Origin of the sequence: Alteromonas marina, assembly GCF_000808575.1 — a bacterium.
In the GTDB taxonomy this organism is placed as follows: Bacteria; Pseudomonadota; Gammaproteobacteria; order Enterobacterales; family Alteromonadaceae; genus Alteromonas; species Alteromonas marina_A.
Window position 1 is genome coordinate 57,672 of record NZ_JWLW01000023.1, and the last position, 115,343, is coordinate 173,014.

General features: G+C 46.0%; 98 protein-coding genes (2 of these 98 cut by a window edge). 49 read left to right on the forward strand and 49 right to left on the reverse strand.

Translation table 11 applies throughout. The features are described 5' to 3' along the window. Positions 1-704, reverse strand: partial view of a M1 family aminopeptidase gene (locus tag RJ41_RS12555; RefSeq protein WP_039221316.1) — the start only. The gene continues 1,759 nt to the left of window position 1, outside the view; 704 of the gene's 2,463 nt are visible here — the first part of the coding sequence; it begins with the start codon at positions 702-704; its stop codon lies beyond the left edge, outside the window. A 193-nt stretch (positions 705-897) separates the two neighbouring features. Between RJ41_RS12555 and proB the strand changes: the two genes are divergently transcribed. From proB to RJ41_RS12575, 4 genes are all read left to right on the forward strand, one after another. Next, entirely contained in the window at positions 898-1,998 is a 1,101-nt protein-coding gene (proB, locus tag RJ41_RS12560; RefSeq protein WP_039221319.1) for a glutamate 5-kinase, read from the forward strand. Positions 1,999-2,123: 125 nt separating this feature from the next. Beyond that, positions 2,124-2,561, forward strand: coding sequence for an acyl-CoA thioesterase (locus tag RJ41_RS12565; RefSeq protein WP_039221322.1), 438 nt, complete (start codon positions 2,124-2,126; stop codon positions 2,559-2,561). Positions 2,562-2,564: 3 nt separating this feature from the next. Next, positions 2,565-3,581, forward strand: coding sequence for a D-2-hydroxyacid dehydrogenase (locus tag RJ41_RS12570; protein WP_039221325.1), 1,017 nt, complete (start codon positions 2,565-2,567; stop codon positions 3,579-3,581). Positions 3,582-3,589: 8 nt separating this feature from the next. Next, positions 3,590-4,492, forward strand: coding sequence for a DMT family transporter (locus RJ41_RS12575; protein WP_039221328.1), 903 nt, complete (start codon positions 3,590-3,592; stop codon positions 4,490-4,492). 16 nt (positions 4,493-4,508) lie between these two features. On the opposite strand, the gene RJ41_RS12580 is transcribed toward RJ41_RS12575, so the two are convergent. Further along, positions 4,509-4,784 (reverse strand): hypothetical protein, encoded by a 276-nt coding sequence (locus tag RJ41_RS12580; RefSeq protein WP_014951413.1) that lies wholly within the window; start codon positions 4,782-4,784, stop codon positions 4,509-4,511. A 210-nt stretch (positions 4,785-4,994) separates the two neighbouring features. On the opposite strand from RJ41_RS12580, the gene RJ41_RS12585 reads away from it, so the two are divergent. Further along, complete coding sequence (locus RJ41_RS12585) at positions 4,995-5,501, forward strand: RNA polymerase sigma factor (protein WP_014980752.1); 507 nt, start codon at positions 4,995-4,997, stop codon at positions 5,499-5,501. Then, positions 5,494-6,114 (forward strand): hypothetical protein, encoded by a 621-nt coding sequence (locus tag RJ41_RS12590; RefSeq protein WP_039221331.1) that lies wholly within the window; start codon positions 5,494-5,496, stop codon positions 6,112-6,114. Before RJ41_RS12585 ends, RJ41_RS12590 begins: the two co-directional genes overlap by 8 nt. A 42-nt stretch (positions 6,115-6,156) precedes the next feature. On the opposite strand, the gene RJ41_RS12595 is transcribed toward RJ41_RS12590, so the two are convergent. Together RJ41_RS12595 and RJ41_RS12600 are read right to left on the reverse strand one after the other, a co-directional pair. Then, on the reverse strand, positions 6,157-10,041 hold the full coding sequence (locus tag RJ41_RS12595; protein WP_039221334.1) for a translocation/assembly module TamB domain-containing protein: 3,885 nt from the start codon (positions 10,039-10,041) through the stop codon (positions 6,157-6,159). Next, positions 10,038-11,876, reverse strand: a complete 1,839-nt coding sequence (locus RJ41_RS12600; protein ID WP_039221337.1) for an autotransporter assembly complex protein TamA — start codon at positions 11,874-11,876, stop codon at positions 10,038-10,040. Before RJ41_RS12600 ends, RJ41_RS12595 begins: the two co-directional genes overlap by 4 nt. Before the next feature lie 276 nt (positions 11,877-12,152). Between RJ41_RS12600 and RJ41_RS12605 the strand changes: the two genes are divergently transcribed. Both RJ41_RS12605 and RJ41_RS12610 read left to right on the forward strand, forming a co-directional pair. Beyond that, complete coding sequence (locus tag RJ41_RS12605) at positions 12,153-14,138, forward strand: alpha/beta hydrolase family protein (protein ID WP_039221341.1); 1,986 nt, start codon at positions 12,153-12,155, stop codon at positions 14,136-14,138. A 137-nt stretch (positions 14,139-14,275) separates the two neighbouring features. After that, entirely contained in the window at positions 14,276-15,526 is a 1,251-nt protein-coding gene (locus RJ41_RS12610; RefSeq protein ID WP_205622716.1) for a multidrug effflux MFS transporter, read from the forward strand. Between the two features lie 148 nt (positions 15,527-15,674). On the opposite strand, the gene ilvC is transcribed toward RJ41_RS12610, so the two are convergent. Continuing rightward, complete coding sequence (gene ilvC, locus RJ41_RS12615; protein WP_039221344.1) at positions 15,675-17,153, reverse strand: ketol-acid reductoisomerase; 1,479 nt, start codon at positions 17,151-17,153, stop codon at positions 15,675-15,677. A gap of 157 nt (positions 17,154-17,310) precedes the next feature. Between ilvC and ilvY the strand changes: the two genes are divergently transcribed. After that, positions 17,311-18,183, forward strand: coding sequence for an HTH-type transcriptional activator IlvY (gene ilvY, locus RJ41_RS12620; protein WP_039221882.1), 873 nt, complete (start codon positions 17,311-17,313; stop codon positions 18,181-18,183). A 20-nt stretch (positions 18,184-18,203) separates the two neighbouring features. On the opposite strand, the gene RJ41_RS12625 is transcribed toward ilvY, so the two are convergent. Together RJ41_RS12625 and RJ41_RS12630 are read right to left on the reverse strand one after the other, a co-directional pair. Next, positions 18,204-19,718, reverse strand: a complete 1,515-nt coding sequence (locus tag RJ41_RS12625) for a YifB family Mg chelatase-like AAA ATPase (protein ID WP_039221346.1) — start codon at positions 19,716-19,718, stop codon at positions 18,204-18,206. A gap of 204 nt (positions 19,719-19,922) precedes the next feature. Beyond that, positions 19,923-20,540: a trimeric intracellular cation channel family protein gene (locus RJ41_RS12630; RefSeq protein ID WP_039221349.1), complete on the reverse strand. Its 618-nt coding sequence runs from the start codon at positions 20,538-20,540 to the stop codon at positions 19,923-19,925. A 428-nt stretch (positions 20,541-20,968) separates the two neighbouring features. On the opposite strand from RJ41_RS12630, the gene ilvD reads away from it, so the two are divergent. Next, a complete protein-coding gene (gene ilvD / locus RJ41_RS12635) occupies positions 20,969-22,819 on the forward strand; it encodes a dihydroxy-acid dehydratase (RefSeq protein WP_039221352.1) in 1,851 nt (616 codons plus the stop codon). Next, entirely contained in the window at positions 22,819-24,366 is a 1,548-nt protein-coding gene (gene ilvA, locus RJ41_RS12640) for a threonine ammonia-lyase, biosynthetic (RefSeq protein ID WP_039221353.1), read from the forward strand. The genes ilvD and ilvA overlap by 1 nt, the downstream gene beginning before the upstream one ends. Before the next feature lie 280 nt (positions 24,367-24,646). Here ilvA and plsB read toward each other — a convergent pair whose 3' ends face one another. Further along, a complete protein-coding gene (gene plsB / locus RJ41_RS12645; RefSeq protein WP_039221355.1) occupies positions 24,647-27,100 on the reverse strand; it encodes a glycerol-3-phosphate 1-O-acyltransferase PlsB in 2,454 nt (817 codons plus the stop codon). Positions 27,101-27,441: 341 nt separating this feature from the next. On the opposite strand from plsB, the gene RJ41_RS12650 reads away from it, so the two are divergent. The 7 genes from RJ41_RS12650 (at position 27,442) to RJ41_RS12680 (ending at position 39,255) form a co-directional block, all read left to right on the forward strand. Then, positions 27,442-29,730, forward strand: a complete 2,289-nt coding sequence (locus RJ41_RS12650; RefSeq protein WP_052235467.1) for a sensor domain-containing diguanylate cyclase — start codon at positions 27,442-27,444, stop codon at positions 29,728-29,730. Positions 29,731-29,905: 175 nt separating this feature from the next. Further along, positions 29,906-33,466: a hypothetical protein gene (locus tag RJ41_RS12655; protein WP_039221356.1), complete on the forward strand. Its 3,561-nt coding sequence runs from the start codon at positions 29,906-29,908 to the stop codon at positions 33,464-33,466. 112 nt (positions 33,467-33,578) lie between these two features. Further along, a complete protein-coding gene (gene lexA / locus RJ41_RS12660) occupies positions 33,579-34,205 on the forward strand; it encodes a transcriptional repressor LexA (RefSeq protein WP_039221362.1) in 627 nt (208 codons plus the stop codon). Positions 34,206-34,785: 580 nt separating this feature from the next. Beyond that, positions 34,786-35,949: a cytochrome c oxidase subunit II gene (gene coxB / locus RJ41_RS12665; RefSeq protein WP_039221366.1), complete on the forward strand. Its 1,164-nt coding sequence runs from the start codon at positions 34,786-34,788 to the stop codon at positions 35,947-35,949. Positions 35,950-35,959: 10 nt separating this feature from the next. Continuing rightward, positions 35,960-37,603, forward strand: coding sequence for a cytochrome c oxidase subunit I (gene ctaD / locus RJ41_RS12670; RefSeq protein ID WP_039221368.1), 1,644 nt, complete (start codon positions 35,960-35,962; stop codon positions 37,601-37,603). A gap of 147 nt (positions 37,604-37,750) precedes the next feature. After that, on the forward strand, positions 37,751-38,338 hold the full coding sequence (locus tag RJ41_RS12675) for a cytochrome c oxidase assembly protein (RefSeq protein WP_039221371.1): 588 nt from the start codon (positions 37,751-37,753) through the stop codon (positions 38,336-38,338). A gap of 23 nt (positions 38,339-38,361) precedes the next feature. Further along, complete coding sequence (locus RJ41_RS12680; RefSeq protein ID WP_014951383.1) at positions 38,362-39,255, forward strand: cytochrome c oxidase subunit 3; 894 nt, start codon at positions 38,362-38,364, stop codon at positions 39,253-39,255. A 15-nt stretch (positions 39,256-39,270) separates the two neighbouring features. On the opposite strand, the gene RJ41_RS12685 is transcribed toward RJ41_RS12680, so the two are convergent. Next, positions 39,271-39,480 (reverse strand): DUF2909 domain-containing protein, encoded by a 210-nt coding sequence (locus tag RJ41_RS12685; RefSeq protein ID WP_039221374.1) that lies wholly within the window; start codon positions 39,478-39,480, stop codon positions 39,271-39,273. 45 nt (positions 39,481-39,525) lie between these two features. Here RJ41_RS12685 and RJ41_RS12690 point away from each other — a divergent pair, with 45 nt between their 5' ends. The 6 genes from RJ41_RS12690 to RJ41_RS12715 are packed head-to-tail and all read left to right on the forward strand — an operon-like array spanning position 39,526 to position 44,125. Next, complete coding sequence (locus tag RJ41_RS12690) at positions 39,526-40,230, forward strand: SURF1 family protein (RefSeq protein WP_039221377.1); 705 nt, start codon at positions 39,526-39,528, stop codon at positions 40,228-40,230. Beyond that, complete coding sequence (locus RJ41_RS12695; RefSeq protein ID WP_039221380.1) at positions 40,223-40,762, forward strand: hypothetical protein; 540 nt, start codon at positions 40,223-40,225, stop codon at positions 40,760-40,762. Before RJ41_RS12690 ends, RJ41_RS12695 begins: the two co-directional genes overlap by 8 nt. 5 nt (positions 40,763-40,767) lie before the next feature. Further along, a complete protein-coding gene (locus RJ41_RS12700) occupies positions 40,768-41,985 on the forward strand; it encodes a COX15/CtaA family protein (protein ID WP_039221382.1) in 1,218 nt (405 codons plus the stop codon). Continuing rightward, positions 41,978-42,895: a heme o synthase gene (cyoE, locus tag RJ41_RS12705; protein WP_039221385.1), complete on the forward strand. Its 918-nt coding sequence runs from the start codon at positions 41,978-41,980 to the stop codon at positions 42,893-42,895. Before RJ41_RS12700 ends, cyoE begins: the two co-directional genes overlap by 8 nt. Next, a complete protein-coding gene (locus RJ41_RS12710) occupies positions 42,892-43,536 on the forward strand; it encodes an SCO family protein (RefSeq protein WP_014977801.1) in 645 nt (214 codons plus the stop codon). The genes cyoE and RJ41_RS12710 overlap by 4 nt, the downstream gene beginning before the upstream one ends. Before the next feature lies 1 nt (position 43,537). Then, positions 43,538-44,125: a GNAT family N-acetyltransferase gene (locus tag RJ41_RS12715; protein WP_039221389.1), complete on the forward strand. Its 588-nt coding sequence runs from the start codon at positions 43,538-43,540 to the stop codon at positions 44,123-44,125. An 80-nt stretch (positions 44,126-44,205) separates the two neighbouring features. On the opposite strand, the gene RJ41_RS12720 is transcribed toward RJ41_RS12715, so the two are convergent. Continuing rightward, positions 44,206-45,432 carry a polysaccharide deacetylase family protein gene (locus RJ41_RS12720; protein ID WP_039221391.1) on the reverse strand — a complete coding sequence of 409 codons (1,227 nt, stop codon included), beginning with the start codon at positions 45,430-45,432 and terminating at the stop codon, positions 44,206-44,208. 121 nt (positions 45,433-45,553) lie between these two features. Between RJ41_RS12720 and RJ41_RS12725 the strand changes: the two genes are divergently transcribed. Then, the gene (locus RJ41_RS12725) at positions 45,554-46,900 is read left to right on the forward strand and encodes an MATE family efflux transporter (protein WP_039221394.1); all 1,347 of its coding nucleotides are present in this window, start codon (positions 45,554-45,556) and stop codon (positions 46,898-46,900) included. An 84-nt stretch (positions 46,901-46,984) separates the two neighbouring features. Here RJ41_RS12725 and RJ41_RS12730 read toward each other — a convergent pair whose 3' ends face one another. The 4 genes from RJ41_RS12730 to nfuA form a co-directional block, all read right to left on the reverse strand. Continuing rightward, positions 46,985-47,737, reverse strand: a complete 753-nt coding sequence (locus tag RJ41_RS12730) for a class I SAM-dependent methyltransferase (protein ID WP_039221397.1) — start codon at positions 47,735-47,737, stop codon at positions 46,985-46,987. Positions 47,738-48,021: 284 nt separating this feature from the next. Further along, positions 48,022-48,405 (reverse strand): VOC family protein, encoded by a 384-nt coding sequence (locus RJ41_RS12735; RefSeq protein ID WP_014951372.1) that lies wholly within the window; start codon positions 48,403-48,405, stop codon positions 48,022-48,024. Between the two features lie 87 nt (positions 48,406-48,492). Next, a complete protein-coding gene (locus tag RJ41_RS12740; protein ID WP_084081872.1) occupies positions 48,493-49,197 on the reverse strand; it encodes an aspartate/glutamate racemase family protein in 705 nt (234 codons plus the stop codon). Between the two features lie 473 nt (positions 49,198-49,670). Next, positions 49,671-50,249, reverse strand: coding sequence for a Fe-S biogenesis protein NfuA (gene nfuA / locus RJ41_RS12750; RefSeq protein WP_039221404.1), 579 nt, complete (start codon positions 50,247-50,249; stop codon positions 49,671-49,673). 160 nt (positions 50,250-50,409) lie between these two features. Between nfuA and RJ41_RS12755 the strand changes: the two genes are divergently transcribed. Continuing rightward, positions 50,410-53,067 carry a M14 family zinc carboxypeptidase gene (locus RJ41_RS12755; RefSeq protein ID WP_039221407.1) on the forward strand — a complete coding sequence of 886 codons (2,658 nt, stop codon included), beginning with the start codon at positions 50,410-50,412 and terminating at the stop codon, positions 53,065-53,067. 57 nt (positions 53,068-53,124) lie between these two features. Here the strand turns inward: RJ41_RS12755 and RJ41_RS12760 are convergent, their stop codons facing one another. Then, complete coding sequence (locus tag RJ41_RS12760; protein ID WP_039221410.1) at positions 53,125-53,838, reverse strand: ComF family protein; 714 nt, start codon at positions 53,836-53,838, stop codon at positions 53,125-53,127. A 98-nt stretch (positions 53,839-53,936) separates the two neighbouring features. Here RJ41_RS12760 and bioH point away from each other — a divergent pair, with 98 nt between their 5' ends. The 3 genes from bioH (at position 53,937) to RJ41_RS12775 (ending at position 56,194) form a co-directional block, all read left to right on the forward strand. Beyond that, complete coding sequence (gene bioH, locus RJ41_RS12765; RefSeq protein ID WP_039221412.1) at positions 53,937-54,746, forward strand: pimeloyl-ACP methyl ester esterase BioH; 810 nt, start codon at positions 53,937-53,939, stop codon at positions 54,744-54,746. A 177-nt stretch (positions 54,747-54,923) separates the two neighbouring features. After that, complete coding sequence (locus RJ41_RS12770) at positions 54,924-55,241, forward strand: hypothetical protein (RefSeq protein WP_039221417.1); 318 nt, start codon at positions 54,924-54,926, stop codon at positions 55,239-55,241. 14 nt (positions 55,242-55,255) lie between these two features. Continuing rightward, complete coding sequence (locus tag RJ41_RS12775; protein WP_039221420.1) at positions 55,256-56,194, forward strand: putative metalloprotease CJM1_0395 family protein; 939 nt, start codon at positions 55,256-55,258, stop codon at positions 56,192-56,194. A 119-nt stretch (positions 56,195-56,313) separates the two neighbouring features. Here the strand turns inward: RJ41_RS12775 and RJ41_RS12780 are convergent, their stop codons facing one another. The 3 genes from RJ41_RS12780 to greB all read right to left on the reverse strand — a co-directional run bounded on the left by RJ41_RS12780 (position 56,314) and on the right by greB (position 61,546). Beyond that, the gene (locus tag RJ41_RS12780) at positions 56,314-58,092 is read right to left on the reverse strand and encodes a C1 family peptidase (RefSeq protein WP_039221422.1); all 1,779 of its coding nucleotides are present in this window, start codon (positions 58,090-58,092) and stop codon (positions 56,314-56,316) included. A gap of 441 nt (positions 58,093-58,533) precedes the next feature. After that, entirely contained in the window at positions 58,534-60,882 is a 2,349-nt protein-coding gene (locus tag RJ41_RS12785; protein WP_039221425.1) for a Tex family protein, read from the reverse strand. Positions 60,883-61,060: 178 nt separating this feature from the next. After that, entirely contained in the window at positions 61,061-61,546 is a 486-nt protein-coding gene (gene greB, locus RJ41_RS12790; protein WP_039221428.1) for a transcription elongation factor GreB, read from the reverse strand. A 173-nt stretch (positions 61,547-61,719) separates the two neighbouring features. Here greB and RJ41_RS12795 point away from each other — a divergent pair, with 173 nt between their 5' ends. Beyond that, a complete protein-coding gene (locus RJ41_RS12795) occupies positions 61,720-61,989 on the forward strand; it encodes a hypothetical protein (protein WP_179985024.1) in 270 nt (89 codons plus the stop codon). 263 nt (positions 61,990-62,252) lie between these two features. On the opposite strand, the gene fkpA is transcribed toward RJ41_RS12795, so the two are convergent. Further along, positions 62,253-63,038: an FKBP-type peptidyl-prolyl cis-trans isomerase gene (fkpA, locus tag RJ41_RS12800; RefSeq protein ID WP_039221430.1), complete on the reverse strand. Its 786-nt coding sequence runs from the start codon at positions 63,036-63,038 to the stop codon at positions 62,253-62,255. Positions 63,039-63,235: 197 nt separating this feature from the next. Between fkpA and RJ41_RS12805 the strand changes: the two genes are divergently transcribed. From RJ41_RS12805 to RJ41_RS19185, 3 genes are all read left to right on the forward strand, one after another. Further along, complete coding sequence (locus RJ41_RS12805; RefSeq protein ID WP_084081884.1) at positions 63,236-64,168, forward strand: WD40 repeat domain-containing protein; 933 nt, start codon at positions 63,236-63,238, stop codon at positions 64,166-64,168. A 9-nt stretch (positions 64,169-64,177) separates the two neighbouring features. Then, positions 64,178-64,426: a SlyX family protein gene (locus RJ41_RS12810; protein WP_014980717.1), complete on the forward strand. Its 249-nt coding sequence runs from the start codon at positions 64,178-64,180 to the stop codon at positions 64,424-64,426. 283 nt (positions 64,427-64,709) lie between these two features. Next, positions 64,710-64,868, forward strand: coding sequence for a hypothetical protein (locus RJ41_RS19185; RefSeq protein ID WP_012520154.1), 159 nt, complete (start codon positions 64,710-64,712; stop codon positions 64,866-64,868). Between the two features lie 22 nt (positions 64,869-64,890). Here the strand turns inward: RJ41_RS19185 and RJ41_RS12815 are convergent, their stop codons facing one another. Next, positions 64,891-66,003: a DUF748 domain-containing protein gene (locus RJ41_RS12815; protein ID WP_039221432.1), complete on the reverse strand. Its 1,113-nt coding sequence runs from the start codon at positions 66,001-66,003 to the stop codon at positions 64,891-64,893. Between the two features lie 178 nt (positions 66,004-66,181). Next, entirely contained in the window at positions 66,182-66,388 is a 207-nt protein-coding gene (locus RJ41_RS12820) for a YheV family putative zinc ribbon protein (RefSeq protein ID WP_012520152.1), read from the reverse strand. Positions 66,389-66,506: 118 nt separating this feature from the next. Here RJ41_RS12820 and RJ41_RS12825 point away from each other — a divergent pair, with 118 nt between their 5' ends. From RJ41_RS12825 to RJ41_RS12840, 4 genes are read left to right on the forward strand one after another with little or no spacing between them, the layout of a single operon-like run. Beyond that, positions 66,507-68,459, forward strand: coding sequence for an ATP-binding cassette domain-containing protein (locus RJ41_RS12825; protein WP_039221436.1), 1,953 nt, complete (start codon positions 66,507-66,509; stop codon positions 68,457-68,459). After that, a complete protein-coding gene (locus RJ41_RS12830; RefSeq protein ID WP_014977787.1) occupies positions 68,440-68,949 on the forward strand; it encodes a TIGR02444 family protein in 510 nt (169 codons plus the stop codon). Before RJ41_RS12825 ends, RJ41_RS12830 begins: the two co-directional genes overlap by 20 nt. Before the next feature lie 20 nt (positions 68,950-68,969). Beyond that, complete coding sequence (locus tag RJ41_RS12835) at positions 68,970-70,004, forward strand: hydrolase (protein ID WP_039221438.1); 1,035 nt, start codon at positions 68,970-68,972, stop codon at positions 70,002-70,004. A 48-nt stretch (positions 70,005-70,052) separates the two neighbouring features. Next, positions 70,053-70,286 (forward strand): YheU family protein, encoded by a 234-nt coding sequence (locus RJ41_RS12840; RefSeq protein WP_039221440.1) that lies wholly within the window; start codon positions 70,053-70,055, stop codon positions 70,284-70,286. Positions 70,287-70,362: 76 nt separating this feature from the next. On the opposite strand, the gene RJ41_RS12845 is transcribed toward RJ41_RS12840, so the two are convergent. After that, a complete protein-coding gene (locus tag RJ41_RS12845; protein WP_014977785.1) occupies positions 70,363-70,917 on the reverse strand; it encodes an outer membrane beta-barrel protein in 555 nt (184 codons plus the stop codon). A 783-nt stretch (positions 70,918-71,700) separates the two neighbouring features. Between RJ41_RS12845 and RJ41_RS12850 the strand changes: the two genes are divergently transcribed. Both RJ41_RS12850 and mdoH read left to right on the forward strand, forming a co-directional pair. Further along, positions 71,701-73,326: a glucan biosynthesis protein G gene (locus tag RJ41_RS12850; RefSeq protein WP_039221443.1), complete on the forward strand. Its 1,626-nt coding sequence runs from the start codon at positions 71,701-71,703 to the stop codon at positions 73,324-73,326. Then, positions 73,307-75,298, forward strand: a complete 1,992-nt coding sequence (gene mdoH, locus RJ41_RS12855) for a glucans biosynthesis glucosyltransferase MdoH (RefSeq protein WP_039221445.1) — start codon at positions 73,307-73,309, stop codon at positions 75,296-75,298. Before RJ41_RS12850 ends, mdoH begins: the two co-directional genes overlap by 20 nt. Before the next feature lie 113 nt (positions 75,299-75,411). Here the strand turns inward: mdoH and RJ41_RS12860 are convergent, their stop codons facing one another. The 3 genes from RJ41_RS12860 to nudE all read right to left on the reverse strand — a co-directional run bounded on the left by RJ41_RS12860 (position 75,412) and on the right by nudE (position 77,536). Further along, positions 75,412-75,996 carry a YceI family protein gene (locus RJ41_RS12860; RefSeq protein ID WP_039221447.1) on the reverse strand — a complete coding sequence of 195 codons (585 nt, stop codon included), beginning with the start codon at positions 75,994-75,996 and terminating at the stop codon, positions 75,412-75,414. Between the two features lie 127 nt (positions 75,997-76,123). Continuing rightward, the gene (gene cysQ / locus RJ41_RS12865) at positions 76,124-76,969 is read right to left on the reverse strand and encodes a 3'(2'),5'-bisphosphate nucleotidase CysQ (protein WP_039221449.1); all 846 of its coding nucleotides are present in this window, start codon (positions 76,967-76,969) and stop codon (positions 76,124-76,126) included. Positions 76,970-76,972: 3 nt separating this feature from the next. Next, the gene (nudE, locus tag RJ41_RS12870; RefSeq protein ID WP_014951322.1) at positions 76,973-77,536 is read right to left on the reverse strand and encodes an ADP compounds hydrolase NudE; all 564 of its coding nucleotides are present in this window, start codon (positions 77,534-77,536) and stop codon (positions 76,973-76,975) included. 71 nt (positions 77,537-77,607) lie between these two features. On the opposite strand from nudE, the gene yrfG reads away from it, so the two are divergent. From yrfG to RJ41_RS12890, 4 genes are all read left to right on the forward strand, one after another. Beyond that, positions 77,608-78,321 (forward strand): GMP/IMP nucleotidase, encoded by a 714-nt coding sequence (gene yrfG / locus RJ41_RS12875; protein WP_039221452.1) that lies wholly within the window; start codon positions 77,608-77,610, stop codon positions 78,319-78,321. 13 nt (positions 78,322-78,334) lie between these two features. Then, positions 78,335-78,880, forward strand: coding sequence for an inosine/xanthosine triphosphatase (gene yjjX, locus RJ41_RS12880; protein ID WP_014951320.1), 546 nt, complete (start codon positions 78,335-78,337; stop codon positions 78,878-78,880). A 281-nt stretch (positions 78,881-79,161) separates the two neighbouring features. Then, positions 79,162-80,550, forward strand: coding sequence for an NAD-dependent succinate-semialdehyde dehydrogenase (locus RJ41_RS12885; protein WP_039221454.1), 1,389 nt, complete (start codon positions 79,162-79,164; stop codon positions 80,548-80,550). Between the two features lie 188 nt (positions 80,551-80,738). After that, positions 80,739-81,830: an MBL fold metallo-hydrolase gene (locus RJ41_RS12890; protein WP_039221902.1), complete on the forward strand. Its 1,092-nt coding sequence runs from the start codon at positions 80,739-80,741 to the stop codon at positions 81,828-81,830. Between the two features lie 175 nt (positions 81,831-82,005). On the opposite strand, the gene RJ41_RS12895 is transcribed toward RJ41_RS12890, so the two are convergent. The 13 genes from RJ41_RS12895 to gspC form a co-directional block, all read right to left on the reverse strand. Then, a complete protein-coding gene (locus RJ41_RS12895; protein ID WP_039221456.1) occupies positions 82,006-83,439 on the reverse strand; it encodes a YdgA family protein in 1,434 nt (477 codons plus the stop codon). 73 nt (positions 83,440-83,512) lie between these two features. Beyond that, on the reverse strand, positions 83,513-84,277 hold the full coding sequence (locus tag RJ41_RS12900) for a type II secretion system protein N (RefSeq protein WP_039221459.1): 765 nt from the start codon (positions 84,275-84,277) through the stop codon (positions 83,513-83,515). Beyond that, the gene (gspM, locus tag RJ41_RS12905; protein ID WP_039221461.1) at positions 84,274-84,753 is read right to left on the reverse strand and encodes a type II secretion system protein GspM; all 480 of its coding nucleotides are present in this window, start codon (positions 84,751-84,753) and stop codon (positions 84,274-84,276) included. Before gspM ends, RJ41_RS12900 begins: the two co-directional genes overlap by 4 nt. Beyond that, positions 84,750-85,949 carry a type II secretion system protein GspL gene (gene gspL / locus RJ41_RS12910; protein WP_039221462.1) on the reverse strand — a complete coding sequence of 400 codons (1,200 nt, stop codon included), beginning with the start codon at positions 85,947-85,949 and terminating at the stop codon, positions 84,750-84,752. The genes gspM and gspL overlap by 4 nt, the downstream gene beginning before the upstream one ends. Next, positions 85,949-87,037: a type II secretion system minor pseudopilin GspK gene (gspK, locus tag RJ41_RS12915; protein ID WP_052235469.1), complete on the reverse strand. Its 1,089-nt coding sequence runs from the start codon at positions 87,035-87,037 to the stop codon at positions 85,949-85,951. The genes gspL and gspK overlap by 1 nt, the downstream gene beginning before the upstream one ends. Further along, the gene (gene gspJ / locus RJ41_RS12920; RefSeq protein ID WP_039221465.1) at positions 87,037-87,663 is read right to left on the reverse strand and encodes a type II secretion system minor pseudopilin GspJ; all 627 of its coding nucleotides are present in this window, start codon (positions 87,661-87,663) and stop codon (positions 87,037-87,039) included. The genes gspK and gspJ overlap by 1 nt, the downstream gene beginning before the upstream one ends. A gap of 1 nt (position 87,664) precedes the next feature. After that, positions 87,665-88,093 carry a type II secretion system minor pseudopilin GspI gene (gene gspI, locus RJ41_RS12925; protein ID WP_039221908.1) on the reverse strand — a complete coding sequence of 143 codons (429 nt, stop codon included), beginning with the start codon at positions 88,091-88,093 and terminating at the stop codon, positions 87,665-87,667. A gap of 11 nt (positions 88,094-88,104) precedes the next feature. After that, positions 88,105-88,731, reverse strand: coding sequence for a type II secretion system minor pseudopilin GspH (gene gspH, locus RJ41_RS12930; protein ID WP_039221468.1), 627 nt, complete (start codon positions 88,729-88,731; stop codon positions 88,105-88,107). A 5-nt stretch (positions 88,732-88,736) separates the two neighbouring features. Beyond that, the gene (gene gspG / locus RJ41_RS12935) at positions 88,737-89,174 is read right to left on the reverse strand and encodes a type II secretion system major pseudopilin GspG (RefSeq protein ID WP_014951309.1); all 438 of its coding nucleotides are present in this window, start codon (positions 89,172-89,174) and stop codon (positions 88,737-88,739) included. Then, complete coding sequence (gene gspF, locus RJ41_RS12940) at positions 89,174-90,400, reverse strand: type II secretion system inner membrane protein GspF (protein ID WP_039221471.1); 1,227 nt, start codon at positions 90,398-90,400, stop codon at positions 89,174-89,176. Before gspF ends, gspG begins: the two co-directional genes overlap by 1 nt. Continuing rightward, entirely contained in the window at positions 90,401-91,966 is a 1,566-nt protein-coding gene (gene gspE, locus RJ41_RS12945; RefSeq protein ID WP_039221473.1) for a type II secretion system ATPase GspE, read from the reverse strand. 1 nt (position 91,967) lies between these two features. Beyond that, positions 91,968-94,013, reverse strand: coding sequence for a type II secretion system secretin GspD (gene gspD, locus RJ41_RS12950; protein WP_039221475.1), 2,046 nt, complete (start codon positions 94,011-94,013; stop codon positions 91,968-91,970). Positions 94,014-94,111: 98 nt separating this feature from the next. Then, on the reverse strand, positions 94,112-95,029 hold the full coding sequence (gene gspC / locus RJ41_RS12955; RefSeq protein WP_039221477.1) for a type II secretion system protein GspC: 918 nt from the start codon (positions 95,027-95,029) through the stop codon (positions 94,112-94,114). A gap of 129 nt (positions 95,030-95,158) precedes the next feature. Between gspC and hslR the strand changes: the two genes are divergently transcribed. The 3 genes from hslR to RJ41_RS12970 all read left to right on the forward strand — a co-directional run bounded on the left by hslR (position 95,159) and on the right by RJ41_RS12970 (position 98,495). Continuing rightward, entirely contained in the window at positions 95,159-95,563 is a 405-nt protein-coding gene (hslR, locus tag RJ41_RS12960; protein ID WP_014977772.1) for a ribosome-associated heat shock protein Hsp15, read from the forward strand. A gap of 23 nt (positions 95,564-95,586) precedes the next feature. Continuing rightward, complete coding sequence (gene hslO / locus RJ41_RS12965; RefSeq protein ID WP_039221479.1) at positions 95,587-96,486, forward strand: Hsp33 family molecular chaperone HslO; 900 nt, start codon at positions 95,587-95,589, stop codon at positions 96,484-96,486. A 446-nt stretch (positions 96,487-96,932) separates the two neighbouring features. After that, positions 96,933-98,495: a phosphoenolpyruvate carboxykinase gene (locus tag RJ41_RS12970; RefSeq protein ID WP_039221482.1), complete on the forward strand. Its 1,563-nt coding sequence runs from the start codon at positions 96,933-96,935 to the stop codon at positions 98,493-98,495. Positions 98,496-98,632: 137 nt separating this feature from the next. Here the strand turns inward: RJ41_RS12970 and RJ41_RS12975 are convergent, their stop codons facing one another. Further along, the gene (locus RJ41_RS12975) at positions 98,633-99,121 is read right to left on the reverse strand and encodes a hypothetical protein (RefSeq protein ID WP_039221483.1); all 489 of its coding nucleotides are present in this window, start codon (positions 99,119-99,121) and stop codon (positions 98,633-98,635) included. Positions 99,122-99,406: 285 nt separating this feature from the next. On the opposite strand from RJ41_RS12975, the gene RJ41_RS12980 reads away from it, so the two are divergent. Both RJ41_RS12980 and RJ41_RS12985 read left to right on the forward strand, forming a co-directional pair. Further along, complete coding sequence (locus RJ41_RS12980; RefSeq protein ID WP_039221485.1) at positions 99,407-101,830, forward strand: glycoside hydrolase family 31 protein; 2,424 nt, start codon at positions 99,407-99,409, stop codon at positions 101,828-101,830. A 140-nt stretch (positions 101,831-101,970) separates the two neighbouring features. After that, positions 101,971-103,143 (forward strand): MFS transporter, encoded by a 1,173-nt coding sequence (locus RJ41_RS12985; protein ID WP_039221488.1) that lies wholly within the window; start codon positions 101,971-101,973, stop codon positions 103,141-103,143. Positions 103,144-103,236: 93 nt separating this feature from the next. On the opposite strand, the gene envZ is transcribed toward RJ41_RS12985, so the two are convergent. The 5 genes from envZ to RJ41_RS13010 all read right to left on the reverse strand — a co-directional run bounded on the left by envZ (position 103,237) and on the right by RJ41_RS13010 (position 108,880). Next, positions 103,237-104,571 carry a two-component system sensor histidine kinase EnvZ gene (gene envZ / locus RJ41_RS12990; protein ID WP_039221491.1) on the reverse strand — a complete coding sequence of 445 codons (1,335 nt, stop codon included), beginning with the start codon at positions 104,569-104,571 and terminating at the stop codon, positions 103,237-103,239. 135 nt (positions 104,572-104,706) lie between these two features. Continuing rightward, positions 104,707-105,429 carry an osmolarity response regulator transcription factor OmpR gene (gene ompR / locus RJ41_RS12995; protein WP_039221496.1) on the reverse strand — a complete coding sequence of 241 codons (723 nt, stop codon included), beginning with the start codon at positions 105,427-105,429 and terminating at the stop codon, positions 104,707-104,709. 181 nt (positions 105,430-105,610) lie between these two features. Further along, positions 105,611-106,741: a DUF2855 family protein gene (locus RJ41_RS13000; RefSeq protein WP_039221500.1), complete on the reverse strand. Its 1,131-nt coding sequence runs from the start codon at positions 106,739-106,741 to the stop codon at positions 105,611-105,613. Between the two features lie 145 nt (positions 106,742-106,886). After that, the gene (locus tag RJ41_RS13005) at positions 106,887-107,792 is read right to left on the reverse strand and encodes a phosphoribulokinase (RefSeq protein ID WP_039221504.1); all 906 of its coding nucleotides are present in this window, start codon (positions 107,790-107,792) and stop codon (positions 106,887-106,889) included. A 122-nt stretch (positions 107,793-107,914) separates the two neighbouring features. After that, positions 107,915-108,880, reverse strand: coding sequence for an ion transporter (locus RJ41_RS13010; RefSeq protein ID WP_039221505.1), 966 nt, complete (start codon positions 108,878-108,880; stop codon positions 107,915-107,917). Positions 108,881-109,044: 164 nt separating this feature from the next. Here RJ41_RS13010 and RJ41_RS13015 point away from each other — a divergent pair, with 164 nt between their 5' ends. Beyond that, on the forward strand, positions 109,045-109,806 hold the full coding sequence (locus RJ41_RS13015) for a sugar-binding protein (RefSeq protein WP_039221506.1): 762 nt from the start codon (positions 109,045-109,047) through the stop codon (positions 109,804-109,806). 94 nt (positions 109,807-109,900) lie between these two features. Here the strand turns inward: RJ41_RS13015 and purD are convergent, their stop codons facing one another. The 5 genes from purD to dusB form a co-directional block, all read right to left on the reverse strand. Further along, positions 109,901-111,193: a phosphoribosylamine--glycine ligase gene (gene purD / locus RJ41_RS13020; RefSeq protein WP_039221507.1), complete on the reverse strand. Its 1,293-nt coding sequence runs from the start codon at positions 111,191-111,193 to the stop codon at positions 109,901-109,903. A gap of 27 nt (positions 111,194-111,220) precedes the next feature. Continuing rightward, positions 111,221-112,036 carry a class I SAM-dependent methyltransferase gene (locus RJ41_RS13025; RefSeq protein ID WP_039221509.1) on the reverse strand — a complete coding sequence of 272 codons (816 nt, stop codon included), beginning with the start codon at positions 112,034-112,036 and terminating at the stop codon, positions 111,221-111,223. 310 nt (positions 112,037-112,346) lie between these two features. Further along, positions 112,347-113,945 carry a bifunctional phosphoribosylaminoimidazolecarboxamide formyltransferase/IMP cyclohydrolase gene (gene purH / locus RJ41_RS13030; RefSeq protein ID WP_039221911.1) on the reverse strand — a complete coding sequence of 533 codons (1,599 nt, stop codon included), beginning with the start codon at positions 113,943-113,945 and terminating at the stop codon, positions 112,347-112,349. Between the two features lie 83 nt (positions 113,946-114,028). Continuing rightward, entirely contained in the window at positions 114,029-114,322 is a 294-nt protein-coding gene (gene fis, locus RJ41_RS13035) for a DNA-binding transcriptional regulator Fis (protein WP_012520109.1), read from the reverse strand. Between the two features lie 30 nt (positions 114,323-114,352). Next, a protein-coding gene (gene dusB / locus RJ41_RS13040) for a tRNA dihydrouridine synthase DusB (protein ID WP_015000007.1) crosses the window boundary here: on the reverse strand, positions 114,353-115,343 show its 3' portion. The gene runs 8 nt beyond the window's last position; 991 of the gene's 999 nt are visible here — the last part of the coding sequence; the start codon falls outside the window, past its right edge; it ends in the stop codon at positions 114,353-114,355.

The following is a 115,343-nucleotide window of genomic DNA, read 5'->3' on the forward strand; positions in this document are numbered from 1 at the left end:
AAGAAGATGTCGTTACCACCTTCACGTTCGTCATCAGGGAAGTGCTCGTAACCTGCACGCGCGGAAACAGCGTCTTCTTCTACAATGTTAAACGCAAAATCGATATCGAACGTTACTTTGCTGCCTGGCTTTAGAGGCTTAGCCAAATCAACACGCATAAGCGTACCAACAATTGTGTGGCGTAAGTCATTGCCCGCTTTGTCTTCAACGCGAGAGATTGTGTAGCCTAGCTCGTTGTCGTCTACAAACTGTTGGCGGCGCAGTGCGCCCATGCTTAGCTTAGCTGGCTTGTCGCCATCGGCTGCCTGCGTGCCCGGCCCACGATTGCCGATGCCGCCAAACGTGGTAGTAAGCGCAGACATTGAATCGTCGCGGAATTTGTTTTGGTCAAGCTGGATCCACAAGTACTTAAGCGTATCTGGCGCGTTGTTGTGGTAAGTAATGGTTTCGCTTGCTTCAATGCGGCGTTTGTCTTCAAGTAGCTTTACGTCAATATCGTAATCTACTTGTTGTTGCCAATATTGGTGGCCTGGCTCACCAGCGGCGTTACGGTATACGTTTGGAGTAGGGAGAACTTCGTCCAGCTGACGGAATTTATCTTCGAAATCGCCTTTAGTTTGTTTAATAGCGGCGGTACTAGGAAGAGAAATCAGCATAGACAACACTGGCGCTAGCCAGAAAAAGTGTCGTTTTGCGGTGCTCATGCAGTTTCCTTGCAACTTGTAAGTTAGAATTGTTATAAGATAATCGTCTTTAGTATATAAGCATGCCTGCCACAATCCAATTTTTTGACCGTAAACTAACCATGTTTTAACGCAAAAAAACTGTAACAGATCGTTTTGTTTCGCGCTTTAACTGTCGTATTCTTAAGCTCTTGTTATCTTTTTCCTTTCCCATATGAACCGTTTTAATTGGCAACGTGCCGTTATAAAAGTTGGCAGTGCGCTCATTGCTCCTGAAGGCAACGAATGCAGCGGGCGTTATTTGCTGTCTCTTGCTCGATTTATTACTGCTAGTCGCGAAGCTGGCAAAGAAATTATTCTTGTCTCTTCTGGCAGTGTTGCCGCGGGCCGCAGCAAAGTGAAGATTCGCCACAACGCATCTATTGCAGAAAAACAAGCCATGGCAGCGATTGGCCAGAATTTAATGATGGCCAACTGGCAGCGCTTTTTCGACTTTCCCTGTGCACAAGTATTGTTAACGGCGGATGATCTGCGCGATAGAACCCGCTACGTGAATATTAAAAATACCTTGCGCGAAATTCTGAATCACAATGCGTTACCTATTGTGAATGAAAACGACACGGTAGCTGTCAACGAACTCAAAGTAGGTGATAACGATAACTTGGGTGCTTACACCGCCCTAGTCGCCCAAGCAGACACCCTCATTATCTGCTCAGATATCGACGGTTTATTTACCGCAGACCCAAGAAAAGACGCCAGCGCAACACTCATTCCACAGGTAGATAAAATAGACAGCACTATTTACGGCCTTGCCGGCGGCGCTGGAACAGCGATAGGAACTGGCGGCATGCGCACAAAAATTGAAGCGGCAGACAAGTGCACCAGTAGCGGTATTCAAACTCTTATTGTAAACGGGAGAAAAGGTGAAACCTTCGATGCATTGCTTGAAGGTAAAGTGCCGGGAACCTTATTCAATGCTAGTAGCACTCCCGCCAGCGCGCGCAGACTGTGGCTTACCCATACGCTTAAAACCGCTGGCAGAATAGAAGTTGATAGCGGAGCGAAAGAGGCGTTAGTGCGAAAAGGCGCGTCATTACTGCCAACGGGTATTGTTGATGTTACCGGTTTGTTTGAACAAGGCGATGCAGTTGAAGTGGTGTGCCAAGGCGAAGTTATTGCCAAGGGGCTTTGCCTGTATAACGCAAAAGACTTGACGCTTATAAAAGGGAAAAAGTCGAAAGAAATTGCCAGTGTGTTAGGTTATGAAACAACGGATGTCGCCATTCACCGTGACGATATGGTGCTTTACTCATAGCGTTACCCAAAAGAATCGCTGCAACAGACTTCCGCGCATTAAATATTATTTGGCGTTAGTCGTTCATCGATTTTCGTTATTTGCGCCAACAACAAATCGATACATTTATTCGCTAAGGGACCATCATGACTGATATCACTCCTACACTTGCCGACTACCCTTATAAAGTCACTATCGCCACACGCTGGCAAGACAATGATGCGTACGGACATATCAACAATGTTGTTTACTATGGTTTCTTTGATACCGCGGTAAACCGCTTTTTAATTGAAGAAGGTGGACTGGATATACACAACGGGCAATCCGTGGCGTATGTGGTAAGCAGTCAGTGTCAGTACATTGCTCCGGCAGCCTACCCTGAAGACATTTTTGTAGGCTTGCGCGTTGTCAAAATTGGTAGAAGTTCAGTGACTTATGGCCTGTCGGTTTATGCCGGAGAGAATAAGCGACGCGTGGCTCATGGCCAATTTGTGCATGTGTTTGTAGATAGAAAAACCGACAAGGCCATTCCTATTCCTGTTAATGTGAAAACAGCGTTAGAGTCGATTGTGGAAGTAATGTAGAGCATGGCAAAAATGACGAAACACAATGCATCACAAGCGATGAGCAACGGCAAACAAAAGCAGGTTGTCTTTCTAGATGCCGAAACCATGGATTTGCCCAGCCTTAATACCTCTTCACTTGATGACGTACAAAATAATTTCGACGCCAAGATAACGCTTCATCAACAAACTCAAGCCGAAGACGTTGCCGAGCGCATTAAAAATGCCGATGCTGTGCTGGTTAACAAAGTCGTGCTACAAGCCAAAGATTTACAGCAGGCCAGTCAGCTGCGCTATATTGGCGTAACGGCGACCGGCATGAACAATATCGACCGTGATTACTGCGAACAGGCTGGTATTACCGTTCAAAATGTAGAGGGCTACGGCACAGACAGCGTCGCTCAACATACGTTGACCTTGGCACTAAATTTGGCCACCAATTTTGTGGCGTATCAGCGCGATATGCGCAACCAAGCATGGTCTAGCTCTTCTCATTTCTGCTTACTCAATCATCCAGTGGTGGAATTGGCGGGTAAGCATGCGGTAATTGTTGGACATGGTGAGCTTGGCAAGCGTGTAGAGGCATTGTTTAAGGCTATGGGTATGCAGGTGAGTATCGCTGCTCGCCCAGGTAAACAAGACGACCCTCGTCCAAGTCTTGCATCGCTTTTACCAAATGCCGATGTGGTAAGTCTTCATTGCCCTCTTACTGAAGCCACCGACAAGCTTATTAATGCCGATACATTGTCGCTGATGCAGCCAACCGCTTTCCTCATTAATACGGCTCGCGGCGGTTTGGTTGATGAGAAGGCACTCTATCATGCGCTTAAAAACAATCAAATTGGTGGCGCGGGATTAGATGTATTAAGTGTCGAGCCTCCGCCTGTTGATCATATATTGCTTAAAGAGGCACTACCTAACTTGCTGGTAACGCCGCATAATGCGTGGATTGGTAATGGCGCTAGGCAAAAACTGCTAGATAGTGCTATTGACTATTTATCTGCCCATTTATCTTCTTTTTTATCAGCTCCCCAGGGCTAGGCACCGCTATGAATAACGCATCCTTATTTGCTCTGTGCTGCCTGATTTGGGGCTCAACCTGGATAGCCATCACTTATCAAATAGGGCATACCTCTGAAACGTTTGCCATTGCGCTGCGTTATTTGTTGGCGTCGGCCTGTTTAGGGATTTACTGTGTTATTAGGCGTTTGCCGCTTAAGCTACCGGTACATGTTCATGTGAAAATGGCCGCAGTCGGTCTCTTTTTATACAGCTTAAATTACACGCTGCTGTATATGGCACAAGCGCACATAATTAGCGCGCTGTTAGCCCTTATGAGTTCTTGCATTATATACATTAATGTTGTGCTTCGGCGATGGTGGCTTAAAGAGCCTATAAGAAAAGAAGTGGTTATAGGTGCGACATTTGGTTTACTGGGTATAGTGTGTTTGTTTGTGCCTGAGTTTTCCAAAGTTTCCATGGATGCGGCGCTTGCTACCGGCCTCGCCATAGCGTTTGTCAGCTTTTTCTGCGCCTCAACAGGTAACGTTATCTCCGAGCGTATTTTGACCTCGGGTACGCCTGTTATCCAAATGAACTTCTATGCCATGAGCTATGCCATGGTGCTGCTTTTCATCACCTCATTGGCAATGCCGGGTAAGTTGGTCATTCCTACCCATATCGAGTTCTATCTGTCGCTGCTTTATCTGGCTATCTTTGGCTCTGTGTTTGCGTTTGGCGCGTATATGAAACTGTTAAAGCAAATGGGCGCTGACAAGGCTGCGTACGTGGTCTTGGTATACCCCATGGTGGCACTGGTTATTTCTACCTTTTTCGAAGGCTATACCTGGAGCGTTTTATCTGTGGTTGGGGTGGTCATTGTGCTGGTAGGCAACGCCATTGCAATGGGAAAAGTTCCCCGCTTTATGCATCGCCCACCGGTGTCGAGCTAGGAGCTGGTAAAACCGTTTATTTGAGCGCGTTGATTTTCTTATTCAGTTCGTAAGCAGGCTCGGTAACAATGGTTTCAAGGGTTTCGATCCGCGCCATCAAAGCTTCAATCTGCGCATCTTTTTCCTCTAAACGCTGCTGCTGTTTGTCGGTCACGCTTTTAACGAACGGGTTACTGCACTCGCCGTTCATCCAGTCGTTTAGTCGCCACTGAAATTTTGCGTCTAAGTAGCTTGCCAAAAGCACAAGCGACGTCAGGCTGCCAATTAACAAAACTATACTTAACGTAGACATAATTTTTTCCTAATCCAAATTTCAAGGTTGAAGGCTTTTAGGGAAAATGCCCTAAACGCACGTTACTGCACTCACTGTTTTAACTAGTCGTTTACTGCTTGAAAAAATTACAGCATTGACGAAAAAAGTTTGTAATAAAAATTCGTGGGGGCAGACTGATAGAAGTAACACAATAAAATAACAACAGTTTTTGTGATTAGGGATGTGACGTTGGGGCAGGGTTTTGAAGATGTTTTTGCGCAATACGGGGCAATACTGAGCCGTGTAGCCAACAGCTATGAAGCAAACGAAGCGATGCAGCAAGAATTATTGCAAGAAATTGCTATTGCCGTCTGGCAGGGGCTGTCTCGCTTTAAAGGCGATAGCAGCGTGAAAACCTATATTTTGAAGATAGCTCACAACCGCGCAGTTACTCACGTAGCAAATCAAGTTAAGCGTCTCGATACCCATCAATATGACCACGATGATTTGGGCTCTGACGGGTTCGCGAGTACTACCCACTCACCAGAGGAAATGTCTAGTCAACACCAGTCTCTAGAGCGCTTGTTGCGCGCGGTACGGGCACTTCCATTGCAGTCAAGACAAGTGCTAACGCTTTCACTTGAAGGCTTAAGTTACGATGAAATTGCAGATGTCTGTGGTCTGACTAAAAATCATGTTGGTGTGATATTAAAGCGCGCCAAGCAAAGTATCATGCAGGAGCAACCACATGCATAATTCAGATAAAGAGAATCAAATGAACCCGCCGGTATCAGTAGGCGATGAGCCAAATGATGGCCTTTCTGCGCTATGGCAAGCTCAGCCAGTTACGGCTATCAACCTCTCGGAAGTAAAAGCCAGCCTAAGCAGTGAACGAACAAAGCAGCGTTGGTATATGGTGTTTGACTCCTTAGCATTTATCCCAGCGATCTACTTGCTCGTTGTTACTTGGGAAAAGTTCACTTTTATCGCCCACGCGATGTATGTTTTTATGCTGGTCACGGCTCTTCCCCTCCTTGTTTATCAGCTGTGGTTAAGAAGAGTGGCTGCATTTTCAAAAGACACTCAAACCGCTGACCACCTAACGCAGCTAATAAAGCAAATTAAGAATAACGTGAAGATTGCTGTAATCACTAAACACTCGACATGGACTGCAGTGTTATTTGGATATGGCTTTCTGGTGGAGCGCTATTTTTATGGGGAGCTTACCCCAGAGAAAATTATGAAGATGGCTATAGTTATGACTTCCATGAGCACTGTGATGCTAGTGTGGTATGTGTGGGCTAGCAAAAGACAAAAGCGTTTTGAGCGTCAACTCGAAACGCTTGAGAAGATGGCGCAGCAGCGATAAGGGCGCATGAGTGCAAAAGTACGATGTTTTAACTTTGAGCGCTTAATTCTTATTACTTGTGCTCGGAGTGCTCACGATATCTTTCATCGCTTGCTCTGCACTTTCATCGGACTCTTCAGCTTCACTGTCGTCTTCATCACTATCTTTACGGGTTCTGTTATCGCCTAAGAAAAACTCATAATAAAGGTCTAACGCAAACTCTGACTGGTCTTCTAGCGTGGTTTGAATGGCTTCTAAATACAAACTAGGTAGAAGCTGATATTTTACCGCCAAGTCAGGCGGTAGTTGTCTGCGTCTTAGCGTGCTATTGGCGTCGTTGTTACTTAGACCAACGTCCACGTTGTATTCCACAGATAATCGCTCGTTAATCTGCCCTCTTACCGACAGTAAGTCTTCGTTAGTGCTTAAACTAAAATCATCAATACCTAGCGCGCTTCCCACTTGTCCTGTCAGGGTTTTGGTGTTGGATAAACCAAAACCTACCAGCAGCGCAGCATAGTTTGGATCTTGTGTGCCCGAGTTCGGTCCAGAACCTGTGAGTAGATATGACAATACGCCCTGTTGATCCATTGCAGGCTCAGAGAACAGGTTGATACTTGGCGAATCGGCAGCCCCGTCAATGCGAATTCCCGCAATTACGTCGTCATCGGTTTTAGCCGGGTCGCGGATGGCTTCAACCAGTAACAATGGCTGGTCGATGGGGCCGTTGAACTGAACCTCACCGGTTTGAATAATTAACTGTTGCCCGTAAGCACTGTAGCGTCCGTTCAATATTTGAAGATCACCGTAACCCACAAGCGCTGGCTGGGTGTTCACGCGAATTCCGCCATATAAGCTTGCGGTCAGTCCAAACGCCTCAAGCTTCACTTCTTCGGTTTTGTTTTTATCTATATTAACTAGCACCGATGCGTGAACGATATCTAGCGGATCTTCTCTATCGGGTTCGCCTCGCAGGTGCACGTCTTTTGAAGGAGAAACAGCGCTTTCGGGGAGCGACTCTATTTCAATTCGTGCCCACGGTATATTCACTTCGCCGGTAACATCAACCTTTTCTTTTGTGGCAGCAATATCAATATTCGGAGATACCTTTAGCCTGATATTTGGTTGACGAATTTCGAAACCATTCCCTTTTAAATTGAATGTCGCGCTTGGATCAGATGACCAGTCTATATTGCCCTTAAGCGCTCCTTTACCCCCACCTAGCACAAACGCACCGTCTAGTGCTGCGGTCTGGCCATCAAGTACCACTTTTTGATTCCAATCTGCCAATGTCACGGGGGTATCTTGTATATCAATAGCGCCATTTGAAATAGCTAATTCACCATTAAGCGCCGGGTCGTCAACATAACCACTTAGCCTAATATCTCCATTAAGCTTTCCGGTCAGGGTTCTGATAGCTGGGGAAAGCGGTTTAAAAGGCGCAACGTTAAGCCCTTCCATCACTAACTTGCCCTCTAGCGGTATGCGCTCATCAAACGGTCGGGTATTTAAAGAAAGCGTAGCATCGCCAATGTCTTGACTAGAGATTAAGGATGTCGACGTTAGTTGGCCTTGCTTGATTTTTCCGTTGGTTTCTATGGAATTAATAGTAAGTGTAAGGGGGCGTGTTTCACCTAATTGCCACGGGGCAGCGCTCATCGACGCCGTAAACGTCGCATCTATAGGATCCTTGGGTGAATAATTGCCCTTTGTTTTTACCGTAAGCGTTGCTTGCGAAGGGCTTGAAACAAGGGTGGGCGCTAATTCATTTGCCCATAACCCAATCGGTAGTGAGGTAGCGCTTATGTCCCAACTGGCTTTATCTTCCTGATAATTCACATTTGCAATACACAGCTCCCCTTCTTTTCTAGAGGACCAGCAGTGTTGGCCTATTTTGGCTGTTACCGGTGTGGTGCCAATATCTACGCTAAAAGGGCTTGATAGTGTCCATTGCATATTAGCGAGTTTTAATGCGGTATCGCTGATTTCACCAATCCAATGGTTATTGGTCCACGCGCCTTTGAGCGAAAGCGCAATCTTGTTGTCGGGCAATGCCAAGTCAAGTTTTGCTGTGTGATCGCGATAGGTTCCATTGATTGCAATTTCGCCATTTAACGGCCCTTGCTGGGCTGCGGCAGCGTTTAGATTAGGCGAAATGGCAATATCAGTGAGAGCTAGGGTTCCGTTTGCGCTCGGGTTCTGCCAGGGGCCGGTGGCATTTATCTTGCCATTTATCCCGCCGGTTATTTCTGGGTATAGGCTTGAAATAGCATTAACGCTGATTGCAATATCAGCATTTAAGTGACGTTTATTGAGCACTTGAGCGACGGCGCGGATAGTATTTCTTTCCTGCTCATTTTCTTGCGTAACATTAATATTAGTTACAAATAAATCACTGGGGCCGGCATAAACTGCATTCCCTTTTACTTGCAGTGGTTTGCTTTGAAGCACGCCTGATACCGTCATATCTCTAAGGCTCATGTGTAATCCGCCGCGCTCAGAGTATTGCAATATACTGTCTATTTCTCCGCTAATTTTTTCAGGCGCATAAATGCTGAACTGTCGCCCTGATACATTCTTGAGCGTTGTCTTACCTTCCCACGCAATACTCTCATTTAGATAAAGGGTACCTGTGTTGGTTAAGCTCCCTTCCAATGCGTTTATGTTAGCTTTATTAACGAAAATATTGTTCTTTTTCAGTACCACATCAAGTGATACCGGTACATTGCCAATGTCTGGTAATGTAACGGCTCCCGCTCCTTTTAGTACGTAATCACCCATGGTGCCGGAAAGCGTTAACTGTCCTTCTTTGAGCGTAGTGTTTTCAAGTGTCGGTATGGCTTGTTCTTGCCAGTTCGCAGTGAATTCTATGGGAAGGTTACTGTCTAGAATGTTGGCCATTAGGTTAGCGTTTGCGGTAACCGCGCCTCTGGCTACAACTGACAGCGTTAAATCGTCCAACGCACCTGCGGCCGCTACACTCAGTTCTTGTGGTGTGTCGCCAAGCTTCGTTTTCGCGTTAATAGCCACATTTAATGGGAAGTTTCCGTCAAGTGTTGCGCTCGCTTTTCCTTTCACCTCACCTTGTTCATGTACAACGGTCATTTCTTCAATAGCGACATCGCTGCCCTTAAAGTGAGCCTCTAACAGCGAGATGAGTGAAATGTGTTGTTTGCTCTCCCCTTGAATTATGTGTAGATCTTCTACTAAAAAAGTACCAAGAGACAAAGGAATAGGCGTAGCTATATTTGGTAGTACGGGGACGTCGTAGCTTAGTGAGTATGACGTAGGCAAAGCGCTATCAGTACTTGGAGCCTGTTCTTTTTTTAAAGCAGGTTTTTGAGCAGGCTGCTCACTATTAGTGTCCGGTGCATTGGTCATGGCTGCCGGTGAAGAGCTGGCAGCTTCATCTTGGTTTAGCAGAGCAATGCGAACACCTTTCGCGGCTATGCTGTCGAGTACAAGGGCGCTATTTCCTTCAAAATCGGTCAGCTCTAGTTCATCAATTTCTACTGTTGTCGTAATTAGAGCAAGTTTGATATTCGTTAGCGCTAAATACCCAACATCAATAGGCAGCGGTAATTCAATCTGGCCACCTGAAGGTGCATCATCGGAAGAGTCAGGCGCGTTTGAGCGCTGTGTAAGCGTAGCGTTTTCCAGCGTGACTTCATTGACACATACTCTGGGCTCAAACAAACAACGCCACGTTACATCAATATAGGCATATTGTGCAGTTACCTTCCATTGCGGGTTTTCCCATGCAACATTATGCACTTCTAAGGTGTCAGCGAACCCGCCTTCAATGGCATCAATAGAAAGATTATCAACAAATGTGTTGGCGATTAACTTGACGGTAGGGCCCCCTAGCGGGCTGATTAATACTGCATATATGCCCACCAGTATAAAAATAGGTGACAGCAAAATAGCCGAAAGCGTACGTTTTCTCATAGCTCAGGCCCCAAGATGATGTGAACACGCCAATCATTCTCTTCTTTAGATAGTCCTCTGGCTAGATAAACTCTAACTGCACCTATGGGCGACAGCCAGTGAACCCCTGGTCCTATACCATAAGCGAGGGAGTCACTGATATCATCGGCAGCTTTGCCAGCGTCTAAGAACGCAGCTATTCGCCAGTTATCAGCAATCGAGTATGCGTATTCAACGCTTGATGTGGCCAAGTATTTACCACCAATAGACTCAACGTATAACTTACCAGTCTCTGGGTTGATGAGCTCTGCTTTGGGTGATAAGTCACGAAAGCTAAACCCTCTAACGCTTTGATCTCCACCGGCGTAAAACCGCAGTGATGCGGGTACATCATCAAAGGAATTTGTTTTAATGGCGCCTAGTTCCCCGCGTAGAGTTATTCTGTGTTTATTGTTATATGTACGAATGAACATAGCCTCAACTACCGTTTTGATATAGTCGATGTCTGAGCCTAAACCTTCTTTCCCGTATTGCGCTAGCACTTGAAAATAGTTGCCGTTACTTATATTCAACTCACTGTCTTTTTTGCTATAGGTTAGTGAGTAGCCTGGTAATACGAGCGATGTGGTATTAGCTTCAAGCTCACCCTGGTCGTAAGTCTCTCTAAGGTAAGTGAGTGAATAATCCTGTTGCCAAGGCGATCCATCCTGTTGCCAATAACGATGTGCAGACAAAGATAAGGTTTCACTCTCAAAGGAAGTGTTGTTGTACTCTATAAATTGGTAACCCGCCTCGATGCTGGCGTAATCTCGGGTTATGTTTTTCATAGGAATGCGGTAGTCGGCGGTAACCGATTGTTCGGGTTCAGAAATGAAGATATCAGATGAGACCGAATGCCCTTTATCGTTTACCCAAGGACGCTCCCATCCCAAGCGAACCCTTGGTCCTGTATCAGTGGCGGCACCCATTGATACGTTAAACGCATCTGTGGGTCTATGAAGTAATGATACTTCTACTGGCACAAGTAAGCCTTCAGCTTCACTGACAACGGGGCGGGCAATAACCCTAGTAAAATACCCAGATTGATTCAATCTGCGGTTGAAATCACCAAGTAATGCAGACGAGTAGGCATCGCCCGCTTTGAAAGGCTTTAATCGTTCAATAATGTCCTTAGCCTTGTCATCCCCTACAAACTTTAACTCGCCAAATTGATATTGAGGCCCGCTTTGTGCAATTAAAAGCACGTTCGCTTGTTTTTCGTCGCGAACCAAATCCAAGCGAGTTGCCTGCCAGAAATAGTCAAAATAGCCGTTGGATAGCGCATAGTTGAACATAGAAGATTTAAACGATTCATAAATGGTTTGGTTGAGTACATCGCCTTCTTTAAGTTGTAACGAATTAAATCGCTCTCTAAAGGCTTTGTCTTCACGCCCTGCACCAATAATTTCACGGGTCACTTTATTTATCGTGAGCGGCGCATTTAACGCAACATCTACGGCGACCTTGTCACCTTCTAGTATGCGTACGTTTGTCTCACTGTTGTAAAAGCCATAAGGCTGTACTGCTGTTGCCACCGCTTCTGCAACTTCGTCTTGCCAATAGGGGTCCGTCAATAGCGCCTTTTCTACATCAAGCCCATTTAAATGCAGACGAATATTATTACGAAGCTTTGAGTCGTCTACGCCTTTGATGTCGTAAGTGATTGACTCTTGAGCAAACGATGCCATGCACAGTAACCACAACAGCGTGCAGCATGCAGCTTTAGTCAGTAAAGACGTTGCTTGGGATTTTCTGAGCATAAATTGTCGGAAAAATAGGTCTTGCAAACTGGCAAGCCTGCTCCAAGTTGAAGGCATGAAAAGGCTAAATCCTTAAGGTAACGCTGGGCTTAGAAGCTTACCACTAGAGGGTAAAATCCATGTTCTATCTATGGTTAATAGTACCACATATACAGTTTGTATTCGCAAACTACGACGAGAGATCAAATAATTGCGCTAATGTTGATACTTTAAGCCTCGGTAGGTTTGTTTTTGTACATTATGGCCTGAGTTTGTATACTCTAGCTTGCATCGCTTTGAGGTTTACCCGTTAGCTAAAGTTCCGCCAACAATAAAAATTTACAAGGGAATGTTATGTCTTATTTCAAGGCTTTCTCACCAGCTTCACTTATTGCCATATTGCTGCTTACTATTTCAACGTATTTGAGTGCAGCGCCTGCGACAGAAAAAAGTACCTACGAAGCGTTTAGTTCGCTGCCAACCTATTGGACACCGTCATTGTCACCCGATGGAACGAAAATCGCTTTTGTTCAAAACGTTGAGCAAGAAGAAGCATTTGCCATGCTCGCAACTTACGACTTAAAAAAGGGGGAAAAGCATTACCTGCTGCGCTCTGATAATGAACGCGTAAAGATTAATTGGTACCACTGGGTAAACAACGAGCGCTTGGTAGTCAGTGCTCGTTACGAGACGCGGCGTGGTACGACCAAAGTGCACGACACGCGCTTGCTAAGTGTGAAATTTGATGGAGAGGGCGGCGCATTTAACATGGTTGAATGGGAGAGAATTAAACGCAGAGCCGGTAACCCTAGCCACATTCCTCAATTCCACGATGATGTCATTGATTGGCTACCCGATGATCCCGAGCATATTTTAATAGCATTAGATGCCGAGGTGTTAGGCTTACCTTCGGTATATAAAGTTAATGTAAACACTGGTGGAGTAAGCCGAGTCGTGCGTGGTAAAAAACGTATTAGAGACTGGCTTACGGATCAACAGAGTAACGTACGTATCGGTATTTCTCTTAACTATGATACTGGCGAACGCGAGGTGTTCTTAAAAGAAGGTGACGACTGGCGAACCTTGTTTGCCTATAACGCCATGACGGAGAAGGGAGAGTACCCTGTCGGCTTTGCAAAAGACCCTAATATTTTATACTTCAAGGCCTACAAAGGCGACTACCGCGCGCTGTATACCTTGAACCTAAAAACCAACGAGCGCATTGAAGTTTATGCTGATGAAGGCTACGACGTAAACGGTAGCCTTATCTACTCACCGGTCACGCGAGATGCGATAGGGGTGCGACATGACGGCCGTTTTTATTGGGATGAACGCTATGTTGCCTTACAAAATGGTATCGATATAGGACTTCCTGATTATGATAATACGCTAGTCAGTTTCAGTGACGATGAACAGACCTATATTGTTTACTCTGAATCTGACATCCTACCTGGCGTTTATTTATTAGGAAATCGCAAAGAAGGTACGCTCGATGTGCTATTTCAGCAATACAGCCAAATAGACTCGACGCAATTATCCGAGCATCAATTGATTGAGTACGAAGCTCGAGATGGGATCAAGATTGAAGCGTATTTAACTCTACCAAAGGGTGACGGACCTTTCCCAACTATCATTCACCCCCACGGAGGCCCGGGGGCTCGCGATTTCAGTGGTTTCGATTACTGGACAGCATACTTCACCTCGAAGGGCTATGCAGTTTTACGTCCAAACTTTAGAGGCTCTAGAGGTTATGGGTACAGCTTCGCCCAAAGCCAAATGAAAGGCTGGGGCTTAGCTATGCAAGACGACATCACGGACGCGGCAGGCTGGATGGTTAAACAAGGTTATGCGGAACAAGATAATATGTGCATTGTTGGCGCAAGCTACGGTGGATATGCAGCTTTAATGGCAACGGTTAAAACCCCTGATTTATTTAAATGCGCTGTGAGTTTTGCCGGCGTAAGTTCACTTAAACACGTCGTCATTCATTCTCGCCGTTTCCTGAACAATGAATTCGTTAAAAATCAGATTGGGGATGACTACGATGATTTAGAAGCGCGTTCACCTTATTACAATGCGGAAAGTATCAAGACACCTATTTTACTTGTACATGGCGAAGAAGACCGTATTGTTCCGCCTCTTCACAGTCGTTACATGGCTGATGAATTAGAAGACCTCGATAAAGTCTTTAAGTATGTAGAGCTTGAAAGTGGCGATCACCACCTTTCTATTCAGCGTAATCGACATTTGTTTTTTAAAGAAATGGATGCATTTTTGGATGCGCATTTGAAACCAGCCAAAAGCGGCGAGACGATGGCAGCAGACCTTACAACCGAATAGCTCCCGTTAAACATGTCAGTATTTACGACAAACGCGTGTGAGCTGACGGCTTTTTAACCAAATTTCAGGTATACTATACAAGGTGCGAATATTCGCGCCTTTTTAATTTCCCCACTTTATTTCATATTCGAGACTTTATGCCCCAAACATCTAATGGCGTATCTGATGATACTGCAGTTATGCAAAAGCCTGCCCTTGGCCTTGTTGAATTTGTTGCGTTGATGGCGACCATGACATCGCTGGTGGCACTCAGTATAGATGCTATGTTGCCCGCGCTTATTCAAATTGGTGAAGCTCTAAATGTAGAGGAGGCCCACCAAACCCATTTGATTGTAACCGTGTTCTTTTTAGGAATGGCGTTTGGGCAAATGTTCTTTGGTCCGTTTTCAGACAGCCGTGGTCGTCGTTTAACTATTCTTGTGGGGCTGTGTATTTTTGCTCTTGGTACCTTTGTGTGCATGCTGGCTACCAACCTAGAGACCATGCTGGTGGGGCGGGTTATTCAAGCGTTTGGAGTTTCTGGTCCTCGCATAGCCTCCATGGCCATTATTCGTGATTTATACGTGGGTGATGCCATGGCAAAAGTCATGTCGTTCATCATGATGGTGTTTATATTGGTGCCCATGTTGGCCCCCATTATCGGACAAACGGTGATGGAATTGACGTCATGGTTTCATATTTTCACTATGTTCCTCATAGTGGCTACTATGGCTGGAATCTGGTTTTTCTCTCGCCAGGGAGAAACCTTGCCTCGGGCGAAGCGCAGAAAATTCTCGCGCGCACATTTTTTTAAATCCTCAAAATTTATCCTGACCCACCCCGAAGTGATGGGTTACACCTTTGCGATGGGCTGTATTTTTGGGGCGTTTTTGGCATATTTAAGCGCGTCACAAACCATCTTTACTGTGTTTTACAATGTAGGTGAATGGTTTCCCTATATCTTCGCTACCCTTGCCTTTTCTATCGGTCTTGCCTCTTACTTTAACGGGAAAATGGTAATGCGCTTCGGCATGCGCAAGCTCTGCCGATTTGCGCTTAAAGGAGTAAATTGTTTTGCGGTGGTGTATTTGGCACTGTTATTTGCTTACGATGGTCTGCCGCCATTAATTCCGACTGTGGCCGTTATGTTTGTTGGCTTTTTCTTCGTGGGCATACTGTTTGGTAACTTAAACGCTATGGCAATGCAGCCTCTTGGCGATATGGCAGGCTTAGGTGCTGCAATTATTGGCTGCTTTTCAAGCTTATTTTCAGTGCCCGTTGCGCTTATTGTCGATAGTTTTTTAAATGGGAACTTGATGCCAATAGGTTGGGGTTTTCTTATCTTTTTTGCACTGGCTTATGTGTCAGTTCGCTTCGCTGAACGCGTTCGGGAAGTGGTTGTTTCTTAACTAGGTAAGCATTTGTCAGTAACCGCTTCGGGTTAGAAGCAGCTCGGTGTAAAGAGAGATGTGACTTACTGAATTGCAGGCATAAAAAAGCCCGACCAAAATGGTCGGGCAAGAGGGCTTAGTTAAGCACCTAACGACAGAAACTGTCTTAACCTATGATAGCTTTCATGTCAGTCATGTAGCCACGTAAGGTCTTACCTACTGATTCCACACCGTGTGAGCGGATGGCTTCGTTAATTTCAACAAGGCGTTTGTTCTCTACTTGATTAGAAGTAGCTGCTAAACCCTTACCGATAACGCTGGTATCAATGGTAGGCATAAATTTCTCACGCAAAATCGGAATTGCTGCGTTGGCAAACAAATAGTTTCCGTATTCTGCTGTGTCGGAAATAACCACGTTCATTTCATACAAACGCTTACGTGCGATTGTGTTAGAAATTAGCGGTGTTTCATGCAGTGATTCGTAGTACGCAGACTCAGGCAGAATTCCAGCTTCAACCATTACGTCGAACGCCACTTCAACACCACACTTGATCATGGCAACTAATAAGATGCCGTGGTCAAAGAATTCTTGTTCGCTGATTTCGCCTTCGTAAGCTGGTGCGTTTTCAAACGCGGTCTCACCGGTTTCTTCACGCCACTTAAGTAGGTTCGCATCGCCGTTGGCCCAGTCTTCCATCATGGTGCGAGAGAACTCACCGCTGATGATGTCGTCTTGGTGCTTTTCAAATAGCGGACGAAGTAAATCAGTTAACTGCTCAGAAAGCTCAAACGCTTTCACTTTCGCAGGGTTTGAAAGACGGTCCATCATGTTAGTCACACCGCCAATCTTAAGTGCTTCAGTAATAGCTTCTAGGCCGTACTGAATAAGTGCACCTGCGTAACCTGGGTCAATACCGTCATCAACCATTTTTTCAAACGCAAGTACTGCTGCAACTTGTTGCATACCACATAAAATGGTTTGCTCGCCCATAAGGTCAGATTTAACTTCAGCCACAAATGATGACTCAAGTACACCTGCGCGGTCACCGCCCGTTGCACTTGCAAGTGCTTTGGCTTGATCCCAACCTTTACCTTCAGGGTCGTTTTCTGGGTGTACAGCAATAAGTGTTGGTACACCAAAGCCACGCTTATATTCTTCACGTACTTCAGAACCCGGGCTTTTCGGCGCACACATAATGACTGTGATATCGCTACGAATCTGCTGGCCTTCTTCAACAATGTTGAAACCGTGAGAGTAACCTAATGTCGCACCTTCTTTCATAAGCGGCATAACGGCTTCTACAACGCTAGCGTGCTGCTTATCAGGTGTTAGGTTGTAAACCACATCTGCTTCTGGAATAAGTTGTTGGTATGTACCAACAGTAAATCCGTTACTTGAAGCGCGTTTGTAAGAGTCGCGTTGCTCATCAATGGCCGCTTGACGCAGCGCATAAGAGACATCTAACCCTGAGTCACGCATATTCAGGCCTTGGTTAAGACCTTGCGCGCCGCAGCCTACAATGACAATTTTCTTGCCTTTTAAGAACTGACAACCGTCAGCGAATTCATCGCGTGCCATGAAACGGCAGCGGCCAAGCTGATCTAACTGCTGGCGAAGTGACAGGGTGTTGAAATAATTAGCCATAAAAATTTCCGAACAACATTCATTTTTGTCAATATCAAACACCGACCTTGGCGTTGACAGACCTCGTCTATGACGACTTGGTGTTGAGACTAAAAGATTTCTTTTGTTTTGGAAAATGATATATTTGCAAGATAATATTGCAAAAAGTGAAATGTATATGGATTTTCGTAGTCTACAGCTCTTTAATCACCTAGCTACCAGCCTACATTTTGGCATTACCGCCGAGGCCATGTATGTGTCGCCTTCTACGTTAAGCCGGGTTATTCAACGCCTTGAGGACGAGCTAGGCTGCACGTTGTTTAAACGTGATAACCGCAAAGTGGCGCTAACTCACAGTGGGCACAAGCTGCTGTCTTTTTCAAAGCAAGCGCTGGCAGATTGGCAGCAATTAAAAATAGATTTAAAAGAGGACAACGACGCACTACAGGGGGAGCTCAGCGTATTTTGCTCTGTTACCGCCAGTCAAAGTCATTTGCCTGCAATGCTAAGACAATTTAGACAGCAGCACCCTGGAGTTGATATACGACTAATAACCGGTGACCCTGCCCTTGCCATCGAAAAAGTGAAAGGGAAACAGTGTGATTTATCTATTGCAATCTACACCCCTGATATGCCGACAGATTTACATTTCACCGCGCTTGATAATGTGCCTTTGGTACTTATTGCCCCAAAGGAGTGGCGGCTTACTCAACTAAGCCAGTTGGACTGGACCAAACATCAGGTGATCATGCCTGAAACCGGCCCAACCCGCCGTACCGCCTATCATTGGTTTGCCGAACACGGTATTCGCCCTAACGTATATGCCTATGTAGGGGGAAACGAAGCCATTGTAAGTATGGTGGCACTTGAATGTGGTGTGGGTTTTGTGCCTAAAGTGGTACTAGATCACTCCAGTATGGCCAATGCGGTAACCCAAATACCTGTTGAAGATATCGAGCCTTACGCACTTGGTTTGTGCTGTCTTCAAGACAAGCAAAACGAACCGCTTGTTAACGCCTTTATGCAGCTTAATTTGCAAACGCGTGGGTAAGTTTAAGGCATAGCTGGTGCTCAGCTAGCGCTTAACTGTTTAATAAGGTTATCGAGAGCGCGATAGCCTAATGCTTCAGCAATGTGTGCCCGCGATACGGCGTTTTCCTCTTCAATATCAGCAATAGTTCTTGCTACTTTTAATGTGCGATGAAACACACGCATAGACAAATTAAGCTGTTTAGCAGCGGCTTGTAAAAACTGTAAATCAGCGTCATCAAGTAAGCATATATCGGCAAGCTCACCCGCGTGCAGTGCACCATTTGGTTTGCCTTGCCGAAGCTCTTGTTTGTGACGAGCTGCAATGACTCGCTCTCGCGTTGCGTGTAACGAGTCGTTAGGGCTATTGGCACGCTCTGGCAGGTCGTAGTCAGGTAGCCGAGGCACTTCGACTTGGATATCAATTCTATCAAGCAGTGGGCCCGATAATCGGTTCAAGTAGTTGAGCTGTTGCTGCGGGGTTAGTCGGTTATCATCAATATCACCCGTCGGGCTTGGGTTCATCGCCGCAACTAGTTGAAAGTTGGCGGGGTATGTTGCGCTTCCTGAAGCACGAGATAAATGCACATCGCCGGTTTCTAGCGGTTCGCGTAAAACATCCAGTGCTTTTCGCCCAAATTCAGGGAGTTCGTCTAGAAACAAAATGCCATTATGAGCCAGCGATATTTCACCCGGTACAGGGTTTGAGCCGCCGCCAGTAAGTGCCACCGCAGAGCTAGTATGGTGGGGCGAACGCAAGTGGCGGGTTAAAAACCGCTCTGCATGCAGCTTTTCGCCTTTCACCGAATAGATGGCAGCAACTTCCAGCGCTTCTTCTTCGCTCATATCGGGTAATAGCGACAGCATTCGGCTAGCGAGTAAACTTTTGCCTGTGCCCGGAGGGCCAACCATCAAAAGATTATGTGCACCACTTGCAGCGATGATCAGGGCTCGTTTGGCTTGCTCTTGGCCGATAATATCGTCCCAACCAGTTGAAGAGCTGCGTGATGAATGAGAAGTGAAAGGTTGGCCTTTAGCAAGTTTTTTGTTGCCGGTAAGGTGTTCATAAACAGACAGTAAATCGAAAGCGGGATAGCGCGTTGCGTGAGAAACCAATGCAGCCTCTACGTCATTATCACCCGGGTATACGAGCGCAATATCTTCGTTTGCTGCTGCCATGACTACAGGAATCAGCCCGTTCACCGGCTTTATTTCACCGTTTAATGCAAGCTCCCCTACAAAGGCAATATTCAGCAAGCTAATGTCTGATATGTAGCCCGACGCAGCTAAAATGCCTACAGCGATGGGAAGGTCGAACCGCCCGCCAAACTTGGGAATATCTGCCGGCGCTAAATTGACGGTTATTCGTTTTGCGGGAAACTCAAAACCACTGTTTATCAGGGCGCTACGTACTCTTTCTCGCGCTTCTTTAACGCTGGTTTCTGCCATGCCGACCAGTTGAAAAGCAGGTAAACCATTAGCTAGGTGAATCTCTACACTTACCTCTGGCGCAGACACGCCCTGCCCTGCAAAGGTTTTAACAACAGCCATTCCCATATTGTGAACACCCCCTCTTGCTAGTCGCTTATTGTTCGCCTTAATGAAACCTTAAAGCATTGGCGCGGCCAAATAGCCGACGCACTAGGCTTAAACTCTAGTAAGAGTGAAGTGGAGATGTAACTGTACTAACGGTGGGAATTACGGATAGCGCACGAAAAGCTTGGCCTGTGGCAGCCCTCCCCATAAAACAGGTGCTTGGCGTTAATGATGGTCGTTATAGAATACAGGCAGCTGCCAATGCCAGCGCATGGCACCAAGCCTAAACAATACGGTTGTGACAAGGGCCGCAATACCACACCACTGTGTAGCGAGTTCCATTTGCATGCCTATTCCATAAACCACGCCCCCTGCAATACAGGTCATGGCATACAGTTCTCCGTTGAGTACCAGAGGTACCTCTCGGCAAATAACGTCCCGTAACAAGCCGCCAAATACACCAGTAATGGTGCCCATGGCAACCGCCACTGCCATGCCTGTGTCGTTGGTTAGGGCTTTCTCTATGCCAACCACGTTAAATAGCGCCAGTCCAAAAGCATCGGCGATTAATAAATAGTGAAACGGGAAGCGTGGACTTACTCGTAGCCAAATAATGGGAATAAAAGCGGCAATGAGCGTGGTATATAAGTAATCGGTATCAGCGATCCAAAACACGGGGACATCTAACATCACATCGCGAAGTGTTCCTCCGCCAATAGCGGTAGCACTGGCGAGGACCACCACGCCAAATCCATCCATGCGTTTTTGATAAGCCATAAGGGTGCCGGAAATTGCACATACAGCAACGCCTGCTAGGTTTAACCAGTGAAACCAATCGAACATGCTTTTTACCCTTTTACTACTAGTAAGAACTCGCTATTTCTGCCGCAAAAAACTTGATCACGCTGTGTGTTTCATGCTATTTCTTTGCGCAATACCAATTCGCGGTCTGCCGCGCATTGCGTGGAGGGGTAAAGCCATAACCCCGAACGAACAACATTTCATTTTTGTAATGCCAGAGGAATACGGCATTATAAGTCAAAGATATCATATAAAACAAAGCGCTACTGGTCTGTAAGCAGTTAGGCTTTGTCGCCCTTCGCTTGAACGACCTAAGATGATTTAATACATCATCAGTATGACATGCAATTTTGAGTAAAACAGCGCGTATTGGAAAACTAGCCAAAACATTACTGGTTTACCACTGTTTTTTAGTTTCACAAAAAGGTCTAGCGCCTAAACCTAGAACCTTAAATTAACGGGAAGGATTTATGCCCAAGTTACGTTCTGCAACTACCACGCAAGGTAGAAATATGGCCGGCGCTCGTGCGCTATGGCGTGCAACAGGAATGAAAGATTCTGATTTCGGCAAGCCTATTATAGCTATTGCTAACTCATTTACGCAGTTTGTACCTGGGCACGTTCACCTTAAAGACCTTGGACAGCTAGTAGCGCGCAGCGTTGAAGAAGCGGGTGGTGTGGCGAAAGAATTCAACACTATCGCAGTGGATGACGGTATCGCCATGGGTCATAGCGGCATGCTGTACAGCCTTCCATCTCGAGAAATTATTGCTGATGCAGTGGAATACATGGTGAACGCACATTGCGCCGATGCCATCGTTTGTATTTCTAACTGCGACAAAATTACCCCGGGAATGCTAATGGCGTCTATGCGCTTGAACGTGCCCGTTATTTTCGTATCTGGCGGTCCAATGGAGGCGGGTAAAACCAAGCTTTCAGACCAGCTTATTAAACTAGACTTGGTTGACGCCATGGTCGCGGCAGCAGACGACAAGGTTAGCGATGCTGATACTGATGAAATTGAGCGCTCTGCCTGCCCTACCTGCGGCTCATGTTCAGGGATGTTCACTGCGAACTCCATGAACTGTCTAACCGAAGCGTTAGGTTTATCCTTGCCGGGCAACGGCTCTATGCTGGCTACCCACGCCGACCGTGAAGGCTTGTTTAAGCAGGCCGGAAAGCAGATTGTTGAGCTTTGTAAGCGTTACTACGGCGATGATGATGAAAGCGTATTGCCACGCAATATCGCCAACTTTAAAGCTTTCGAAAACGCCATGAGCCTAGACATTGCTATGGGCGGCTCAACCAATACCATTCTGCATTTGCTAGCAGCAGCAATGGAAGGTGAAGTGCCTTTCACTATGGATGATATCGACCGCTTGTCTCGCAAAGTGCCTCACCTTTGTAAAGTGGCGCCTTCTACGCCGAAATACCACATGGAAGACGTACACCGAGCGGGTGGCGTTTTGGGTATTTTGAACGAGCTAAATAAGGCTGGCTTGCTGAACACCGATGTTAATCATGTTTTAGGAAAACCGCTTACCGACGTTATCAGCGAGTGGGACATCACTAACCCTGAAAACGAAGACGCTATTACCTTTTATCGCGCGGGTCCTGCGGGTATTCGCACGACAAAAGCATTTAGCCAAGATTGTCGCTGGGACGAAGCTGATGACGACCGCGAAAACGGCTGCATTCGCTCTATCGAGCATGCGTTCAGTCAAGAAGGTGGCCTAGCCGTGCTTTATGGCAACTTAGCAGAAGATGGCTGTATTGTAAAAACCGCTGGCGTAGATGAGTCTATTCTTAAATTCAACGGAACTGCGAGAATCTACGAAAGCCAAGACGACGCGGTAGCAGGTATCTTGGGCGATGAAGTAAAAGCCGGCGACGTGGTATTTATTCGCTACGAAGGTCCTCGCGGCGGGCCGGGTATGCAAGAAATGTTGTATCCAACGTCGTACTTGAAATCTAAAGGATTGGGTAAACACTGCGCCTTAGTAACAGACGGGCGTTTTAGCGGCGGCACTAGTGGCTTGTCTATTGGACACTGCTCCCCCGAAGCTGCCAGTGGCGGAGGCATTGGCCTAGTGGAAGATGGGGATAAAATTGAAATAGATATCCCTAACCGAAGCATCAACATTGCTATTAGCGATGAAGAACTAGCAGAGCGTCGCGCGAAAATGGAAGCCAGTGATAAGCCTTGGAAGCCGAAAGATCGCGTTCGTGAAGTCTCCACATCACTTAAAACCTTTGCGGCGTTAGCAACCAGTGCCGACAAAGGTGCAGTGCGTGATGTGACTAAGCTGGAAAATCTATAATGGCAGCCGAACACGTTAGCGATCATGAATACTTAAAGAAAATCCTACTTGCCCCTGTTTACGATGTAGCAGTGGCAAGTGAACTTTCCTATATGTCTTTGCTTTCAGCCGAGCTTGGCAATGAAATTTTTCTGAAACGGGAAGATCAGCAGCCGGTAAAAAGCTTTAAGCTGCGCGGTGCCTATAACCGTATTTGTTCACTAAGCGACGAGCAATTGCAAGCTGGCGTAATTGGCGCCTCGGCGGGTAATCATGCACAAGGCTTAGCGTACAGCGCAAAAATGAAGGGCATTCAGGCGACCATTGTCATGCCTGAAACCACGCCTGATATCAAGGTAGATGCAGTACGCCGCTTCGGTGGTGATAACGTGAATGTGGTATTGCATGGCACCAGCTTTGACCAAGCGAGTAACCACGCTAAAGCATTGTGCGAAACCCATGGCTATACCTTTGTTCCGCCTTTTGACGATCCCGATGTCATCGCGGGGCAAGGCACAGTTGCGCGAGAACTGCTAGAGCAAAACCCCAATCTTGATATTTTGTTTATAGCTGTTGGCGGCGGTGGTTTAGCCGCGGGTATTGCGGTGTACCTAAAGCAATTAAAGCCAAGTATAAAAATTGTAGCAGTAGAGTCAGAAGAGTCGGCCTGTTTTATTAAAGCAAAAGCGCAAGGCGCGCCAACAGAGCTTGAAAGCGTCGGCATTTTTGCCGATGGGGTAGCTGTTAAAGTAATGGGGCAAGAGACCTTCCGCCTGTGTAATCGTTTAGTCGACGAAACCATTACCGTTACCAATGATGAAATCTGCGGGGCTATAAAAGATATCTTCGATGACACCCGTGTTATTGCTGAGCCTGCGGGCGCATTGTCGGTGGCGGCAATTCGTAAATACGCAAAGCAACATGACCTAAAAGGTAAAAAGCTGGGCGGTATTCTGTGTGGTGCAAACATTAACTTTCACACCCTGCGCTACGTGTCTGAACGCTGTGAGTTAGGCGAGCAGAAAGAAGCCGTCTTTGCGGTTAAAATTCCCGAAACCAAAGGTGCGTTTAAACAGTTTTGCGAGTGCGTTGGGGCAAAAGCAATAACCGAATTTAATTATCGCTATGCTAGTGAGAGCGAAGCACATATTTTTGTTGGTGTTAAGCTCAAAGGCGGGCAGCAAGAGTTTGCTGCACTGCAAAGCGACCTTGAAAGCAAGGGGTATGACTGCGTTAACTTAACGGATAATGAGTTAGCCAAACTCCATGTTCGTCACATGGTTGGTGGTAGGCCGCCGACAATACTTAACGAGCAAGTATTTAGCTTTGAGTTTCCGGAGCGCCCGGGTGCGTTATTGAATTTCTTAAATACGTTGGGTGAACAGTGGAACATTACGCTATTTCACTATCGTAACCACGGCGCAGCAGAAGGTTTGGTACTGGCTGGCTTTGATATCGCCCCAGAAAGTCGAGATGACTTTAACCAGCATGTTGCCGAGTTAGGTTATAAGGTTGAAGAAGTAACGGATAATCCTGCATATCGCTTTTTCCTGTCGCAACCAGCGTAAAGTCTTATTGGTATGCCGAAAAGGCTTTGATAACAATACATATACGAACAATGGCTCGTTTTTAACCGTTTTCGCTTTGTACTGCTTCACGTTAAGCGCAAGTTTACCGAGGAGCGATACAAAGCGGCACTATTTTGACCTTATTGGCTTCGCATTTGTAGAGCGTTGCGTATCTGCATCAAAAGAGGCCATTGACTAGGTAGGCGCACAATAAAAAACCCATGCTAATGCATGGGTTTTTGCTAAGACTAATGCAAAGCTGCTGCCTGCGACAATATCGCTAATTTGCAGAGTTGAGGGCAACATTTTCCAAATGCTGAATCATTTCAGGCCATATTAAGTCCATAACATCAGCGCGCAACGCCTCACACTCTTCCGAGTATTTTAGGCTACCATCTTTTTCAGAATCTAACCAATGGTTATCTTTTAGAGCACTGATAAAGCTAGACAGTACGTTCTTATCGTAGAATTCAGGTGAGCTAAGCCCGTAAAGCGCTGATAAACGCTCGGCGACTTGTTTACTTTCTCGTTCTAATGCACTGCGGCTAATTATTTTTTCTTTATCTAAAATAGTTAATACCACGGCATAACGCTGTAATGTTTCCTGCATACAACGGCTTAATAGCCATGATGAATGGAATTGTTTGCAGTGTGCATCTGGCGGTAAAAGCTCGCCATCTTTTTGGCGTAATAGCCCGTTGTCGAGCATCGCTGTGATCAGTGCGTCAGTGTGCGCAAGCGCTTCATCTTGGGTAAGGTGCAAGAACAGCTCTTTTTGCAGCAACGGATAAAGTGCAGCAATAAGCTGAAAAATGCTGCTCTTCGTGGTGCCTTTCTTCGCAAATATAGAGGCCATAATAAGACCAGGGATTGCGAATAAGTGCAAAATGTTGTTGCGGTAATAGGTCAGGTACACCGCGGACTTTGGCTGTGGACTGATCAAGCGCCCGTAATCATCTTCGTTGATATCAAAGCGACCTAACTTGAGCGTATCGCGCAGTAATTCTTCCGCCGACGAATCTGGAATGGTGGCATCATCGCTGAACGGCACGGCTTTAAATAAATCCATGAAATCGCCCATGGCTTGTTTAAGCTCGGCTTCGCTCATGGTTTGTCTTTTAGAAGATAATAGACATAACGAGGCTAACGCCATACCGTTTAATGCAGCTGCACGGTTAATGCGGGTCATTACGTTGTTAGCCAACTCATTAACGGCAGGGGTTAACCAAGCCGGCTTTTTCTCAGGTTCGGCGTCGCGGCAATCTCGCCAGTTTGGTACATGGCTTTCAAGAAACTGGTTAAGCGCAATAGGCTCACCAAAGTTTACATAACCGTGCCCGTAATTTTTAAGTTTACGAATGGCAGAGAACACCTGAAGGTTAGATTCTTTCTTCTTCTTAGAGCCTTTAAGCTCGTTCAAATAGCTCTTCACTTCCATCACATTTTCATAGCCAATGTAGACAGGCACTATGCTTACAGGGCGGTTAACACCTTTAAGCATGGCTTGAATAGTCATGGCTAGCATACCGGTTTTAGGCGGTATTAAGCGACCTGTTCGGCTACGACCACCTTCAGGATAGTATTTTACTGAATAGCCTTTGTTAAACAGCAGCTCTAAATACTCTCTAAATACCGCGGTGTAGAGCTTGTTGCCTGCAAAACTGCGACGTAGGAAGAATGCTCCGCCACGGCGGAATACCTTGCCCACAGGCCAGAAATTTAGATTAATACCTGCTGCAATATGCGGTGTTACCATACCTTCGTGATAAATCACGTAGGTTAATAGCAGGTAGTCCATGTGACTGCGGTGACACGGTACATAAATGATCTCATGACCATTGGCGGCGAGTTCACGAATGCGATCAGCGTGACCTACACTAATCCCGTTATAAATCTTGTTCCAAATGCGTGTGAGCAGTCTGTCACCAAAACGGATAAGTCCTTCACGGTAATCTGCAGCAATCTCAGTGATATAGCTCTGTGCAGTTTCCTTTGCTTTTTCATGCGTCACTTTTTTGCTTCGCGATTCTTCAGCAATGGCTCGACGCACTGCATCTGAACCTAACACACTGTTATTTAGTTCCTGACGCTCTAGCAAGGTGGGGCCGGTCATGCTTTGACGCTTACGCTGAAAGTGAGTACTCGCCACACGTACGAGTTTGTGAGCAATGCTTTGATCGCTGCCGTGTTGGTTAGACATGGCACGTGCAGAAACGGCTTTAGAATAGTTAATGAAGTTATCACGGCCTAAAAATAGCACGATGAACAATTTGCGAAGCCAGCTTGGAGCTGCAGCTTCCGTAATTAAATCGCTTAAACCAGGGTTCCCGCGCCCCGGGGCACGACCCCACGTGACGTAGACAGGTACGACCTGTAAATCTAGATTTTCATGGTCTCGATGTAAATGAAAAAGGTCAGTGAAAACCTCTTCAATCCCAGTATCTTCGACTGACGAGCGAAAAATAGGCTGGGTCTTACGTAAGAACAGCGTCGACGAATATTCTCGCCCTGCCAATGTGAGCGTATCTGTAGGACTAGGTAAACCTAGCGCTTTTGTCGACATTCTCAGTGCAAGTTGGTCTGTCACTGAGTTGTTGGGAAGTAGATAAACAATAGGTTTGCTTTTATCTATTCCTAGTTCGGTTTCAACGTTAACTGGAATACTGTGAGCTTTGACCAGCAACTTAACAGGATAATGAAACACCGACAGAAGGGCTTTTCGCATCCACGACATGAATTATGTAATCCTATGAAATAAAAACGGGTGAAGTGTAACACAATCGCATCACAATCTCGCGACTCGCCAATCTTATCGCTTTTCTGGCGTTACAGACTCTTTGTTGCACAGAAAGTTCACAAGAGCTTGCGTCTTTCGTATTCGGGAAGATCTGGCAAGCTTCCTAACTTCATTCTGGGAATTTGTAAGGGAGCAGCCATTCTTGCATTCCCGCGCTTCGCTAGGAAACTAGCCAGCGCCTTCTGAATGGAAAATTATCTATACAGATTGGTATTTCATTGCGATAAGTTGAGACTGTTACTACTTTTATAAAGGGCAATGAATATGAGCAAGATGTAGTGGATGATCAAAACCGCCTGAAGACAATTGATGAATTTATGCTTAACAACGAGGTGCCATTAGATCTCAACGATCTTATGGTGGTGTTAGCTGCGGCATACAAAGTGCCTATTGCGCTAATTGGCATCGTTGGTGAGTTTGAAGAGGTTTTCAAAGCGCGATATGGGACTTCACTTTCCAAGGTGAGTAGGGAACATGCATTTTGTAGTCATGTCGTGCAAGAGCGTCAACAAGTTGTTGTAAACAATGCCCAAGAAGACCCAAGATTTAAAGACAACCCTCTAGTGACGGGTGAGCCGCACATCTGCTTTTATGCAGGCACACCCATTGAAATTAATGATGAGGTTATCGGTGCTGTCTGTCTTATTGATACCGTTCCAAGAGAAATTGACAAGAAATATCTAGAAGTTCTAGATCGAATTGGCGCGCTTGTCAGTCAGCATATTTCTCTTTCAAAAGAACACGAAGCACTCAAGCGTGAGCATGGGTTAATAGAAAAGTCCCCTATTGTTCTGGCTACGTGGCGAAATACTACGTCGCTCAAACTGGTTCATATCTCAAAGAATAGCGAGCGCGTATTGGGCATATCGTCCCAAGATTTACTGAGCGGCGCAGTCGAGCTTGGCGATGTTTTGACACAAGACGCTGAGGGCGACTTTACATTCGCCATGCAGGCCCATATGGAGGGCGTGGAAACGCATACCTGTCGTCTTCAAATTGCCACGCCCACACGTACCATTTGGGTAAGTATGATCTCTACGGCTAGTTTCCGTGAAGACGGTATGTTGTATTCCGTTCAGGCATTTCTATTTGATACCAGCGACCAAAAATATGTGGAAGACAAGCTCAACAAAACAAACCAGCGTATGCGACTATTATTGGAGGCCTCTGAGTTAGGTACGTGGGATTGGAATTTGACCGCTGATGTAAACCAAGTCAACAAACGCTGGTGCGATATTGTCGGTCTTGAATATGAATACTATGACACCAGTTCGCGCTTTTTCAGACAGCTGATTCACCCTGCGGATTATGTGAAAGTAGAAAAGCAGTTACACGAACATATTGCTGGAAAGAGCAAGGTTTTCAATACTACGTTTCGCATGAGGCATACTAACGGCTCTTGGGTTTGGGTCGAAAGCTATGGAAAAACTGTAGAATCTGACATTCTGGGTAAACCCACCCGGGTTGCCGGAATTCATCGTGACATCACCCAACGAATGGAAAGCGAGCTTCACGAGAGAAAGAAAACTCAGCTCCTGCAATTTATTAATAAGACCCGAGCTTCATACCTTCAAAACAACGATTTGACCTTGGCCTGTCAAACAGTATTGCCCGAACTCATTGATATTTCGGACAGTCAGTTTGCTTTCGTAGGGCAAATGAAAAATGAAGGCGATGCATCGAGGCTGTTTATCCATGCCATTTCCGAAATCGTTTGGGACACCAGCAGCTTCACACAATATAACGAGTATAAAAAGCGCAATTTATACTTCAACAGTTTTGATAACCTCTTCGGTACCACTATTGTAACGGGAGAAATTACGATAAGTAATGCTTCTGGGAGTCATCCGAAATCTAAAGGTGTGCCCCAAGGGCATCCGCGAATTAGCCGTTTTTTAGGTTTGCCTATCAAAGTCAAAGACAGAGTCGTGGGTATGATTGGTTTGGCCAATAAGTTTGAACCCTACTCTATAGAAGATGCCAAATTTCTACAGCCTCTTTTAGATGCATTAGCCGGTCTATTCTATGCAGTAGAATTAGAAGATGCACGCGCTGTCGCTGAAGAAAAGCTGCGGCAATTAGCTATGACTGACTCATTAACGGGTTTGTATAACCGAAGAGCATTTATTAACGAGTGCATCGTGTTTTCAAAACAGCATCATAGTGCGTGTGTGGCAATTATAGATATCGACTATTTTAAACAGGTAAACGACACGTACGGTCATGACGCGGGTGACCAAGCGTTAATTACTGTTGCGCAAAAAATAGCGAAACAAAATCGTTCACCCAACGTGGTTGCGCGACTTGGCGGAGAAGAATTCGCTGTTGTGATGCTGGGCAAAAATAGAAAAGAAATTAACACGCAGCTAGAGGCGCTGCGTATAGCCGTTGAAGAAAGTGTTGTTAACTATAAAACCGATCAAATAAACCTTACCATCAGCATAGGAGCTACTTTTGTCGATAGTACCCACGGCGCAGACTTTAGCGCGCTGTTATCAACCGCTGACAGAGCCCTTTATAAAGCAAAAGAGCAAGGCCGAAATCGCGTTGTCTGGGGAGACGATTGACCGTCACTGCATGTCGATAACCGCTAGCGACTTGTGTATCAGGCAACAGAGATATTGCCAGGAAAACGAAGATAAGTTATAGAAACCGAACATTTTAATGTTATAAACAAACTAGGCATGTGTCGTACTTTTGGCTGATGTTAGGCCACCATGCCTTACAAATCAGGGACGATGTATGAACACTTCGCGCTTGGGTTTCTCTGGCCTTTTTTCTATTCTAGCTCTTACAGCCTGTGGTGGTGGAGGGGGCTCGGACTCTCCGACTAACCCGACACCTGCACCGCCCCCAGAGCCCACTTCATTAGAAATTTTATCGAACCCCTTAGACTACTCGATAGCACAGCTAGACACTGCAGCTAAGCGTTATGCTGATAATAGCTATACGGGTGAAACAAACGTTGCAATCGCTGACATCAGCGCTGTGCAAAATGTATATATTACGCTTTTTGGTGAAGATCTCGCTAGTTCACCTTATCTTGACATATTTGAAGTTTCTGAACTTGTCGATGCTAACGGCAACATTGATGGCGTTATACAATGCTCAGATAGTGGCTCAATCAAGTACTCTGGAAAACTCGATTTAAGCACAGGCCTCGGAACTATAATTGTCGATTATGACCAATGCCGACACTATTATTTGAGCGCGTATCACGATGGTCAATTTTCTGTGGCTATTACGAAATCAGATGACGACAATTTCGAGGCAACGTCCTATTTTACGAGTCTTTCGATAGGAAGAGGGAGTCAACGTGCAACGCTAAAAGGGTTAATGAAAGCTGAAATAAGTTACGACCCACGCACGGGTTACTACAACGAAGAACTCATTCAGTACATGGCCGCGACCTTTAACGGTGAAGCCTATAAAATAAATGGAACTGCTTTCGATGGCTTTAATGGGTTGGGGTATTCCTCTGAGTTCGAGGGGACAATGCATATTGGCTCAAAAGGTAAGCTTGATTTCTCTTACTTCTCAGAGGAAGGAGGACTACCTTATGCTTCCCAAGGTTCTCTTGTAGTTAAAGGCAATAGAACCGCAGGCATTGATATTATGCAAGGTGCGGTTCGCTATGGTGAAGATACGAACGGGGATGACACCTATGATGTTGGCGTGTTTTTCAGCAGTATCGAGACATTTGCAAGCAGCAATACCGCGAACATCGTTCTATCCGATATAGAAACTATTTCAGCGCCTCCCGTTGCTGGTGAACCCTATTATTATGCTTATGACCCTGTTTACACGTCTGACGATATAACCGTTGATGAGGGGTATTATTACGACTCTGATACGCCTGAATCTGACCTGTCAGTATCTTACCGCTGGTACATTAATAACGTTGTTATAGAGGGTGTTAGCGGCAGCACACTGCCTGCTTATAACGCGGTATTCGGCGATGAACTGAAAGTAACTATGGTAGTGTCCGACGGTGTTAATATCGTTGAATCACAACCCGTTTTTATCACTATCAGTGACTCTCCAATGACACTTGTCGTCTCCAATATGCCTGAATCGGTAACTGCTGGTGGTTACGTCGAGTTCACGGTAAGCATGACTGACCCCGATCAAATTAATAGTGATGTTGCAGGCCAGCTTGTCGCTGCACCTACAGGAGTTACCTTAAACGACAACGGCTTACTAACGTGGCAGGTGCCCGACAGTCAACTGTTCAATGCGCAAACATATATCTTTAGCTTTGCGAGTCTGGATGGCGATGAGAGCCTGCAAACCGTAGAAATAACTGCTTATGCAGATAAAGCGCCGGCGTTTGCTCGCACAACTTCAATAACACCAATTTATAATAGAGGTTTTGCGATTGCCTCAACCAAGGGTGGGAATGAACTCATATCCGTCAATCATCGAAATGTGGGCGCCTTCTCGTTAAACGGGAATAAACTAGAAAATACCTATGTGTACCCTTACAAGTTACCTACCAGAGGAGAAATTAAAGGCGTTTATACACAAGATGCTGACGGTGATAGCAATGATGAAATCTATATCCTTACTGAACAAGGCTTGTCAGTTATAAAAGATCGTAACGACAACGCGGAAACTGTATTTGTAGCAGAGGATAAAATTACGTCAGGATGGTTTTACGATATTGATAGCGACGGTATTGAAGAAATTGCATACCTTCACGGCGATCATTATTACGATGCGACTTCTATCTCCATTCATAATGTAACAACTGGTGAGAAGTTACAGCAGTTCGATGTCGATGGTGTATCAACCCTTTCTTTTGGTAATGTGGACGACGACGCGTCTATCGAGTTGGTGACTAACAATGGTTACGTCTTCGATATTAATAGCGGCGCTAATCAATGGCTTTTTGGCAATGGGTTTAGCGACGCTTACGTCGCAGTCGGTGATATGAACAACGACGGTGTCGATGAAATCATTGGTGCCGACCGTTGGGAGAATATTTCAGTCTATTCAGCGGTATCGAAAAGTAATTTGGCGACAGCTGAGCATAACGATATCTGCGATTTGAGCTATAGCAAAGATGACCATACAAATAAGGGAATGTTTGTAATTTCTGAGTGCCAGTGGGGAGAGGTGAAAGCTTTCACGCTTGAAGGTGGTCAAATTTCGGAACAATGGAGCGTTATTCATAATACGTATAGCGGTATGTCGCTTTTAATCGGCGACCTGAATAACGATAGCCGAAACGAAATAATCTGGACCGGCGACAGCGAAATTCAGGTTGCACAGCAAGATGCTGAGGGCGACTACGTCTTATCAGATATACAAACTGAAGCACACTCTTCTAATTACTTTGCTGCCGGCTGGGCCACTTTTGGTGATAATGATGAAAGAGCAGTCTTTGTTAGTGAGACAACTAACTACTACACATCAATTCAGGTGCTGTCAGTTAACACGAAGAATGAGCTTACCATCAGCGACGAACTTGGCGACGATGTTTTTGACTATAGCAGACCCGTTGTTACTGACTATAACAATGATGGCGTGGGTGAATTATTCACAGGAGCTTTGAATAGCAATACATCATTCAACGTAGTTAAGTTGTCAGATAACTCAATTCAGTGGTCGCTGAGCCAAAATCAAAACAGCCAAATCTCACTCATCGAAGCAGTAGACGTTAATGACGATAATTTTGTTGATGCGGTCATTGTTGAAAACAATCGACTCAAAGCATTCGATATTGAGAACCAAGTTCTCATCGACTCTGTCATCAATGAGTTTTCAATTGATGCTGTCGCTGAGCTCACCAATAATGGCCAACACTTCTTTGCTGTTAGTGGCTATGAATCATTAAAGCTCTATACAATGCAAGATGGCGAGTTTGTCGGACTAAATGCACTAGATGTCTCTTGTAGTCAATTGATAAGAATTAATGCTGATGGTGACGACGCCTCTGAGTTCGCATGCTTAGATAGAAACTACAATAGAATAAATATTTATGACGTAACAAATGACGCCTTGGTACTTAAAGAGGCCATAACGCCTACATTCAATCTTCAAAATATAGCCGTTATTCCAACGACATCGTCTAATCAATCAATACTTGGCATTTACCAAGCTGAAGAATATGACTCATCGTATGGATATTATGACAACGTTGCTTATCGAGTCACTGAAATAGATAACAAAGGACATGTCATTTGGCGTAGCCCTTCCATTGGCATTAATCATGTCGATGGTATGCGTACCCGAAAGAACAATGCCGGTGAAGTAGAGCTTCAAATAGGTAATCCGAACATGGCCCTTCTTGTGAAATAAAGGTAATACACTTGTCGCTGTCTATTGCTTATGGCAAAAGACGCGGCAAGTGCTTGTTATTTAGTTTTAGGTGTATATACTTACAGGAACTGTATGAACAGACAGGTCTTTTATGCGCCCACTCACAGCTCGACAAACAGAAGTTTTAGAACTTATCAAAACTACCATGCAAGAAACGGGGATGCCGCCTACGCGTGCGGAAATCGCTCGTCAACTTGGTTTTCGTTCTGCCAACGCTGCAGAAGAACATTTGAAAGCCTTGGCGCGTAAAGGCGTGATAGAAATTCTGCCGGGTACCTCTCGGGGTATCAAACTCAATATTCCCCTCGAAAATGACGTACCTGAAGAAGAAGGCCTACCTCTCATCGGGCGTGTGGCGGCGGGTGAGCCAATTTTGGCGCAAGAGCACGTAGAATCACACTACAAGGTAGACCCTGCACTGTTTCAACCTCAAGCAGACTTTTTACTGCGTGTTAACGGCATGAGCATGAAGGACATAGGTATTTTAGATGGTGATCTCCTTGCTGTGCATCGCACCACCGATGTTCACAATGGCCAGGTTGTTGTGGCACGTGTAGACGAAGACGTTACGGTAAAGCGTTTAGAGAAACGTGGTCGTGAAGTATTACTTCATGCCGAAAACGAAGAATTCGCACCTATTCGAGTAGACCTAGCCAACGAACCTTTTGCTATTGAGGGGATCGCAGTGGGCGTTATAAGAAACGCGGACTGGATGTAAGGTTTTAACACCTTCAATGAAAAGCGGCGCACTAGCCGCTTTTTTTATGCCTTTTATTGCTTTATTTCTACCAGTTTTCTGGAGTTAGGGTGACTAAGCACGCTTTTAAAAAACGAACCCAAACATGACTGTCAGAAAACGTATTAAGCGTATTTTGCCTGTGAATGAACTAATGAATATGCATTCATTATTTTAAAGTCTGTTTGAAAATAAATATTAGCAACCTATTAGTTGTTGATTTTATGATCAAATGATTGCTGATAAAACCTTTGTGTTGTTCAAAATGTGCGTTTGATTTTATCCTCGGCTACTACATGCTCATTTCTTTTTCCATCCAATATGTAACGTAAGGCTGTCAAAAAAATGATTAAAAATTGAACACTTCGTTAAATTTTTAACAGAAAAGACTAGACGGCACGGCATTATTGCGCAATTCTTAGACAAAGATTAACAAAATAATAACAATGACTCTTAATTTGTTTTACAAGTTGAGGTAATGGGTCAATCGTTCGCAAACCATTTGGTAGGGCATCGCGCAAAATAATCAGCGTTTTTGGTCTTGCTATTACGGAGGTGCTGAGTGAAACAACTAACGACCGTTTTCGCAAAATGGTGTTCAACAATACCGTTTTTGCTTCTTTCCCCTTTGCTTCTTGCCCAAGAAGTCAGTGAAGAGGCTTCTTCACTAAACTTAAGACGCGGTGCCACTGACATCAGTGGCCAGGTTTACGACCTCCACATGCTGATGTTTTTTATATGCGTTGGCATTGCTGTTGTAGTGTTTGGGGTTATGTTTGCCTCGATGTATCTGCACAGAAAGTCCCGTGGCGCGAAGCCAGCAAATTTTCATGAGAACGTGAAAGTTGAAATTGCTTGGACCGTTATCCCCTTTCTTATTCTTATTTTTATGGCTGTGCCTGCAGCGAATACGCTGATTGCGATGGAAGACACATCTGAGCCTGACATGACTGTGCTAGTAACAGGCTCACAGTGGAAGTGGCACTACAAGTACATGGACAGCGACGTTGAGTTTTATTCATTGCTTGCTACTCAACGCGAGCAGATAGAGAACAAGTTCCAGAAAACAGATAACTACCTGTTGGAAGTAGACCGCCCATTGGTTATCCCGACTGGAAAAAAAGTACGCTTTCTTATTACTTCAGACGACGTTATCCACTCTTGGTGGGTTCCTGATTTTGCGGTGAAAAAAGATGCCAACCCCGGCTTTATTAACGAGTCTTGGGCCAAGGTGAATGAGCCTGGTATTTATCGCGGACAGTGCGCAGAACTTTGTGGGAAAGACCACGGCTATATGCCGGTTGTGGTGATTGCTAAAGAGCCTGCTGAATTTGATAAATGGATGGGCGAACAAGAAGAAATTGTTCGTAAAGTAAAAGAAGAAGAGCAGCGTCTACTTTCTATGAACATGTCGATGGATGAGTTAATGAAAGTTGGCGAGCGTGTTTACAACACCACCTGCGCTGCTTGCCATATGCCAAATGGTGAAGGTTTACCTGGCGTGTTCCCGGCATTAAAAGGCAGCAAAATGGCGTTAGAAGATCAGCAAGGTCACATTGATATTGTACTTCACGGTAAGTCGGGTACTGCTATGCAGGCGTTTAGCAAAATGCTAAGCCTTAAAGAAATTGCAGCGGTAGTGACTTATGAGCGCAATGCTTGGGGCAATAACACTGGCGACATGGTTCAGGCCAAAGACGTCAATGCAGTGGCAAACGGAAACTAGGAGCAGAAAAATGAGCAAAGCAACTGAAGTTATTTCGCCTGATACCTCTGCGCCTCATAGCGGTCAAGCACATGGCGATCACCTACATGATGATCATGAACACCACGATCATATTCCTAAAGGGATAACGCGCTGGTTGTTTACCACTAACCATAAAGACATAGGCACACTTTACCTGTGGTTTGCCTTTATCATGTTTTTAGTTGGTGGTGCGATGGCCATGGTGATCCGCGCTGAACTATTCCAACCTGGTCTACAAATTGTAGAGCCAAACTTCTTTAACCAAATGACCACGGTACACGGACTTATCATGGTATTTGGTGCAGTAATGCCTGCCTTTACTGGGCTCGCAAACTGGCTTATTCCCATGATGATCGGCGCCCCTGACATGGCGTTACCGCGCATGAATAACTGGAGCTTCTGGATTTTACCTGGTGCCTTTCTCATTCTACTGAGCTCGCTCTTTATGGAAGGCGGCGGCCCTGCTTTTGGTTGGACTTTCTACGCCCCCCTTTCAACGACTTACAGTGGCGATTCGACAGCATTGTTTGTGTTCTCTGTTCACATCATGGGTATTTCATCCATTATGGGTGCGATTAACGTGATTGTGACCATCTTTAATATGCGTGCACCAGGCATGACCTGGATGAAAATGCCGCTGTTTGTATGGACGTGGCTTATCACAGCGTTCTTGCTGATTGCGGTAATGCCAGTGCTCGCCGGCGCGGTTACCATGGTGTTAACGGACAAGTTCTTTGGCACCAGCTTTTTTGATGCTGCTGGTGGCGGCGACCCGGTTATGTTCCAGCATATTTTCTGGTTCTTCGGGCACCCTGAAGTGTACATTATGATCTTGCCCGCCTTTGGCATTATCTCGCAAATTGTTCCTACCTTCTCTCGAAAGCAGCTGTTTGGATACGCGTCTATGGTTTACGCCACGGCGTCTATTGCCCTGCTCTCATTCGTTGTGTGGGCTCACCATATGTTTACTACGGGCATGCCGGTGTACATGGAAATGTTTTTCATGTTTGCCACCATGCTTATCTCGGTGCCAACTGGGGTAAAAGTGTTTAACTGGGTAGCGACCATGTGGCGCGGCTCACTGAGCTTTGAAATGCCTATGATGTTTGCTATTGCCTTTATTGTACTGTTTACCATTGGTGGGTTGTCAGGGTTAATGTTGGCGATCACGCCCGTGGACTTTCAATATCACGACACATATTTCGTTGTAGCCCATTTCCACTATGTACTGGTAACTGGCGCGGTCTTTTCTATCATGGCAGCCGTGTATTACTGGTTGCCTAAATGGACAGGCAAAATGTACGACACAACCTTAGCTAAATGGCATTTCTGGTGCTCACTAGTATCGGTCAATGTGTTGTTCTTCCCTATGCACTTTGTTGGTTTGGCTGGAATGCCGCGTCGTATTCCTGACTACGCATTGCAGTTCGCTGATTTTAACAAATGGATAAGCCTGGGCGGTTTCGCATTCGGTTTATCTCAGCTCATCTTTCTTGCCCTGCTTATCAAGGCATGCAAAAAGCAAGGTGAGCCGGTATCAGCGCAAGTTTGGGACGGCGCAGAAGGATTGGAATGGGAAATTCCATCACCCGCTCCTTATCACACGTTTGAAACACCACCTGTCGTTAAGTAACGGTAGGTGGTGTTGTGAATTGGTCATTCCTTTCAATCGGCAAAAGCTGACGGGAATGACACTCACACATTGCAGGTGGTGAGGGAGATAAGCGGTTAAACAAGCGTTTACCAACCTTCATCTATGGATTTACCCGGAGGTCACGTGATGTCACAGCAAAGCGCAAACAACAAAATGGTTATTAAACTTGTTGCTATTGTTATTGGCATGTTTGGCTTCGGCTTTGCCCTTGTTCCCTTGTACGACGTATTTTGCGACGTTACGGGAATTAACGGAAAAACCGAAGGCACGGCTGCGGTTTATCAATCGGTTGAGATTGATGACTCGCGAGAAGTGACCGTCGAGTTTATTACTCGCACAAATACCGGTATGCCCTGGGAGTTTCGTGCTGAAACCAAGCGCGTGAAAGTGCACCCTGGCGAACTTAATACGGTGTCGTTTTATGTGAGAAACCCTGCATCAAGCAATATCGTAGCTCAGGCCATTCCCTCTGTATCCCCAGGAACGGCAGCACTGTACCTGAACAAGACTGAATGCTTCTGCTTCAATCAGCAGCCATTAGATGCGGGTAGTGAAGCCTATATGCCCATGCAGTTTTATGTAGACCCTCAGCTACCTGAAGAAATTACGTTTTTTACCTTGCAGTACACACTCTATGACGTCACAGCGCGAGCCAGTGACCTAACGACAACACCGAATCCCTTTATGGCTTCAACACCGTCAAATGGCGAATAGGCCGAAGGGGTAAGGAGAAGAAAATGCAACCCGAAGTACAGAATCACGAATACCAAAAATATTATGTACCCGCACAAAGTCCATGGCCCATCGTAGGGGCCGTTGCTCTATTTCTTATCGCCGTAGGTGCGGGCAATTATGTGGTGCAAGCAACCAAAGGTGAAACAGGCTATGGCGGTCATATCCTTTTAGCGGGGATAGCAGTATTGCTCGTTATGCTTGTAGGTTGGTTTAAAAATCAAATAGACGAATCTATGGCAGGGCTTTACAGCGATCAGCTGGGGCGTTCATATCGACAAGGTATGAGCTGGTTTATCTTTTCAGAGGTGATGTTTTTCGCTGCGTTTTTCGGCGCCCTCTACTACGCGAGATTTATTTCCGTTCCGTGGCTGGGCGGCGCATCGAATAACGCTATGACCAATGAGGTCTTATGGCCGACCTTTGAGGCCATGTGGCCGCTGGTGTCAACGCCAGGCGGCACTACCACACAGGAAATGAGTGCAGCGGGTTTGCCCACAATTAACACGGTTATCTTGCTTATCTCATCTATTACACTGCACTTCGCTCATGTGGGACTAGAGCAAAACAAACGCAAACAGCTAACCCTAATGCTGGGTATCACTATCTTACTTGGATGTGGGTTCTTGTTCCTACAGGTAGAAGAGTACATACATGCGTATCGCGACTTGGGGCTTACGCTTCAGTCAGGCATTTACGGCAACACCTTCTTTATGCTCACAGGGTTTCACGGCATGCATGTGACCCTTGGCACCATCATTCTAATTGTACTGTTTTTTAGGGTCTTGAAAGGCCATTTCACGCCTGAAAACCACTTCGCGTTTCAGGCGGGGAGCTGGTACTGGCACTTTGTAGATGTAGTGTGGGTCATGCTCTACATCTTTGTTTACGTACTTTAAAAGGAATCCCCAAACTCAGTAAGGCCTTGGGTTTGGGGTAATTAAACCGGTACCAATAGCGATAAGAATAATAATAACAATGACGGCAGAAGTGAGCACGCGTCGACCAATGTACTTACTCATAGGCCCTTTTGATGTGTCGTTTTTCATCATGATTCGCATCGCCATGAACAAGTTCACAATCATGTACAGCACTAACGCAACAAGGACTATTTTTATCAACATATTCACCTCTGTTTTTATTCTAATTTTGCATGGTGCGAAATAATCATGTTTTCTCGCACTCGCCACGTTATTCCTTGGTTACTCACGGGTTTTAGTGTGGCGATTATGTGCGGTTTAGGGTACTGGCAACTTGATCGCATGGTCCAAAAGCAACAACGCTTAGCTAGCATAGCGCAAAAGCAAAGTAATGGAACCTTGAGTTTAGAAGAGGCGTTGTCTCATGATGATCCTCGGGATATTACCGTATCGTTCAGCGGCGCAATAGACGCTAACCATGTGTTGCTATTAGATAATCAGATTCACAATCAGCGGGTGGGTTTCGATGTCATCGTACCGGTAAATACCAATGTCGGGTGGCTCTTGGTTAACTTTGGCTGGGTGCCTGCGCCAGACTTAACGCGCACGCTACCGGATATAAGTTTTACGAGCCAAACGCGCGAATTAATCGGCGTGCTTAGCGTGCCGGGTAACAACCCCTTAGTGACAGAAACCAATATGGCTTTGTCGCAAAGCCCCGCGCTGGTACAACACATAGAATTCCCTGCACTAAGCAACGCCTTAGAGCGCAAACTTTTACCCTTTATTCTTCACCTTACCACGCCTGACCCCGCGTTTATTCGTGAACATCAGGCCGTCGTAATGTCTCCTGAAAAGCACCTTGGCTATGCAGTTCAATGGTTTGGTTTAGCCATTGCCGCTGCAGCCATTGGCGGCTTTGCAATTAGTAAGAAAGGACGTAGTTATGAGTAATGCTGCTTCGAAAAAAACATTAATTATTATGGTAGCCGTGTTTGTTTTACCTGTTGTTTTGGCAAAGCTCGCACTTGATAACGATTGGTTTACTAAAGGAGCGACAAATAAAGGTCAGCTGCTCGCGCCGACCATCGACATGAGTGCGCTTTTAGAAAACGCGGAACCTAAATGGCGTTTGTTGTATGTGATGCCAAGTAAATGTGACGCAGTGTGCGAGAACGCACTTTTTAGCATTAACCAAGTGTGGCTTGCGCTAGGTAAAGAATCGGACCGTGCCCAAGCAGTGGTCATTACTACCGCTTCAAGCGACCAAACTGCGATAGCCGAGCTAGAAGACTACCCTTTTGTCGAAACCTTACCCGTTACTACACCAACGGCGCTTGCCTCTAGCAGTGTTTACATTGTTGATACGCAAAATAACGCCATGCTCTTTTACGACATTAAAGACGATAGAAAAGACGCCGTGATGGAAAGCCGCAACATGCTGGCAGATATGAGAAAGCTCCTTAAATTATCGCGTATAGGATAACGGCCATGAAAAAATTAACCCTATTCAGTATTTTTCTGGCAGCGGTCGTTATTATTCTCGGTGCGTATACGCGTTTGACCGATGCGGGGCTAGGCTGCCCCGACTGGCCGGGGTGTTACGGAAACTTAACCGTACCCTTGAGTGAAGAAAAGGTAGCAGAGGCTAATGCTGCCTATCCTGAACGTCCAGTAGAGGCATTTAAGGCGTGGAATGAAATGATTCACCGCTATTTTGCAGGAACGCTGGGGCTGTGTGTACTGGCTATTGCCATTATTGCTATTCGGCAACGCGACAAAAGCACGCCCGTTAAATTACCTCTGTTACTGCTAGGGCTCATTATCTTCCAGGCAGCACTTGGTATGTGGACCGTGACGCTCAATCTCCTTCCCGTTGTAGTTATGGGGCATTTGCTGGGGGGCTTCTCTGTGCTCTCTTGCCTGTTTATTCTCTACCTCCGTTTGCGCAACACCGCAGGCGATGCATCGAAAATTAAACAAGCGCCCATCGCGTCAGCTATGCATGAACAAGACATTACCGACTTACCTCAAGCCAAGGTCTTTCAGCGAAACCTTAAACTTTTCGCCTTCATTGGGCTTGGCGTGCTTGTTACCCAGATTGCTCTTGGTGGATGGACTTCTGCCAATTATGCCGCGTTAGCCTGTACGGAAATGCCGGTCTGTGAAAGCGGTTGGCAGGAAAGAATTGATTTGGCAGGTGCATTCAGTGTGCCTGACGCAGACAACTATGAGTTTGGTGCTCACGATTACGGCGAACGCGTTACCATGCACATAGTGCATAGGCTCGGCGCGGTCATCACGTTTTTATACTTGCTAGCACTAGGTATAAGTGTGTTGGTAAGCCGCTACACCACAAGTAAACAAAAATATGTGGGTGCGTTTATGTTGGTAGCATTATGCACGCAAGTGGCATTAGGACTTAGCAACATTATCTTTATGCTGCCACTGGCTGTCGCTGTAATGCATAACGCGGTCGCAGCTGTGTTACTTCTCTCCCTACTCAACCTCATTTTTACCGTATTTTTGGCACTAGAAAACGATAACGTCTTCGGTACAGAAAAACGAAATACAGGCTCATTCTCAAGTTCGAAACCACTGCAGGGTGCAGGTGCATTTAGCATCCACGAAGCGCCTTTGCACGACCCTTTAAACGCGTCAACGTCTTCTCATATTCTCCCTAAAGCTCCAGGAGGTTTCCATGGCTAAATCGGTCTCTTTACATGCGCGTACTTCACGTCAGCACAATGTAGTCACGTGGCGAGATTACTATGAAATGACTAAGCCTAATGTCGTCATGTTGTTGCTGTTAACCGCGTTAGTAGGCATGTGTTTAGCTACGCCTTCGTGGGTAAACGCAACCGTACTTATCTGTGGCTTATTGGGTATTGGTATGTTGTCTGCGTCTGCTGCGGTTATTAATCACGTTGTCGACCATAAGATAGATAGTGTGATGGCGCGTACATTTAATCGCCCCGTCGCAAAAGGCAAGGTTAGCGTAAACAACGCGCTGTGGTTTGCAGGCGTTTTAGGTGTGGGTGGATTTGTAGTGTTGGCTCTTTTTGTGAATATGCTAACCGCGTGGTTAACCTTAGCAAGTTTAGTAGGCTACGCGTTTATCTACACGATGTATTTAAAGCGAGCGACACCGCAAAACATCGTGATTGGCGGTTTAGCAGGGGCTGCTCCACCGCTTCTAGGTTGGACCGCGGTTACAGGGGAAATACATGCCCATGCCCTGCTTTTAGTGCTGATTATCTTTACTTGGACGCCGCCGCATTTTTGGGCGCTCGCTATTCATAGAGAAAAAGATTACGCCAAAGCTAAGGTGCCCATGCTGCCGGTAACCCACGGTGTGTCATTTACGAAAACGTCAGTGTTGCTGTATACAGTATTGTTGGGGCTTGTATGTTTGCTGCCCTACCTTACAGGCATGAGCGATCTCATTTATTTGATTGGCTCAAGTGTGCTTAACATTGGATTTCTATACTATGCATTAAAGCTAAAATTCGATGCAGAGCCACAAACTGCAATGAAAACTTTTAGGTTTTCAATTATTCATCTCATGGTATTGTTTGTCGTATTACTCTTAGATCACTACATACCACTGAGTTTATGAATCAACGAACTACCGTCGGCCTTGTTGCATTTTTAGCGCTATGTGCAGGCATCGTAGGGGCGCTGTATATCGCGCCCCCAAATGTTGAAAGTCAGCCTGAATACTTTCAGACTTACCCAGAGCCGAGAGCATTATCACCGTTTTCACTTACATCTCATGAAGGTGAAGTGTTTGATAATTCGTCGCTTGAAGGGCAGTGGAGCTTAGTATTTGTGGGCTATACCTTCTGCCCCGATATTTGCCCAACTACCATGGCTGAACTGAACGGTATATATCCTGAACTAAAAGCATTAAATAGTGTCGAACCTATTCGAATTGTTTTTGTATCCGTTGATCCAAATCGCGATTCAATTGAAAGACTTTCAGAGTATGTGAGCTATTTTAATGAGGAGTTCATTGCCGTTACTGGAGAGCACAAGGCGCTATTCCCCTTTGTACGTAATTTAGGAATGATGTATGCCATTGCTGAAAGTACCGATAACCCCAACTATTTAGTTGACCACAGTGCATCTGTCGTACTTGTCGACCCTGAAGCTAGGGTGATAGGAAGATTCAAACCTAAAAGAGAGCCAGGAAAGCTATCGATAAGTGATTCCCAGCAAATATTGGCAGATATGCCAATAATAATCTCGAAGCAGTAATATGGAAATCAAAATAAGGCAAGGTGTGGCATCTGATGCTGCGCAAACTACGCCGCTTATATTGAATGCGGCGCAATCTTTGTTAACGTCTATTTTTGGACAAAATAAAAATAGAACAGCTGAGGGCTACCTGTCTCATGCATGGGAACTCGGTGGCGGGCAATATGGCTTCAAGAATCATTGGGTGGCGTGTAGCGGCGACGAAGTACTCGGTGTTGTGACCTCTTGGCACAGCAAACTTGGTGCAACATTTGATAGGGCGACCCTTGATAGCATCACATCGTACTTTACCCTCGATGAGGCTATTACAGTGCTCATGCGTAACCAAACGGTAGCGGTAAACCTAACGCCACCTACCAATACTGAACTAATGATTGGACATCTTTCCGTTGAAGAAAGCGCCCGACGAACAGGGGTGGGATCCATGCTAGTAGATGCGATGCAGGTGCGCGCGGAAAAGCTCAAAAAACGTAAGCTTGTGCTTGATGTTGAAGTATCAAATGTGTCGGCTATCCGTTTTTATCAACGCAATGACTTTGTAGAAGAGTCTATTAATAAAGGCTTTATCCGCTTTGCTCGGTCTATTTAGTTAAACGTTTTCTTATGTAGATGTGAAGCCAACCAATATGGGCTAGCGTCCAATTTTCTTCCTGGCCTGTCCGACATGCCCTAGTCTGGGTAATTGCCGTTCTCATCTGCCACAAAGAAGGGCGTAGAGTACCAATAATAACGCCCTGATTGCGCATTAGACGGTGCTGTACAATTCACACGTGAACGTCCTACTGGAAGCGTTTCATCAAGGGTAAACGTAAGCACATTTTCTTCTAGGCTAGTCTCTATAGGGTCGCCGCCGAAAAAACAATTTACTTGTGTAAGGCGAACATCGTCACTGTCTATCGTTAAACTAATGGGCGATGACAGGTTTCGCGCTGTCATACGAGGGTCTTTATGTGAACTTTGCGTCACTGGCATGGCAAGACTATTAAGCTTGGTCTTTAGCGTTGCCAAATTGGCGTAAGGACCGGCCGCGGGGAAGCGCGGTAGTGCCTGCATGTCGCTAGATGGGCCCACAGCCCCGGAATGCTGCCCGAATCCTATGTAACCTTCAGCTTTGAGCTTATTAGCGAGCGCCGTGTTGTATTCACCAAACGGGTACGCTAAATATTTAAGGCTAATATCCAATTTATCTTCAATCTTCTTTTCAGCACTTTCTACGTTCTGCCAAACTTTCTCCAGCCATGCGCGCTCGCCCATTGCTTGCTCACCGTTTAGCATATGAAGGTGGTCTAGCGTGTGGTTGGCAAAAACAACGCCATCGTTATGCATAGCAATAACTTGCTCCCATGTTAGCTGCTTAGGACCTACGCCAATTTCATCAGGGTTGATAAACACGGTATAGGGAAAACCTAGGTCAGCCAGTATTGGGTGAGCATTGTCTAAAATGTTTGCGTAGCCATCGTCAAACGTAATCGCAACCGCATTTTCTGGCAGTGTAGTGTTGTGTTGTATCGCAGAAACAACGTCCTGAAGCGAAACAACAGTGTGGTGTGCGTCCAAGTATTCCATGTGCGATTTAAAGGCTTCAGGCGAAATACTGGTACTGGCTGGTGTTGAAGACGACACATGGTGATAAAGCAAAATGGCGGCGTTAGGCGTGGTGCTCACACTAGAGTCGATGTTACTACCACTTTGTTCCTTTTTAGTGGAAGTCGCATCAGCAACAGGGTTTGCATCTGAGCCTGAAGCAATGCTAGGTGAGACCAACAAAACATTGAAAATTCCCGCAAGCATTGAAGATAAGATCTTCAAACGCGTACGACTCGTCGTTCTATTTTGAATTACATTGTTGGTTTTCATATCATCATCCACTGAGTGCCTAATCAAATTCAATAGCATGGTAAACTCCAAATAATGCGACTTGGCCAATCTTATACATGGTCAAGCTGGTACGCATTTCACTTATGCCGCTGCATAGGTTGATAGTATATAGCGAAATTAACCCCTACTGAGATCATTTATGTCCCCTGCTCAACTAACTCAGCGCTCCTTTTTTGACGACCATTCCCGTCTGTTGGCGTTAGCGCTTCCCATGATCTTAGCGAATATTACTACGCCTCTATTAGGTTTGGTGGATACCGCGGTTTTGGGACACATGTCTTTACCAGCCATGCTTGCAGGGGCTTCGGTGGGCGCACTTATCTTAACGCAAATATACTGGGTGTGCGGGTTTCTTCGCATGTCATCAACAGGTTTGAGTGCACAAGCTAAAGGCTCACCGAACAATACATTAGAGTCAGCAAAAGTGCTGTGGCAAACGGTGGCGGTTGCTCTAGTGTTGGGGGCTGTGGTACTCGCTCTTCAATCTCCTATCTTGTCTATAGGCTTAGCTTTAACTCAGCCAAACAGTGAAGTTGCCCTGCATCTTCAAGACTATTTTTCGACGCGGGTATGGGGCGCACCAGCTGCCATGCTTAATTTGGCATTAGTTGGATGGTTAGTAGGGCAGCAAAAAACGCGCAGCGTCATGGCTATTCAAATTGTGGGAAATTTATTGAATGCGGGACTCGATGTAGTGTTTGTGTTCGGGCTTGGTTTGTCTGTTGCTGGCGTGGCGCTGGCCAGTGTTATCGCTGAGTATACTATGGCTATAATGGCCCTAGCGGTGGCGTTTAAGCGCGTTGGCGGTGTCGCGGTGAGTGCATCGTGGTTCAACCGAGCAGCTCGAAAAGTATTGATGAAGCTCAACGGCGATATGTTGCTACGTAACTTAGCATTACAGGGCTGTTTAGCGTTTCTTACTATTCAAGGTGCCCGTTACGGCGAAACGTCGGCGGCCGTCAATGCCATACTTATGCAGTTCTTTGTTCTTATTGCATTAGGGCTAGATGGCATTGCCTATGGTGTGGAAGCGCTGGTGGGTGAAGCCAAAGGGGCGTCTGATAGCAGCGAAGTGAAACGACGCACCTATCAAGGGCTAGTCTGGTCGAGTGTTTTTGCCCTTATTTATAGCCTGATATTTTTCGCAGGTGGTGAGGCCATTATCGCGCTGCTTACCGAACATAGTGACATTGTAAAAGCTGCGCTACCTTATCTTGGTCTAATGGTATTACTTCCTCTATTAGCGCATTGGTGTTTTTTGTACGATGGCGTATTTGTTGGTCTTACCCGAGCCAGCGCAATGAGAAATACCATGATAATAAGTGCGTTAGGGGTGTATTTCCCCGTTTGGTATCTCACGCAAGATCAGGGTAACGTCAGCCTTTGGTATGCTCTCCTTGCCTTTTTACTCGCTCGCGGTGTGACATTGGCCTGGAGCTTTTATCGTTTAGATAAACGCGGTGAGCTAGCGACACCGCAAAGCTAGTTCGCTGACCTTTCTTAGGGTAGGCGTGCTGAGCACGGTGACTCTCTCAGTTTTTCTAGGGCATCATTCAGTATTATTTTTTTGCTACTGTGTTTTTTGCGCGGTTCTTTTTTGCACAATGATAATAGTGTGTAGTTCAGGGTGCTGATCGAATTCAACGTGACGAACAAACCCGCCTGCTTCTATCAATATTTCTATGTATCTATGTAGCCCCAGCGAGGCGTAGTAGACTTCTGGGCCCATCACTTTGTTTGTGTGTTGACCGCTTTCACCTGTACCCCCACAGGTAAAAAGCAACACACCATCATCGTTTAAATGATCCACTAGCTTCTTAAGCAAAGGCTCTTGCTGAGTTAGGGGAATATGCCAAAAGCTATCCCAAGCACTAATAAACGAATAGTGCTTGGGGATAGTGAATGTACACACGTCGGCGCAATAGAAGGTATGAGCGGGTAATTGGGACGCCGCAATGGCAAGCATATCTTTGGAAACATCAATGCCTTCGTAAGTTAGCCCTGCACGTTCGATAATCGGCACAAAACGATTGGTGCATCCGCAACCTATGTCTAGTGCGTAACCTCGTTTCTTTGGTTTGTCTTTATTGCTCGCTTTTTCCTCATTAGGTGCCTCTCCCTTATCAAGCGCTTCTCCCTTATCAAGCGCTTCTCCCTTATCAAGCGCTTCGCTTGGCACCGTATCAGGCTCTTGTGATGGGGTGTCCGCTAAAAATGACAGTGCTTTTTGGTAAGCGGTTAACCCATTTTTCTGATTAAACTCAGGACGAGTCCAAAGGTGTGTAATGGTGTCGTAGGCCTTGCCAGTTTCTTCAGGTGTCATATTCCCTCTGTTAGCTGAGCTTTTACTGGTTCAAGGTTAATTCATCTAGCAACAATGTATAGTGCAAAGAAGAGAAAAGGCGAAACCCAGTTAGGATATTGAACGGCCAGACAGTAACACCTATGCAGCTTCGCTTGGTTAGGACTTATATGTAGACTTAACTAGGCATACCCAAAGCGCTATTATTCAAAGGGCTATTTTTCAAAGGGCTTTGGGCCAAATAGACCGCTAAAAGCGAATAGCCTGCAAAAAGAGCGTGATCATTTAAGCAGGCAGCACTTCAGCTATTTTCTTACGATGTGCGTGGCACAGAGCTTGTTGCCCGCTGGGTCTCGCAGATAAGCAAGATACAGTTGGCGTTCCCCATTGCCTCGAATACCCGGTGGGTCCTCGCATGGCACGCCCCCATTCTCGCTTCCTACTTTATGCCATTCATCAACGATGTCTGGTGTTCGAGCGGCAAGGCCGAGTGTGGTGCCATTACCGTGTGTGGCAGCCTCTCCGTTAATCGGCTTTGTTAGCGCTAAAATACCTTTCGGCGTATAGTAAAAAACCCGTCCGTATTCATCAAAAACGCCTGGTTCGTATCCTAATACTCCTAAAATAGCATCGTAGAATTTTTTTGATGCTTCAAGGTCGTTCGCACCAATCATTACGTGGCTAAACATAGCTGTGTCCTCTGAAAATAGTAGGGCCAATTCCCTTTTATCAAAGTTAGGTTATATGTGTTTCGCTACTTACCCTTTGCTAACGCTTTAGGGAGCTAATGCAAAATCTACCGCAGCTGAAGCATGGATAGCGGTAGTATCGTATAACTTAACTTTGGTGTGATGTTGTTGAACTAATAAGGCAATTTCTGTGCAGCCTAAAATGATGCCTTCAGCACCCTCGGCCGCCAGTTCATTTATAATGTCAATATACGCGTTACGGGATTCAACACAAATCACGCCCTTGCATAATTGTTCATAAATAATGTTATGAACCGTGTTACGTTGTTGGTCATTTGGAATAACAACTTCAATGCCAAACATCTCTTCAAGGCGCGATGTGTAAAAGGTTTGTTCCATGGTGAAACGGGTGCCCAGTAGCCCAACTTTCTTAACCCTATCTTGTTGCAACACGCACCCCGTAGCGTCGGCAATGTGAATAAGTGGAATGGTGATCTTCTGCTCTATGTCAGCTGCTACCTTGTGCATGGTATTGGTACAAATTAATATGGCTTTTGCACCCGCAGTTTCTAAATGCTTCGCCTCGCGGATCAGTATATCGGCGGTTTTATCCCATTCGCCTTTATGTTGAAGCTGCTCTATGTGGGCAAAGTCAACGCTGCTTATTATCAGCGGTGCGCTGTGAAGGCCGCCAAGTCGAGCGTTTACACCACGGTTTATGGCTTGATAGTAACTGACCGTTGATTCCCAACTCATTCCGCCAAGCAGGCCCAGCTTCTTTGTTGTATTCACCACAGCTCCTTTTTATTTTGTTAGGCACTTTGCGCAACCTCTAATCTACCTGTAACCCGAGACAAGCGCTAGGCGAACATAAATGAACGGGAGACAGCTGCGCAATGTAGAGTATGGCGTATGGGTGAAACTGAGAGCAATCTGACTGGCTTACATAAAGAATAGGGCAAGAAGGTATGGCGTAGAGCCGGAAGTAATCAGAATTTATGCGGTGGCTTTTTGTTTTTTATAAACGAAAAACGCTGAATAAAAATTCCCCAGTAACCCAACATGGCGATAGCGAAACCGACAAATAATATAAGAAGGCTCAGGTAATGCAGCGTGATATGAAGTTCACTTAAGGTGAACAACAGCAAGACGCCGACAACGAAAATAGATAGACCTATTTTGAATAGTTGCCAGCTTTTGTGAATGTCTTGCTTTAGCATGAGATAGTTATCGAGATATGCACTTAGGCAAGTGCAATATTACGCTTAGTAGTAAGAGTGCTCACCCGCCTGGTGCTCAGTCGCATCGCGCACGCCCTTGAGCTCGCCAGCGAATTGCTCGATCATTTGCTTCTCGATACCTTCTTTAAGCGTTACGTCTACCATTGAGCAACCATTGCAGCCGCCGCCGAACTGGAGTATGGCATAGCCGTCGTCAGTCAGTTCTGTCAATACAACATTGCCACCATGGCTCGCCAACTGAGGATTGATTTCCGATTCAATCATATAGTTGATTCGCTCAATTAATGGTGCGTCGTCAGACACTTTACGCGCTTTAGCGTTAGGTGCTTTTAGGGTTAACTGTGAGCCCATTTGATCGGTAACGTAGTCAATTTCCGCTTCCTCTAAATAAGGCGCGCTTTCTTCATCTACAACCGCATCGAAACCATTAAATGGCAAACGGGTATCCGTCTCTTCAACCGCGTCTGGTGGGCAATAGGACACGCCACACTCAGCCGACGAAGTGCCTGGATTTACGACGAACACACGAATATTCGTGCCAGACTCTTGTTTACTCAACAGTTTTACGAAGTGAGCCTGGGCTTCTTCTGATATAGTTATCATCAGCAAGTCCTACATATTTTGAAATTTGGATTATTGTATCAAATTTACCTGAGTAAAACAGTCGGGTATTAATTAAATAAATTATTCCAGTGAATCGAATTTGTTGAGAGGCGTGCACGTTGCCACTATTCTCAACCATAACAACAAGACGGGAAGCGCTATGTTCGCGAAATTGCATTACACCGCCAAAAAGAATCCATTCTCACTCGTTTCATTTTTAGCCCTTGGTACCATCGCCTTTGGGGCAACAGCCAGTCAGAAATCATTAGCACAACCCGCCTCTGCTTCAACAGTTACTATTGCACCTGATGTAGGCGGGCAGCCGGTGACAGCATACTTACCTGACACGGTATCCTACAACCCAGCTATTCCCACGCCTGAATCGATACTAGGCGCCAACATTGGCGAGTGGCATGTGCGTCACGACCAAGTCGTCAATTATATGAAGCTACTTGCCGAGAAGTCTGACCGTATCACCATTGAAGAAACCGGCCGTACTCACGAAAACCGCCCACTTCTGTTACTAACAATCACAGCGCCCTCAAATAGAAACAATATTGAGGCGATGAGGCAGCAACACATCGATGCAATGGAAAGCGGCAAGAAAGTAGGTGGCGATGCTCCCCTTATCTTTTACATGGGCTACAGTATTCACGGTAACGAGCCTTCCGGTACCAATGCTTCACTTGCGTTGGCTTATTATTTGGCCGCGGCTGAAGGTAAAGAAATTGATGCCTTGTTGAATAACAATATTGTGCTGTTTGATCCGTCTTTCAACCCCGATGGACTTTCTCGATTCGCTCAGTGGGCAAATATGCACAAGGGCAGGCAGCTGGTTTCTGACAGTCGACACCGTGAACACGATGAGGGGTGGCCGTCAGGTAGAACAAATCACTACTGGTTCGATTTAAACCGCGACTGGCTATTGCTGGCGCACCCAGAGTCGCAGGCGCGAATTAAACAGTTTCATAAATGGCGCCCACATATACTCACCGATTTTCATGAAATGGGGACAGACAGCACCTATTTTTTCCAGCCTGGTGTGCGCTCGCGTAAAAATCCACTGACGCCTGATGAGAACGTAACGCTAACAGAAGCGCTTGCCCAGTATCACGCTGCCGCGTTTGATGAGCAAGGGGAGCTCTATTTTACCCAAGAAGCATTTGACGACTTCTACGCAGGCAAAGGCTCGACCTATCCAGATTTACACGGCAGTGTGGGTATTCTTTTTGAGCAAGCAAGCTCACGAGGGCATCTTCAAGACTCTATTAATGGCAAGCTTGCGTTTAAAGATACCATAGCAAATCAAATTACCACGTCTTTAAGCACTTTTAGAGGCGCATTGGCAAATAAGGCCGCTATTCTCGATTATCAATCGGGTTTTGTGAAAAGCACGCTGTCTTTGGCTAAAGACGATGCGCAAGCGGGGTTTGTCGTTAGTGCATCTAATGATCCTGCTCGATTTAATGCATTCCTTGCCCTTCTTGAGCAGCATCATATTCAATACGACGTGCTAACAAAGAACTTTGATGTTAACAAGGTTAGCTATAAGGCAGGAAAAGCGATTTATATTCCTACCAATCAAGCTCAATACCGCTTAGTAAAGTCTATTTTCTCTACTCAAACCTCGTTTGAAAACAATACGTTCTACGATGTTTCTACATGGAATTTAGCCTTGGCGTTTAATTTAGATTATGCGCCGTTAGATAAGGGCGATGCGAGAAGCCTCGAGCTAAATGACAACACCGCACTTAAGCAATTACCGTTCAATGATATTCAGCCTAACGCTTATGCTTACGCGTTCTCATGGCAGCACTATTATGCACCTGCCATGCTTCAAACATTGCTTGAAGCAGGCGTGAAGGTCCGCAGTAGTGAAGAAGCGTTTTCCGCTATTAAATACGATGGCAACAGCATTGAGCTTCAGCCTGGCAGCATAGTTGTACCAAAAGGACTGGGTCAGCCAGAAAACTTGGCGGCCGTTTTGCGCGATGCGCAACAGCAACTTCAGGTGCCTGTATTTAGTTTGCGCAGTGGGTTAACACCCACAGGGCACGATTTGGGTAGCCGAAGCATGGCACCCGTTACCTTGCCACAAGTATTGATTGTGGGAGGCGAAGGTACTAGCGAGTACGAAGTCGGGGAAATGTGGCATTACTTCGATACAAAGGTAGGGTTGCCTGCCAGTATTGTTGAGCAACAACATTTACTCAAGGCGCTTAGTGATCCTAGTATCAACTACACACATATTTTGTTTCCAAGCGGACGCTATAGTTTTACGGAAAGCGACAGAGCAAAAATTGAAGACTGGGTAAAAGCCGGTGGCGTGATCGTGGGGCAGAAATCCGCGTTGCGTTATTTCGGTCAACATAAATGGTTAGACATAGAAATTGTTAGTCGAGAGAGTATTGATAACGCGTTCGATGAAAGCGAACTCAGCTATAAAGATGGCGCATCGCTATACGCCAGAAAGTTGGTGGCTGGCGCTGTGTTTGAAGCCAATATCGACAATACTCACCCGCTATTTTACGGCTATGATGACGATACTCTGCCTATGTTTAAAACCAACAATATGATAGTGGAGGCAAGTAACTCACCTTTTGTTACGCCTGCACGCTACACCGACGAGCCTCTTATGGCAGGGTTTAGTGATGACGCAATGGTTGCGCTAATGGCTGAATCAACTGCTGTGACGACTCAAAAAATGGGTCGCGGCGTTGTCATTGGCTTTACCGACAATACGCAGTTTAGAGGGTACTGGTATGGCACGAACAAGATGCTGGCTAATGCAATCTACCAATCGCACTTTATTCGCTAAATAAGTTTGAAACGCGCGGCGAAATGCCGCGCTTTTCAGTATCACCGCTTCTGAGCACTAGGCTTTCTGACACAGACTGCTTTTAGGCGGAGGCGTAAATGCCGCTACCCACACCTGAATGTGTAAATTTGGATAGCGTTTTTTGAGCCTTTTACTCAATGTATTCACGGTCACGCCGGTGGTGAGTACATCATCGACAATTGCAACGCTGAAGTTGCAGCCATCTTTATTACCTTGCGCTATCGCTATCTCATCATCGATACACTGCGTCGATAGGCTGAATACACGGCTTGCGTTTTCGGCTCTCGCCATTTTTGATAAGTGATGCTGCACGCTAAAGCCCCGTCGTTTGGCCCACGACTGGTTAACTGGAATATTCAGCTCACTGCTTATGCTTTCACACAGAAGCGTAGCCTGATTGTAGTGCCGTGTAGCAAGTCGCCATGCACTAATTGGCACCGGAAGCAGCACATTGGGCACTGATAAAGTGCACTGTCGCATTTTATGGACAAACCAGTTACTTAATACTTTTCCTGCCGTAAGGGAATGCGTAAACTTTAACTGGTGAACCAGCGATGACATTGGCCACGTATGAAGTCCCAAAACGCGTAACGCGTCATAGTGGCTATGCTTGACGTGGCCTGCCACAGGGCCATATTGAAGTAAGTTACTTCCGTGCAACGTGGCATCGAAAAAAAATATGTCATCTTCACACCAGTGACATACTGGCGTAGGACTTGCCTGATAACATAGCAAGCATGAAAGGTTCATAGTGTTGATTCCATCAACTTCCTTGAATTGTCGAGCGTCGACCTGTTTTCATTATTTCGTGTTGCCTCAAAAACACGTGACTGCCTAAGGAGGTGTAAATGGAAAGTTTGCATACAAACGGCGAGCTTGTCACCCGTACTCAGGGTACAGGCGTAGATGTGGTATTTCTTCATGGTTGGGGTATGAACAGCGGAGCGTTCACATCCTTTATTCCTTATTTAAGCGATAATTTTCGCGTCACCACCATAGATCTTCCTGGGTTTGGGGAAAATGCAGAGTTCGTCCCGTCACCGTATAACGTGGAAACATTGGCTCAATCCATTGTGAACCAGCTTCCAAACCAGTGTGTGTTGGTTGGGTGGTCATTAGGTGGCCTAGTTGCGCAAAAGTTAGCGCTGTTAGCACCAGAAAAACTTACCGGACTGGTAACGATTGCTTCAACACCTCGATTTATAGCAGGGCCTTGTTGGCCGGGTATTGCTGCAGATTTACTTTCAATGTTCGAGACTCAGCTTGAAAAGAACTATCAGAAAACACTGGAACGTTTTTTGGCAATTCAAGCGATGGGCAGCGAAACGGCAAAGCAGGATATTAAGGCGATCAGAGAACAGGTAACCCAATTCCCAGATCCCGCCGAGGAAGCGCTTAAGAAAGGTTTACGCATATTGTCTACTGAAGACATGCGCCAAGACGTGGGACGAATAACTACACCCACGTTACGATTGTATGGCAGGTTAGATAGTCTAGTGCCGACCAGCGGAATAGATCGTATATGTGAGCTACATCCGCAGGCCGATACCGTTGTTCTGCCTCATGCGTCGCATGCGCCGTTTATTTCACATCCTCAGCAAACTGCTGACATTCTATTTCGCTTTGCCGCTGGCATTTATCAGCAAAAGGCGTCTTAAAACAGTGATGACATGAAGCTTCAAACCGCGGCTTGCTGATTGTTTGAAGCTTTTCTTATCTTTGACAGCCTAATAAAAATCGCCTGCTTACAATAAGTTAATGACAGGGTGTGATACATGTCTTTCCATTTGTGTGAAATTGGTTAATAATTGCACATGAGAGGTTAGGGGTAGTGTATGACAAGTGTTGATGGTTTAGGTGCAGGCTCTGCATTTGCAGCGGCTCAATATGGTTTACAAAATGCCAGCGACGGAATTTCGCAGGCAGCATCAAATATCGCTCAGCGAACTGCTGAGGATGCGGTAGCACCCGCTCAACCTATTGCGACCAATACCGACACAATAAACACGTCATCGAATTCAACGTCTACCTCCACGCGTCTCACCGACGACTTAATTGCGCTCAATGTAAACGAACGTAATGCCCAAGCCTCTGCCAAAGTATTAGGTGTTGCCGATGAGATGCTTGGTACCATCATAGACGTGCTTGCGTAGGTGGAACAGTTACGGTGAATATCGTTACACCAATCCTTAACGCCATTGCTTATCCCACGGCGAACATAAATACAGAGTCTGCACGTAGAGATAATGTGCAGCGTGAAACTATTCCTCAAGCGTCAGATTCCCAGCAAGGGGCTTCTCAAAAAGGCTTGGGGTCAGAAGCCGATAAAGCGAAGAGCCCCGGCCAGCCGCCAGCTCCTGTCACCTATGAACGTCCACAGATACAAACCGAGCTTCAAGCAGCCTTCCAAAACGTATTTGGGCAAGAGAAAGACAATGCGCAAGACGAGAGTGCTGGTAAACAAGACGCGAAAGACAGGCAGCAAGAGCAACAAGAGAAGCAAGACGCGGCTGAAATTGAACAGCTAAAAGCCCGGGATCAGGAAGTAAGAGTTCACGAGCAAGCGCATGCTTCAACAGGCGGTCAGTACGCCGGTGCACCACAATATGAATACACCACAGGCCCTGACAATAAACGCTATGTGACCGATGGCGAAGTGTCTATTGATGTTTCAGAAGAAAAAACGCCTGAGGAAACACTGAAAAAAATGGAGCAGGTGCGCGCAGCCGCTCTTGCCCCAGCTGAACCATCATCACAAGATTTAAAAGTGGCTGCAGAGGCTTCTCAAAAAGCCACAGAGGCCCGTAGTGAGATCGCCAAAGGCGCAGCTGAGGGAACGTCGACGAATAGTGCTACAAGTGTTTCAGATAGCGACCTAGTTGCAGATGCTGACGATAGTGACCAGCAGGACATCGACACTAATTCAACAAAAGGCGCTGACGTAAATACTATTTTAGATGCTCAGTCTACACTAGCAATCGCTTCTTCTGAACAAGCTGTTGAGGCCAGTGGTGCTGACTTTATGCAGGCTCGAATAGGCCGCATTCAAAATGCGTATTTGCAAGCTTACACTCCGTCTAGAGAGGGTCTATCATTTCAAGCATGATAACGTGTAATTAGTCTTGTCTGCCTCGTGTTACTCCAACGATTTAGCCCATCACAACCTTAGCTAAACCATTAGAGAAGTACTTTCATTTATTCAACATCCTTCCCAGTTAGCAGGCTTTAATAATCCAGTATTGCCTTTGTAAACGGATATTTAGGTGAGCCGCCAGTGATGTCTGAAAGTACCGAGTTCATGGTATCTACGTCGCTATCGAAGCCACCATGGGACGTGGCGGCGGTGGCATCACCTACTTTCCCCTCACTGTACTTAAACGTCACGCTAGGCAGCGGCTGATTAAACACAGCCATACCTAATAAGGGCATCTCTGGTTTGGATTCAAACGCATTTGATACCAAATAGAGCAACGACTTTTGGTAAATGCGCGCCACGTGGTCATCTTTTTCCAACGCTTCAGATAAGTTGTAAACCGTAGTCGATTCAATATGTTTACCTTCTATAAGCGCAGAGAGCTTTTCGTTGAACAAGGGGTAGCTGATGGCTGGGGCCAATAAGTGTAGACCTTTAACCTTTATGCTTTCATCTACTTTACACAGTCTAGATAAGCTGTGAGCATGAAAGATAGAGCCAGCAGAATGCCCTACAACATGCAGCTTAATATCTGAATTGTCTTTCAAGTAGGCGGCCAATTGTGTTAGAAAATACGTACCATCGGACGTGGTACGGGTAAAGGGCGTGCAAGCGTCTGATTTCATTTCACGCCAAAGTGCACCACCTACTTTGCGCGTCGCCCATTCCAGAATGCGGTCGGTATAATCAGTGAAAGCCCCAACTTTATTGCTAATCTCTTTATTCTTAAAGCCCAGAATATCTTTGAGTTCTTCTAGCATACCCGTGTCGTACATGAAGTGAATGGGATAAATATCGTTTTTAAGGAAGGTGTCTTTCATGGCTGCAATGCGTTTAGCCGAAGCTTTTATGCTATTTAAGCCGCCGTGTGCATATAACATTACATGACGATGGTTACTGTCAGAAAGTTTTTCAATAATGGCATCGACGTGGTTTTTATTGCTCCAATATTTGCTTCTGGTGTCAAAGTGTCCGTCGTCGAAATGAATGAAGTGATCTTGAATGCTCACCCGTGGTGTGGAGCGAGAAAACAAACCCTGTGCAATAGAGCGCGTAGCCTGATGGTAAGTCCCTGAGCCTGAAATAGGAAGCGCAAGTTGAACAACCCACGCATCCATAACGTTTAACGCCCAGTCGTCGTACCGCCAAAGTGCCAACCCTGACTTTTTCCAATTCGTACCCCAAGAGTTTTGGATCCAAAAACCTTCGTCGTTATAGCCAACAATGGCAAACGCGTGGCCGCCCATGGGTTCAGGCCTTAAATTTATTGCATCACCTTCGCTATCTTTCCAGCCTTCATGAATTCTGGCAGAAACAAAGATCACGCCCACTTCGTTAAGTGCCGCATGAAAATCGCTAATTTCTCGTTCAATACGGTAGTACGCACCTAGCCTGTGATTGCTGGCATTGTTAGCAATAGCTAGGGTCATTTCAAATTCGTTGCTGTGCTTAATATCTTCAGTTAGTGAGTCGTTACATACGCCACTGTTGTACCACCCCTTAATTGCACCGCGGCAGCTAGAGCCTTCATACGCTTCACCTAACCACTCATCATGACGTTTAGCCATGGCATAAAGCATCCACGGGCTAACTGTATGTTTTCGGCCTTGCTGACGGTAAATGAAATTAATGGTAGCGGCCAATGCAAAGCCCGTACATGCCCCTTCTTTACCTTGGTCTAAAATAACCAAATTGCCTGGCGGGTCGATAAAAGGCTTAAGTGGCGTAAGATTAGGTTGGTAATAACGATCCCGAAGGTCGGGGTAATCGGCGCTGACATTCAGCATATTTTTTGAGACAGGCGAGTTCATAAAATCATCCTTTGATGAGGGCAGATAATCTTTGCTGTACAGTTGGATGATTACGCTCGTACACCAAAGGTTAGTGGCCCTTAGCTCATTACGGTTGTCCGAAAGTGCTGCCTTGAAAAAGGCTGTGGTCAAATGAGCGACATTACCTTCGCTAAACGTTAAGGCACTAAAAGCATGTCAACGGCCTCGCTAAACGCTAACAACATACGAACTTCGGTTTCGGTGTGACCCACACCTTTTCACTGTTTCGGTATTTTGTAGTTTGACACTTTTTATTCAAGAGTATCAGGGTGCATGAATTTCCATGCGTCCCATCTAATGTAACACAAACTAATGTAGCAAAAACGGCAGTTAAAATGGAAGTGCGATACGAAAAGGGCGTGTTAGTGAACTAACACGCCCTTTTGTAAACAAGAGTAAGTAATGGTTAAGCGCTACCGTTTACTTTTTCGCTTTAGCAAAGGCATCGGCAAAGGCGTTTCCCATAGCGCTATTTTGAGGTTGGCTATTGCGATTGCCGCCACCCTGATTTGAACGAGGGTTTGCTTTCGCGTTAGCACGCCCAGCCCCTTTACTTTGTGGTTTTCCTGCTGCTGGTTTGCCGCCTGCATTATTGCTTTGACTCGGTGTATCGTCTAAGCGCATGGTGAAGGAAATACGCTTGCGCGGTACGTCTACTTCAAGCACTTTTACTTTAACGATATCGCCCGCTTTGACCACCTCGCGAGGGTCTGAGATAAACTTGTTAGTCAGTGCTGAAATATGCACCAGTCCATCTTGATGCACACCTACATCAACGAACGCACCAAAGTTGGCCACGTTGCTTACCACGCCCTCTAAAATCATACCTGGTTTAAGGTCGTTAATGGTTTCAACGCCTTCTTTAAACGCGGCAGTTTTAAACTCTGGACGAGGATCGCGGCCTGGTTTATCCAGCTCTTTTAGAATGTCTTTAACCGTTGGCAAACCGAATGCGTCGCTGGTAAAGGTGTCTGGCGACAGGCTTTTTAGAAGCTCGGTATTGCCGATGATGTCGTTAACCGCAACAGCGGTAGTATCAACAATCTTATCTACCACTGGGTATGCTTCTGGGTGAACCGCAGAGGCATCAAGTGGGTTGGTGCCGTTTACAATGCGAAGGAAGCCCGCCGCTTGCTCAAAGGCTTTAGGCCCTAAACGTTCTACTTTCAATAGCGCTTTACGGTCTGGGAAAGCACCGTTGGTGTCTCTGAAATTCACGATGTTGTGAGCTAGGGTTTTGTTTAAGCCCGATACATAGCTCAAAAGCGCGGGCGATGCAGTGTTTAAGTCAACGCCAACGGCGTTTACACAGTCTTCAATAACACGGTCTAGCGACTTGCCTAACTGGCTTTGGCTTACGTCATGCTGATATTGGCCTACACCAATAGCTTTAGGTTCAATTTTAACCAGCTCTGCCAGCGGGTCTTGCAAGCGTCGAGCGATAGACACTGCGCCGCGGATTGACACGTCAAGGTCAGGCAATTCTTTTGAAGCAAGCTCAGAGGCTGAATACACCGATGCACCCGCTTCACTGACCATAATTTTTTGTGCAGTAAGCTCGCTGTTGTTCTTGAGCATTTCGCCAACGAGTTTGTCTGTCTCGCGCGAACCAGTACCGTTGCCAATGCTGATTAAATCTACTTTGTATTGCTTGCACAACGTGGTGAGCGTGCGAATAGATTTATCCCACTGGTTTTGTGGCGCATGCGGGAAAATGGTGTTGGTTGCGACCACTTTTCCTGTGCTGTCTACGACCGCTACCTTAACGCCAGTTCTCAAACCTGGATCTAAACCCATAGTGGTTTTTGCACCTGCAGGTGCAGCCATCAACAGGTCGTTTAAGTTTTTAGCAAATACCTCAATGGCTTCTTCTTCTGCGCGTTCTCTAAGGGCGCTGAATAGCTCAGTTTCCATGTGTAAACCAATTTTGATTTTCCACGTCCACTGTACAACTTGAGCTAAGAAGTCATCTGCACCACGGCCGCGGTGCATAATATCGTAATGGCTGGCAATAATTTGTTCGCAATGCGACGGGCCGTTGTCTTCTGACTGCGGGTCGGCATCTAGCTGAATGTGAAGCATGCCTTCGTTGCGGCCTCTAAACATCGCCAACGCGCGGTGAGATGGTACATTCTTGTACTTCTCACTGTGTTCAAAATAGTCTTTATATTTGGCGGCTTCTTGTTCTTTACCTGATACAACGGAGCTTTTTACATGGGCGTTTTCAGTTAGGTACTTACGCACCTTTGCTAAGAGCGCGGCGTCTTCAGCGAAACGCTCCATTAAGATATAACGGGCACCTTCCAACGCTGCTTTAGCATCAGCAATACCAGTGTCTGTATTAACGTATTCGCTTGCTGCACTTTCAGCATCGGTATCTGGGGCAGAAAATAAGGTATCAGCTAAAGGTTCAAGGCCTGCTTCAATAGCAATCTGGCCTTTAGTGCGTCGACGGGGCTTGTACGGTAAGTACAAATCTTCCAGGGTAGTTTTGCTGTCAGCACTGGTGATACTGCTTTTAAGCTCGTCGGTTAGTTTGCCCTGTTCCTCGATAGATTTAAGGATTACATCGCGGCGCTCTTCAAGCTCTCGCAGGTAGGTTAAGCGCTGCTCTAAAGTACGCAGCTGCGTGTCATCAAGGCCTTGCGTCACTTCTTTTCGGTAGCGCGCGATAAAAGGTACGGTAGCCCCTTCATCAAGAAGTTTAACAGCGGCAGTTACTTGCGAAGGTTGAACGCTAAGTTCATCTGCAATTTTATTGATAATCATAAGTCGCTCTAAGATACTAATAATTCGCGTCAGGCAATGGCGAATAAACGGTGTGTGAAAGGCTTATATACACAGCGTCGGTAGTGAAAACAGGAGCGGTGAGTATATCACCGCGGTGTAGGGTAAGTCGTCTGATCATTGTGTTACAAAAGGGTGATTAAATGAGGCATATTAGTAGTCACAGTTTGTCCGTTGCGTCGTACCAAATACGGTTTATCCACCATTCTTTCGTGCCCGTCTCGGTTTTTACAACAAACTCATCGTCTTCTTCTTTGCCAAGCAGTGCTCGGGCCATCGGAGAGTCGATAGAAATGTAATCCTTTCGGCCGAAAATTTCGTCGTAGCCCACGAGCCTAAGTTCCATCACCTTGCCCGCTTCGTTTTCAATTTCAACCCAGGCACCAAAGAAGACTTTTCCCTCTTGCTGTGGATCGTAGTCCACAACCTTCAGATTTTCCAAGCACTTGCGAAGGTAGCGTACACGGCGATCAATTTCCCGAAGCTTCTTCTTATTGTACTGGTAGTCGGCGTTCTCGCTTCTATCGCCTAGGCTCGCTGCCCAAGTTACCTTGCGAGTAATTTCAGGTCGTTCTTCACGCCACAAGAAATCCAGTTCTTGTTTAAGCTTTAAGTAGCCCTTTCGAGTGATAAGCGGTGTTTTCACAATGTCCTATAAATTATCCAGATAATTACCTTACTTTATGTGGGTAATAAGGCAAAACGCAATCTTTCTGTTAGTCAAAAAGTGACAAAAGAGACAGATTGAATAATTATTGAACATAAACCTTTTGCTTAGTGTCATAGTATAAATAATAACCAAACCATTAGGGGAAATGAATGCGTAATAGAATGCCTGTGTTGAACCGTCGAAGGTCGGGGAGCGATCCGCTTCAAACCAGCGGCACTATCATAGGTTTTATGCTGTTTTTAAGCGGCGCGCTGTTATTGTTGTATGCCTTACTTGATATAGTTGTCCGCTTAAATAGTGTACGAACTGTGATATACCTTATCTTAGCGTGTGCCATGTATAAAGTGGGGCACTCACTGCTTAATCACTTTGCGACGTTTAAAGTCCATACGGAAAGACGACGCGCACCTAACCGTTAAAACCTTTAGTTTTAAGCCCCAATTTTTAAGGTTTAATTGTTCCTAAAAACCTTTGTTATTGCCGTGAAATATCTAAATTTTAGGCTAAACTTAAAGTGTAATTCGAGGCACCAAGCATATTGAATAACCCATTTTACTATCTGGGTACGCGCGTGGTGAAAATCCACTAGCTCGTAGGGAAAAGGTAAGCAAGGATCACGCTGACTCACTAAAACAAAAAAGCCGACGCATAGCGTCGGCTTTCTCTTTTCTAAAGCTCTAGCTTATTCAGCTGGCGCTTCGGCTTCAGGCTTAACCACTTCTAGTAGCTCAACGTCAAAAATAAGCGTTGAGTTAGGCGTGATAGCACCTGTTGAGCGCGCGCCGTATGCAAGCTCAGATGGAATGTGGAAGCGGTATTTCGCGCCTTCTTTCATCAGCTGTACGCCTTCCGTCCAACCCGCGATTACGCGATTAAGTGGAAATTCAGCTGGCTCGCCACGCTTGTAAGATGAGTCGAACTCTGTGCCATCTAACAAGGTGCCTCGGTAGTGAACTTTAACCATGTCTGTCGCTTCTGGGCTTGCGCCTTCGCCTTCTTCAAGTACTTCGTACTGAAGACCAGACTCTGTTGTCGTCACTCCTTCTTTCTTACCATTTTCTTCTAGGTAAGCAAGACCTGCTTCAATGTTTTTCTCTGCAGCTTGTTCAGCCATTTCTTGCTGCTTAGCGCGAAGTACTTCTTCGCCTTGTTGAGCGATTTGCTGAATTTGCTCTGGCGTAAACTTAAGTGTGTCGTTTAGACCGTCTTTAAAGCCTTGTTGTAGCGCATCTTGGTCTAGGGTTAAACCAAGCTGCTCTTGTTGTTCGGCACGGTTGCTAACAAACAAGCCCATGCTTGCGCCCATGGCGTAAGCTTGCTTTTGCGTATCTGTCATTTCTTCTGCTGAAACAGAAGTTGTTTTTGCACTATCAGCGCTTGTAGAAGCGGCCTCATCAGATGTGTTTGGCTGGCAAGCGAAAAGGCCTAGCGCAGCGATAGTAGATAAGGCAACGAGCGACTTCTGCATAAAAACGTCTCCATTAATTATTATCATCATGCGTCTATGTCTATACTGCTGCATCTAAGGCAGTGTGCACGATAGTTAAAGATGCGTGATCCATGCTATGTTAAACCTAGCGTTAACAAAGCGAAACCCATTTGATTATGTTTAGGCCTCAAATGTTCCAAAGAATAGTGTTACTCATCGTACTTATTGGCAATTCCGTGGGATGTTCTGTCCCTGATACTACGCCAATACAGCAGTGGCGTCATGTAGAAGAAGGTGCATACGCGGCAGATATTTCTACCGACGGCACACTAGCGGTGGTGTCTGGTGTGAATAATGGGGTAAATGTATGGCGAATGGGACAAAGTGAGCCCCTTTATCACTGGAGCCACCAAGGTGAAGGCGATAACCTCGTTATGTCAGTGCACATTAGCGCCGACAAAAGCTATGTTGTGACCGCTGACCGCGAGGCGTTTGCCTTATGGAGTCTGGAGACCGGCGAGCCTGAAGGTTTTTGGCGCATTGACGAGTCATCAATTAGAGATGTGGTGGTTACCAATAATGGTAACGGCATATTGGTGGCGCGCTCAAATGGCAAAGTTATGTACTTTGAACCTCGTACTTCGCGTCGACTAGAGTTTTTAGGGCATCAAGAAAAGGTTAACTCCATTGATATTTCCCCTAACGGTAAGTTCGCATTGACGGGGGGCAACGATTACATAGCGTATTTATGGAGCACTGACACTGGGCAAATAATTCATACATTCACCCACCCCACGCGAGTAACAAAAGTAGCGCTTGATGATGAAGGCCGCTTTGCTTTTACTGCGGACAGCCAGAGCAAGTCGCAAGTGTGGAATGTGCAAACCGGGCAGCCTGTGGCATCCCTCAAATATGCAGCGCGTCAGAAAATCTTCACAGACGTTGAGTTTTCCAAAGACGGCCAGTTTTTACTAACGGGTTCTCCGGCTCGAAAAGTTTACCTATGGGATTTGAAAACGGGCGAACAAGTGCAATCCATACAGGTTGCTTCAAGAGAGTCAATTTCACCGCCTACCGCTGTTGTATATGGCGTCGCCTTCCTCCCCAATGATAATATATTGTCCATAAGCAGTAGTGGCCTTGCCGAAGAATGGCAACGAGAGAGATAGAGAATTTACATGACAGATAAGAGCGCTGAGCATTTACAACAGCAAATAGATAGCGCGAATAGCTATATCGAAGAGCTTCAAACTAAAGTTGCGTTTCAGGAGCACACCATTGAGGCGCTAAACGATGCGCTGTCTTCGCAACAAAAGCAGCTTGACGATTTAGCCTTTAAAGTACGCCATGTCGTTGACCGCGTGAAGTCTATCGAGCCGTCTAATATTGCTAAGCAGTCAGAAGAAACCCCGCCCCCGCATTACTAGAACAGTTGAAGCGCACTAGTAATTGCAGCGCGGTATTCATTTGGATCACGTCCATTGGCGATGACACATATTGCGGGGCGCTCATCGTGGGGAGAGGCCTGTGAAGACATCAAAGGAACTTCGTTGATGTGCAGTAGTGTTAAAAAAACATCACGCTAGTTCATCTTGTTATGAGTTAGGCGAAGTCTTCATTTAGCCAGAATATACATTTGAATTACACTTGCGCCCCGATACAAAGGCTTCAGCAAAAAGAAGCCTTTTTTACTATTTAAGAGAGTGAGTTATGAGCGATTTTGATATGGATGCGTTTGATAGCATCGATTTTGACTCTGTTGAGCAGTCAGTAGCAGAGAAACAGGCTGAAAAAGACAAGCAAGAGAGTCAAGAGATTGAAGGTATGCGCGACGGCGCCAACGACTGTGGCGATAGCTGTACTATTTAAGCGCGCTCAGCGGCGAGGGCTCTTAATTTTCAGAGCCTTCCGGCGCTTCCAACTTATCCAGCTCGAGTCTATCCAACTCTATACTTTTCTCCACATCGCCGTTAAAAGCTTCGATAAATGCATTTTTTAAAATCGCAGTAAATGCCTCCCATGTTTGGGTGTCAGGGCTTGATAAATCGCCTTCAACAGGAATGCGTGTGGCAATTTGGTCTTCGCTTTGGTTTTCAAACAGTTCGGTGACAAACGCGGAAATGGCTTCGATACTGCCTTCAATAAAACCATCGCCGTCACGTTCAATGTCACCCTTCCAAGAAAATACCTCCACATTATGCAAAATGGGTTTGATATAGCCTTTTATTTTCCCTTCATTAGACGCCACTTCAGCCGCAAGCGTGAGGGTACCGGCTTCCAGATCAAACGGTGCGTAGGTATCAAGCAGGTTCTTAAAGTTCACTAGTCCAACGTTGTCAGCTTGAATATCAACGTCAAATGTGGGGGCTGTTGTTGCGGGGTTGAGTTTAGCGTTTAAGGATATCGTGCCCTGCTGTGCCGTTTGTCCTTGCGCTTTGGCCGTTGCTACACGTGAGTCTGACAAGTTATCGCTATTCACCAAGTTATTCACTTCAAGCTGAATATCATGAAGCGCAATGTCGATAGCCGGAGAAGTCTCGGGGTTGTGGAAAGCGACTTTTCCTTGGTTAATAGTTAGCTTATCGATGCGTAACGGGAAGAGTTGGTCGGCGATAGATAACCAGTTTTCATCCTTACCAGACTGGCTTCTCTCCTCCGTGTTGCCGTCTACAAAATTAATCTCGGGGGAATTAACAATGACTTTTCCTACCGCTGCACCTTTGAAAAGCTGTGACCATGAAAGCGTAAACTCCACATAGTCAGCTTTAAATAGCGGCCTATCTACTTGCCCGTTCGCCTTATAAAGCAAAACATGTTCTAAACTATATGCGCCACGCCATAGCATTAAATCTACATCGCCCACGCGGCCGTTATACTCTTTTGACTGACTCAGCGTCGTGTTGATGTATGACGCTGCGGCGTAAGGCAAGTAAAGTCTTATGGCAATAAGCGTAAGCAACAAGGCTATAAGGACATAGCAGGCACGTTTTTTAGCATGTTTCATATTTCACTCCTTTGCGAAGGAAATACAAAAATTATGCCTGAGCAACCTCTTTCGTTAGGTAACGAGGATACCCAGCGTTGGCGTGGCATGAAGAGACGTTTGCAAAAAGCCTGAGCACAGCGTTGTAAGGTGTTACACAGGCTTAACGGTAAGATTTACTGAGACGTGGGTAGGAATGTTAGTGGGGTTTAAAGATGCCAATCACATTTTCGTTTGAGCGTGTGGCGGCACTCACCTTTTCATCGGTTTGCGCTTCATTGTATCCACACGCAACGCACTCCAACTTTTCTACGTTATTTTCAAAATATAACGAAATCGTATCTAGCTCTTGGCATTTTGGGCACGTAGCCCCTGCAACAAAGCGGCGTTTTACACGTTTTGACATACATACACCTTTGAAGAATTTCGCGATTATTATACCTTGAAATGGTAAGTGTTGATCAGCTTTTACCTTAAGTTTTTGATATTATACGCGCCCTAGTTTGTTCCATCACAGGTTACTCATGATAAAGCTTTCAAATGTATCGCTACTTCGCGGTCGAAAAATGTTGCTAGAAGAGGCGTCGGCGCAGGTTTTTCCAGGCCACAAAGTAGCGCTGATTGGCAGCAACGGCTGCGGAAAGTCCACGCTTTTTGCACTGCTGAGAAGTGAGTTAAGTGTTGATGCTGGCGACTGCAGCGTACCGAGTGACTGGCGAATTGTAAGCGTGGCACAGGAAACGCCAGCAACTGACCGGACCGCGATAGACTATGTGGTGGACGGTGACAAACATTTACGTAATCTACAGGCGCAATTAGCAGCCGCTGAAAAAAGCGGCGACGGTGTAGAGATTGGCCAAATTCACGGGCAGCTCGAGCAAGCGGGAGCGTACGACGTGGAAGCTCGCGCAGCGACCATTCTGTCGGGTCTGGGGTTTACCAATGTGCAGTTAAGCGCACCAGTTAGCGATTTTTCAGGCGGCTGGCGTATGCGCCTAAACCTAGCTCAAGCGCTGCTTTGTCCTTCAGACTTACTGCTACTTGATGAACCTACTAACCACTTAGACTTAGACGCCGTCATTTGGCTAGAGAAATGGCTTCAACGCTATGCGGGAACGCTGTTGCTGATTTCGCACGATAAAGCCTTTATCGACAACACGGTTGCGCAAATTATCAGTGTTGAACAACAGAAGCTTATCACCTACACCGGTAACTACTCGTCTTACGAAACCCAGCGCGCTGAACGTATTCGCTTGCAAAACATTGAATATGAAAAGCAGCAGCAAAAAGTAGCGCATCTCAATTCGTTTATTACCCGGTTTAAAGCTAAAGCGAGTAAAGCAAAGCAAGCGCAAAGTCGTATTAAGCAGTTGGAGAAAATGGAAACCTTGTTGCCAGCCCATATGGCAAGCCCATTTAGCTTTTCTTTTGCGCCGCCGTCGGCACTGCCAAACCCGCTTGTGCAAATGGAAAAGATACAGCTGGGTTACGACGACCATATTGTGCTGCAACAGGTGAAACTCAATTTAGTACCTGGCAGCAGAATAGGTCTTCTAGGTCGAAACGGGCAGGGTAAGTCTACGCTAATCAAACTATTGGCGGGTGTGCATGCGCCAAAACAAGGTATCTTTAATACCGCAAAAGGCTTAAAGATTGGTTACTTTGCTCAGCATCAGTTAGAAACATTAGATGCTAACGCTACTCCGCTTCTTCATTTGCAGCGCATTGACGAAAAAGCCACCGAGCAGCAACTTCGCGACTATCTGGGCGGATTTGGATTTAATGGCGATGAAGCGTTAGCGCCCGTGGCACCTATGTCGGGCGGTGAAAAGGCGCGCTTAGTATTGGCGTTAATTGTTTATCAGAAGCCTAACTTATTGCTGCTGGATGAGCCTACCAACCACTTAGATTTGGAAATGCGCCATGCGCTAAATATCGCGCTTCAAGGTTTTGAAGGCGCCATGGTACTGGTCTCGCACGACCGCTTCTTACTCTCCTCGGTATGTGAGGATTTCTATTTGGTAGACAGTGGCGAAGTTGAACCATTTAAAGGCGACTTGGACGACTATCGCGACTGGATTTTAAAGCAGCAGGCAGCGGAAAAAGCCAAGGCCAACAGCGACGCCAAAAACGAAGAGCTACAAGAGACTGGCGCGCAGAGTAAGCCGGAACGCAAATTAGATCGTAAAGAAGAAAAACGCCGTGAAGCCGAGTTTAGGCAAAGGGTTGCGCCACTTAAAAAAGCCATTGAAAAACACGAAAAAGCCATGGAGAAATGTGGTGCTGCTTTGGCTGAGGTGGAGGCGTCACTTGCCGATACTTCGCTTTACAGCGAAGACAAAAAAGCGCAGCTTATGGGCTTACTCGACAAACAAACTCAGCTTAAGCAACAGCTTGAAGAAGAAGAGATGGCATGGCTAGATGCCCAAGAGCAAATTGAGCTAAAGCGAGAAGAGTATGACAATGCCAACGCCTAATATCGAAAACCGCGCGTTTTGGGAGTATAGCGTTTCTCGCTATACCAAAGGTGATATGGCTCCCCTTGCGCTTTTACTGCAAGACAACCACAAGGTTAATGTAAACGTTCTCTTGCTGATTTGCTGGTGTTTAGAGAATAATGTCATCATTAATTTGCCACAGCTTAAGGCAGTGATTGCGGCATCAAGTGCGACCGAAGAAAAGTTACAGTATCACCGTGCAAGGCGAAAGGCTGCGAGCCCTGAAAAAGGCGGAGACCAAGCAGAATATGACGCACTCAAAGCACAAGAGCTAGAGCTTGAAAGACAGCAGCAGCACGATATTGTTGCGTCGTTCAATGAGCAGCCAGTCACGCATCTGGGTCAGGGGCAATCTGTATCGTCTAACGTATTTAACGCGTCTATCGCAGCGTTTATAAATGCATACGGACTGCGAGACAACAACGAGGCGCGCCAACTAGTGAGCCTAGTGGTTAACCAACTATCGTAAAAACACAATAAGAAAATAAAATGAGTAAATCAGCGCTATCGCACGGAAAGATAATAAAAAGCAGCTTTAAGGTGCCAGGGTGGGCGAAGAACCGTCATGTGCAAACCATATGGCCGCGTTTTATTCAAAAGCGGTTGCCTTTGTCTTACGACATGGAGCGTCTCACATTACCCGATGACGACTTCGTCGATGTGGCGTGGGGGCCAAAACCGCAGGAAACATCGGGTATCGTGGTGATGTTTCACGGTTTAGAAGGCAGCATTAAGTCGCATTACGCGAACGATATGATGGCGCAACTGTCAGTAAACGGTTGGCAGGTGGTGATGATGCACTATCGCGGCTGTAGCGGCGTGCCAAACTTAAAAGCGCGGGCGTATCACAGTGGAGAAACAGAAGACCCCAGCTTTTTCTTAGAGTGGCTTCACGATAAATTTCCAAGAATACCTAAAGTGGCCATCGGCTTTTCCCTTGGCGGCAACATGCTATTGAAACTGTTGGGCGAAAACCCTGCGCAAAAGTGGCTTAAGGCAGCAATTGCCATTTCTTCACCTCTTAAACTTTCTGAATGCGCTAAATCAATTAACCAGGGTTTTTCTCGCGTATATCAAAAGTATTTACTTACTAGCATGAAAGATACGCTGCGTAAGAAAATGGAGTACATCGATTATCGCAAGCTTATACAGCTAACAAAAAGTGATGTGGAAGAGATCACCAGCTTTACTCAATTCGACGAAAAGATCACAGCGCCGCTTCACGGCTTTGCTGACGCTCAAGACTACTATGAAAAGTGTAGTGCGTATCACTTTTTAAGCGCGATCCACTGCCCTACACTGGTATTGCATAGTATTGATGACCCCTTTATGAATCACTTAATTGTGCCTAAGGAAGAAGAGCTTGCGCGCAACGTTACCGTGGAGCTAAGTGAACGAGGCGGTCACGTTGGGTTCATGCAGGGTTCTATATTAAATCCTAAAGTATGGCTGCACGAACGGGTGAAGCGTTTTGTAAGTGAAGCCTTACCTGTAAATACTACGTGCCGTTATGTCAGTCGCTAATGTTGATGTCCTAATAATTTACCCAAACGCTTTTTATCAGGAGTGTGAATGATAATCCCCATTGACGCGCTAGAAGCCGATACGCTTTATAGCCTGGCTGAGTCTTTTGTTCTGCGAGAGGGCACGGACTACGGCGCTGAAGAAGTTGCGCTAGATGTGAAAGTGCAGCAAGTGTTAAACAGACTCAAATCGGGTGAGGCGGTGCTGGTCTATTCAGAGCTTCATGAAAGTGTAGATATCAAAAGAAAAGAAGATATTGAGCCCAGCGAAGCCATGGAATAAAGGCGAAGCGACAGATTAATAGACACAAAAAAAGCCGGGTCGAGCAACCCGGCTACCTACCTGAGGAGAGGAAGGCTTAAAACGCGTAACGTGCAGTTACCTGCATAATGTCTAAATCATCAATGATTCTGTAGTTTGCACCCACAGCCCATTGTGGCGTGATGTAATAGTTAGCGCCTACTCTAAATGTCGCTTCACCATCGTCTACATCGTAGTAGCCAACTTCACCCGCCAACTCTACCTGCTCTGTGATCATCGAGCGAAGGCCAGCATTAATGCTGTAACCTGTTTCGTCGTTTACGTCACCGTCGATACGCTCTAAGTTGGCACCAAAATACGCGTCTGTTGTCGCGTTAACAGGTAAACGGTAACCCGCACCTAGTGTCAGCATATCAAAGTCAAAGTTGCCCTCTTCAAAGAAGCTATACTCGCCGTTCAGGTACCAGTTGCTGTTCAATAGGTATTTACCGTTAACGGTTAAACCGTCTGGTTCAAAAGATTCATTGTCGTCAAAGTCCATTTTGGTGTAACCACCTTCTACGTAACGCCAGTCAGGCTTGTCGGCCATAGCTGTAAGAGGAAGTGTTGCCGCAGTTAGTGCTGCTGCAATAAGTGTGAATGATTTACGCATGTGATAACTCCTTAGTATGTTCAGTAACCCCCCTTACGTTGCTTCCGTCCATTTCAGACTTCCTGCAAAAATTGTTGTAAGGCGGCACGTTTATAGCGCGCTACAAAAGGCTACTTGGTTGATGAACACAAAGCCGTACTCGCCTTCATGCCATCTTTATTATTTCCGTTAAGAAATAGTGTCCGATTTATTTATCTACATGATGAATAGCAAAGCGTTTGCCAACTTCGTACTAAATCACTATTTTGATATGTCTTAATTTATCTATGTTGCTAATATTTATAGATAAAATACGTCTGGCTTTTTAGAGGCTACACATTTGAAATGTTCAAAATCAAAGTTTGATGTATTCCTAGTAAAACGTTGGCACACAAAACTGTCTCTAAAAAACAACAGTTATCCTTTTGTCTAACTCATCGGACATTTTTACAAGCCAGTGTTCTCCACTAATCCACAATGTGTGTGTTTGTAAAGTATTGTAAATTATAAAAAATATAAAAAATAACGGCGACTATTTCGTGTTGGAACAGCTTTTGCTCAAGTCATTATGAGTTATCCAATGTTCACTCAAGCCATTAGGCAAGGAATTCGGCTCTCGCGATATCCGCGATGCCAGTGAACACAGAAAGGAATAGAGCGCCTTTCTCGCATGGTTTCAATCAGCCCCTTTTTTTAGATTTGCATCTTAAGTAACAGACTCACTGTTAACAGTAATATGTAGCAAGGCAGTAAAAGGGTGTGATGACCATCTGGATAACCATTGTTTTCATAAGGAGAGGACAAATGGCTAAGCCAGTTTCAATTTTCGGTAAAGATTTACAAACGGATGTGCGTCAGCGCAATAAGCTTTCACACCTTCTTTTAGCGATGAGCAGTGTCATCGCATTATTTGCGTTTCAACAAGCCGCTGCTGTAGAGGTGAACGATAGTAATCAGCCTCAAAAAGCATCCCCCGTTCTTCAATCTATTATTGACGCTGCTCGCAAGTCAGCGACAGAGAGCTACGAGCAGGACGATCACGGATTAAACAGTAAGCTTAAAGAAATTGACTACACCACATATCGCTCAATTCGCTTTAAGCCAGAGCAGAGCCTTTGGCACGGAGAAAATGACTACGAGCTGCAGTTTTTTCATCCGGGGTTTTTATATGAGTACCCCGTTACTATCCACACTATTGGTGAAAGCAATAAGCCTGAACGCCTAGCGTTTAACAGTGACATGTTCAACTACGACGGGTCTGCGTCGGGGTTAGCTGGGCTAACGGACGAAAAGTCAGGGTTCGCTGGATTTCGCGTTCACTATCCTATCAAGAACGAAGAGTATAAAGATGAATTTGCTGTATTCCTTGGCGCTTCATATTTTCGTTTGGTAGGTAAAAATCAAGTTTATGGTATTTCTGCTCGAGGTTTGGCAATTGATACCGCTTTAGCAAAAGGTGAAGAGTTTCCTCACTTCACAGAGTTTTGGATCATAGAGCCGAGTGAAGGCAAACCAATTACTATTTATGCCCGTCTAGAAAGCCCTTCGGTGGCTGGGGCTTATAAGTTTGTTATACAGCCTGATATTGATACCAGCGTTAAGGTAGAGAGTTGGTTATTTGCCAGAGATGACGTGAGCAAGCTAGGCATTGCACCGTTTACCAGTATGTTCTTGTATGGCGAGAACACAGAAAAGCGCCATGACGACTATCGACCAGAGGTGCATGATAGTGACGGTGTACTCATGGTAACTCACGCTGGTGAAGAAATTTGGCGTCCGCTGACTAACCCTGCACGCCTTCAAGTCACGTCACTTAGCGATGCAAACCCTAAAGGGTTCGGCATGCTTCAGCGCGACGGCGAATGGGATAATTACCTCGACGCAGAGGCCAATTACCATATACGCCCAGGGCTATGGGTGACGCCAGAAGTAGGTTTTGAGAAAGGCCGGTTAGAAGTCGTCGAAATTCCGACTAAATCCGAAATTCACGACAATATCGTGGCATTTTGGACGCCTGAAAAACCATTCAATTCGGGCGAATCACTGTATTTCGCTTACGAGCTTAAAACCGTAGAACAAAATCCGTTTGTCAGTGAACTGGCCTCAGTAGTACGTACCCGCCAAGGCAAGGCTGTATTGCCGGGTGACGAGTTTAAAAACGACAGTCTGAATACGACACGACAGTTCAGCGTAGATTTTAGCGCGCCTTCCGCCGTTGCTTTTGATAGTGAGTCGATGAAGTTGGTGGTACAGGGTACTAACGGCACGATTTCTCAGCAGCGCCTTTATCCCGTTGCTGACGGACAAGAGTGGCGTGCCACTTTCTTCCTAAAGCCAAAAGAAAAGCAAACGGTAGATATGCGCGCTTACATTGAGAAAGACGGTAAGCGTGTGAGTGAGGTTTGGAATTATGTCTACCAGCCAAAATAATCACACGAATAAATCGGTATCGAACGGGGCTAAAGCCGTGCCTCAGGTTAAAAGTGATAGCACTGCACGTGCTTCACACTTCATCTTAAAAGGAGAGCATATGCGTTTGTTTATCATGGCAATGCTAGTTATTCCAAGTACGGCATTGGCCGGTTGGAGTTTATACGAGATCTTTTTACCTAACGGCCTTACTAACTTGGAGATCGCACAGTTGGGGTTGGGGTTAACCCTATTCGCCTGGTTGTGTATGGCGTTTTGGACGGGCATTATCGGTTTCTTTTTGCAGCTTTTTAACATTGACCCGCTGAGCTTGCGCAGAAATCAATCTCAGCCTGATGCTACTGCGCCATTAACGCAAAAGCACGCCGTGGTTATGCCGGTTTATAACGAAGATACCCGCCGTATCATGGTAGGGTTTGAAGCTTGTATTCGCGAGCTGATGGAAAGTGAAAACAGTTCGAAATTCGACTTTTTCATGCTTAGCGACACCCGTGATACGGAAAAAGCGGATGCAGAGCTACGTGCCTTTACCCGTTTGAAGAAGCGTTTAGGTGCGTTTTCTAGCCAAGTGTTTTATCGTCGACGCGAACAAAACCTGCACAGAAAAGTGGGTAACCTCAAAGAGTTTTGCGAACGCTGGGGCGCAAACTACGAGTCGATGATTGTATTAGATGCCGACAGCGTAATGACTGGAGAGCGAATGCAAGACTTGGCGCGTCGTATTGAGCAAAACCCTGATACGGCGCTAGTGCAGACCATTCCGATGCCGGTGCGTCAAAACAGCTTCTTTGGACGTTTTGTGCAGTTTGCCGCTCACCTGTATAGCCCAATGTTGGCAACAGGACTATCGTTTTGGCAGACAGACAGTGCGAACTATTGGGGGCACAATGCTATTATTCGTATTGCACCGTTTATGCAGCATTGCGGGCTACCTACCCTTGAAGGGCGCGCGCCTTTTGGAGGCGAAATACTAAGCCATGACTTTGTTGAGGCTGCGCTTTTGCGCCGTGCCGGCTGGCAGGCCTACTTGCTTACCGACACTACAGGCAGCTATGAAGAAGTACCAAGTAACATTGTTGACTATGCTATTCGAGATCGCCGTTGGGTTCAGGGCAACATACAGCATTTAGGGCTATTGAACGTTAAAGGTCTTAAAATGGCGAACCGCCTGCACTTCTTATTTGGTGCGTTTGCGTACATCTCTTCACTCATATTATTTTGCATGTTGGCGCTAGGTACGGCAGATGCGTTAATTCGCGCCACGTCAGTGCCAGAGTTCTTCGTGTCTGAATACCAGCTGTTCCCTAGTTGGCAGGTTGCGCGTCAAGACATGATGATGGTAACCATGTGGGGTACGGCGGCGTTACTATTCTTGCCTAAACTGCTCGGTATTACCTTAGCTTTAATAAAACGTCGCGGCGAATTTGGTGGCGCGTGGTCTTTGCTTAAAGGGGCAGCAATTGAGTTAACTATGGCTGTGCTTATTGCGCCGTTAATGATGTTCTATCACAGTTATTTTGTGATTAGCGTTTTTGTTGGCCACTCAGTTAAATGGGAAGCGCAAGAGCGCGAAGGGCGCAAAGTGCCATGGAAAGTTGCAATTAAACACACGCAAATTATGAGCTGTTTAGCGGTAGCGTGGGGCGTAACTACCTTCTACTTCACCCCGTCGCTATTTATGTGGTTGTTACCTGTATTAGTAGGCATGGTGTTAGCGGCGCCGGTTATCCGCTTAACAAGCAGCGATAAGCTGGGCATAGCCATGCGTAAGTGTGGCGTGTTTGTCATTGACCAGGAAGTGAATGAGTGTAAAGCACTTAAGTGTTTACGCGTTGCAATGGGGTATTTTGCTATCTCACAGCACAAGGCAGAAGTACCTGCGCTTCCTGATAACGTGTGGCAGAGCATGCCAGAGCAAGTACTAAGTCAAAAGCCATTGCCTATGCGCCACAGGCTTCCTAACAGCGCATAATGGACTCAAAGTAGATATCAAAACAAAAAAACCGCACATGTGTGCGGTTTTTTATTGCGTTTAGTCACGTGCCACCTAGCTTTTTATCGATAGACGGCGGCAAGAACAATGTTTTATTGAGTAAACGTAACTGAAAACGTTACGGGTACTGTTGTTGTTATGCTCTTAAGCCCTGCAATTTTTTGAAGTGCAGCTACGCCTTCAGCAAGTCCAAAAGACTCTGCTTTAATTAACGTTGGTGACGTGGTTGATACGGTAAGCGTATCGTCGTTTACTTTACTTGCTTTAACAGCAAATGACGTAGGAACGGCTTTTCCGTGCAACATCAAAATACCGTCTACCTTCCCGTTAACAACTTGGCCCGATTTCAGGTTCATCATCGACTCAGGCAAGTTGGCCTCAAATGTCGCTTGTGCAAACTTGGCCACGTTGAACAGCATCTCTTGCATTCGCTTGTTGCGAATATCAATGGCTGTATTCACTGACGATAAGTCAACCGCCACGTTAAGTTTGCCACCGTCAGACAGCGTACCATCAAAGCTATCAAACTTATGTACTTCGGTGACTTGTGCATTCTTCGTCGATAAGAAGTGTAGTGCACTTGTTTCGCCGTCTATTGACCAATCGGCTGCGGCGGGAAATGCTAGCCCACATGCGAGCAATGCTGCAGACAACGTGCGAATACGTGTAGTCATCATAGGTTACTCCTTTTACTTTTTGGTTCCATCTGGCTTGATTTAACCACTACCAGAGTAATGTGGCCCAGCAACATTACTACGCTATTATACGTAGGTTAACACGCTGCGCTAAGTAAATTATTACGCGCTAGTGCTGATGTGGGTTTACGAAGTCATCATACTGGACTACATCTTGCCATGGCACCCTTTGATCGCCCATTACCACAAAATCTGGGTTCTCTAGCGAATGACGCTGATTGTAGGTAAGAGGTTCGAAGTTAGCGGCGGCAATACTCCCACCCGCTTCAGAGACAATGCATTGCGATGCGCCAGTGTCCCATTCGCCGGTAATACCGATGCGCATAAATACATCAGCTTTTCCTTCGGCAATAAAGCAGGCTTTCAGGGAACAGCTTCCCAATGGAAGCGTTTGGTATACGCGCTTGGCGCACATTCTGCTAAGCACTTTTTCTCTCGACTGACGACGGCTTATTGCAATCATCACCACACTATTTTTAGGGTCGTCTAGCTTGCGTACGCTTATTGGGTGATCGCCATCAGGTGATGACTTAAACGCGCCTTTGCCTTTCTGGGCATAATATAACGACTGCCCTGGCGGCCAAAAGATAACGCCTATTGTCGGCTCATTGTTCTCAATTAGCGCAATGTTTACTGCGAAATCACCGCTTCTGGCGATGAACTCTTGGGTTCCGTCGATGGGATCGATTAACCAGTATCGAGGCCAATGCTTTCGCTCTTCTAGACTTGCGTGTTTGTTTTCCTCTGAGAGGATTGGGATATCAGGTGTCGCAGCTTGTAAGCGCTTGTTGATGATATCGTTTGCCAAATAATCTGCGCTGGTAACGGGAGACTCATCGTCTTTTTGATAAGCGTCAAACTCCCCTTTATCGTATACGTCTAATACGGCTTCACCGGCTTCGATGGCAATTTCTTTCGCAAGTTCTAGTAGGTCGGCATGGGCGTCATCGGGCATTGTTTATTGTTCCTTAAACCACTTTTGAGCTAAAAACAGCGCGGCTATGCAGCGGGCTTCAACAAAGTCTTCTCTTGCAAGTAAAGCATCTGCTTCATCTAAAGGCCAGTGAATCACCTCAAGAGGCTCAGGTTCGTCGCCTTCAAGCTGCTTAGGGTACAAGTCGCGGGCCAAAACAATGGTCATATTGGCGTTAAAGAAAGTGGGCGCCATGCTGACCTTATGAAGCTCCACAAGATCATTGGCCGCGAAGCCTGCCTCTTCTTGTAGTTCGCGATTAGCCGCTTCAATGGCAGTTTCGCCAGGGTCTATTAAACCTTTTGGAAAGCCTAGTTGATACGAATGTGTGCCGGCAGCATATTCGCGAATTAACACCATGGTGTTTTCATCAAGCATGGGCACTATCATTACCGCGCCCCTGTTTCCGCCAGCCATCCGCTCGAATTCACGGGTGGCGCCGTTTGAAAACTCAAGGTCTAAGCGCTCTACCCTAAAGAGTTTGCTTTGCGCAACGATTTCACGAGAATGAATTTGTGGTAACGGTTTGTTCGGATCAATTTTTGGCATGTCTATCGCTACAACTTTGTTATCATACTTGTATACAATTTCTTAGCTTACTTCATTATAAGGAAAATCGCTTGCCCTTTCTGCCCTGGAATGAAATAGAAACTGTACTGCTAGATATGGACGGTACCTTGTTAGACCTTCATTACGACAACCAGTTCTGGCTACATCATTTGCCAAAACGATTGGCGGAAATAAGGGGAGTATCAGAGGCGCAGAGTCAACGTGAAATGACTGCGCGATATGAGTCAGTATTCGGGCAAATTCAATGGTATTGCTTAGATTACTGGGCTGAATCTCTCGAAATGGACTTAGAAAATGAGTTTATGCCGCTGAAGCGTGAGCTGGCACATTTGCTCGCCCTTCGTGACGATACAATTCCGTTCCTTGATGCGCTTCATGACTCAGGCAGGCAGGTGGTATTAGTGACCAATGCGCACCCAAACAGTTTGGCGCTAAAGATAGAGCATACCCAGCTCGACGCACATATCGACAACCTCATCTCTACCCATGAGTTCGGCGTAACCAAAGAGTCTCAGCTTTTGTGGGAGCGACTACAAAAGAGAGTACAGTTTGATAATAGCCGCACCTTGTTTGTCGATGACTCACTGCCAATTCTAAATGCGGCAAAGACATACGGTATTAAACACTTACTTGCTGTCGATAACCCTGATAGTACCTTGCCAAATCGCAATATTAGTGAGTTTCCAGCGGTGCGCGATTACCGTTTAATGCTAGAAGATATTAAGCAGAACCCTGTTGGGACTGTTTCGAAAGGACGTTTTTAAAGGACGAAAGCACATGGTGTCTGACACAATTTATGTAGGGTCGCTGAATCCAGTAAAAATTAATGCTGCGCTTAATACACTCTCTGACACACTAGAGCACGATTTTGACGCTCAGGGTATGGCTGTACCAAGCGGTGTGCCTGACCAGCCAATGAATGAAGATGAAACGCGCTTGGGTGCCATTAATCGTGTGAAGGCCATGCTGGCTCATCATCAAGGCGGACTCACAGATGCATGGTATGTGGCAATTGAAGGGGGCGTGGATGTATTTGAAGATGGCCCCGCTACTTTTGCCTATGTGGCGATATACCATGAAGGTCACTGGTCGGTAACGCGAAGTGCAAGCTTGCCTCTTCCTGTAAGCGTATATCAGGCGCTACAGCGTGGCGAAGAACTTGGGCCGGTTATGGACAAGCTCTTTGATACGGTAAACATAAAGCAAAAAGGGGGGGCTATTGGTTTGCTTACTCTTAATCACGCCTCGCGACAAAGTGTTTATGAAGTGGCGTTAACGCTTGCTATGGCAAAGTTCCATTTCCCCGACTTATACACTGACTAGTGTTGAAACTCTTGTGCTGTACAACAAGGCACATTACACCGTTAATCAAACAGAGTGCCGCAAAGGGTATCCTGACTTAGGAAAAATGATAAGGCGATCGCAACGGTCGCCCTGAAATCTTTACTTCGATAGGTAATCTTTTCTGAACCCTTTCTGACACTTTCCATTACTTAGGCTTTAAGTTATGCCTATGTTATTGAAAATATGTTGAAAAATATTTTTTGACACCTTGGCTTTTTAGTTGCACCTCCTTCAGACCAAACGGAATAAGGAGAGTGACAATGAGTGAGACAATCAATACCTACAACCCTGCTACAGGTGAAAAGATCGATCATTATCATTTGATGTCAGCCGAGGACGCCGAGCAAGCAGTTACCCGTTCACAAGAAGCCTATTTGAACTGGCGCCGTACGTCATTTGAGACCCGCGCTGATTTATTTAATAACCTTGCAAACCTGATGGAAGAGCGAATTGACGATCTCGCCAGCCTGATGACACGGGAAATGGGTAAGGTTACCGCGCAAGGAAAGCAAGAAGTGCAGCTATGCGCTGAAATATGCCGATATACGGCCGAGCACGGCGCTTCAATTTTGGAAGACGAACATCGCATTTTCGAAGGTGGTCGAGCAATCATTACGTACCAGCCCATTGGCGTTATTCTCGGCATCCAACCGTGGAATTTTCCGTTGTACCAAGTTATTCGTTACAGCGCCTCAAACATAATGGCGGGTAACACCACGGTACTGAAACATGCAAAAAACGTGTTTGGTATGGCGCAAGCCATTCAGCAAATGTACGAAGATGCTGGCTTTCCTAAAAATGTTTACCAGTCACTGCTAATTGATGGCAGCACGGCAAGTGACTTAATCAAGCACAAATACGTTCGCGGCGTTACTTTTACCGGGAGTGACGAAGTAGGTAAAGAAGTCGCGAAGGAAGCTGCAAGCTTGTCTAAGAAAACCGTAATGGAGCTTGGTAGTAACGACGCCTTTTTGGTGTTAGAGGATGCTGACATCGACCATGCTGTAGAAATGTGTATCCAAGGACGGGTTATTAATAACGGTGAAACCTGTGTGGCGGCTAAACGCTTTGTTATTGTGGATAGCGTCTATGAAGAGTTCCGAGACAAATTTGTGGCGCAGTGTAAAAAGCTAAAAGTTGGCGACCCCACAAACGAAAATACGGATTTGGGCCCAATGGCGAGAGAAGACTTGCGCGATGAACTTCATGAGCAAGTGAAAAAGTCGCTAGAAAACGGCGCTACGCTGTCTCTCGGTGGGGAAATCCCAGATTCTGACGGTTACTTCTATCCAGTAACTGTGCTTGAAAATGTATCGCCTGGCATGCCCGCTTACGACGATGAGTTATTTGGTCCTGTTGCGTCATTAATCCGCGCTCGTGACGACAAGCAGGCAATGGAAGTCGCAAACGACTCACGCTATGGTTTAGGCGGCGGCATTTTTAGTACAGATACGGACAAAGCTATTGCACTGGCGAAAGATGAATTTGACACAGGAATGGTAAACATCAATGGCTATTCACTCGCTCAGCCAAACCTGCCTTTCGGTGGTGTTAAAGACAGTGGCTATGGTCGGGAACACGGTGGTTATGGTATGCGCGAATTTGTGAATATCAAAACTATTATGGTAGCTGAAAGTGCTACTGAGTAATCACTAGATATTTCTCATCAATGTTTTGAAACGGGCACATGCGACGTGCCCGTTTTTTATTTCCTCGTTTTACTATCAACACGCTGTTTGACGCGACTCAGTTTCCCTGAATATTTTTACGCCACCGTTCGGTCTTTTATCTTGATGTGAAGGTATAAAAAGATAAGGAACGGTTTAGGATGATGGCGATGAAAGTCTTACACAGGCAATTAAGTTTTATAAGCAAGGGCACAGGGCAAAAGGTGCACTTAAAGAAACAAGGTAAACTAAGCACCGCGTGGGTGAGCCTGCTTTCAACGACGTCTATTTTCTTGTTCTCGGCAATAGCGCCAGCCTCTTCGGGGCCTTTTACACAAGCATCGTCTCCATCATTACCTCAACCGTCGATTTCAGAAGGAAGTGCCGGTGAAAGTAAGGCATTTATGGCCTGCCAGAATGTGTCTGTTCAAGTGCTAGGTTCAGGGGGACCGGAATTGGATGACGGAAGAACCTCGAGCGCCTATTTGGTCTGGGTAGATAACAAAGCACGTGTTTTGGTAGATGCTGGCAGCGGCAGCAGTGTTCAGTTCGGCGCTGCCGGTGCGTCATTTGAGTCGCTTGATGCGATTTTGCTTTCTCACCTACATACTGATCACAGTGCCGATTTGCCGAGTTTTGTGAAAGGTGGGTATTTCACTAATCGCGAGAAAAATTTATGGGTAATAGGGCCCGATGGTAATGACGCTATGCCCTCGACCAATGCTCATGTCTCATCGCTAGTTGGCGAGGAAAGCGCGTTTAAATATCTATCTTCTTACACGATTCATGGCCAAGAAGATTACACAATATCGGCAAAAAGCGTTGCAGACGCCACATTAGAGAAACCTTTTGAATACGATGTGAATAATGGCATTAGTGTTGAAGCGATGTCGGTAAATCACGGGCCTATACCCACACTTGCGTGGAAAATTAAGGCTAACGGATGTGTAGCGGTATTTTCTGGTGATACTAATGATGAACAGGGAAACCTTGCTCGCTTCGCTAAAAACGCTGACCTTTTAGTACTGCACAACGCAATTGACGATAACGCGGGGCGCGTTGCGAAGAACCTGCATATGACACCGACACAAATAATCGATATCGCCGCGAAATCTAAAGCAAAACGCATTTTGCTATCTCATATTATGAAGCGCAGCGAGCCGGGTCTAGATGCGCTTACGGAGGCTATCACGGTTGTGGCTGAGGGGCGTGCCTATGCTGCGCAAGAATTGATGAATATCACGCTTTTTGATGAGAACTAGGTTACGTTTTAAGGAGAAACCTAAGACTCGTCAGTCTAGTCCAAGGGGCTTTAGTTGGCGGGGTTGAACGTGGGAAAGATGAAGTAATAAAAAATGCAGAGCGTTAGGCTCTGCATTTTTAGTTCTGGCTAAGGATTACCAGTATTTGGCGTTTTTTGAATGATTTCCCGGCAATCTATTGCGGAGCAAAAGGCAATGGAATAGGCGTACCATTTACACTGGCTTTGCCGTCTTTAAGTTCCAGTTTTGTCTCGTAACCCGTCTCTGTTTCTTTTATCAAGCCTTGCTGGGCAAAGGTGCTTAATATCATTGGTGTTTGCTGCTCTACTGCGGCTTCAAGTTCTTCTGCCGTCATGTTTTGTGCTTGGGGTGTTGCCATTAATTGCCCCATCATGTAACCAGACGCAACGCTTTGCGCAAAGGCTTTGTCGGCCGTTATCTGTGCATCAGCCAGTAAATGGGTTATCCAGTAAGCCACATCTTCCATTGTGCCCGGCATCTCATCAATGCCAACTAGCTTAGTGTTCGCGTGTGCATTAAACGAACCCTCGGGCAATGTTGCTTTAAGCTTCGTTATGTTAAGTTCAGGCTCCGCTTTTAGTTGGGTAAGCAGATTCGCCTCAATAAATTCCATCATCTTGGCCGGCACTTCTTCTGAAGGGATCATTAGAGATGTGTTGCTAAAGTCTTGATAAGCCTTAATGAAGTCTACGTCTAAGTTTTTTAGGGCAACGCCTAAAACCATATCAGACGCCTCTAACTCCGGCCCTGCCACCTTTTCAATGGCGTACTCCACATAAACATTCGCTGTATTGCTGCCTTCATCAATTTCAGTGTCTGTAATTAGCGCAATATTGTCTAGCTGTACTGTTTCTCCTGCTTCAAGACCGGTAATTTCCATAGTTTCGATAAGTGCTTTAACTTTCGATTCAAAGAGTTCGCCTTTAAACGCTTCCATCATGCTGCCATCATAGGTCACATCCATAGAGAGGTTAGACATCTTCATCGACACGGCATCGGCATTTATGCTCAGTGATTCACCCGATGAGGTATAAAAGGTCTGGTCGCCCTCAGGAACAGCTTTACCGGCATAACCTGAGAAAAGCAGCGTAAAACCTTCTTCCTCGTCGGTTGCGCTAAGGGCCGGAATTACATCTTCGTAGCTTAAATTGCCAAGCAGGCCAACAACGCCTTCATTGGTATATATTGGCTGTTGACCGTCCCATTGAACGTATTCTCTTAATTCATCCCCATCAACAAATACCGTGTAGTGAACGCGACCTAACCCAACACCGTCACCGAAGTAAACAGGGCCGTGATGGGCAACCAGCGTAGCAGTTATGCTAGGGTTTTCTTCTAGTGGCATTTCAGATTGGTCGACATTTTGCGCATTCAAAAGTGCTTGGAAATCGATAGCCAGTTTGACTTCTGCTTTCGTTGAGAACCAGCCTTTGTCGTACGAAAGGACTTCGGCTGAATACACAGCCTGTTCGTTAATTTCGTTTACTGCAGCGTTAACATTTTCTTGAACGCTAGTACCAATAAAATAGGGGGCAACGCCAAGTGCAACTAAAGTCACACCAGCGCCAGCTAAAAGAGGTTTGTTCATTGTACAATCCTTTGTTTAGAAATAATCCAGTTATATTAGGTCAAGGCCGTAATAGGCTTTCGGTCTAGACGAGTTAGGTTCGAGGAATTTGAAACCCAATGTAGCCGCTACTATCCGGCGTACCAAACAAGCGTGCAGCCTGATGGACTTCTTGCGGTAAGCTGTTATCAGGTTTGAATTTACCACTTACTCGAATATTTTTCATCGTAGTAGGGATAACCGCATCCATAGATAGGCTTAGTAAGTTTGGCTCGCTTACTAGTATTCCAATGTCATCGCCCTCACAACGCAACTTCGCTGAGTAGGTGCCAAAATCGATAGGGCCTTGAGTACCAGCAACCGTTGCGTTTAGCCAATCGCCCGTGCCGTCTAATGATTGGCACGTTGGGCCGAACGTCAAATCATTCAGCGACACTTTAAAGCGTCCGCCTGCGTTTACAGGTAAGGGTAAGCGAACTTGTGCAAGCACTCTATCTACAGGCAGGTACAGCGTAAAGTTCTCGGTATTAATTGTCTCTTGGCTGAAAAGCCCGGTAGTGATAGGACCTTCAAAAGCAATATCATTTTTATCGCGAATATTTCCTGCTTTTAGGTCTAATTTGATATTCCCTATCAACATGTGTAACGGGCTTAACTCCCACTTTACGTTATTGATAGGCAGCTCATTAACCACCACCATTTGGGCCTTACCTGAAAACAGAGTGCCGCTAACACCGCTAACGGCTACAGTGCTTGGTAATGCAATGCGGCCAATAACGTGAACAGCAGGCATGTAGGCAATGGCAAACAATAAGAAGGCAATAATGCCGCCTATACTCCAACTAACTTTCGACTTCATGCTTTACCTAATTGTAATCGGCGAATTTTGATATAGCCTGGCGCATCGGCCTCGGCAATATCCGCTTGAAGAATAATTACGCCCATATCTTCCATGGCTTTGAGCCATTCTAAAACACTGTTAAACGGCGCTTGATCAACCCACACCTGCAGCTCGTCGCCCTGTGGCTGCATCCGAGAAATAGCAATATCATGCTGAGCAGTAGTACGGTTTACCGCCTGCGGTAACGAGCCTGAGAACGTTCGTTTACCCCCGCTACTGCGGCGCAATTGCTGTGCTCTTGCCGCACTGTCTTTTACCCAAACCAACAAGGATTGCTGATTGTCGAGAAGCTGTTTTTGTTTATCTAAAGCAGCATTAAGCGGCGACCATACCGCAAAATAAAATAGCGCAATTATTAATAGCACAGCTGAAACCAGTACTAACTTTTGTTCGCGCTCGGTCAGCGCTTTATACTTTTCTAAGAGTGCATTCATGAGGTACTCCTTACTGATACTGTACCTACAACGCCATTGTCACGATTATTTATGGCCCCTTGTTCAACCACAAAGCCTGCATTTTCTGCTGTACGTTTAAACTGCTCTAGCGCTTCAAAGTTTTTACCTTGCGCCTGAATGCGAATCTCAGTGCGAGTTGCATCGAAGCGCAGTGTTTGCGGTTTTACATCAGTGGCTGAAAAAGCCGGAGCGAGCTGGTCTAACATAATTAGCATAGAGGCGCTGCCACCGCCTTGTTCTAACTTGGCAAGCTCGCTTTGTAGCTTCAGTCGCACGTTGCGATAGGTGCCAATATTGGGGAAGCCAGCTTTCACTGCGGTATTGATCTCACTACTTAACGCCTGATTTTGGGCTTTAAGCTGGTAAAGAGAAAATCCTTTGTCGATAAGGCTGGTGCATAGCGCTAACACTGCTAATACTGCAGCAACACGCCATTGACTCAGAACACCGCTGCGCTTGCGCTTTACTTTGTAATCGCCTTGGCATAGGTTAAAGCTGCATTGTATCGCCTCTTTTGCCAATACTTGCATAGGCAGTTCTAAGGGCGCCTGCGCTTCTTCAATGTTCGGCAGACTGCTTAAATCGATACCTGCGTAGTTTGTGATTGTCACAGGTGCTTCTTGCTGCGCAGTGAAGTGCACTAGGGTAGGAAGCAACCAAGTTTGTTCGCCTTGAACCCCTTTGAATTCATCTTGGCGCACCAGTAGCTGTTCACCTAAGGTTAATATCGACCAGCCGTTTTCAGTTACCGGTACTGCGAGTACATCAGGAATAATGGTGTCGCAGAATAACCCTGCCTCGATAAGCCAAGACTGCCAAAGCTCCATCTTTTCATGGCTAACTACTGCAACGGCCTGCTCATCGCCTCGCTTCGGGCCTATTGCAAAAAACTGTTGGCTTATGTCAGTGGCAAGCTCGTCTTCTAGCATAAACGGGATGGCAGAAATGATCTTGCGGCCAGCTTTCGGCGGCAGCTCAACCCATTTGAGTAAAATTTCGCTGCTGGGCGCTAACGCAATGACGCTACGTTGGCCTGCGCGTTCAGTAAGCGACGATAAGGCGTCGGCATTAGCCAGTTCGCCTGACGCAATAATTTCATCTTCTGTTCGCGAATAAACGAGCCAGCTAATTGGATCTGTATGGTTGGCGCCTAAACGCACCAAAAGTTGTTCCATCAATAGGTTCCCCCAAACTCGCGATTCACAATACTAACACCGGTATCGGCATTAACGTGAAACACGGTGGAAAGCTTAAAAGTTGCTTTGTTGTACTGTGTTTTTGTGTGCAACATAAAATATTCAGTTTTTACCGCAAACCAATCTTGTCGAGTACTTGTTAAATTAAGCGCTTGAATAGAGGGCTCGCTTAAAAAATCATTGATTTCGTCCCAGCCGTTTTGCGGGCGACTGCTAATCAAACTTGCGGCCTGCTGAATGTCTAATCCCGTTAGGCCTGCAAGTAATGGTGCATCTTCTTCTTCTAAAGTGTTGACGTTAATTTTCAACTCATTGTAATCCGGGATCACGCAAACTAATGGCAGTAATGCGTCTAGCCATTGTGGTGATACACCGTTAATAATACGCAATTCACTTTTTGATGCCAGTGGTCCGTTAGCTGCTAGGTAAGGAAACTCTCTGGACTCGTATTCGCTGTCTTCTGCCCCGTAAGGACGCATTCTGTCATCTTCGTCGACCCAGTCGGCTAAACTGTCGCGTAAAGTATCTGCGGTGTAGTTGTCGAGTCCGTCAACGCTAAGTGATAGCAACATAGTGTGAAAAGCGTCCATGGCTTCCGTGGTGTTACTTGTCCCATTGCTGCCAGTACCGCTGTTACTGCCTGTGCCTCCTGCACTGCCAGACGTGATCGCGTTTAAATTAAAACACGCCTGCAAATCGTCTAAGTTAGCGGTTAAACCACCGTTTTCTAAAGGATAGCTGAATTCTTGTGCCCAAGGCTGATCTATAGAAATCACATCCGGGCTTTCCTCTATCAAAGACTGGATAGACTTACGCGCAAAGGCCTCTGCGCCCATGGCGTACCAGTATGCTTGATTATTGTCTTTTAAGTTCATCGTACGCTGCACCTGAAGCTGCAAGCGTGTACCCATTTCTGTGGCTAATACGGAAACCAAAGCGACAATCATCAGCACAATCATCAGTGCCACACCCTCTTGTTTGGCCGGTGGGCTAGACAGTTGACGCGTACCCTTTACAGTCTCAGAGTGCTCATGGTTTTTTAAACGAAGCGTTCTAATTTTTGGCATTACGACGATTCACCCGTGGTTAAGGTGAATTCCCTACGAATTTTGCCGAAGTCTTTACTAACAAACTCAATGGCCACCGCGCGCGGCAGTGCTGTACCTTTGTAGCTCTCGCTCCACGACAGGTCTTCGTCTTCACCTAACGAACCGCTGTTAGCTGTGGCAAGAAATTCGATTTTCAGGCTTTCAATATCTTCTAACAGCACATGTACTTTTGGCTCATAGCCGATGACATTATCTACATAGTTGCTGTAAAGACGTTCTAACTTGTTTTCTTGGAGCCTATAGGCAACAAATTGTAGAGTACTTCTTGGCAACATTAGCTGAGGGTTATGCCACCCTCCGCGTACAAAACCAATGCCGTCATCGTCACTGTCGTCGGTTTCACCGCCTGACATGACCACGTCTTGCTTTTCTCCATTAACCCTTGCTGCGCGAGGCACGGCTTGTTGGAGGTCTCGCTCGATAGTAATCATGGCACGCTGTAGCAATTGGAGCTTGGCAAAACGCTCTTCTGAAATGTCATTGCTATCGATAACAGTGGTTAATAAACCCGTTGATGCCAGCCCGATAAGGGTGAATATGGCCATAGCAATCAGTATTTCGATAAGCGTAAAACCGCGCTGCATGCTAATTTCCCGCCGTCGGTTTAGCCACAAAAGTGGTTACTGATGTAACTGAACTGCCGTAGTTTTTGTCTTCGCCCACCGAAACGGTTACCGAGCGTAAGTCGTTATCGTTGGTCTTCGCAACGGTTTGTTGCCAATACCAGGTACGGTCCGCCATCTCCATCGTGCCTTTTAAATTATTCTTTGGTGGCCAGGTGGTATCAAGTTGAAGCTGGTTAAGGCGATTGCTCGCTACCCAATTGGCAAAAGTGACAGACTCAATTTGGCCAACGCTTGATAGGTGCTCACCCGCAGCTTTTAGTACAGCAGTGCCGGTGAGTGCGAAAATAAGCAGTGCCACCATAACTTCGAGTAAGGTTAAACCACGTTGGATATGGGGTCTGTTAGGCGCAATGCTTTTGCCAGATGAATTTACCGTGCTTGTTCTCATATTAGGCGCGTTCATAATGGACGCTCCAGGGGACCTTCAAGCACTAAAGGCGGTAAGTCTTGGTTTTGCAGGCTGTAGTAAACAGGGGAGTCGCCGTCGTCACCTTCGTAATTAAACGATAACGTAAAAGGGGTAATTTCGCCGCTCGACATAATTAGCACTTGCGGTGGAGGCAGCTTTTTCTCTTCTTCGTTACCTATTTCAACGCCTTCGTCAGAGACACTTAGGTTTTCGTCGAACAATTCTCTGTCAAAGAGCCTATCTTCAACGTCCCACGGTAAGTCGTCTAAATTTAAAGTGAAGGTAAAAGGCTCAGGTAACGTATAAGGCTCGTAGGTTTTTTCGCCCTCGATACGCTGCCATTCATCATCGTCGTCTAAGTAAACGAAGAAGTATTCGTTTTTGTCGGCTTCAAAGCGCACGCCCAGCAGCTGTTGATTTAACACCGCAAAATCGCTAGCCATATCAACGATTACCTGTAGGCGTTGGGCTTGGGTTTTCAGCAGGTCTGATTTACTCGCGCCAAAGGCGTTAAACATAACGTAACCTGCCGCTAAACCCATAAGCAGCAGTACCAGCATGACTTCTAATAGGGTGAAGCCTGCTTTATGAAACGATGTACTGCCGCGGTAGCGCATATAGGTTAGTTCAGGTATTCGTTAATGTTCCAGTTACCAATGTCATCATCAGTACCCGGTTCGCCGTCTGGACCATTAGAGAAAATATCAACTACGCCAAGTTCTCCCGGACTAATTAGTGCATATGGATTGCCCCACGGATCTTCAGGCAGGCGTTTAATGAAACCACCTTCAGGGTAATTACGTGGAATTGGATCGATAGTTGGAGCGGTAACTAGCGCTTCTAGTCCCTGTTCTGTGGTTGGAAAGCGGTTGTTACGCAGCTTATACATCTCAAGCGCGCTTTCCATTTGCTGGATGTCTACCGCCGCCTTTTTAAGCTGCGCTTCTTCTTGGTTACCCAAGATTTGCGGTGCCACCATAGACGCCATAATACCGATGATTAGAAGTACGACCATGACTTCAATCAAACTGAAACCAGAACTGCGATTAAGTGTTTTCATTAAATATTCACCATGTTGTTCAATGCTAAAATTGGTTGCAATATTGCCATAACGATAAACAGAACAATGCCTGCCATCGATACAATAAGTAAGGGTTCAAATACCTTAAGTGAGACACCAATAAGCGCTTCAAATTCCCTATCTTGATTATCTGCGGCGCGAGCTAGCATTTGCTGTAACTCACCCGATTTTTCACCTGACGCAATCATATGCATCATCATTGGTGGAAACATTTTTGTATTATCTAGCGCGGCGCGCAAACTGGAGCCTTCTTTAACGTTGACTGCGGCTTCGGCTACTTGATTTTTAATATGCTGATTTTCCAGTACATCACCTGAAATACGCATAGCCTCAAGTAGCGGCACTGCGCTGGCACTTAGAATACTCAAGGTTCGTGCAAAACGGGCGGTGTTAAGCCCGCGAGACACCCGGCCTATCAATGGCAAGGTTAACAGCGCTCTGTGGTAGCGTAGCTTCATGTGCTTTTGCTGCAGCACGCGCTGAATAATAACGATAAGCACGCCTATACCAACAAGCATAAACAAGCCGTAATTTTGTAGCCATGTGCTCACCGATATTAGGAATTGGGTGATGCCCGGCAGGTCTTGACCCATGTGGTCGAACTGCCCAACAATTTTTGGTACTACAACCGTTAACAATAGCAACACGATACCCATTGCAAAAAACAGCATTAACGACGGATAAATCATCGCTTGTGTAATTTGGCTGCGGGTCTGTTGTCTGCGTTCTGTGTAGTCGGCTAGACGGTTCAGTACGGTATCAAGGTGACCTGATTTTTCCCCTGCTGCGACCATAGCGCGATATAGCTCATCAAAAACGCTGGGAAACTGTGCAAGCGCATCAGCAAGTCCGTGACCTTCTACCACTTTACTGCGTACCGCCATCATCATGTTTTTCTGACGGGGCTTTTCACACTGTTCGGCAACGGCAAGCAGTGCTTCTTCAACGGGAAGGGCCGACTCCACAAGAGTAGCAAGCTGACGTGTAAGCAGCGCTAAATCTGACGCTGAAATACGGGGTTTAAATAAAGAAAACGAAAACCCTTTACCTTCGTTTTGCGCGCGCTCAGCGACCTGCTCTACCTCTAAGGGAATTAAACCTTTTTCGCGCAGCTGTTGGCGAACCTGACGTGCATTATCGCCTTCAAGTACACCATTTGTATTCTTACCGCGGGCATTAACCGCTTTGTAAGCGAATGCCGCCATTTAATCTTCCCTCGTTACTCGAAGCACTTCTTCAAGAGAGGTTTCACCCGCTAAAACCTTGCCGCAGCCATCTTCACGGATGCTTGGAGTAGATGTTCTGATATAACGCTCAATGGCTTGTTCGCCCACGCCTTCGTGCATCATTTCACGGACTTTTTCATCTACCAACAATAGCTCGTGAATACCTGTACGACCGCGATATCCGGTTTGATTACATGCGGCGCAGCCGTGAGGTTTGTAGATAGTGGTCTCGCTTGTGGCGCCCCGCCCCAATATTTCAAGCTCAGAGGCATCAGGAGTATGAGGCTTTTTGCAATCTGAGCACAGGGTACGTACAAGTCGCTGTGACAATACCGCCAATAAGCTCGATGACAGCAAGAAAGGCTCAATACCCATGTCTTCTAAGCGGGTAATCGCGCCTGCTGCAGTATTGGTATGCAGGGTAGACAGTACCAAGTGACCGGTTAAACTGGCTTGAACGGCAATTTGTGCGGTTTCGATATCGCGGATCTCACCCACCATGACTACATCGGGGTCTTGACGCAAAATAGCGCGAAGGCCTCTGGCAAAAGTCATATCTACACGGGGATTAACCTGCGTTTGTCCAATGCCCGGAAGATCGAACTCAATAGGATCTTCAACGGTTAAAATGTTTCTGTCTCGCGAGTTTATTTCGGTTAACCCTGCGTACAAGGTGGTACTTTTACCGGAGCCCGTTGGACCAGTAACCAATATAATGCCGTGAGGCTTGCGAATAAGAGATGAGAAGTGGTTTCGGTTTTGCAGCGTCATGCCTAAATCTTCAAGATTTAAGCGCGCATTGTTCTTATCCAATAGACGTAGCACCACACGCTCGCCGTGACTTGAGGGCATAGTAGAAACACGTACGTCTACCGCTCGTCCTGCAATGCGCAATGTGATACGCCCATCCTGTGGTACGCGTTTTTCGGCAATGTCTAATTTCGCCATAACTTTAATACGCGATACCAACATGGAAGAAAGTTTGCGGTTAGGGCGCAAAATTTCACGAAGTACACCGTCTACGCGAAAGCGAACCACAAGCTGATTTTCGAAGGTTTCGATGTGAATATCCGACGCACCTTCTTTAATCGCTTCGCCCAACATAGCGTTGATAAGCTTAATAATGGGCGCATCGTCTTCACTGTCTAACAGGTCTTCAGTGTCCGGCAAGTCTTCAGCAAGGGCGAACAAATCACTTTCGTTGCCAAGGTCTTCCATAAGCTGTTTAGCTGCAGAACTATCGCGCTGAAACGCACTGGTCAGCAGGCTTTCAAATTCGTCAGCGGGTATGGTTTTCGGTACAAAGGGCTCACCGTAGAAGCGACGTACTTCGGCAAACACATCAAACGGTGTATTCTCTGTAAAATATAGAACCGTAGGGGTTTCATTAGTTTCCAGCAATACCTGATTGCGCTTCGCAAAGCTAAAAGAAAGCTGTCTTGGACCGGCCTCTTCTTCAGGCAAACCGGCGTCTTCACCCATAGCTTCCAAGGCTTCTTCTTGTGCTTCTAGAGCTTGGGTAATTTGTTCGTCCTGCCCCGCCATACTAGTCGTTACCTTCTTTTTTCTTCTCTTTCTCTGAGAGATACTCTTCAAACGAAGGTGGTAAAGCGAGTTCGTCGTCCCATTGTGGCAAGCTTGGCGTTTCAGCAGACGGCATTAGGGACACGCCCTCTTGCTGACGTTTAAGCTGAAGTGCGCGAATGTAGTTGTACTTGCGATGGCTAATAGAATTCATGGTTGCGCCGTCACGGACAATCGTTGGCTTTAAAAATACCATTAGATTACGCTTGCGTTTGCTGGTCGACGTTGTTTTGAAGAGGTGACCAAGAATAGGGATATCACCTAGCAATGGCACTTTAGACACACTCTCTTGTACGTCTTCATCGATGAGGCCGCCAAGAACAATGGTGCCACCATCATCCACAATTACAGTGGTTTTGATTTCACGCTTGTTAATTGAAATATCTACCGACGTTGCACCACTTACGCTAGATACCTCTTGTTCGATAAGAAGCTGTACCGCGTCGCCTTCATTAATTTGAGGCGTGACTTTAAGTTTGATGCCTACCTCTTGTCGGTCGACCGTTTGGAAAGGATTAGAGTTGTTCGCGCCTGTTGTGGTACCCGTAATAATAGGTACCTCTTGACCAACAATGAAAAACGCTTCTTCGTTATCCATGGTAGTTAGGTGAGGTGTGGCAAGAATATTTGAATTGGTATCAGTGCTTACCGCCTGTACCACTGCGCCCCAGCCATTTTCGATAACGCCAGCAATCAGGCCGTTTGCACCGCCAAGTAAGCTTGCAAGAGCAGTGAAGTCGCCTTCTATCGTGTCCGTTGTTTCTACCACTTCACCGTTGGCAGTGATGTTGGTTTGCGTGGTCTCTCTATCTTCGGCCTGTCGTAGTGCCACAGCTAATGAACCGACGCCTATAACACCATTATTGAACTGTGTACCACCGCCCTCTTCTGACACCCATTGCACACCTAATGTGTTGCCGTCGCCTTCAAAAACTTCGACGATAATGGCTTCAACTTGTACCTGTGCACGGCGAATATCCAGTTGACGCACCACTTCTTCTAGCGAGCGCATCATGTCTGGCTCTGCAGTTATAACGATGGCGTTAGAATCTTCGTGTGCGTCGATGCTAATTTCGCGGTTTGAGCTTGCTCTGCGCGATGTGGCGCCGCTGCCTTGCTCTTCTGCTTGGATACTGGCTGATACGCCTTGCAGAACTTTGACTAAATCTTCTGCCTTAGCGTAATTAAGAAACAGTACGCGAGTGTTGCCATTGGACTCCAGCTCTTGGTCCATGCGTTGAATAAGATTGATAAGACGCTGACGCGCTTTAATGTCGCCGCTTACGATCACAGAGTTCGTTCTGTCGTCTGCTACAACGCGAGGTTCAGATTTAGCGCCTGTATTGGCTTTACCTTGTGATTTGTTGATACTTTCAATAATACGTACCATCTCAGAAGCTGAAGCATAGCGAAGCTTAACAATCTCTACTTCTTCGTCACCAGCGCGGTCTACGCGCTCAATGATTTCAACAAGACGATTAACCACCGCAGCACGGCCCGTTAGCATCATCACGTTTGATGGATCGTGGCTAACCACGTTACCGCCGCCCGCTTGGTCATTAAGCTGGCGCAATATAGGCGCAAGTTCGCGCACCGGTACGTTATAAACAGGCACAACGCGGGTAATAAACTCATCGCCGTCTTGCTGCGCGCCTTCAACAACCGGGATATTCGATGTCTTTGCGTCTTTTGAGCGAACGACTTTTAAAATTCCGCTAGGCATTTCTACAACGGCAAAATCATACACTTGTAATACGTTCAGGAAAAACTGGTAGTACTGATCCTCGTTGAGCATGTCGTAGCTGCGTACGCTTATTTTGCCGCGTACGTTAGGGTCGACAATAATAGTTCGCTCAAGATTTTTACCAACAATATTTATGAATTCATTGATGTCAGTATCTTTGAAATTAGGCATGTACTCAGCGGCCGTGACCGAGAAACACAGAAGCGCTGTGCACATGGCTGTGCCTAAGCGAGATAATAGTTTTTGGCTAGTGCGCCTTTTCATTCTAACTTCCTTCATTTCCTAACTTGTCGATGACCGAATTGCTTTATTTGTTATTTTGTATACCTAGCGACAATATAGTGCTGCTACCGTTAGTGGTATTAAGACTCGGGTAAATCTAGGTATAGCGTAGTTAAACTGCCATCTCGAATAATCGTTAATTCTATAGTTTGTGCATTGCGTAGCTCAGACAGTGCCTCTTGCGATTGCTGCAAGTCGGTAAGGTCTAGCCCGTTAATCTGTGTAATGACATCGCCTGCCTGAAGCCCTGCCGATTTAAATAATTCGGGCTCTTTGCCGGGGCTTACCTGGTAGCCGATAAGCTGACCTTCTTCAGTTTTTGGCGATATTGAAATAAAGTCTGTGAAGTTGGCTGGACGCTCTCGCAGAGCTGCAGTTGCCTCTAATGCTTCGTCGCTAAGCTCAACGGTGTCTTCTTCTAATTCTTCTGGCTCAGGTCGATTTCTTGCCTGCATTTCACGGCGACGATTAGCTTCGTCGTAGTCAATTCCGTCAAGCATCAGGGTTTCGTTCCTTACCCCGTTCTTAATAATAACGCGATCGTTGTACACTTTTTGCAACGTGGCATTGGTGCCTTCAATCTTCTCACCTAAGCCATAAACCGCTTGGCTGCCGCGATTTTCAATAATAGCGGTACCCGCCTCCTGCTCTGAACTGGCCACAACGCCCGTCAGGGTTAGGTTTAAGCGCGTTTCTGGTGCGTCGGTAACTTCGGCAACCGGTTCCGCGGGTTTAGCCGCTGCATTACCAAACAGATTCAACTGTTGTATTTTGGCAATGTTGACCCCATTTTGGCCTGACGGCGAAGAAATAACCGGAGCACGGCTTACTGTGGGTGTCGCAGATAGTTGAGGTTCGGGTATAATTCGCCACACGAGTTTGGCAGCAAATGCAATTAAATACAGGCTGAGCAGAACCACTACGATGGTATGTAGCTGTTTTTGATGCTGGTTCAGATAAACAACCAGAGATTGTGGGTTGGGTTTATTGAATGTCATGCTGCCACTGATGGTACTGCTTTATTATAATATAGTGAATTTTTGGTTAACCGCGCTTTAGCAAACCCATAATAGCCTAGTAAAGGTGAGGGTCACAACACTAAAGCCACACCATTACGAAAATATTACATGAGCCAATCGGATAGCAACAATACAACACAAAATGTCAGGCTGGACAAGTGGCTATGGGCTGCAAGGTTCTTTAAGACCCGCGCAATAGCCAGAGACATGGTGCAGTCGGGAAAAGTCCAGTACAACGGGCAAAGAGCCAAACCTGGTAAGCATGTAGAGCTTGGCGCCATGATTAAAGTTCCCTCAGGATGGGATAATCGTGAAATTAAGGTGCTAGGCTTAAGTGACAAGCGTTTGAGCGCTCCTTTGGCGCAGGCGCTTTTTGAAGAGACGATTGAAAGTGTAACAAAACGTGAAGAAAACCAAACGGCGCGCAAAATGAACGCCTTTCACAGCCCAAAACCAGATCATAGACCTGATAAAAAGCAGCGACGACAGATTATTAAATTTAAGCAGCAATAATGAGCTGCTCAACAGGATTAGTTATGAGCGATTTCGATAAATTACACCGCTTCTTATTTACCCAAGCTAACGTTCGTGGCGAATTGGTTCGTCTTGATGAGAGCTTAAAGCAAATTGTGCACAGCTATGAATACCCCGTGCAAATTCAAACATTGTTAAGTGAAATGGCGGCAGCGACGTCATTGTTAACGGCAACGCTTAAGTTTAAAGGTGAAATTTCTCTTCAAATTCAAAGCAAAGGCCCGGTAAGTTACGCGGTCTTAAATGCTACTCACGAACAAACGCTTCGCGGGGTGGCGCGCTGGGACGAAACATTAGAAACCTTGCCTGAAACGTTTTCAGAGTTACTATCTCAAGCGGTATTAGTCATTACTATCACACCAGATGAAGGGGAGCGTTATCAAGGTGTTGTCGCATTAGATAAGCCTTCTCTAGCTGAATGTATTGAAAGCTACTTTGCTCAGTCAGAGCAGCTAGCGACCAGCGTGCACCTAATGACAGACATGAGCGACCCTAAAAACGCGAAGGCGTCGGGTGTATTGCTTCAGGTCTTACCGACTGATGCCAGTGCTACTGATGTGTCGCAAGCCAATGAGTTTGCTCATATCACTAAGCTTACTCAAACGTTGACCAAAGAAGAGATGTTTACGTTGTCGGTTGAAGATATTTTGTATCGTCTTTACCACCAAGAAGACGTGGAAGTGTATCCAGCGAAGGACGTAACCTTTGCCTGCTCATGCTCAAAGGAGCGCAGCGCAGAAGCACTTCGTCACGTAGAGAAGTCTGAGCTTCACGCAATTATTGCTGAAGAAGGGGCGATCAAAATGAACTGCCAGTATTGTCATACCGAATATCGCTTCGATAGTATCGACGTAGAGGCTATTCATAGCGGCAACTTCGACGCACCGTCTTCAAATCAGTAACTGCTTGTTTACTGCTGTGTTAAAGCACCTTCTTTCGAAGGTGCTTTTTTGTTTCTGAATCTCTCACCGTCTAGATAGGTTCATTTTCCCAACACTTCACTTGTGGTTAAAAAATGCCCAGTAGTAAGTGTTTAACTTTCCTACATCATCCTATTTTCCTTTTCTTTCTGTCGTGGTGAAAATTTTCACCTTCACTTTCTAAAAAAAATTGTCATTTTTTATTTTGAAATTCATCGATCAATATAGGTTTTCTACGCCCTATTTTTGCATTTATATCCAAGGAAAAGGCTTTCCTTGTAATTAATTTACAATATTTATGAAATTAACATATGAGAAATAGTGAGTATGTGTTTTATAAATGCGTGCTAGGCCTTGTTTACATTACACTCGAAGAGGTGATACTTTTTTGAAAGTGCTTTTGAAAAATTACATATAGGGTAACAGCCATGACCGCAGCAGCCTCAATTCAAACGGAACTGAAAGTAACGCCACTCACCGACCTGCCAAATGCAGAACTTATCGAGCGCGCCGTCAAGCGCGGCGAAGGTGTCCTTGACAAAAACGGCGCGCTTGTCGTTGAGACCGGAAAACGAACCGGTCGCTCTCCAAATGATAGATTTATCGTTAAAGAGTCAACAACCGAAAATGACATCGATTGGGGCAAGGTGAATAAGCCTTTTGACGCTGACAAATTTGATGCGCTGTGGAATCGCGTTGAAGCTTATCTGTCTACCCAAGAACACTTTCTTTCACACCTTCAAGTGGGCTCCGATCCTGAACATGCTTTGTCGCTTGAAGTAAGAACGCAAACCGCGTGGCAGCACGTTTTTGCCCGCAACCTTTTTATTATTCCTGAACAATGGAATGTTAAAGGCGACCAGCCTTGGCAAATCTTAAACGTACCTGGTTTCACTTGTGAGCCAGAGCGTGACGGCACAAACAGTGATGGTACAGTTATCATCAACTTCGCTAAAAAGCGTGTGTTGATTGCAGGCATGCGTTACGCAGGTGAAATGAAAAAAGCCATGTTCTCAGTGCAAAACTTCTTACTTCCGGCAAAAGACGTGCTACCTATGCACTGTTCTGCCAACGTGGGTGAAGAAGGCGATGTGACTCTGTTTTTCGGTCTTTCAGGCACAGGTAAAACCACGCTTTCAGCCGATCCTAAGCGCTTCTTAATTGGTGACGACGAGCACGGCTGGGCACCAGGTAGCGTATTTAATATTGAAGGCGGTTGCTACGCTAAATGTATTGACCTATCTCAAAAGAACGAGCCAGTAATTTGGAATGCTATCAAGTTTGGTACCATCTTAGAAAACGTAGTGCTTGATGAAACACGCACGCCAGACTATACCGACACGTCGTTAACCCAAAACTCACGTGCGGCCTATCCGCTTTCACACATTGAAAAGCGCGTTGCTGAAAACCGAGGCGGCGAACCTCGCTCGGTTGTATTTTTGACCTGTGACGTAAGTGGCGTATTGCCTCCTGTTTCAGTGTTAAGTGAAGAAGCTGCGGCGTATCACTTTTTAAGCGGTTACACAGCGAAAGTAGGCTCTACTGAAATTGGCTCTACAAGCGATATTGAATCAACCTTCTCAACTTGTTTTGGTGCGCCTTTCTTCCCGCGTCCAGCAGGCGTGTATGCAGAGCTTCTGATTAAGCGTGTTAAAGCGTTTGGCGCTAAGGTTTACTTGGTTAATACCGGTTGGACAGGCGGCCCTTACGGCACAGGTAGCCGTTTTGATATCCCTACTACGCGCGCCATCATTGATGCGATTGTATCGGGTAACTTGGCTGATGTTGAAACTCAGCACATTGACGCGTTAAACCTAGATGTGCCAGTGGCAATAGACGGTGTAGACAGCAATTTGCTTGTGCCACAAAACACGTGGGCAGACAAAGAGAAGTACAACGAATACGCCGCTAACTTAGTCAACGACTTTAAACAGAACTTTGAAAAATACGACGTTAGCGACGCTATCGTTAAAGCCGGGCCGGGTAACTAACACTCGGTCTGCCCCTTCCCAACGTTCATCACTCTCAACGTGATTGATGTTTTGCCCGCACCGTGTTGCGGGCTTTTTTATGCGGATTGGTATTATTAGGCTTTCGAGAGCTAGCTGCTTTAATGGCACCTTTAATATTAGAGCATTGAGCTAAACCAATTTGTGGATACTGGAGTAAAGTTGATGTCGGCCTTGTACTGAAAAAGTGCGCTGTCCATATGACTATCTCTTATCCAGTATTTCTGTTTATCAATAGAGATAAGTCTTAGGGAGTAGGGCACGCCAAATGGATCTAGAGGAGCAGTTTCGATAAGTAGCGAAGTATCAAAAATACGAATCTCTCTTTGTCTATTGTTTGGTGGTGGAGTTAATTTGTTTTGAGCATCATAAATAACTGGAACATGTAAATACACAACGCCTTCTGGGAGGTTATGTTTACTGACAACTTCAAATAACTCTTCGCGATCAAATCCCGATTGTTGGATGTCCCAACTGGAGTCAATAAATACTGTCGCTAAAGCGACGTTATTATCTCCAACATGAATAAATGCGCTAGGCTGAAATAATCTGACAAAGCAATAAAACCCAAATAAAGATGTAATGACACCAAATAACATCCATCGCATTATTCATTTCGCTCTAGATTAACTTTATTCGGAAAGGTTGGCATCGGCGGATAAGGCATAACGAAGTATTCTCCCATGATTAATAGACTCCCTGTTTATACATCTTTTTATATCAGTAAGTGAGCCAAAGAGATAATCATTAATAAAGCGCTTATTGTTAACAAATTTAACATTATGAATACGTATGTTTATTTAAGTTGAGCAATGCACTGGCTATCATTCATCGTACACAAGAAGGCTTTAATTAAGCGCGCTTCGCATCGAAGCATAAAAAAGGTTTTAAGTATGATAGACAGGCAACTGCGTGTATCACTGGCATGTGCGGGTTTTGCACTCTTTTCGGCAAATGCGCTAGCGGAAGTTCAAACAGCAACACTTGAAAACGCAACGCTTACCATTGATACGGATACTAATGATTTTAAGATAAAGGCGCTGCGTAACAACAGTTTTCAGGTAACCTACCTTACCGATGGCAAAGGTGCGCCCTACGCAAACCTACCTTCTATGGCACTTCCTGAGGAAGCCACGAGTGCAGTTACAAAAGATATCGCAGGCGATGTTGAGCTAGAAGAAACCGCAACAACGCTTACCTTGAAATTCAATAATATTTCTGCACATGTCGATAAATCAACGCACGTTATCAGTTACTCGGTAAACGGCAAAGTAGTAGCAAAAGAACAAGATGGGCTAAACATTTCTGATAACGGCGTCAGCCTGTCGTTTGCGTTAGATGAAAACGAAAAGCTCTACGGAGGTGGCCAGCGCGTTTTAGGTATGGATCGTCGTGGTCATAGCATGCCGCTATATAACAAAGCACATTATGGATACACCACATTGTCAAACCAAATGTATTTTGGGCTGTCGGCCGTGATGTCTTCAAAAAATTACAGCATATTGTTCGATAACACCGCTTCTGGTGAGCTAGATATTGGCAAAACGAACAGCGACGAGTTGCTATTTAAGGCACAAGGCGGCCGTGCTAGCTACATCATGGTGTTGAGTGAAAACCTAATAGATACGGTGACGAATACCGTAGCAGTAACGGGAAAACAGCCGCTTCCTCCACGCTGGCTATTAGGTAACTTTGCGTCTCGATTTGGCTACAAATCACAAAATGAAGTGATGGATGTTGTTGATGCCTTTAACACGCAAGATATTCCCGTTGATGCCGTAGTGCTCGATTTATATTGGTTTGGCAAAGACATTAAGGGGCATATGGGGAACTTAAGTTGGGACGCCGCCACTTTCCCTGAACCCGAGAAAATGATTAGTGAGCTACGCGCTCAAGACGTGAAAACCGTGCTTATAACCGAGCCTTTTATTCTCACGACGTCAAAACAATGGGAAAGCGCCGTTGCCAATAATGCCCTTGCTCAAAACGATAACGGTGCGCCGTATACCTTCGATTTTTATTTTGGCAATACCGGCCTTGTCGATGTGTTCAGTGAAGCGGGTCAAGATTGGTTTTGGCAATATTATGAAAAGCTTGCTGCACAGGGTGTTGCCGGCTGGTGGGGCGACCTGGGTGAGCCAGAAGTGCATCCTGATGATATTCAGCACATGTGGCAGTCTACAAAAGTAAGCGGCGCAGAAGTGCACAATGCCTACGGTCATCAGTGGGCGAAAACCGTGTATAACAATTTAACTGCGCTACAGCCCGACACGCGCCCCTTTGTGCTGATGCGTTCAGGCTTTTTGGGCAGTCAACGGTACGGAATGGTGCCTTGGACAGGCGATGTGAGTCGAAGCTGGGGCGGACTTAAACCTCAGGTAGAGTTGGCACTTCAAATGAGTGTTTTTGGAATGGCGTATACCCATTCCGACTTAGGTGGGTTTGCTGGAGGCGAAACCTTTGATCCTGAGCTTTATACAAGATGGCTTCAGTTCGGTACCTTTTCACCGGTATTTAGGCCTCATGCCCAAGATAATATTGCGCCAGAGCCAATTTTCCACGCCGATCCCGTAAAGTCTATTGCGCGTAAGTTTATCCAACTTCGCTATGACATGCTGCCCTATAACTATTCATTGGCCTTTGAAAATGCGCTTTACGGCACGCCATTAATGCGCCCGGTAGCTATGGCGTACGGTGAAAGCGATTGGTTTGAAAATGCAGACAGTTATCTGTGGGGCGATGGTCTGTTAGTTTCGCCTGTGACGAGCGCTAACCAAACGGTGTGGCCGACCAAGTTGCCTGAAGGCGTATGGTTTGATTTTTTCTCTGATACGAAATACCTAGGTGGTCAAACCGTTAACTACCCGCTAAGCCAAGATAATTTCCCAGTGTGGGTAAAAGCGGGAAGCTTTATGCCAATGGCTGACGGGCTTAGCCGCACAGAGCAGTTTGATGCACGTAAAATAGAAATGCATTACTGGCATGACAATTCAGTGAGTTCATCTTCATATACTTATTACGAGGATGACGGCAAAAATCCAGCGTCTGTTGAAAAAGGCTTGTACACCAAACTACAGCTCAGTGCGTCAGTAGACGAAAAGGCCGCATTAACTCTGACGCTTGATAGCGAAGGCAGCTATATAGGTATGCCTAAGCAGCGAGACATCACTTACATCGTGCACGGTTTAAGCGAAAAACCACAGAGCGTTTCAATCGACGGCAGGCGCGTACCTGTAATGTGGGGTGAAAAAGGGAAAACGCTTTCACTTGCAATTTCTTGCGGTTATCAGCAATCTGTAAAGGTAGTGATTATGTGATAATTAAGGGCTGCTGTTCTTTCTTGCACAGTAAAGGTCAGCGCCCTCAAAAGGTTCACTTTGTGTTCAAGGGCATAACTACGCTGTGCCCTCACGCCTAAATCGGATGTCTTTCTACTGATATCAGCCATGGAGCCTAAATGAGCCGACTTCCTGCCACCATCGTTATTTTCGCTGGTTTTTTTCTAATTGGTAAATTGTTTCTTCTGTGGGGAATATTACTGCCAGATATTGCAGCCGATTTGCAAATGTCTGAAGTAGTCAGTGGCGCACTTTTTTCGCTTTTCTCTGTAGGCATGATGTTAGGCGCTGTGATTGGTGGCAAGTATGCCAGTCGCTTCGAATATATGCCGCTATTAGCCACGTTATTCAGTATGAATACGGCGCTGTTGCTGCTTGTGTCAGTGCTTACCGCTTGGCAATGGTTTTTGGTGTTAGCGGTATTAATAGGTGTGGTGAGCTCAACAATATTTACTATTGGCCACACGCTTATTGCACGAATGTACGCAGAAAAGCGTTTTACTATGATGGGCTTAATGGACTTTATGTTCAGTTTAGGTACGTTTGCTGCGTCGTTCTTTGTAACACTGTTATATATTGTTGACCACAACTGGCGATTGCCTATTCAGGTGTTGGCAGGCGTTATGATTGTGCTTTCGTGCTATGCATTCATTGCGGCGCGTTCTCAGGCGAAAGTGCTCAAAGGTCAACCTAAAGCGCCTAAAAAGACGCTGGCATTTGGGGTCATCATCAAGCAACCTGTTTTTATATTTCTAACGCTGCTCACTTTTGGCTATGGCGCGGTAGAGTTTGGTAACGCGAACTGGTTTGTGAGCTATGCGCAAAACGGCTTAGGCTTTACTGGCGAACAGTCGAGAAACCTACTGGCATTTTTTACCGCTGGCATGGTGATCAGTCGTTTGACCTTTCCATTTTTACTGCGATTTGTATCGGTGCATCGCATGATTGTCATCATGGCGACAGCCTCACTAGCGGGTGTATTCGCACTAAAGCTAATGCCTTCTTTTTATGGAATTGGCGCTGGTAATCTAATGCTTGGTTTAGGGTTAGGTGGCCTGTTCCCATTAGCTTTGTCAGCGGCAATGAATATCGACAGCGACAACGGCCCTGTGCTTTCCGGCATTTCTATTATCGGTAACTCAACTGGCGTACAGGTCGCTTCCTTTTCGACTGGGCTGTGGGCGAATTTTGTGCCCCTTACCACTGCATTTTGGGTGATACCATTAGGTGGATGCGTACTGTGGCTTGCTTCTTATGGTTACAGCAGAAAAATTAAATACCACAGAAGCTAGAGAACAAGCGGCTGAGAAACCTATAAACAGCGCAATGGAAATTCTTAGCTACAGGAACAATGTACCGCTGCGAATAACCTAAAATCCGCTGCGCTATTTCTTTTCAGGTAGTTCAGAAAGGTATGGCAAATAAAACTCGGCCACTAGCCCTTGCTGCGGATGGTTTCTTAGTGTTACCTCACCGTCATGGGCTTCTACAATTCTTCGAATAATGGCAAGTCCTAAGCCAGAGCCTGACGAGTTACGGGCCTTATCGCCTTGCGCAAACGGCATGAAAACGCTATTGAGTTCATCTTCAGGTATGCCAGGCCCAAAATCACGCACTTTGCAATACACACGCTTCTCATGACGATTGTAAAAGCTACTAATGGCAATTTCTTCAGAGCCATATTTAAAAGCGTTTTCGATAAGGTTGTCGACGACGCGTTTCATTGCAATTCGTCGCAATGACAAGGGAGGAATAGTGTTGAGCTTGAGTTCGATGTGGTGTCTATCGTCAAGGTGTCGTGCTTGTACAAGCTCAGCGATAATCGCGTTCAAATCGGTTTCTTGAGTGACTTCTTCGGTGTCGTAGCGGGCATAGTCAATGAACTGATCGATGATGGCGTTCATGTCTTCTATGTCATTAACTATGCCGTCTTTTATCCAATCTTGATCTTCTGGCAGCATTTCCGAGGCAAGGCGAATGCGAGTAAGCGGCGTGCGCAAATCGTGAGAAATACCCGCTGTCATGATATTTCGGTCATTCTCAAGTTGCTTGATCCCCTGATTCATGCGGTTAAACGCTCGAGTAACCTGAATCATTTCGGTGCTGCCTTGCTCGCGAAGCGGCGCCGGGTGTTCACCTTTACCCACCGCTATTGCTGCTTTTTGCAGGGCAGACAATGGGCGGGTCATGCGTCTTACAAACAACCAGCCCCCGGCCACACTCAATATGCCAATTACCATTAAGTACATAGTCAGAGGGGATATATTTGCTTCGTTAAGTCCTGAAATAGGAATAGAGATCCACGTATCTGGGTAGCGGTTCAGGGATATCCACACAATGTATGGCGCATTTTCGTCACTGGCCTGCGTGGTGGTGCTAATGCGCACATCTGCAAGCTGCCGGAGCTGCTCGCTAACCTGAGAAGAAATATAGCTATAGTATACGGCGCTCTCCAATCCATTCTGTTTGGCAACGCTTTCGTCAAAAACCTGTACCTGGGTTTTTTGAAAATAGCGGTCGCGGGTTTCCTGGTTAGTGACCAACAAATCGTTGGCAAGCACTGACTTAACTTGCGTAGCCAATAAGCTGTTAATTTGTTGGTAGCTGGGCTGAATAAAGTAATAGGTAACAGAGATGTAGGACACAATCTGATTAATAAGCAACAGCACGCCAATAAGCATGACGGTTTGGCCAAATGCACTTTTGGGAATTAAACGCATAAATTGCCGTCGCTTTGAATCATAAGCCAGTGTTTGGAATGGCAGTAGGTAAACGCATAATTAGGGGTCATGAGTAAACATACTTCACTTGCGCACTGGCCAAGACGGTAGAGCCCGTCATATCCATCATAGGTGCTAAACTTGTTCGCCATCAGGCACGAATACGTAGCCCAATCCCCACACGGTCTGTATATACCGAGGGTTGGCAGGGTCTTCTTCAAGCATTCTTCGTAAGCGTGAAACCTGAACGTCAATGCTGCGTTCTAAGGCGCTGTAGTCGCGACCACGCGCTAGGTTCATTAGTTTGTCTCGCGACAATGGCTCGCGGGGGTGAGTGACCAGAGATTTCAATACCGCAAACTCACCGCTAGTCAGGGTAAGCGGCGTATCACCATCTGTCATTTCTCGCGTGGCAAGGTTCAGTTTGTAACTGCCAAATTCCACAATTTGCACATCTTTAGAGGGCGCGCCCGGCGCTTCGCTACTGCGTCTGCGCAGTACCGCTTTAGCGCGTGCAAGTAGCTCGCGTGGGTTAAATGGCTTAGGCAAATAATCGTCTGCGCCCATTTCAAGGCCGATAATACGGTCTACTTCATCGCCTTTTGCAGTAAGCATAATAATGGGCATGTCGTTTTCTTGTTGACGCAGACGGCGACAAATAGATAAACCATCTTCGCCCGGTAGCATAAGGTCTAAAACCATAAGGTGAAAATTCTCGCGCTCAAGCAGTCTGTCCATTTGCTCTGCGTTGGCCGCACTGCGCACCTGATAACCTTGCTCAAGCAAATAGCGCTCTAACAAACTGCGAAGACGCATGTCATCGTCAACAACGAGAATTTTAGAGGTTTCCTGACCCATACTCATACCTTTCGTTTTACTTTTGATTCACTATAACCACAAGATGTGAAATACAAAAGCGAGAAAAGCGTAAAAGGTTGGGGATGTTTGTTACAAATAGTGTCTAGAGCCTGTTGACCTTTTATGTACAGTGAAGGCATCAGACCCTAAAGAGGAGGAGGCCGCTATGCTTTAACGGACATTAATCGAAGGTGACAACATTAAGCGCTTTCGTGGGCGACGAACCGTTAAGAGTCTCTAAATATAACCGTGTTATAGCATCAGTACCGCAGTGCGACTGCTCGTAAAACTGATCGCTCACTTTTTCTGCGAAGTGTTTCCATGCACTAGCGTATTTCGCTAAAAAGACCTCATGGCCCCATTCCCCTTGGCGCAGTTTTACGCGAGCTGGTGCGAAAAAAATCTCTGCATTGAGCAGTTTGGGATTTGGCTTTTCTTCGGCTTTCCAATCTGTTGCACCAATTAACGTTACCTCGCTCAAGTTATCGCCAAGCAGCTCGCTAAGGTTATTAATTAGCGTGCCGTTAGCCGCGAAATCAAGAAGCCAGTAACGCGAATTGCTACTGTCACTCGTAAGCGCATTAAGGTCATCATAGCTATACACTTCATCATAGCAGCCAGAGGTTTTTACCATATCCACATTGGACGTAGAGGTTAACCCAACCACCTTATAGCTTGCGTTTCGTGACGCTTTTTGGTCTTTAAGCAGTTGCGCCGTACCCAGCGCGGTTTTACTCGAAGCGCTCGACAGCAGTAAGATTTCACCTTTTGCTTTCTCTGCCACATAGTCATCAAGCACAAACGAGGTCATATAAAGGGGTCTGAAATTTAGCTGCCATGCCTCACGGTCTTTGTTGTAGCTAGGGTCCGCTGCACAGCGTATATATTGGTCGTAAACGGGACTAATACTCTTACGTTTTTCGTGGATGTCCGAAAAACCGTGAGGAGCAACTTTTCCGGCCTTTATTACCCAATGGCTAGCCATAGGCAGGTAGCCGAACACCTTTTCACCTACTTTGATATCGCTATGACAAGACGCCTTAACGGTAGCAAAGCCCCAAACGGGCACAATACCGAAGCCATGTGCTTCATCAACGTCATTATCACTCTTTGCAGGGAAAAAGCCCCAATAGCCCATTTTAAAACCCAGTGCAGCATATGTGATGTTGTTGGCAGAAAAGCCAAAGCTGTCTGTCTCAAGCAATACTTCGTCTTGCTGTAAGTCGTTGATGTTTATATCGCGGGAAACAACGTTAGTGTTAGCGAGGTGTTGCTGGTCTACCCAAATTTGTTGGCTTTTAATTGTGGTCATAATAGGGGCCTGCTGTGTCAAAAACTAGGACAAAGATCCAAATCAAGAAGAGTGAAAATAGCAATCTAGATTGACGCAGGGCATAAGCTATTACGACTTACTGTTTTAAATATATACCCATAGAATTGGTGTATAGAGCTTACCGCTACTCATCTGTGCTGAGCCAATCCATTTGGTGGCCGGCTCTTCGTTTTTTATTCAAAATATCTTCAAGCAGCGGTGTAAGTATAAGCTCCATTGCCAGCGCTATTTTACCACCAGGTACAACCAAGGTATTGATACGAGACATAAATGAACCGTCGATCATCTGAAGCAAGTAAGGATAATCGACATTCTTCATTTCTCGTCTGAAGCGCACCACAACAAAGCTTTCATCTTGGGTCGGAATTTCACGAGCACTGAATGGGTTCGAGGTATCAACGGTAGGTACGCGCTGAAAGTTAACGTGAGTGCGAGAAAACTGTGGCGTGATATAGTGGAAATAATCATCCAGCCCCCTCACTATGCTGCTCATCACGGCTTCGCGGGAATGGCCGCGGTCAGTGGTGTCGCGCACAATTTTTTGGATCCACTCTAAGTTTACAATCGGTACCATGCCAACGAGCAGGTCTACGTGTTTTGCCACGTCATTTTCTTCAGTTTTAACGCCCCCGTGCAGACCTTCATAGAACAGCAAATCGGTGTTTTGAGGTAAATCTTGCCATGGTGTAAAGGTACCTGGCATCTGGTTAAACGGAACGGCTTCATCAAAAGTGTGGAGGTATTGCCTAAACTGTCCCGTACCCGAACTACCATATTCTCTAAAAAGCGTTTCAAGCAGTTCAAAGTCGTTGGCTTTAGGGCCAAAGTAGCTGATATGTCTGCCTTGTTCTTGGGCTTTGCGAATTTCTACTTCCATTTCCGGGCGGGTAAAGCGGTGAAAACTATCGCCTCCTACAACCGCAGCATTAACACTTAAGTTCCTGAAAATATGACGTATAGCGTTGGTCGTGGTAGTAGTACCCGCGCCAGAAGAACCTGTTATAGCAATAATAGGGTGTTTGACAGACATAGGAATTCTTTTTGGAAATGACGGGTACTAGTTATAAGCTGATGTGAGCTAAGAATCAAGGGGAGGTATAAGCGCTTACCACTCGATTCTTGGGAGTTGCTTTCGCTCCAGCCTGCGTATAATCAATCATCTAGCCGTTTGTGATGGTGCTGCAATAGGCGCACAATTAGCTTTGCCTCTTCTTCGTCTAAATCAAGAAGTGCGCGAACATGTTCTAGGTGGTGCACATCGTGCTCACTCAACTTTCCGTCGTCCAAAACGCTTCTTACTGTGTCTTTAAACCTATCGCGTTTTAGCTGCATCTGCGACGTGTAGCTAGAAGATAAAATACCTGCTGGTAGGGCGTAAAAACAGATACCCATAATAGTTATGAGGCCGCCAAATATTTTACCCAATGCAGTTATAGGAACGGCGTCACCATAGCCCACCGTGGTCAGCGTGACGAGTGCCCACCACAATGAAGCGGGAATACTGCTAAAAACATCGGGCTGAGCAGCATGTTCGATGTAGTAAATACAGGTGGCGGCGATAATCGTGAACAACAAAAGTACGCTTAACGCCGCAATAAGGCTATGCGACTCGTTGCGCAATACGGTAACGAGAGTTTGCATAGAGCGCGAATAGCGCCCAATTTTCAAAATTCGCAGTACCCTGAATACCCGTAATATACGTAAATCAAATGCCACGAGCATGCTTAAGTAAAACGGTAAAATGGCCATCAGATCCACCAGCGCCATCGGGCTTTTTATATAAGCCCATCGCTTTTGCCATGCCGTCGTTTTTTCTTGGCGAGTGCGGTTAGCTTGAGCCGAGCGGTTAGCTTGAGTCGAGCGGTTGGGCGCCGATGCACTGCTGTATACACGAAGTATGTATTCAATGGTGAATATAAGTACCGATACGACCTCAATGATATGCAACTCATGCTGCCAAAGAGCTGGAAGACCAGGCACGGTTTCTAGCATCATGGCCGCTACATTTACGATAATCAGCGCGATAAGCAAAATATCAAACAACTTGCTATGTTTTTTGTATTCGTGGGCTTCGCTAGAGGGAGCAAGAATGTGATAGCACGCGTTTTGAAATGACATAGCTAAATTTGTGATTTAAGGATTAACATTGTTATATCAACAACGGCGATAAATTGGTAATGATTCTGACAAAGATGGGCGTTGCTGGGGAATATTTTGAAACGCAGTAAGACTCAAAACATGTTAGTTTAAACGCCACGAAGGCAAACTAAGAGCGTTTTCAATTGAAAATCACTAAACCCCTAGTATCAGCATGCACCTTTACACTACTTGTCGCTATGCTTTCCCCGGCAGCGCAGGCGAAGCAGGACAGTGTTATGCTTACCGCGAATGCACCCGTTATAGATGGCGTAGCAAATGATGCTGCATGGAAAGAAGGTGATTGGCACGACATGACCTCGCTAATGTGGGGCACCAATCCCGAGCCCAGTGACTTTTCTGGTAGATATAAACTACGCTGGGATAAAAAGGCGTTGTACCTTTTAGCAGAAATACAAGACGACCACCTCTCAGATACCTATGCCAATCCCCTTGAGCGATATTGGGATGATGATTGTTTAGAAATTTTCATTGATGCGGATGCTTCTGGTGGCGATCACCTTAATAACTACAATGCGTTTGCCTATCACTTGGCGTTAGACAATCAGGTTGTTGATATAGGTCCGAACGAAGCAGGAGAGGCTGTACCACAACTTTACAATGATCACGTAGAGAACAAATGGCAGCGAGATATATTGGCGCCTCATAAGATTCATTGGGAAGCAGCGGTACGTGTATTTGATGATAGCTATCAGCATGGGAAAGACAATTCACCTGTTACCTTAAAAGAAGGTATGACACTGGGCTTTATGCTTGCCTATTGCGATGCGGATGGTGGCGACAGAGAGCATTTTTTAGGCTCTCATGAGATCACCCAAGTAAACGGCGATAAAAACTTGGGGTATAAAGATGCGTCGGTGTTTGGGAAAGTGACGTTAACTAAATAGTGTCGGCGATATATTCGCCACTGTTTTTAACCTGTTGCCTAGTATTTATAAAAAACGCGGCATCATGCCGCGTTTTATATACTTTACATGTCGATTACTTCGCTTCAGCTTCGCGCGCAATTGCACGGTGTGCAATATCAGTACGATAGTACACATCTTTAAACTGAATGGTCTTAAGCAATTCATACGCTTTTTGCTGCGCTTCGGTAACGTTGTTACCCAAAGCTGTAGCACAGAGCACACGACCACCTGCGGTTACCACATCACCGTCTTGCAGGGCGGTGCCTGCGTGGAAAACCTTTCCATCTAATTTAGCGGCGTCTTCGAAACCGGTAATCACGTCACCCTTGTCGTAGCTGCCTGGATAGCCGCCAGCGGCAAGCACAACACCTACCGACGCGCGCTCATCAAACTCAATGGTTTTACCAGCAAGTTCGCCTTTGCACGCTGCTTGGCAAAGTGGAACCAAGTCAGACTTTAAGCGCAGCATGATTGGCTGGGTTTCCGGGTCGCCAAAGCGGCAGTTGTATTCGATTACCTTCGGAGTGCCATCGGCCATAATCATAAGGCCAGCATATAAAAAGCCAACGTAGTCGTTGCCTTCAGCAGCCATGCCATTAACCGTTGGCATAATCACTTCTTGCATAATACGGTCGTGAATATCCGGCGTTACCACCGGAGCTGGTGAATAAGCACCCATACCGCCTGTGTTTGGCCCTTTGTCACCGTCAGCAGCACGCTTGTGGTCTTGGCTGGTGGCAAAAGGTAGTACGTTCTTACCGTCTACCATAACAATAAACGATGCTTCTTCACCGTCTAAGAACTCTTCAATAACCACGCGACTACCCGCTTCGCCAAACGCGTTGCCTGCCAACATGTCGCGAATAGCGTCTTCAGCTTCTTCAAGGGTCATCGCAACAATAACGCCTTTACCCGCCGCTAGGCCGTCTGCTTTTACTACGATAGGCGCGCCTTTCTCATGCACATAGGCAATGGCTGGGTCAATTTCTGTGAAGTTTTGATACTCAGCCGTAGGAATATTGTGACGAGCCAAAAAGTCTTTGGTAAATGCCTTTGAACCCTCTAGCTGCGCAGCAGCTTGAGTGGGACCAAAGATCATTAAACCTGCGTTAGTGAACGCATCTACAACACCTGCAACTAGCGGCGCTTCTGGGCCTACGATAGTAAGCTCAACATCATTGCCTTGTGCAAAAGAAACCAAGCCAGCAATATCGTTAACATCAATAGCCACGTTCTCAAGCTTAGGCTCTGTAGCCGTACCGGCATTACCAGGTGCTACAAATACTGTTGAAACATCAGAAGACTGCGCTGCTTTAAACGCTAACGCGTGTTCGCGGCCACCGCCGCCAATTACAAGTACGTTCATTAACTGTTCCGTTTTGAGTGTTTAATTTTATGATTTTGGTTTGGTGAATTTTAGCGTCATGCGATTGCTCTCGCCAATCGCCATGTATTTTTCACGATCTTGATCATCTAGCGCCAAACGTGGAGGTAGCGTCCACACACCTTTCGGGTGGTCTGCTGTATCCAGTGGGTTTGCGTTAACATCGCTGCTTGCTTCAAGCACAAAGCCTGCTTTTTCAGCGGCAGCTACTACGTAAGAGCGCTTCATATAGCCGCTTTTCTTCATAGCTTCATCATCTGCGCTTTCCGGTAGTTCATGTTCAACGACGCCCAGTACGCCACCTGGCTTAAGCGCTTTGAAAAATGCGCCAAAGGCGTTGTCGATACCCTCGTCACCGTGACGCATGTACCAATTGTGAACATTGCGAAAGGTTAGCACCATGTCCGCGCTACCTGTTTCGCTAATATCTAATGCTTTAATTGGGTCGAATGCAGTAAGCTCGGCACCTTCGTACTTCATGCCCGGCTTCATTTTCTCTTTAAAGCCTTCTACCGACTTTTTGTAGTAGCCACTGGTTTCATCATCCACGTAAAAGTGAGCAGCTATATACTTACCGTTATCTTTTACAACAGAATAAAGGATGTCGGCGTACCAACCACCACCTGGAGAGATTTCTACCACAGTCATGTCTGGGGTAAGGCCAAAAAAGCGCAGTGTTTGCTGAGGATTACGGTACTCATCGCGTACTTTTGCACTAGCAGCGCGGATATCGCTCATTGCGGCATCAGAAATCGCATCGGCACTGGCATAAGTAGCACTTACACCTAGGGTTGCGGCTAACACATATTGGGCTAACTTTTTCATTCTTATTTCCTTTTTCTGTCGAGGGTAGGCGAATAACATAACACTATTACTACAAATTACCACGGGTCAGATCAAGCCTATCAGCTAACCCCTATTTGCACTTACGCCTTAGCAGAATAATTCGCAACTCTGTCGCTTCGATGAGATTTCACTACAACCAAGCAAATGACCTCGAGTCTGCGTATTTCAAAGGGTTAAGGAAAAATAACAAACACACAGTAAAGCCACTAAATGCCACTTTACTGCGTGTTTAACTTAGGTGTTGGTGTCCCTCACTAAGCCTGCACTAAAAGGTATTGCGTAAGTATTTTTAGTGACGGAAGTGGCGCATACCCGTAAACACCATGGCAATGCCGTGCTCGTCAGCGGCATCAATGACTTCCTGGTCGCGCATAGAGCCGCCTGGCTGAATTACTGCTTTAATACCTGCTTCAGCCGCAGCGTCGATACCGTCGCGGAATGGGAAGAATGCATCAGACGCCATTACAGAGCCTGCTACTTCAAGGTTCTCATCAGCTGCTTTAATACCCGCAATTTTCGCAGAATAAACACGGCTCATTTGACCTGCGCCCACGCCTACCGTCATACCGTCTTTGCAGTAAACAATCGCGTTAGACTTCACGTATTTTGCTACCTTCCAGCAGAACATAAGGTCGCGTAGTTCATCTTCGCTTGGCTTACGCTTAGTCACAACTTCTAGGTCTTCCATTTCAACCATGCCGAAGTCGCGCTCTTGTACTAATAAACCGCCGTTTACGCGCTTAAAGTCATAACCTTCAGTTAGCTGACCAGCCCAATCGCCACACGCTAGAAGACGTACGTTTTTCTTCGCACTTACTACTTCTTTCGCTTCATCGCTTACTGTCGGCGCAATAATTACTTCCACAAATTGACGGTCAACAATCGCTTGCGCTGTTTTCGCATCAAGCTCGCGGTTAAATGCGATAATGCCGCCAAATGCAGACGTAGGGTCAGTTTTAAACGCGCGGTCATAGGCACTTAAAATATCTTCGCCAATCGCTACACCACATGGGTTAGCGTGCTTAACGATTACACATGCTGGCTCTTCGAATTCCTTCACGCACTCAAGGGCTGCATCGGTATCAGCAATATTGTTAAATGACAGCTCTTTACCTTGAAGCTGGGTAGCAGTGGCAACAGACGCTTCTTGAATGTTGTTTTCAACATAGAAAGCCGCTTCCTGGTGGCTGTTTTCACCGTAGCGAAGGTCTTGCTTCTTGGTCAGCTGCATGTTGTAGGTACGTGGGAATTCACTGTGCTGATGATCACAGTCTGCTTCACAACCAGTGCTGTCTAAGCGGGCACCAAAGTAGTTTGCAATCATGCCGTCGTATTCAGCAGTGTGCTCAAATGCTTTAATGGCAAGGTCGAAACGGGTGTTGTACGTTAATGAGCCGTTGTTGTCGTTCATTTCAGCAAGTACGCGAGAGTAGTCAGACGCATTAACCACAATAGTCACATCTCTATGGTTTTTTGCAGCAGCGCGCACCATAGTTGGGCCACCGATATCAATATTTTCAATTGCATCTTCTAGCGTGCAATCTTCGTTTGCCACGGTTGCAGCAAACGGATAAAGGTTAACCACCACAAGATCGATAGGCGCAATGTTGTGTTCTTCCATCACCGCTTCATCGGTACCGCGACGACCAAGGATACCGCCATGAATTTTCGGGTGAAGAGTTTTAACACGGCCAGCCATAATTTCTGGGTGACCTGTGTGATCAGACACTTCTTTCACAGGTAAGCCAGCGTCAGCGAGTAGTTTCGCAGTACCGCCCGTCGACAGAAGTTCTACGCCAGCGTTATGCAGCGCTGTCGCGAAATCGAGGATACCGGTTTTATCGGAGACACTAAGGAGAGCACGTTTAATTGGTTTTGGTGTTTGCATAAATTTTAAGTTTCTAATGTTGTAGTGTTGAAACAAAAAGAGCACCGAATTGGTGCTCTTTGGTGGGCAAAGCCCTTGGAATCTTAGTTCATGCCGTATTGCTTAAGCTTCTTGCGAAGTGTGCCACGGTTGATGCCCATCATGATGGCAGCGCGGGTTTGATTGCCGCGTGTGTAAGTCATGACTTCTTCTAGCAGCGGCGCTTCAACTTCAGCCAGTACCATTTCGTACAGGTTATCGATGTTTGCGTTATCCAATTGCTTAAGGTACTTGTTAACCGCTTGCTTTACAGAGTCACGCAGTGGCTTTTGAGCTTGCGTTTGTGAAGGCGTAGTTACTGTAGTAGTAAAAGGTGAAGTCACGTTTTGATCGAACATAATACTGTGTTGCTCTTAAGTTAGTCATCACTATGCTGCGGGAGAAATCTGTCGGGTTTCTCGTGTCTGCAGCGCTTGAAAATATGCATTTAGTGCATCGAGTTGCTCAGTCGCATCATCGATAGCGTTAAACGTTTTACGAAACTGACGATCCGTATCGTGCTCCGCGAGATACCAGCCCACGTGCTTACGGGCAATTCTTACACCGGCTATGTCGCCATAAAAGTCCTGCACATTAGTTACGTGCTCATGCAAGAGTTTATATAGCTCTGACAGCGGCGGTGCTGGTAGGTTCTCGCCCGTTTCAAGATAATGTTGGATTTGCTTAAATATCCAAGGCTTACCTTGCGCGCCGCGACCTATCATTACGCCATCTGCACCAGTGTAATTCAGCACCTCTTGTGCTTTCTCAGGAGAAGTAATATCACCATTTGCAATAACAGGAATTGAAATTGCCGCCTTTATTTGACGTATGGTGCTGTATTCAGCTTCTCCTTTATACATACAAGCTCGGGTTCTGCCGTGAACAGCAAGCGACTGTATGCCGTTTTGCTCTGCAATGCGGGCAATCTCTACCCCATTGCGATTTTCTGGGTTCCAGCCGGTACGAATTTTCAGTGTCACGGGTACATCAACAGCATTAACTACTGCTTTAATAATCGCTTCCACTGTGTCTGGGTATTGAAGCAGCGCAGAACCTGCAAGCTTCTTATTGACCTTCTTAGCAGGACAACCCATATTGATGTCGATGATTTGCGCACCGTTCTCAACATTAAATTGTGCTGCTTGAGCCATAAGCTCAGGATCAGCCCCAGCTATCTGTACAGAGCGAATGCCTTCTTCACCCTCATGATTCATACGCGCCTGTGATTTGGCTGTGTTCCAAACTTTCGGATTACTTGAAAGCATTTCTGAAACAACAAGGCCTGCACCTAAGCGCTTACAAAGTTGGCGAAACGGTCTGTCTGTTACGCCAGCCATGGGGGCCAACATCAAATTGTTTTCTAACTCGTAAGGTCCA

Coding starts and splice junctions, on each gene's coding strand:
- proB (WP_039221319.1), top strand. CDS start 898: ATGAACCGTTTTAATTGGCAACGTGCCGTTATAAAAGTTGGCAGTGCG.
- RJ41_RS12565 (WP_039221322.1), top strand. CDS start 2,124: ATGACTGATATCACTCCTACACTTGCCGACTACCCTTATAAAGTCACT.
- RJ41_RS12570 (WP_039221325.1), top strand. CDS start 2,565: ATGGCAAAAATGACGAAACACAATGCATCACAAGCGATGAGCAACGGC.
- RJ41_RS12575 (WP_039221328.1), top strand. CDS start 3,590: ATGAATAACGCATCCTTATTTGCTCTGTGCTGCCTGATTTGGGGCTCA.
- RJ41_RS12580 (WP_014951413.1), bottom strand. CDS start 4,784: ATGTCTACGTTAAGTATAGTTTTGTTAATTGGCAGCCTGACGTCGCTT.
- RJ41_RS12590 (WP_039221331.1), top strand. CDS start 5,494: ATGCATAATTCAGATAAAGAGAATCAAATGAACCCGCCGGTATCAGTA.
- RJ41_RS12595 (WP_039221334.1), bottom strand. CDS start 10,041: ATGAGAAAACGTACGCTTTCGGCTATTTTGCTGTCACCTATTTTTATA.
- RJ41_RS12600 (WP_039221337.1), bottom strand. CDS start 11,876: ATGCCTTCAACTTGGAGCAGGCTTGCCAGTTTGCAAGACCTATTTTTC.
- RJ41_RS12605 (WP_039221341.1), top strand. CDS start 12,153: ATGTCTTATTTCAAGGCTTTCTCACCAGCTTCACTTATTGCCATATTG.
- RJ41_RS12610 (WP_205622716.1), top strand. CDS start 14,276: ATGCCCCAAACATCTAATGGCGTATCTGATGATACTGCAGTTATGCAA.
- ilvC (WP_039221344.1), bottom strand. CDS start 17,153: ATGGCTAATTATTTCAACACCCTGTCACTTCGCCAGCAGTTAGATCAG.
- ilvY (WP_039221882.1), top strand. CDS start 17,311: ATGGATTTTCGTAGTCTACAGCTCTTTAATCACCTAGCTACCAGCCTA.
- RJ41_RS12625 (WP_039221346.1), bottom strand. CDS start 19,718: ATGGGAATGGCTGTTGTTAAAACCTTTGCAGGGCAGGGCGTGTCTGCG.
- RJ41_RS12630 (WP_039221349.1), bottom strand. CDS start 20,540: ATGTTCGATTGGTTTCACTGGTTAAACCTAGCAGGCGTTGCTGTATGT.
- ilvD (WP_039221352.1), top strand. CDS start 20,969: ATGCCCAAGTTACGTTCTGCAACTACCACGCAAGGTAGAAATATGGCC.
- ilvA (WP_039221353.1), top strand. CDS start 22,819: ATGGCAGCCGAACACGTTAGCGATCATGAATACTTAAAGAAAATCCTA.
- plsB (WP_039221355.1), bottom strand. CDS start 27,100: ATGTCGTGGATGCGAAAAGCCCTTCTGTCGGTGTTTCATTATCCTGTT.
- RJ41_RS12655 (WP_039221356.1), top strand. CDS start 29,906: ATGAACACTTCGCGCTTGGGTTTCTCTGGCCTTTTTTCTATTCTAGCT.
- lexA (WP_039221362.1), top strand. CDS start 33,579: ATGCGCCCACTCACAGCTCGACAAACAGAAGTTTTAGAACTTATCAAA.
- ctaD (WP_039221368.1), top strand. CDS start 35,960: ATGAGCAAAGCAACTGAAGTTATTTCGCCTGATACCTCTGCGCCTCAT.
- RJ41_RS12675 (WP_039221371.1), top strand. CDS start 37,751: ATGTCACAGCAAAGCGCAAACAACAAAATGGTTATTAAACTTGTTGCT.
- RJ41_RS12680 (WP_014951383.1), top strand. CDS start 38,362: ATGCAACCCGAAGTACAGAATCACGAATACCAAAAATATTATGTACCC.
- RJ41_RS12685 (WP_039221374.1), bottom strand. CDS start 39,480: ATGTTGATAAAAATAGTCCTTGTTGCGTTAGTGCTGTACATGATTGTG.
- RJ41_RS12690 (WP_039221377.1), top strand. CDS start 39,526: ATGTTTTCTCGCACTCGCCACGTTATTCCTTGGTTACTCACGGGTTTT.
- RJ41_RS12695 (WP_039221380.1), top strand. CDS start 40,223: ATGAGTAATGCTGCTTCGAAAAAAACATTAATTATTATGGTAGCCGTG.
- RJ41_RS12700 (WP_039221382.1), top strand. CDS start 40,768: ATGAAAAAATTAACCCTATTCAGTATTTTTCTGGCAGCGGTCGTTATT.
- cyoE (WP_039221385.1), top strand. CDS start 41,978: ATGGCTAAATCGGTCTCTTTACATGCGCGTACTTCACGTCAGCACAAT.
- RJ41_RS12710 (WP_014977801.1), top strand. CDS start 42,892: ATGAATCAACGAACTACCGTCGGCCTTGTTGCATTTTTAGCGCTATGT.
- RJ41_RS12715 (WP_039221389.1), top strand. CDS start 43,538: ATGGAAATCAAAATAAGGCAAGGTGTGGCATCTGATGCTGCGCAAACT.
- RJ41_RS12720 (WP_039221391.1), bottom strand. CDS start 45,432: ATGCTATTGAATTTGATTAGGCACTCAGTGGATGATGATATGAAAACC.
- RJ41_RS12725 (WP_039221394.1), top strand. CDS start 45,554: ATGTCCCCTGCTCAACTAACTCAGCGCTCCTTTTTTGACGACCATTCC.
- RJ41_RS12730 (WP_039221397.1), bottom strand. CDS start 47,737: ATGACACCTGAAGAAACTGGCAAGGCCTACGACACCATTACACACCTT.
- RJ41_RS12735 (WP_014951372.1), bottom strand. CDS start 48,405: ATGTTTAGCCACGTAATGATTGGTGCGAACGACCTTGAAGCATCAAAA.
- nfuA (WP_039221404.1), bottom strand. CDS start 50,249: ATGATAACTATATCAGAAGAAGCCCAGGCTCACTTCGTAAAACTGTTG.
- RJ41_RS12755 (WP_039221407.1), top strand. CDS start 50,410: ATGTTCGCGAAATTGCATTACACCGCCAAAAAGAATCCATTCTCACTC.
- RJ41_RS12760 (WP_039221410.1), bottom strand. CDS start 53,838: ATGAACCTTTCATGCTTGCTATGTTATCAGGCAAGTCCTACGCCAGTA.
- bioH (WP_039221412.1), top strand. CDS start 53,937: ATGGAAAGTTTGCATACAAACGGCGAGCTTGTCACCCGTACTCAGGGT.
- RJ41_RS12770 (WP_039221417.1), top strand. CDS start 54,924: ATGACAAGTGTTGATGGTTTAGGTGCAGGCTCTGCATTTGCAGCGGCT.
- RJ41_RS12780 (WP_039221422.1), bottom strand. CDS start 58,092: ATGAACTCGCCTGTCTCAAAAAATATGCTGAATGTCAGCGCCGATTAC.
- RJ41_RS12785 (WP_039221425.1), bottom strand. CDS start 60,882: ATGATTATCAATAAAATTGCAGATGAACTTAGCGTTCAACCTTCGCAA.
- RJ41_RS12795 (WP_179985024.1), top strand. CDS start 61,720: ATGCGTAATAGAATGCCTGTGTTGAACCGTCGAAGGTCGGGGAGCGAT.
- fkpA (WP_039221430.1), bottom strand. CDS start 63,038: ATGCAGAAGTCGCTCGTTGCCTTATCTACTATCGCTGCGCTAGGCCTT.
- RJ41_RS12810 (WP_014980717.1), top strand. CDS start 64,178: ATGACAGATAAGAGCGCTGAGCATTTACAACAGCAAATAGATAGCGCG.
- RJ41_RS19185 (WP_012520154.1), top strand. CDS start 64,710: ATGAGCGATTTTGATATGGATGCGTTTGATAGCATCGATTTTGACTCT.
- RJ41_RS12815 (WP_039221432.1), bottom strand. CDS start 66,003: ATGAAACATGCTAAAAAACGTGCCTGCTATGTCCTTATAGCCTTGTTG.
- RJ41_RS12820 (WP_012520152.1), bottom strand. CDS start 66,388: ATGTCAAAACGTGTAAAACGCCGCTTTGTTGCAGGGGCTACGTGCCCA.
- RJ41_RS12825 (WP_039221436.1), top strand. CDS start 66,507: ATGATAAAGCTTTCAAATGTATCGCTACTTCGCGGTCGAAAAATGTTG.
- RJ41_RS12830 (WP_014977787.1), top strand. CDS start 68,440: ATGACAATGCCAACGCCTAATATCGAAAACCGCGCGTTTTGGGAGTAT.
- RJ41_RS12835 (WP_039221438.1), top strand. CDS start 68,970: ATGAGTAAATCAGCGCTATCGCACGGAAAGATAATAAAAAGCAGCTTT.
- RJ41_RS12840 (WP_039221440.1), top strand. CDS start 70,053: ATGATAATCCCCATTGACGCGCTAGAAGCCGATACGCTTTATAGCCTG.
- RJ41_RS12845 (WP_014977785.1), bottom strand. CDS start 70,917: ATGCGTAAATCATTCACACTTATTGCAGCAGCACTAACTGCGGCAACA.
- RJ41_RS12850 (WP_039221443.1), top strand. CDS start 71,701: ATGGCTAAGCCAGTTTCAATTTTCGGTAAAGATTTACAAACGGATGTG.
- mdoH (WP_039221445.1), top strand. CDS start 73,307: ATGTCTACCAGCCAAAATAATCACACGAATAAATCGGTATCGAACGGG.
- RJ41_RS12860 (WP_039221447.1), bottom strand. CDS start 75,996: ATGATGACTACACGTATTCGCACGTTGTCTGCAGCATTGCTCGCATGT.
- cysQ (WP_039221449.1), bottom strand. CDS start 76,969: ATGCCCGATGACGCCCATGCCGACCTACTAGAACTTGCGAAAGAAATT.
- nudE (WP_014951322.1), bottom strand. CDS start 77,536: ATGCCAAAAATTGATCCGAACAAACCGTTACCACAAATTCATTCTCGT.
- yjjX (WP_014951320.1), top strand. CDS start 78,335: ATGGTGTCTGACACAATTTATGTAGGGTCGCTGAATCCAGTAAAAATT.
- RJ41_RS12885 (WP_039221454.1), top strand. CDS start 79,162: ATGAGTGAGACAATCAATACCTACAACCCTGCTACAGGTGAAAAGATC.
- RJ41_RS12890 (WP_039221902.1), top strand. CDS start 80,739: ATGAAAGTCTTACACAGGCAATTAAGTTTTATAAGCAAGGGCACAGGG.
- RJ41_RS12895 (WP_039221456.1), bottom strand. CDS start 83,439: ATGAACAAACCTCTTTTAGCTGGCGCTGGTGTGACTTTAGTTGCACTT.
- RJ41_RS12900 (WP_039221459.1), bottom strand. CDS start 84,277: ATGAAGTCGAAAGTTAGTTGGAGTATAGGCGGCATTATTGCCTTCTTA.
- gspM (WP_039221461.1), bottom strand. CDS start 84,753: ATGAATGCACTCTTAGAAAAGTATAAAGCGCTGACCGAGCGCGAACAA.
- gspL (WP_039221462.1), bottom strand. CDS start 85,949: ATGGAACAACTTTTGGTGCGTTTAGGCGCCAACCATACAGATCCAATT.
- gspK (WP_052235469.1), bottom strand. CDS start 87,037: ATGCCAAAAATTAGAACGCTTCGTTTAAAAAACCATGAGCACTCTGAG.
- gspJ (WP_039221465.1), bottom strand. CDS start 87,663: ATGCAGCGCGGTTTTACGCTTATCGAAATACTGATTGCTATGGCCATA.
- gspI (WP_039221908.1), bottom strand. CDS start 88,093: ATGAGAACAAGCACGGTAAATTCATCTGGCAAAAGCATTGCGCCTAAC.
- gspH (WP_039221468.1), bottom strand. CDS start 88,731: ATGCGCTACCGCGGCAGTACATCGTTTCATAAAGCAGGCTTCACCCTA.
- gspG (WP_014951309.1), bottom strand. CDS start 89,174: ATGAAAACACTTAATCGCAGTTCTGGTTTCAGTTTGATTGAAGTCATG.
- gspF (WP_039221471.1), bottom strand. CDS start 90,400: ATGGCGGCATTCGCTTACAAAGCGGTTAATGCCCGCGGTAAGAATACA.
- gspE (WP_039221473.1), bottom strand. CDS start 91,966: ATGGCGGGGCAGGACGAACAAATTACCCAAGCTCTAGAAGCACAAGAA.
- gspD (WP_039221475.1), bottom strand. CDS start 94,013: ATGAAAAGGCGCACTAGCCAAAAACTATTATCTCGCTTAGGCACAGCC.
- gspC (WP_039221477.1), bottom strand. CDS start 95,029: ATGACATTCAATAAACCCAACCCACAATCTCTGGTTGTTTATCTGAAC.
- hslR (WP_014977772.1), top strand. CDS start 95,159: ATGAGCCAATCGGATAGCAACAATACAACACAAAATGTCAGGCTGGAC.
- hslO (WP_039221479.1), top strand. CDS start 95,587: ATGAGCGATTTCGATAAATTACACCGCTTCTTATTTACCCAAGCTAAC.
- RJ41_RS12970 (WP_039221482.1), top strand. CDS start 96,933: ATGACCGCAGCAGCCTCAATTCAAACGGAACTGAAAGTAACGCCACTC.
- RJ41_RS12975 (WP_039221483.1), bottom strand. CDS start 99,121: ATGCGATGGATGTTATTTGGTGTCATTACATCTTTATTTGGGTTTTAT.
- RJ41_RS12980 (WP_039221485.1), top strand. CDS start 99,407: ATGATAGACAGGCAACTGCGTGTATCACTGGCATGTGCGGGTTTTGCA.
- RJ41_RS12985 (WP_039221488.1), top strand. CDS start 101,971: ATGAGCCGACTTCCTGCCACCATCGTTATTTTCGCTGGTTTTTTTCTA.
- envZ (WP_039221491.1), bottom strand. CDS start 104,571: ATGCGTTTAATTCCCAAAAGTGCATTTGGCCAAACCGTCATGCTTATT.
- ompR (WP_039221496.1), bottom strand. CDS start 105,429: ATGGGTCAGGAAACCTCTAAAATTCTCGTTGTTGACGATGACATGCGT.
- RJ41_RS13000 (WP_039221500.1), bottom strand. CDS start 106,741: ATGACCACAATTAAAAGCCAACAAATTTGGGTAGACCAGCAACACCTC.
- RJ41_RS13005 (WP_039221504.1), bottom strand. CDS start 107,792: ATGTCTGTCAAACACCCTATTATTGCTATAACAGGTTCTTCTGGCGCG.
- RJ41_RS13010 (WP_039221505.1), bottom strand. CDS start 108,880: ATGTCATTTCAAAACGCGTGCTATCACATTCTTGCTCCCTCTAGCGAA.
- purD (WP_039221507.1), bottom strand. CDS start 111,193: ATGAACGTACTTGTAATTGGCGGCGGTGGCCGCGAACACGCGTTAGCG.
- RJ41_RS13025 (WP_039221509.1), bottom strand. CDS start 112,036: ATGAAAAAGTTAGCCCAATATGTGTTAGCCGCAACCCTAGGTGTAAGT.
- purH (WP_039221911.1), bottom strand. CDS start 113,945: ATGCAAACACCAAAACCAATTAAACGTGCTCTCCTTAGTGTCTCCGAT.
- fis (WP_012520109.1), bottom strand. CDS start 114,322: ATGTTCGATCAAAACGTGACTTCACCTTTTACTACTACAGTAACTACG.